This is a genomic window from Pseudomonas sp. PS02302, from assembly GCF_029959585.1.
GTDB lineage: Bacteria > Pseudomonadota > Gammaproteobacteria > Pseudomonadales > Pseudomonadaceae > Chryseomonas > Chryseomonas aestiva.
Map to the genome: position 1 here is coordinate 1 of NZ_JASCON010000002.1, position 113,262 is coordinate 113,262.

104 protein-coding genes and 3 pseudogenes (1 of these 107 only partly in view) are annotated in these 113,262 nt (G+C 64.9%); 53 read left to right on the top strand and 54 right to left on the bottom strand.

Annotated features, from left to right (window positions below):
* Positions 1-146 precede the first annotated feature (146 nt).
* The 5 genes from QMX82_RS00960 to pnuC form a co-directional block, all read right to left on the bottom strand.
* Complete coding sequence (locus QMX82_RS00960) at positions 147-452, bottom strand: putative quinol monooxygenase (RefSeq protein WP_208691307.1); 306 nt, start codon at positions 450-452, stop codon at positions 147-149.
* A gap of 64 nt (positions 453-516) precedes the next feature.
* Complete coding sequence (gene folE, locus QMX82_RS00965) at positions 517-1,065, bottom strand: GTP cyclohydrolase I FolE (RefSeq protein WP_208691306.1); 549 nt, start codon at positions 1,063-1,065, stop codon at positions 517-519.
* A gap of 63 nt (positions 1,066-1,128) precedes the next feature.
* Positions 1,129-1,683 carry a Smr/MutS family protein gene (locus tag QMX82_RS00970; RefSeq protein ID WP_282280878.1) on the bottom strand — a complete coding sequence of 185 codons (555 nt, stop codon included), beginning with the start codon at positions 1,681-1,683 and terminating at the stop codon, positions 1,129-1,131.
* Positions 1,684-1,720: 37 nt separating this feature from the next.
* The gene (locus QMX82_RS00975) at positions 1,721-2,248 is read right to left on the bottom strand and encodes an AAA family ATPase (RefSeq protein ID WP_282280879.1); all 528 of its coding nucleotides are present in this window, start codon (positions 2,246-2,248) and stop codon (positions 1,721-1,723) included.
* Positions 2,245-2,808 carry a nicotinamide riboside transporter PnuC gene (pnuC, locus tag QMX82_RS00980; protein WP_208694974.1) on the bottom strand — a complete coding sequence of 188 codons (564 nt, stop codon included), beginning with the start codon at positions 2,806-2,808 and terminating at the stop codon, positions 2,245-2,247. Before pnuC ends, QMX82_RS00975 begins: the two co-directional genes overlap by 4 nt.
* 266 nt (positions 2,809-3,074) lie before the next feature.
* On the opposite strand from pnuC, the gene QMX82_RS00985 reads away from it, so the two are divergent.
* The 3 genes from QMX82_RS00985 to QMX82_RS00995 all read left to right on the top strand — a co-directional run bounded on the left by QMX82_RS00985 (position 3,075) and on the right by QMX82_RS00995 (position 6,279).
* Entirely contained in the window at positions 3,075-3,911 is an 837-nt protein-coding gene (locus QMX82_RS00985; RefSeq protein WP_158896727.1) for an undecaprenyl-diphosphate phosphatase, read from the top strand.
* A complete protein-coding gene (locus tag QMX82_RS00990; RefSeq protein WP_282280880.1) occupies positions 3,908-4,408 on the top strand; it encodes a DUF1294 domain-containing protein in 501 nt (166 codons plus the stop codon). The genes QMX82_RS00985 and QMX82_RS00990 overlap by 4 nt, the downstream gene beginning before the upstream one ends.
* Positions 4,409-4,485: 77 nt before the next feature.
* Positions 4,486-6,279, top strand: coding sequence for a gamma-glutamyltransferase family protein (locus tag QMX82_RS00995; protein ID WP_442969363.1), 1,794 nt, complete (start codon positions 4,486-4,488; stop codon positions 6,277-6,279).
* A 141-nt stretch (positions 6,280-6,420) separates the two neighbouring features.
* On the opposite strand, the gene mqo is transcribed toward QMX82_RS00995, so the two are convergent.
* Together mqo and QMX82_RS01005 are read right to left on the bottom strand one after the other, a co-directional pair.
* Positions 6,421-7,917, bottom strand: a complete 1,497-nt coding sequence (mqo, locus tag QMX82_RS01000; protein ID WP_282280881.1) for a malate dehydrogenase (quinone) — start codon at positions 7,915-7,917, stop codon at positions 6,421-6,423.
* Between the two features lie 455 nt (positions 7,918-8,372).
* Positions 8,373-9,962 (bottom strand): ABC-F family ATPase, encoded by a 1,590-nt coding sequence (locus QMX82_RS01005; RefSeq protein WP_208691301.1) that lies wholly within the window; start codon positions 9,960-9,962, stop codon positions 8,373-8,375.
* A 1,139-nt stretch (positions 9,963-11,101) separates the two neighbouring features.
* Here QMX82_RS01005 and QMX82_RS01010 point away from each other — a divergent pair.
* Positions 11,102-11,224: a hypothetical protein gene (locus QMX82_RS01010; RefSeq protein ID WP_282280882.1), complete on the top strand. Its 123-nt coding sequence runs from the start codon at positions 11,102-11,104 to the stop codon at positions 11,222-11,224.
* Between the two features lie 117 nt (positions 11,225-11,341).
* Here the strand turns inward: QMX82_RS01010 and QMX82_RS01015 are convergent, their stop codons facing one another.
* Positions 11,342-11,575: a hypothetical protein gene (locus tag QMX82_RS01015; RefSeq protein ID WP_282280883.1), complete on the bottom strand. Its 234-nt coding sequence runs from the start codon at positions 11,573-11,575 to the stop codon at positions 11,342-11,344.
* A gap of 159 nt (positions 11,576-11,734) precedes the next feature.
* Here QMX82_RS01015 and QMX82_RS01020 point away from each other — a divergent pair, with 159 nt between their 5' ends.
* Positions 11,735-11,995, top strand: coding sequence for a hypothetical protein (locus QMX82_RS01020; protein ID WP_282280884.1), 261 nt, complete (start codon positions 11,735-11,737; stop codon positions 11,993-11,995).
* A 272-nt stretch (positions 11,996-12,267) separates the two neighbouring features.
* On the opposite strand, the gene QMX82_RS01025 is transcribed toward QMX82_RS01020, so the two are convergent.
* Positions 12,268-12,666 carry a response regulator gene (locus QMX82_RS01025; protein ID WP_282280885.1) on the bottom strand — a complete coding sequence of 133 codons (399 nt, stop codon included), beginning with the start codon at positions 12,664-12,666 and terminating at the stop codon, positions 12,268-12,270.
* Positions 12,667-12,916: 250 nt separating this feature from the next.
* On the opposite strand from QMX82_RS01025, the gene QMX82_RS01030 reads away from it, so the two are divergent.
* The gene (locus QMX82_RS01030; RefSeq protein WP_208695059.1) at positions 12,917-13,111 is read left to right on the top strand and encodes a hypothetical protein; all 195 of its coding nucleotides are present in this window, start codon (positions 12,917-12,919) and stop codon (positions 13,109-13,111) included.
* An 80-nt stretch (positions 13,112-13,191) separates the two neighbouring features.
* On the opposite strand, the gene QMX82_RS01035 is transcribed toward QMX82_RS01030, so the two are convergent.
* Positions 13,192-14,400: an MFS transporter gene (locus tag QMX82_RS01035; RefSeq protein WP_282280886.1), complete on the bottom strand. Its 1,209-nt coding sequence runs from the start codon at positions 14,398-14,400 to the stop codon at positions 13,192-13,194.
* Complete coding sequence (locus QMX82_RS01040; protein WP_282280887.1) at positions 14,397-15,605, bottom strand: MFS transporter; 1,209 nt, start codon at positions 15,603-15,605, stop codon at positions 14,397-14,399. Before QMX82_RS01040 ends, QMX82_RS01035 begins: the two co-directional genes overlap by 4 nt.
* Positions 15,606-15,669: 64 nt before the next feature.
* On the opposite strand from QMX82_RS01040, the gene QMX82_RS01045 reads away from it, so the two are divergent.
* On the top strand, positions 15,670-16,143 hold the full coding sequence (locus QMX82_RS01045) for a DUF192 domain-containing protein (RefSeq protein ID WP_282280888.1): 474 nt from the start codon (positions 15,670-15,672) through the stop codon (positions 16,141-16,143).
* 212 nt (positions 16,144-16,355) lie between these two features.
* Here the strand turns inward: QMX82_RS01045 and QMX82_RS01050 are convergent, their stop codons facing one another.
* Both QMX82_RS01050 and xthA read right to left on the bottom strand, forming a co-directional pair.
* Positions 16,356-17,711 (bottom strand): substrate-binding domain-containing protein, encoded by a 1,356-nt coding sequence (locus QMX82_RS01050; RefSeq protein WP_282280889.1) that lies wholly within the window; start codon positions 17,709-17,711, stop codon positions 16,356-16,358.
* A 69-nt stretch (positions 17,712-17,780) separates the two neighbouring features.
* Positions 17,781-18,593, bottom strand: a complete 813-nt coding sequence (gene xthA / locus QMX82_RS01055; protein ID WP_282280890.1) for an exodeoxyribonuclease III — start codon at positions 18,591-18,593, stop codon at positions 17,781-17,783.
* Positions 18,594-18,714: 121 nt separating this feature from the next.
* On the opposite strand from xthA, the gene QMX82_RS01060 reads away from it, so the two are divergent.
* The 7 genes from QMX82_RS01060 to QMX82_RS01090 all read left to right on the top strand — a co-directional run bounded on the left by QMX82_RS01060 (position 18,715) and on the right by QMX82_RS01090 (position 33,842).
* Positions 18,715-20,448, top strand: coding sequence for an autotransporter assembly complex protein TamA (locus QMX82_RS01060; RefSeq protein ID WP_261793845.1), 1,734 nt, complete (start codon positions 18,715-18,717; stop codon positions 20,446-20,448).
* Positions 20,445-24,137, top strand: a complete 3,693-nt coding sequence (locus tag QMX82_RS01065; protein ID WP_282280891.1) for a translocation/assembly module TamB domain-containing protein — start codon at positions 20,445-20,447, stop codon at positions 24,135-24,137. Before QMX82_RS01060 ends, QMX82_RS01065 begins: the two co-directional genes overlap by 4 nt.
* 79 nt (positions 24,138-24,216) lie before the next feature.
* The gene (tpx, locus tag QMX82_RS01070; protein WP_208691293.1) at positions 24,217-24,717 is read left to right on the top strand and encodes a thiol peroxidase; all 501 of its coding nucleotides are present in this window, start codon (positions 24,217-24,219) and stop codon (positions 24,715-24,717) included.
* 158 nt (positions 24,718-24,875) lie between these two features.
* A complete protein-coding gene (locus tag QMX82_RS01075; protein ID WP_282280892.1) occupies positions 24,876-26,111 on the top strand; it encodes an MdtA/MuxA family multidrug efflux RND transporter periplasmic adaptor subunit in 1,236 nt (411 codons plus the stop codon).
* Between the two features lie 9 nt (positions 26,112-26,120).
* A complete protein-coding gene (locus QMX82_RS01080) occupies positions 26,121-29,252 on the top strand; it encodes a multidrug efflux RND transporter permease subunit (protein ID WP_208691291.1) in 3,132 nt (1,043 codons plus the stop codon).
* 1 nt (position 29,253) lies between these two features.
* Positions 29,254-32,364 (top strand): efflux RND transporter permease subunit, encoded by a 3,111-nt coding sequence (locus QMX82_RS01085; RefSeq protein WP_282280893.1) that lies wholly within the window; start codon positions 29,254-29,256, stop codon positions 32,362-32,364.
* Complete coding sequence (locus QMX82_RS01090) at positions 32,361-33,842, top strand: efflux transporter outer membrane subunit (RefSeq protein WP_282280894.1); 1,482 nt, start codon at positions 32,361-32,363, stop codon at positions 33,840-33,842. The genes QMX82_RS01085 and QMX82_RS01090 overlap by 4 nt, the downstream gene beginning before the upstream one ends.
* A gap of 51 nt (positions 33,843-33,893) precedes the next feature.
* On the opposite strand, the gene QMX82_RS01095 is transcribed toward QMX82_RS01090, so the two are convergent.
* Positions 33,894-34,205 carry an SCP2 sterol-binding domain-containing protein gene (locus QMX82_RS01095; RefSeq protein WP_017640561.1) on the bottom strand — a complete coding sequence of 104 codons (312 nt, stop codon included), beginning with the start codon at positions 34,203-34,205 and terminating at the stop codon, positions 33,894-33,896.
* Positions 34,206-34,464: 259 nt separating this feature from the next.
* Here QMX82_RS01095 and sohB point away from each other — a divergent pair, with 259 nt between their 5' ends.
* Both sohB and QMX82_RS01105 read left to right on the top strand, forming a co-directional pair.
* A complete protein-coding gene (gene sohB, locus QMX82_RS01100; RefSeq protein WP_133863095.1) occupies positions 34,465-35,490 on the top strand; it encodes a protease SohB in 1,026 nt (341 codons plus the stop codon).
* A gap of 49 nt (positions 35,491-35,539) precedes the next feature.
* Entirely contained in the window at positions 35,540-36,532 is a 993-nt protein-coding gene (locus tag QMX82_RS01105) for a YhdH/YhfP family quinone oxidoreductase (protein ID WP_282280895.1), read from the top strand.
* A gap of 58 nt (positions 36,533-36,590) precedes the next feature.
* On the opposite strand, the gene QMX82_RS01110 is transcribed toward QMX82_RS01105, so the two are convergent.
* From QMX82_RS01110 to QMX82_RS01150, 9 genes are all read right to left on the bottom strand, one after another.
* Positions 36,591-37,091, bottom strand: coding sequence for a DUF934 domain-containing protein (locus tag QMX82_RS01110; protein ID WP_133863093.1), 501 nt, complete (start codon positions 37,089-37,091; stop codon positions 36,591-36,593).
* Positions 37,075-38,733: a nitrite/sulfite reductase gene (locus tag QMX82_RS01115; RefSeq protein WP_208691286.1), complete on the bottom strand. Its 1,659-nt coding sequence runs from the start codon at positions 38,731-38,733 to the stop codon at positions 37,075-37,077. The genes QMX82_RS01110 and QMX82_RS01115 overlap by 17 nt, the downstream gene beginning before the upstream one ends.
* A 201-nt stretch (positions 38,734-38,934) precedes the next feature.
* Positions 38,935-39,750 carry an iron uptake system protein EfeO gene (efeO, locus tag QMX82_RS01120; RefSeq protein ID WP_208691285.1) on the bottom strand — a complete coding sequence of 272 codons (816 nt, stop codon included), beginning with the start codon at positions 39,748-39,750 and terminating at the stop codon, positions 38,935-38,937.
* Between the two features lie 21 nt (positions 39,751-39,771).
* The gene (efeB, locus tag QMX82_RS01125; RefSeq protein WP_282280896.1) at positions 39,772-41,064 is read right to left on the bottom strand and encodes an iron uptake transporter deferrochelatase/peroxidase subunit; all 1,293 of its coding nucleotides are present in this window, start codon (positions 41,062-41,064) and stop codon (positions 39,772-39,774) included.
* Positions 41,061-42,215, bottom strand: a complete 1,155-nt coding sequence (gene efeO / locus QMX82_RS01130) for an iron uptake system protein EfeO (protein WP_282280970.1) — start codon at positions 42,213-42,215, stop codon at positions 41,061-41,063. The genes efeB and efeO (QMX82_RS01130) overlap by 4 nt, the downstream gene beginning before the upstream one ends.
* A 41-nt stretch (positions 42,216-42,256) precedes the next feature.
* Positions 42,257-43,111, bottom strand: coding sequence for an iron uptake transporter permease EfeU (efeU, locus tag QMX82_RS01135; RefSeq protein WP_282280897.1), 855 nt, complete (start codon positions 43,109-43,111; stop codon positions 42,257-42,259).
* Between the two features lie 149 nt (positions 43,112-43,260).
* Positions 43,261-44,283 (bottom strand): twin-arginine translocation pathway signal protein, encoded by a 1,023-nt coding sequence (locus QMX82_RS01140; protein ID WP_280307487.1) that lies wholly within the window; start codon positions 44,281-44,283, stop codon positions 43,261-43,263.
* A 51-nt stretch (positions 44,284-44,334) separates the two neighbouring features.
* The gene (locus QMX82_RS01145) at positions 44,335-44,739 is read right to left on the bottom strand and encodes a 3-phosphoshikimate 1-carboxyvinyltransferase (RefSeq protein ID WP_133863086.1); all 405 of its coding nucleotides are present in this window, start codon (positions 44,737-44,739) and stop codon (positions 44,335-44,337) included.
* A gap of 100 nt (positions 44,740-44,839) precedes the next feature.
* Positions 44,840-45,868 (bottom strand): RNA methyltransferase, encoded by a 1,029-nt coding sequence (locus tag QMX82_RS01150; RefSeq protein ID WP_282280898.1) that lies wholly within the window; start codon positions 45,866-45,868, stop codon positions 44,840-44,842.
* Between the two features lie 85 nt (positions 45,869-45,953).
* Here QMX82_RS01150 and QMX82_RS01155 point away from each other — a divergent pair, with 85 nt between their 5' ends.
* Positions 45,954-46,256, top strand: coding sequence for a DUF1883 domain-containing protein (locus tag QMX82_RS01155; RefSeq protein WP_133863084.1), 303 nt, complete (start codon positions 45,954-45,956; stop codon positions 46,254-46,256).
* Positions 46,257-46,291: 35 nt separating this feature from the next.
* Here the strand turns inward: QMX82_RS01155 and QMX82_RS01160 are convergent, their stop codons facing one another.
* The gene (locus QMX82_RS01160; protein WP_282280899.1) at positions 46,292-47,419 is read right to left on the bottom strand and encodes a PQQ-dependent sugar dehydrogenase; all 1,128 of its coding nucleotides are present in this window, start codon (positions 47,417-47,419) and stop codon (positions 46,292-46,294) included.
* A 93-nt stretch (positions 47,420-47,512) separates the two neighbouring features.
* Positions 47,513-51,229, bottom strand: a complete 3,717-nt coding sequence (gene metH, locus QMX82_RS01165; protein WP_282280900.1) for a methionine synthase — start codon at positions 51,227-51,229, stop codon at positions 47,513-47,515.
* Positions 51,230-51,456: 227 nt separating this feature from the next.
* Here metH and QMX82_RS01170 point away from each other — a divergent pair, with 227 nt between their 5' ends.
* From QMX82_RS01170 to nfuA, 3 genes are all read left to right on the top strand, one after another.
* Positions 51,457-52,458 (top strand): response regulator, encoded by a 1,002-nt coding sequence (locus QMX82_RS01170; RefSeq protein WP_282280901.1) that lies wholly within the window; start codon positions 51,457-51,459, stop codon positions 52,456-52,458.
* Positions 52,459-52,460: 2 nt separating this feature from the next.
* Entirely contained in the window at positions 52,461-53,426 is a 966-nt protein-coding gene (locus QMX82_RS01175) for a sensor domain-containing diguanylate cyclase (protein ID WP_282280902.1), read from the top strand.
* 81 nt (positions 53,427-53,507) lie between these two features.
* On the top strand, positions 53,508-54,092 hold the full coding sequence (gene nfuA, locus QMX82_RS01180) for a Fe-S biogenesis protein NfuA (protein ID WP_282280903.1): 585 nt from the start codon (positions 53,508-53,510) through the stop codon (positions 54,090-54,092).
* 59 nt (positions 54,093-54,151) lie between these two features.
* Here the strand turns inward: nfuA and QMX82_RS01185 are convergent, their stop codons facing one another.
* On the bottom strand, positions 54,152-54,562 hold the full coding sequence (locus QMX82_RS01185) for a PA2817 family protein (protein WP_282280904.1): 411 nt from the start codon (positions 54,560-54,562) through the stop codon (positions 54,152-54,154).
* 142 nt (positions 54,563-54,704) lie between these two features.
* Here QMX82_RS01185 and QMX82_RS01190 point away from each other — a divergent pair, with 142 nt between their 5' ends.
* From QMX82_RS01190 to queF, 3 genes are read left to right on the top strand one after another with little or no spacing between them, the layout of a single operon-like run.
* Complete coding sequence (locus QMX82_RS01190) at positions 54,705-55,637, top strand: ABC transporter ATP-binding protein (protein WP_208691273.1); 933 nt, start codon at positions 54,705-54,707, stop codon at positions 55,635-55,637.
* On the top strand, positions 55,634-56,413 hold the full coding sequence (locus tag QMX82_RS01195) for an ABC transporter permease (protein ID WP_208691272.1): 780 nt from the start codon (positions 55,634-55,636) through the stop codon (positions 56,411-56,413). Before QMX82_RS01190 ends, QMX82_RS01195 begins: the two co-directional genes overlap by 4 nt.
* Positions 56,414-56,426: 13 nt before the next feature.
* Positions 56,427-57,254 (top strand): NADPH-dependent 7-cyano-7-deazaguanine reductase QueF, encoded by an 828-nt coding sequence (queF, locus tag QMX82_RS01200; protein WP_282280905.1) that lies wholly within the window; start codon positions 56,427-56,429, stop codon positions 57,252-57,254.
* Here queF and QMX82_RS01205 read toward each other — a convergent pair whose 3' ends face one another.
* Entirely contained in the window at positions 57,255-57,524 is a 270-nt protein-coding gene (locus tag QMX82_RS01205; protein WP_007158392.1) for a DUF4404 family protein, read from the bottom strand.
* Between the two features lie 219 nt (positions 57,525-57,743).
* Here QMX82_RS01205 and QMX82_RS01210 point away from each other — a divergent pair, with 219 nt between their 5' ends.
* Complete coding sequence (locus tag QMX82_RS01210) at positions 57,744-58,370, top strand: MlaA family lipoprotein (protein ID WP_273861521.1); 627 nt, start codon at positions 57,744-57,746, stop codon at positions 58,368-58,370.
* A 59-nt stretch (positions 58,371-58,429) separates the two neighbouring features.
* Here QMX82_RS01210 and QMX82_RS01215 read toward each other — a convergent pair whose 3' ends face one another.
* On the bottom strand, positions 58,430-58,729 hold the full coding sequence (locus QMX82_RS01215) for a PilZ domain-containing protein (protein ID WP_282280906.1): 300 nt from the start codon (positions 58,727-58,729) through the stop codon (positions 58,430-58,432).
* A 204-nt stretch (positions 58,730-58,933) separates the two neighbouring features.
* Here QMX82_RS01215 and rssB point away from each other — a divergent pair, with 204 nt between their 5' ends.
* Both rssB and rssC read left to right on the top strand, forming a co-directional pair.
* Entirely contained in the window at positions 58,934-60,118 is a 1,185-nt protein-coding gene (rssB, locus tag QMX82_RS01220; RefSeq protein WP_282280907.1) for a two-component system response regulator RssB, read from the top strand.
* Positions 60,115-60,597: an anti-sigma factor antagonist RssC gene (gene rssC, locus QMX82_RS01225; RefSeq protein WP_208691268.1), complete on the top strand. Its 483-nt coding sequence runs from the start codon at positions 60,115-60,117 to the stop codon at positions 60,595-60,597. The genes rssB and rssC overlap by 4 nt, the downstream gene beginning before the upstream one ends.
* A 12-nt stretch (positions 60,598-60,609) precedes the next feature.
* Here rssC and tal read toward each other — a convergent pair whose 3' ends face one another.
* The gene (gene tal / locus QMX82_RS01230) at positions 60,610-61,536 is read right to left on the bottom strand and encodes a transaldolase (RefSeq protein WP_282280908.1); all 927 of its coding nucleotides are present in this window, start codon (positions 61,534-61,536) and stop codon (positions 60,610-60,612) included.
* Positions 61,537-61,583: 47 nt separating this feature from the next.
* Positions 61,584-62,594 carry a tRNA dihydrouridine(20/20a) synthase DusA gene (dusA, locus tag QMX82_RS01235; RefSeq protein WP_282280909.1) on the bottom strand — a complete coding sequence of 337 codons (1,011 nt, stop codon included), beginning with the start codon at positions 62,592-62,594 and terminating at the stop codon, positions 61,584-61,586.
* A gap of 243 nt (positions 62,595-62,837) precedes the next feature.
* On the opposite strand from dusA, the pseudogene QMX82_RS25840 reads away from it, so the two are divergent.
* Both QMX82_RS25840 and QMX82_RS01240 read left to right on the top strand, forming a co-directional pair.
* Positions 62,838-62,990 (top strand): annotated as a pseudogene (locus QMX82_RS25840) (Y-family DNA polymerase); the annotation flags it as partial.
* 55 nt (positions 62,991-63,045) lie between these two features.
* Positions 63,046-63,516 carry a hypothetical protein gene (locus QMX82_RS01240; RefSeq protein ID WP_282280910.1) on the top strand — a complete coding sequence of 157 codons (471 nt, stop codon included), beginning with the start codon at positions 63,046-63,048 and terminating at the stop codon, positions 63,514-63,516.
* Here QMX82_RS01240 and arsH read toward each other — a convergent pair.
* From arsH to QMX82_RS01285, 9 genes and pseudogenes are all read right to left on the bottom strand, one after another.
* Positions 63,497-64,219: an arsenical resistance protein ArsH gene (gene arsH / locus QMX82_RS01245; protein ID WP_282280911.1), complete on the bottom strand. Its 723-nt coding sequence runs from the start codon at positions 64,217-64,219 to the stop codon at positions 63,497-63,499. The genes QMX82_RS01240 and arsH overlap by 20 nt on opposite strands.
* The gene (locus QMX82_RS01250) at positions 64,216-64,689 is read right to left on the bottom strand and encodes an arsenate reductase ArsC (protein ID WP_282280912.1); all 474 of its coding nucleotides are present in this window, start codon (positions 64,687-64,689) and stop codon (positions 64,216-64,218) included. The genes arsH and QMX82_RS01250 overlap by 4 nt, the downstream gene beginning before the upstream one ends.
* Before the next feature lie 8 nt (positions 64,690-64,697).
* Entirely contained in the window at positions 64,698-65,987 is a 1,290-nt protein-coding gene (locus tag QMX82_RS01255; protein ID WP_282280913.1) for an arsenic transporter, read from the bottom strand.
* Positions 65,981-66,355, bottom strand: coding sequence for a metalloregulator ArsR/SmtB family transcription factor (locus tag QMX82_RS01260; RefSeq protein WP_208691262.1), 375 nt, complete (start codon positions 66,353-66,355; stop codon positions 65,981-65,983). Before QMX82_RS01260 ends, QMX82_RS01255 begins: the two co-directional genes overlap by 7 nt.
* A 68-nt stretch (positions 66,356-66,423) precedes the next feature.
* A pseudogene (locus QMX82_RS01265) lies at positions 66,424-66,730 on the bottom strand (phage late control D family protein); the annotation flags it as partial.
* Between the two features lie 8 nt (positions 66,731-66,738).
* Positions 66,739-67,239 (bottom strand): signal peptidase II, encoded by a 501-nt coding sequence (gene lspA / locus QMX82_RS01270; protein WP_282280914.1) that lies wholly within the window; start codon positions 67,237-67,239, stop codon positions 66,739-66,741.
* 236 nt (positions 67,240-67,475) lie between these two features.
* Entirely contained in the window at positions 67,476-68,039 is a 564-nt protein-coding gene (locus QMX82_RS01275; RefSeq protein WP_187979306.1) for a fasciclin domain-containing protein, read from the bottom strand.
* Between the two features lie 74 nt (positions 68,040-68,113).
* Positions 68,114-68,821 carry an anti-sigma factor gene (locus tag QMX82_RS01280; RefSeq protein ID WP_208691260.1) on the bottom strand — a complete coding sequence of 236 codons (708 nt, stop codon included), beginning with the start codon at positions 68,819-68,821 and terminating at the stop codon, positions 68,114-68,116.
* Positions 68,818-69,372, bottom strand: a complete 555-nt coding sequence (locus QMX82_RS01285) for a sigma-70 family RNA polymerase sigma factor (protein ID WP_208694969.1) — start codon at positions 69,370-69,372, stop codon at positions 68,818-68,820. The genes QMX82_RS01280 and QMX82_RS01285 overlap by 4 nt, the downstream gene beginning before the upstream one ends.
* Positions 69,373-69,745: 373 nt before the next feature.
* On the opposite strand from QMX82_RS01285, the gene QMX82_RS01290 reads away from it, so the two are divergent.
* The 14 genes and pseudogenes from QMX82_RS01290 to QMX82_RS01350 all read left to right on the top strand — a co-directional run bounded on the left by QMX82_RS01290 (position 69,746) and on the right by QMX82_RS01350 (position 83,484).
* Positions 69,746-70,486 carry a response regulator gene (locus QMX82_RS01290; RefSeq protein WP_282280915.1) on the top strand — a complete coding sequence of 247 codons (741 nt, stop codon included), beginning with the start codon at positions 69,746-69,748 and terminating at the stop codon, positions 70,484-70,486.
* 2 nt (positions 70,487-70,488) lie between these two features.
* Entirely contained in the window at positions 70,489-71,547 is a 1,059-nt protein-coding gene (locus QMX82_RS01295; RefSeq protein WP_282280916.1) for an ATP-binding protein, read from the top strand.
* 101 nt (positions 71,548-71,648) lie between these two features.
* Positions 71,649-72,233 (top strand): EF-hand domain-containing protein, encoded by a 585-nt coding sequence (locus QMX82_RS01300; protein WP_282280917.1) that lies wholly within the window; start codon positions 71,649-71,651, stop codon positions 72,231-72,233.
* 308 nt (positions 72,234-72,541) lie between these two features.
* Positions 72,542-74,083 (top strand): ABC transporter substrate-binding protein, encoded by a 1,542-nt coding sequence (locus QMX82_RS01305; RefSeq protein ID WP_282280918.1) that lies wholly within the window; start codon positions 72,542-72,544, stop codon positions 74,081-74,083.
* On the top strand, positions 74,080-75,015 hold the full coding sequence (locus QMX82_RS01310; RefSeq protein WP_282280919.1) for an ABC transporter permease: 936 nt from the start codon (positions 74,080-74,082) through the stop codon (positions 75,013-75,015). Before QMX82_RS01305 ends, QMX82_RS01310 begins: the two co-directional genes overlap by 4 nt.
* Positions 75,012-75,833 (top strand): ABC transporter permease, encoded by an 822-nt coding sequence (locus tag QMX82_RS01315; protein WP_282280920.1) that lies wholly within the window; start codon positions 75,012-75,014, stop codon positions 75,831-75,833. The genes QMX82_RS01310 and QMX82_RS01315 overlap by 4 nt, the downstream gene beginning before the upstream one ends.
* Positions 75,830-77,254, top strand: a complete 1,425-nt coding sequence (locus QMX82_RS01320) for an ABC transporter ATP-binding protein (protein ID WP_208691253.1) — start codon at positions 75,830-75,832, stop codon at positions 77,252-77,254. The genes QMX82_RS01315 and QMX82_RS01320 overlap by 4 nt, the downstream gene beginning before the upstream one ends.
* 1,094 nt (positions 77,255-78,348) lie before the next feature.
* Positions 78,349-79,557: an OprD family porin gene (locus tag QMX82_RS01325; RefSeq protein WP_282280921.1), complete on the top strand. Its 1,209-nt coding sequence runs from the start codon at positions 78,349-78,351 to the stop codon at positions 79,555-79,557.
* Positions 79,558-79,684: 127 nt separating this feature from the next.
* Positions 79,685-80,455: pseudogene (locus QMX82_RS25845) on the top strand (MCP four helix bundle domain-containing protein); the annotation flags it as partial.
* Between the two features lie 66 nt (positions 80,456-80,521).
* Positions 80,522-81,310 (top strand): methyl-accepting chemotaxis protein, encoded by a 789-nt coding sequence (locus QMX82_RS25850; RefSeq protein WP_442969365.1) that lies wholly within the window; start codon positions 80,522-80,524, stop codon positions 81,308-81,310.
* A 265-nt stretch (positions 81,311-81,575) separates the two neighbouring features.
* Positions 81,576-81,788, top strand: coding sequence for a hypothetical protein (locus QMX82_RS01335; RefSeq protein ID WP_187979297.1), 213 nt, complete (start codon positions 81,576-81,578; stop codon positions 81,786-81,788).
* Positions 81,789-81,897: 109 nt separating this feature from the next.
* Positions 81,898-82,281: a response regulator gene (locus tag QMX82_RS01340; protein ID WP_442969364.1), complete on the top strand. Its 384-nt coding sequence runs from the start codon at positions 81,898-81,900 to the stop codon at positions 82,279-82,281.
* Between the two features lie 94 nt (positions 82,282-82,375).
* Positions 82,376-82,621 (top strand): hypothetical protein, encoded by a 246-nt coding sequence (locus tag QMX82_RS01345; protein WP_133861670.1) that lies wholly within the window; start codon positions 82,376-82,378, stop codon positions 82,619-82,621.
* Positions 82,621-83,484: a formate/nitrite transporter family protein gene (locus tag QMX82_RS01350; RefSeq protein ID WP_282280923.1), complete on the top strand. Its 864-nt coding sequence runs from the start codon at positions 82,621-82,623 to the stop codon at positions 83,482-83,484. The genes QMX82_RS01345 and QMX82_RS01350 overlap by 1 nt, the downstream gene beginning before the upstream one ends.
* A 56-nt stretch (positions 83,485-83,540) precedes the next feature.
* On the opposite strand, the gene fabI is transcribed toward QMX82_RS01350, so the two are convergent.
* From fabI to gloB, 3 genes are all read right to left on the bottom strand, one after another.
* Entirely contained in the window at positions 83,541-84,341 is an 801-nt protein-coding gene (gene fabI, locus QMX82_RS01355) for an enoyl-ACP reductase FabI (RefSeq protein ID WP_208691249.1), read from the bottom strand.
* Between the two features lie 194 nt (positions 84,342-84,535).
* Positions 84,536-86,179 carry a lytic transglycosylase domain-containing protein gene (locus QMX82_RS01360; protein ID WP_208691248.1) on the bottom strand — a complete coding sequence of 548 codons (1,644 nt, stop codon included), beginning with the start codon at positions 86,177-86,179 and terminating at the stop codon, positions 84,536-84,538.
* Positions 86,180-86,324: 145 nt separating this feature from the next.
* A complete protein-coding gene (gene gloB / locus QMX82_RS01365) occupies positions 86,325-87,104 on the bottom strand; it encodes a hydroxyacylglutathione hydrolase (RefSeq protein WP_282280924.1) in 780 nt (259 codons plus the stop codon).
* A gap of 83 nt (positions 87,105-87,187) precedes the next feature.
* On the opposite strand from gloB, the gene QMX82_RS01370 reads away from it, so the two are divergent.
* From QMX82_RS01370 to nudC, 5 genes are all read left to right on the top strand, one after another.
* Entirely contained in the window at positions 87,188-87,964 is a 777-nt protein-coding gene (locus tag QMX82_RS01370) for a methyltransferase domain-containing protein (protein WP_282280925.1), read from the top strand.
* The gene (gene rnhA / locus QMX82_RS01375; protein WP_133861675.1) at positions 87,957-88,421 is read left to right on the top strand and encodes a ribonuclease HI; all 465 of its coding nucleotides are present in this window, start codon (positions 87,957-87,959) and stop codon (positions 88,419-88,421) included. The genes QMX82_RS01370 and rnhA overlap by 8 nt, the downstream gene beginning before the upstream one ends.
* 17 nt (positions 88,422-88,438) lie before the next feature.
* The gene (gene dnaQ / locus QMX82_RS01380; RefSeq protein ID WP_208691245.1) at positions 88,439-89,173 is read left to right on the top strand and encodes a DNA polymerase III subunit epsilon; all 735 of its coding nucleotides are present in this window, start codon (positions 88,439-88,441) and stop codon (positions 89,171-89,173) included.
* 434 nt (positions 89,174-89,607) lie between these two features.
* Positions 89,608-91,287: a ferrous iron transporter B gene (locus QMX82_RS01385; protein ID WP_282280926.1), complete on the top strand. Its 1,680-nt coding sequence runs from the start codon at positions 89,608-89,610 to the stop codon at positions 91,285-91,287.
* On the top strand, positions 91,284-92,111 hold the full coding sequence (nudC, locus tag QMX82_RS01390; RefSeq protein WP_282280927.1) for an NAD(+) diphosphatase: 828 nt from the start codon (positions 91,284-91,286) through the stop codon (positions 92,109-92,111). Before QMX82_RS01385 ends, nudC begins: the two co-directional genes overlap by 4 nt.
* On the opposite strand, the gene QMX82_RS01395 is transcribed toward nudC, so the two are convergent.
* Together QMX82_RS01395 and pobA are read right to left on the bottom strand one after the other, a co-directional pair.
* Entirely contained in the window at positions 92,079-92,855 is a 777-nt protein-coding gene (locus QMX82_RS01395) for a TSUP family transporter (protein ID WP_282280971.1), read from the bottom strand. The two genes, nudC and QMX82_RS01395, sit on opposite strands and share 33 nt — an antisense overlap.
* Positions 92,856-92,932: 77 nt before the next feature.
* Positions 92,933-94,117, bottom strand: coding sequence for a 4-hydroxybenzoate 3-monooxygenase (gene pobA / locus QMX82_RS01400; protein ID WP_282280928.1), 1,185 nt, complete (start codon positions 94,115-94,117; stop codon positions 92,933-92,935).
* A 114-nt stretch (positions 94,118-94,231) separates the two neighbouring features.
* Here pobA and QMX82_RS01405 point away from each other — a divergent pair, with 114 nt between their 5' ends.
* Positions 94,232-95,149, top strand: a complete 918-nt coding sequence (locus QMX82_RS01405; protein ID WP_282280929.1) for a helix-turn-helix domain-containing protein — start codon at positions 94,232-94,234, stop codon at positions 95,147-95,149.
* Here the strand turns inward: QMX82_RS01405 and QMX82_RS01410 are convergent.
* Positions 95,109-98,168 carry a hybrid sensor histidine kinase/response regulator gene (locus QMX82_RS01410; RefSeq protein ID WP_208691241.1) on the bottom strand — a complete coding sequence of 1,020 codons (3,060 nt, stop codon included), beginning with the start codon at positions 98,166-98,168 and terminating at the stop codon, positions 95,109-95,111. The genes QMX82_RS01405 and QMX82_RS01410 overlap by 41 nt on opposite strands.
* Before the next feature lie 43 nt (positions 98,169-98,211).
* Positions 98,212-99,480: a 3-phosphoshikimate 1-carboxyvinyltransferase gene (gene aroA / locus QMX82_RS01415; protein ID WP_282280930.1), complete on the bottom strand. Its 1,269-nt coding sequence runs from the start codon at positions 99,478-99,480 to the stop codon at positions 98,212-98,214.
* 203 nt (positions 99,481-99,683) lie between these two features.
* Here aroA and QMX82_RS01420 point away from each other — a divergent pair, with 203 nt between their 5' ends.
* The 3 genes from QMX82_RS01420 (at position 99,684) to QMX82_RS01430 (ending at position 103,444) form a co-directional block, all read left to right on the top strand.
* Entirely contained in the window at positions 99,684-101,237 is a 1,554-nt protein-coding gene (locus QMX82_RS01420; RefSeq protein ID WP_282280931.1) for an alkaline phosphatase D family protein, read from the top strand.
* Positions 101,238-101,355: 118 nt separating this feature from the next.
* Positions 101,356-102,300 carry a DNA replication terminus site-binding protein gene (locus tag QMX82_RS01425; RefSeq protein ID WP_282280932.1) on the top strand — a complete coding sequence of 315 codons (945 nt, stop codon included), beginning with the start codon at positions 101,356-101,358 and terminating at the stop codon, positions 102,298-102,300.
* Positions 102,301-102,850: 550 nt separating this feature from the next.
* Positions 102,851-103,444, top strand: a complete 594-nt coding sequence (locus QMX82_RS01430) for a DUF1349 domain-containing protein (RefSeq protein ID WP_282280933.1) — start codon at positions 102,851-102,853, stop codon at positions 103,442-103,444.
* A gap of 12 nt (positions 103,445-103,456) precedes the next feature.
* Here the strand turns inward: QMX82_RS01430 and QMX82_RS01435 are convergent, their stop codons facing one another.
* The gene (locus tag QMX82_RS01435; protein ID WP_282280934.1) at positions 103,457-104,230 is read right to left on the bottom strand and encodes an L-iditol 2-dehydrogenase; all 774 of its coding nucleotides are present in this window, start codon (positions 104,228-104,230) and stop codon (positions 103,457-103,459) included.
* Positions 104,231-104,298: 68 nt separating this feature from the next.
* The gene (locus tag QMX82_RS01440) at positions 104,299-105,606 is read right to left on the bottom strand and encodes an ABC transporter substrate-binding protein (RefSeq protein ID WP_282280935.1); all 1,308 of its coding nucleotides are present in this window, start codon (positions 105,604-105,606) and stop codon (positions 104,299-104,301) included.
* Between the two features lie 248 nt (positions 105,607-105,854).
* On the opposite strand from QMX82_RS01440, the gene QMX82_RS01445 reads away from it, so the two are divergent.
* Positions 105,855-106,769: an AraC family transcriptional regulator gene (locus tag QMX82_RS01445; protein ID WP_282280936.1), complete on the top strand. Its 915-nt coding sequence runs from the start codon at positions 105,855-105,857 to the stop codon at positions 106,767-106,769.
* 87 nt (positions 106,770-106,856) lie between these two features.
* Here QMX82_RS01445 and mgrA read toward each other — a convergent pair whose 3' ends face one another.
* From mgrA to QMX82_RS01475, 6 genes are all read right to left on the bottom strand, one after another.
* Entirely contained in the window at positions 106,857-107,894 is a 1,038-nt protein-coding gene (mgrA, locus tag QMX82_RS01450; protein ID WP_282280937.1) for an L-glyceraldehyde 3-phosphate reductase, read from the bottom strand.
* A 557-nt stretch (positions 107,895-108,451) separates the two neighbouring features.
* On the bottom strand, positions 108,452-109,426 hold the full coding sequence (locus QMX82_RS01455) for a biotin-dependent carboxyltransferase family protein (protein WP_282280938.1): 975 nt from the start codon (positions 109,424-109,426) through the stop codon (positions 108,452-108,454).
* Positions 109,423-110,295: a 5-oxoprolinase subunit B family protein gene (locus QMX82_RS01460; protein ID WP_282280939.1), complete on the bottom strand. Its 873-nt coding sequence runs from the start codon at positions 110,293-110,295 to the stop codon at positions 109,423-109,425. Before QMX82_RS01460 ends, QMX82_RS01455 begins: the two co-directional genes overlap by 4 nt.
* The gene (locus QMX82_RS01465) at positions 110,292-111,644 is read right to left on the bottom strand and encodes an acetyl-CoA carboxylase biotin carboxylase subunit (protein WP_442969366.1); all 1,353 of its coding nucleotides are present in this window, start codon (positions 111,642-111,644) and stop codon (positions 110,292-110,294) included. The genes QMX82_RS01460 and QMX82_RS01465 overlap by 4 nt, the downstream gene beginning before the upstream one ends.
* Positions 111,645-111,661: 17 nt before the next feature.
* Positions 111,662-111,913 carry an acetyl-CoA carboxylase gene (locus QMX82_RS01470; protein WP_158896781.1) on the bottom strand — a complete coding sequence of 84 codons (252 nt, stop codon included), beginning with the start codon at positions 111,911-111,913 and terminating at the stop codon, positions 111,662-111,664.
* Positions 111,914-112,005: 92 nt separating this feature from the next.
* Positions 112,006-112,770, bottom strand: a complete 765-nt coding sequence (locus QMX82_RS01475; protein ID WP_282280973.1) for a 5-oxoprolinase subunit PxpA — start codon at positions 112,768-112,770, stop codon at positions 112,006-112,008.
* Positions 112,771-112,888: 118 nt separating this feature from the next.
* Between QMX82_RS01475 and QMX82_RS01480 the strand changes: the two genes are divergently transcribed.
* Positions 112,889-113,262 carry the 5' end (the start) of a LysR family transcriptional regulator gene (locus QMX82_RS01480; RefSeq protein ID WP_208691229.1) on the top strand. 544 nt of this gene lie beyond the right edge of the window, so 374 of the gene's 918 nt are visible here — the first part of the coding sequence; it begins with the start codon at positions 112,889-112,891; its stop codon lies beyond the right edge, outside the window.

The window sequence follows — 113,262 nt, forward strand, 5'->3', positions numbered from 1 at the left end:
GGGTTAAAAAGCTAAAACCGTGTGGGGGGGGGGGGGGCCCCCCCCCACCCCCAACAGCTCCTGCCTTGGCACCGGTCGTGTTGGGCTTCGACGAGGGAGCCGTCTCAGCCCAACCTATGCTTTATCGCAACCCTGACAGCCTCTCGTCAGAGCTCAGCCGTAGGCGTTTTGGGCGCCAGCGGATACAGATCCATTTCGTCCGCCAGCTTGGGCAGCTCGTCCAGAAAGGCGAGGGTGTGTGGCTGGTTGAAGTGGTCGTCCTGGGCGGCGAGCGAGATCCAGCGGGCCTGGACCACCCAGATATCGCCGTCCTCGCTGCCCTGGAATACCCGATAGTCCAGGCACCCCTCGTCCCGTACCGCCACAGCGGCCAGATCCAGCAGGTGGGCGCCCAGCGCCTGGGTGCGTTCGGGTTGGGCTCTGAACAGGGTAAGGCTGTGGACGTCCGCCATGGCGTGCAGGTCTCCCGGAGATTCGAGGTTTCGACCCTACGAAATGACGGACGTCGCGGCCGACTCAGCGACTGATCAGGCTGAGGAATTCGGCGCGGGTGGCATCGCTGGCGCGGAACTGGCCCAGCATCACCGAGGTGACCATGGAGGAATTCTGCTTCTCCACGCCACGCATCATCATGCACATGTGCTGCGCCTCGATGACCACCGCGACGCCGGCCGCGCCCGTGACCTTCTCGATGGCTTCGGCGATCTGCCGGGTCATGTTTTCCTGGATCTGCAGTCGGCGGGCGAACATGTCGACGATGCGTGCCACCTTGGACAGCCCCAGCACCTTGCCCTTGGGCATGTAGGCGACATGGGCCTTGCCGATGAAGGGCAGCATGTGGTGCTCGCACAGGGAGTAAAGCTCGATGTTCTTGACCAGCACCATCTCGCTGTTGTCCGAGGTGAAGAGCGCCTCGCCCACCACCTCTTCCAGCGTCTGGGTGTAGCCACGGCAGAGGTACTGCATGGCCTTGGCCGCGCGCTTGGGCGTGTCCACCAGCCCCTCCCGGCCGATGTCTTCGCCGAGTCCGGTCAGGATCGAGGAGTAGTGCTGTTCGAGAGACATTTGGGTTCCTGTTTGTCGATAAGGAGGTTGGCGCTCGGATGAGACGTCACCCGAGTCGCGGAGTCACTCGTCGCGACCTTCGAGCATGGTGCGCTTGAGCAAGACATAAAGCGAGCCGGTCCCGCCGTGGCGGGGCAGGCAGGAGGTGAAGCCCAGCACCTTGGCGTGCTGGCGCAACCAGGTGTTGACGTGACTCTTGATCAGCGGTCGGCGCCCATCCAGGCGCGCGGCCTTGCCATGGGTGATGCGCACGCAGCGGATTTCCAGGCGGGTGGCCTCGGCGAGAAAGTCCCAGAGGGTCTCCCGGGCTCTTTCCACGGTCATGCCATGCAGGTCCAGGCTGCCCTCGAAAGGGATCTGGCCGCTCTTGAGGCGCTTCAACTGGGTGTCCTGGACACCATCGCGGCCCCAGTAGAGTTCGTCTTCGGCGCCTACATCGATGACGAAGGCATCGCTCAGGCCATCCACCCGGGTCGTGGTCGAGGTCTTGGTCGCATCGGCCCGGCGCTGGGCGATCTGGCCCAGGTCGGCGCGCGACTTGCCGGTGTCGGCGCGATCCTGCCTGAGCGGACGGATCCCGCGGGTGAAGTCAGCGAAAGAGGCATCGTCGTCGTGCATGGCGTTCTCCGGTGTAGGACGTCATTCTACCGACGGGTCAGGACTCGTGCAGCAAGCGGCTCACCGCGGCCAGCGCGGCGCGTTGCCGCTCGGGCCAGTCGCCGGCGATTTCCAGCACCGGTTGGCCACGGGTCTGCAGCCAGTCCCGGCAGTGGGCGAAGAATGCCAGGCGCTCGGCGAGCTCCGGCTGGCAGCGCTGGCCGTCGTCCTGCCAGGCGACATCGCGCGGGTCGAGCAGCAGGTGCAGGTCATAGCGGCGGGCCAGCAGCGCCGGCTCCAGCCAGGCGGGCGCGGCATCGAACAGCAGACGACTCCACAGCAGGTTGCTCAGCAGATGGGTGTCCAGCAGCAGCAAGGCCGGCGCACGGGCCCGCGCCTGGTCTTCGCGACGCAATTGCTCGCGGGCGATGAGCTCCACATCCGCCAGGCTGGTGTCGGTGCCGTGCTCCGCGCAGTATTCGCGAACGTACTCATCGACCCGGACACCGCCGAATCTCTCGCTCAGGAGCGTCGCCAGCCAGGATTTGCCACTGGATTCGGGACCGGTCAGCACCACGACCTTCATCGCGCGGTCGCCAGGGTGCGACGCCAATCCAGCCAGCCATAGGCGGCGAGGCCGACGAAGACCGCATAGAGGATCGCGGTGGGGTAGAGGCCCTTGTAATAGAAGAGGCCCACATATATGACGTCCAGCACGAACCACAACACCCAGCATTGCAGCCGCTTCTGCGCCATCCAGAACTGCGCGACCAGGCTGAAGCCGGTGAGCGCCGCATCCAGCCAGGGCAGGGCGGCATCGGTGTGGGTACCCATGAAATAGCCGAGGGCAAGGCTACCCAGGGCGCCGACGCCAAGACCGGCCAGCAACGGCCTCGCCGCGAGCGAGCTGACCACCCGGCCCTGGTGCTGCTGGCCACCCCTCAGCCATTGCCACCAGCCATAGAGTTGCAGCACCGCATAGATGCACTGCAGCAGCATGTCGGAATACAGCTTCACGTCCAGGAAGATCCAGGCGTAGAGCACCACCATCACCAGCCCGATGGGCCAGGCCCAGATGTTCTGGCGGACCGTCAGCCAGACGGCGATCACCCCGAGAACGGCGGCCAGCAGCTCCACGGGCGACATGCCCAGCAGGGTGGTGAGGGACTCCAGAAACGACATGCTTCACATCCGGAAAGATTGAATTTGTCATTGTACGGCACCTAATGGCCGTCTATCGGTCTCTTCAACCGGTCTCGCTCTGGTAAGGTGCCGGGCGCTGACTTCAGCACATGCTGTCTTGGGTACCGCGAAGGGCCACGCCCTGCGGAGCGTCACGGTTCGAACCCCGTTGCCGCCGGAGCCTGCAGCTCCGGCTACCTGCAAATGTTTCACTTGGATGGAGTAATACCATGGACCTATGGAGTGCCTTGCAGGCGCTGATTCTGGGGATCGTCGAGGGCATCACCGAGTTTCTGCCGGTTTCCAGTACCGGCCACCAGATCGTGGTGGCGGATCTGATCGGTTTTCGCGGCGATACCGTCATTGCCTTCAACATCGTGATTCAGTTGGCGGCCATCCTGGCCGTGGTCTGGGAGTACCGCTTCAAGGTCTTCGAGATCGTCACCGACCTGCCGCGCAAGTCCTATGCGCAGCGCTTCACCGGCAATCTGATCGTCGCCTTCCTGCCCGCTGCGGTGCTGGGCGTGATCCTCGGTGATCTGATCCACGAATATCTGTTCAACCCCATTACCGTGGCCTTCGCCCTGGTGATCGGCGGCGTGATCATGATCTGGGCGGAAAAGCGCAAGCATCGCATCCGTGTGGAAGAGGTGGACGACATGCGCTGGCATGACGCCCTCAAGGTCGGCTGCGCCCAGTGCCTGGCGATGATTCCGGGCACCTCGCGCTCCGGTTCCACCATCATCGGCGGCCTGCTGTTCGGCCTGTCGCGCAAGGCGGCCACCGAGTTCTCCTTCTTCCTGGCCATGCCGACCATGGTGGGTGCGACCGTCTACTCGGTCTACAAGTACCGCCACATGTTCGTTCCCAGCGATGCGATGATCTTCGCGGTCGGCTTCGTCACCTCCTTCATCTTCGCCATGCTGGCGGTGAAGGCGCTGCTGAAATTCATCGGCAACCACAGCTATGTGGTCTTCGGCTGGTACCGCATCGTCTTCGGACTGCTGATCCTGGCCACCTGGCAATTCGGCTGGATCGACTGGCACGCGGCCAAGGCGGCCGGGTGAAACCCGAGCAGGAACAGCAGAGCCGGCGCAAGCCGGCTCGTGCTTCTACGCAGAACGCTTCCCCCAAGGCCGCCAAGCGGGCAGGGTCGCTGACGCCCTATCAGCAACGCGCGGCCATCGCCCGCCAGGACATGCTGGCGCTGTTGCAGATCGCGGTCTTCATCCTGCCCTTGGTGGGCATGCTGTCCTTGGCCTTCGGCCGCGGGGTGCTCTGGCCATTGCCGCTCTATCTGATCGCGAGCATCGTTACCTACCAGCTCTACAAGCACGACAAGCAGCGCGCCCGCGACAAGGGCTGGCGCGTGTCGGAGCGCATGCTGCACCTGGGCGAATTGCTCGGCGGCTGGCCGGGCGCCCTGATCGCCCAGCAGCGATTCCGCCACAAGACGGTCAAGCTGAGCTTTCGGCTGGTGTTCTTCGCCATCGTCGCCCTGCACCAGCTGCTCTGGCTGGATGTGCTCTGCGGCGGCTTTCTGCATCATCGCCTGCCGCTCTAGGGCAGGCGCGGCGGCGCAGGGCCGGATGATGGGCTAGGCTTGGCGGGCGAAAGCCCCCGTTGCCCAGGAGCCCCACGTTGCGAACCCCCTTGTCGATCCTTACGCCTCTTTTCCTGTCCCTGACCCTGGCTGCCTGTAGCCACAGCCGCGAGACCTCCTTGCCCACGGCCCCCGAGGCCGGTTCCGGTTACCGCCCTGGGTTGACGGCCAGTGCAGCCACCCGGCAGATGGCAGCAGCGGCCAATCCCCTGGCCGCCGAGGCAGGGCGGGAAATCCTGCGCCAGGGTGGCTCGGCCATCGATGCCGCCATCGCCATGCAGGCGGTCCTGACCCTGGTCGAGCCGCAATCCTCGGGGATTGGCGGCGGCGCCTTCCTGCTCTACTGGGACGGTCGCAAGGTCCAGGCCTACGATGGTCGCGAGACCGCGCCGGCGGGGGCCACGGAAAGGCTCTTCCTGCATGCGGACGGCAGCCCCATGGCCTTCGAGGAGGCGCGTATCGGCGGCCGTTCGGTTGGGGTGCCCGGGGTCTTGCGCGCGCTGGAGCTGGCGCATCGCGACCACGGCAAGCTGGCCTGGCAGGTGCTGTTCGAGCCGGCGATCCGCCTGGCCCGCGAAGGTTTCCCATTGTCGCCGCGATTGCATAACCAGCTTGTGCACGATCCCTTCCTCAAGCAGTCGCCCGGCATGGCCGGGCTCTACCTGGATGCCCAGGGCCAGGTGAAGCCGGTGGGTACCCGGCTGCGTAACCCCGAGCTGGCCGAGACCCTGGCGCTGATTGCCCGGGAAGGCGCCGGAGCGCTCTATCGTGGCGACCTGGCCGAGGCCATCGCCACGGCCGTGCAGCAAAGCCCCAATCCCGGCAGCCTGAGTCTCCAGGATCTGGCTGGCTATCGCGCCAGGATTCGTACGCCGCTGTGCACCGACTACCAGCGCTGGCGCGTCTGCGGCATGCCGCCGCCCGCCGGTGGCATCACCGTGGCCCAGACCCTGGGCATCCTCCAGGCCCTGGAAGCCCGTGATCCGGCCTGGGCCCTGGCGCCGCTGCGGCCGGTGCCGACCGCGCTGCCGGCGGCCTGGGAGCCACGTCCCGAAGCCGTGCATCTGATCGCCGAGGCCGAGCGCCTGGCCTATGCCGATCGCGCCCAGTACGTGGCCGATCCGGAGCTGGTGCCGGTCAACGTCAAGGGCCTGCTCGACCCGGGTTATCTGGCCAGTCGTGCCCAGCAGGTCGGCGAGCGAAGTACGGGCAAGGCAGCGCCCGGTGTTCCGCCCGGACCGACCCTGGCCTGGGCGCCGGATCGCTCGCCGCTGCGCATCTCAACCTCGCAGGTGGTGGCCGCGGACGCCTGGGGCAGCGCCCTGTCCATGACCACCACGGTGGAGAGCTACTTCGGCTCCCATCTGATGGTGAAGGGCTTCATGCTCAACAATCAGCTGACGGACTTTTCCTTCGTGCCGCGTGAGAAGGGGCTGCCGGTGGCCAACCGGGTGGAGCCGGGCAAGCGGCCGCGCTCGACCATGTCGCCGACCCTGGTATTCGATCGCCAGAGCAATAAGCTGCTGGCGGCCCTTGGTTCGCCGGGCGGTTCACAGATCGCCGGCTATGTGGTCAAGACCCTGGTCGGCCTGCTGGACTGGCAGCTGGATCCCCAGGCGGCTGCGGGGCTGCCGAATTTCGGCAGCCGCAACGGCCCCACCGAGCTGGAGCGCGGCGAGACCACCCCGGCCCTGCGCCAGGCGCTGGAGCAGCGTGGGCATCAGGTGCGCGAGGATGAGATGACCAGTGGCATCCAGGTCATTCGCCGAGTCGGATCAGGCTGGCTGGGTGGTGCGGACCCACGGCGGGAGGGGGCGGCGCTGGGGGATTAGGCGGAGGCCTGGAGGATAAAGACTCCCTCACCCCAGCCTTTTCCCGGGGGAGAGAGGGCGTTTGGAGGGGGTGGGGAGTTTCGAAGCAGATCTGCAGGAAAGAAGACGCCGGACCGGGTGACCGGTCCGGCGTCTGCGGCATCACGCCGGCTGGTCGAGTTGCAGCACGCGGGTGGTGCGCTCGCGCACTTCGCGCAGCAGCTCCGGTTCTTCCGCCAGCTTGTGGCCGAAGGCCGGGAACATGGTGCGCAGCTTGGCCTGCCACGCTTCGCTCTGATAACGGCTGGGGAAGCAGCGTTCGACCAGGGTCAGCATTATGGACACCGAGGTGGAAGCGCCTGGGGAGGCACCTAGCAGGGCAGCGATGGTGCCGTCACCGGAGGCGACGATCTCGGTGCCGAACTGCAGCACGCCGCCTTTCTGCGGATCCTTCTTGATGATCTGCACCCGCTGGCCCGCCACTTCCAGGCGCCAGTCCTGCTTGCGCACGGCCGGGTAGAAGGCGCGCAATTCCTCGACGCGCTGGTCGAAGGACTGCAGCACCTGGCCGACCAGGTAGCGGGTCAGCGGCATGTTGTCCCGCGCCACGGCGAGCATGGGGCCGATGTTGCCCGACTTGATCGACTTGGGCAGGTCGAGGAAGGAGCCACGCTTGAGAAACTTGGTGGTGAAGCCGGCGAAGGGTCCGAACAGCAGCGACTTCTTGCCATCCACCACCCGGGTGTCCAGGTGCGGGACCGACATCGGCGGCGAATTGACCCCGGCCAGGCCGTAGACCTTGGCCTGGTGGCGCTCGACGATGTGCGGATCGTCGCAGCGCAGCCACTGGCCGCTCACCGGGAAACCGCCATAGCCGGCGCCCTCGGGAATGCCCGACTTCTGCAGCAGCGGCAGGGCCGCGCCACCGGCGCCGAGAAAGACGAACTTGGCGATCAGCGTCCGGGTGGCACCGGAACGACTGTCCTCGATGGTCAGGCGCCAGCGCTGGTCGGCCTCGCGGGTCAGGTCCACCACCTTCTGGTTGTAACGGACCTGGGTGCCGGGGCGGGTCTGCAGGTGACCCAGCAGGCTCATGGTCAGGGCGCCGAAGTTGACATCGGTACCCCCGGCCACATGGGTCGCGGCCACGGCTTCGGTGGCCGGCCGGCCTTCCATCACCAGCGGCATCCACTCGCGCAGCTTGGCGTGATCCTCGGAATACTCCATGCCGTCGAAGCAGGCGTGGTCCTTGAGGGCTTCATAGCGCTTGCGCAGGAAGGCGATGTCCTTGGCGCCATGCACGAAGGACATGTGCGGCACCGGGCTGATGAAGGCGCGCGGCGAGCCGAAGTGGCCTTCTTCCACCAGATAGGACCAGAACTGCCTGGAAGCCTCGAACATGCCGTTGATGCTGAGGGCCTTGGTGATGTCGATGCTGCCGTCCGCCTTTTCGGGCGTGTAGTTCAACTCGCAGAGGGCCGCATGGCCGGTTCCAGCGTTGTTCCAGGGGTTGGAACTCTCCGCCGCGCCTACGTCGAGCAGTTCGAGTACCTCGACGGTACTCGTGGGCTCCAGCTCCTTGAGCATGACCGCCAGGGTCGCGCTCATGATTCCCGCGCCGACGAAAACGAAATCCGACTCTTCGTTACCACTGTGCATTCATCGTACTCCTGAGACAGTGTCTCGCTTTACACCTGAGGGAGAGCGGGCGTCGGAGCCCGACCTCGAGTTGGGCAACCCCGGGCTGGCCGCGAACGGACGGGCAGGGGTGGGCAACCGGTAGGGCATGGCAGTCAGTTGCGACAGCGGCCGTCCGGCAATGTTCTGATTTATTGGGTTGCAGCCAAGCGTCCTGGGAGACCGGGTGCGGCCGCTGCCAGGCGGGGAGATCAGGATGCGACAGGGAGCCCGTCGAGCGTGCCGGAAGGGGGCGCTACGTGTTACGAGACGTGGCAGGAGACCCCTGGTCTCCCGGCGCAAACGATAGGTAATGATCGCGGCGATCCTGGTCGAGTACCCGTTTCGGTGCGAAATGATACCTAGGGTAACTGCTTAGGGCACCATCTATTTTGTTCGTGTAGTGGGTTGCGATACCCACTACACGAACCCTGGGGTCAGCCGTTGATGCCCTGGCTACGCAGGTAGTCGTCGTAGCTGCCGCTGAAATCGACCACGCCGGTCTCGCTCAGGTCGAGGATGCGAGTCGCCAGGGACGAGACGAATTCGCGGTCGTGGCTGACGAAGATCAGGGTGCCCGGATAGTTTTCCAGCGCCAGGTTCAGCGCCTCGATGGATTCCATGTCCAGGTGGTTGGTGGGCTCGTCCATCACCAGTACGTTGGGCTTCTTCAGGATCAGCTTGCCGAACAGCATGCGGCCCTGCTCACCCCCGGAGATGACCTTGATCGACTTCTGGATGTCGTCGCTGGAGAACAGCATGCGGCCCAGGGTGCCGCGTACCATCTGCTCGCCCCCCTGCGTCCATTGGCCCATCCACTCGAACAGGGTGGCATCGTCGGCGAAGTCCTCGGCGTGGTCCTGGGCGAAATAGCCGACATCAGCGCTGTCGGTCCACTTCACTTCACCGCTCTGAGGGGCCATCTCGCCCACCAGGGTGCGCAGCAGGGTGGTCTTGCCAATGCCGTTGGGGCCGATGATGGCGACCCGCTCGCCGGCTTCGATCTGCAGGCCCAGGCGCTTGAACAGCGGGGTGCCGTCGAAGCCCTGGGTGACATTTTCCAGGGTCACCGCCTGGCGGTGCAGCTTCTTGTTCTGCTCGAAGCGGATGAAGGGGCTGACGCGGCTGGACGGCTTGACCTCGTCCAGCTGGATCTTGTCGATCTGGCGCGCCCGGCTGGTGGCCTGCTTGGCCTTGGAAGCGTTGGCCGAGAAGCGGCTGACGAACTGCTGCAGTTCGGCGATCTGGGCTTTCTTCTTGGCGTTGTCCGACAGCAGGCGCTCGCGTGCCTGGGTGGCGGCGGTCATGTACTCGTCGTAGTTGCCCGGGAACAGGCGCAGTTCGCCGTAATCCAGGTCGGCCATGTGGGTGCAGACGCTGTTCAGGAAGTGACGATCGTGGGAAATGATGATCATGGTGCTGTTGCGAGCGACCAGGATGCCTTCCAGCCAGCGGATGGTGTTGATGTCCAGGTGGTTGGTCGGTTCGTCGAGCAGCAGCAGTTCCGGATCGGAGAAGAGGGCCTGGGCCAGCAGCACGCGCAGCTTCCAGCCAGGGGCGACGGCGCTCATGGGGCCGAAATGCTGATCCTGGGGGATGCCCAGGCCGAGCAGCAGCTCGCCGGCACGGGCTTCGGCGGTGTAGCCGTCGAATTCGGCGAACTGCACCTCCAGTTCGGCCACGGCCATGCCGTCGTCTTCGCTCATTTCTGGCAGCGAATAGATGCGATCGCGCTCGGCCTTGACCTTGGCCAGCTCGGCGTGACCCATGATCACGGTATCGATGACCGTGCAGTCCTCGTAGGCGAACTGATCCTGGCGCAGCTTGCCCAGGCGCACGTTGGGTTCGAGCATCACCTGGCCGCCGGTGGGTTCTAGATCGCCCCCGAGAATCTTCATGAAGGTGGACTTGCCGCAACCGTTGGCGCCGATCAGGCCATAGCGATGGCCGTTGCCGAATTTGACGGACACGTTCTCGAACAGCGGCTTGGCGCCAAACTGCATGGTGATGTTAGCGGTGGAGATCAAGGGGGTACCTATCAGGGACTAAAGGCGTCGCCGGAACTGACGGTACCGATTCGATACCGACACCGAGCTTGGCAATCTTGCTCAGAACTGAACCTGGCCGACTCAGCGAGCGTAGGTGGAAAGGAAAAATCTGGAGGAGGGTTTCCAGCTGTAGGCCATGAAGCCGATGCTCATGCCGGACATTGGGTTCATTGTCGCATAGGTCCGCCAGTGGTGATAAGGCCGCTGTCGGGGCGACAGGGCTGCTACGACTCGCAATAGCGCCAGCGGTGTTCGGACCGCCGGTGATGATGGCCACGGAACGGCAATCGCCAGGACCCTGCTCATGGTGCACTGATGTCGCCATCCCAGGAGCAGGATATGTCCGAGCAAACGAAAAGCCGAATAGATGCTGGATCACCGCGGGAGGAGTTGCCGCCCACGCTGGAAGAAATCCAGGCATTGGAATGCTGAGTTGCGGCTGCAGAAGATGGCGAAGGAAGGTCAGCGGGCGCTGTCGCAGCGGTCGGCTCAGCGCTGAAAGGAATGGAAAGCCGGCGCCTTGAGCCCGGGACCGTCGGTAATAGTGGCCACTGAACAGGTAACCCCCGTGGCGCCTCTAACCCAGTGAGGCCAATATTGGTCTCACTGTGAGGTGACCCATGATCACAACCACCAGTCATTGGCAAAGATTCAGTTCGCCCCAGGCTCCCGGAATGATCGCGAGGGCGATGTTCGGGATCGATGCCCAGCTCGCCGCGGCGCAAGGTGGGCAGGCGACAGAGCCTGCTCCGGCTGAGCCATTGAAACCCGATGACACCAATGTCGCTGAACCATCTGTCCCCGCGCCCGACGATCCGTCAGCGCCCGAGCCTGGTGAAGCCGATGACCAGGAGCCAGCGTCCCGGTAGCCCCTAGCTGAGCCGTGAAAGAGCCCAGCCTGAATGCTGGGCTCTTTCACGAACAGCGGTGGTAAGGGAGCGCCGCTGACGAGCGCGGCGGATCGCGATAGGCGCTGATAGGTAAACTGGCTAGGCTCGCCTCGACGGGCTCCTTCCGGTTCAGACAGACGCGTCTTTGGGGCCTGGTCTCCAGGCATGAAAAGCCAGTGTTCTTCAGGTTTATGTCAGGGGGCTTGGCTACTCTCCAGATTCATCAAGATGTCCCTTTCCATCAACGATATAGGGTTGGCTCTTCCGAAAATCGTAGGGCAACAACTTCTGCTGGGTGATGCAATCGGCAATATTGAAAACAATCGCTGTGCTGGAAGTGCGAAATACTGATCAAACTTTCGGTTTTATATGAGGCGAGGCGGTTAATAGGCAAGACCTCCTTTCAAAGAGATTGCCGCGCATAAGCGAATGTCGAGGAGCGGCTTATGAAAAATGATCGCCGCTTCGCTATTCCTTACCCGGGTTTTCCTTGAGATCAAGTAAAAAGCGGAACGCACCTTGAACGGTGGTCTGCCGGTCCTGTATTTCAGCTATGCACAGCGTCAGCATATCCTTGAGCGCTTCTGCGTCAGAGGTGCCAGGGCATTCGTAGATCTGCCGCAACAGCTGATTGATCGCATCTTGTTCGGCGGAGTATTGCTCCAGTAGCAGAAGGCCATGTTTCCGGTCCTGTTCGTTCATTCGACGTTCCCCGCTACATGTTGAACGGGCTACAGAAGCAGCGTTGCGACCGTTAGAAAATAGCCTTAATCCAAGGAGCCGGATGGACGGTCAAGGACAGCATGGAAAGCAGTATGTCAAAAGGATGAAACGTTTCACTGGTTTCACCCCGGGGGCTCCATGAACAGCCTGAAAAAGGCGTTGGAATTGCTGGATCCACCGGTGAAGCATTTCATCGAATACCGGGGTCAAGATGTCTTGTTGACGCTCTTGGATCCCAGAGTGCCAGCAAAGGTGTCTCGCCTTATTGTCAAACGCACGGTGTTGAATGTCGAAGCACTTAATATCATGGTGCTATATGCCGTTAACGAACTTCGCCTGAAAGGCTCCCATTTACCGTTGCAAGCCGATACGGTGCTCATTGGCGGTAAGGCTCCGTAATTCTGGCCAAGCGGCAAATTGCTGGTTGGCCATTACCTTGCAATTCGCTTCTTCTCGATATCGCCGTGTGCGCATACCTGCCATAGCCGCAGTTCTTTCCTTCGTCCCTGGCAGCAGTGAAGGTTGTCAGCCGTAAGGAGGATGTCGCCTTGGCTATCCTCTTCAGCGGCAGCGTTGGAAGGCTCGCGTCTGCCGGGATCTATCTGGGTTACCGTCGCCCGCCGAATTCTGCGTCTGCTCAGCAGACAGCTGCAGGTCCTGTCCACGGTCACTCAAGGCGATGGTAGCGGTACCACCTTCCAGACGGCCTCGGTCAATTGATCCAGTGTCCAGGGTTTATGAAGGAAGGGCACACCGGTGGGAATGTCATCTCTCATCCCGGCATAACCGGACATCAGCACGAAGGGCACTCCGGGCCAGCGTTCACTGACGATTTTCGCCAGCTGGATGCCATCGATCACGCCTGGCATCCGCACGTTGGACACCACCACGTTGACCTGTTGCCAGTGCAGTTCGAGAAACTGCAGGGCGGCATCGGCAGTGCCAAAGGTCTCCACATGGAAGCCTTCCTGTTTTAGGACCTCACGGACCAGCGCTTGCAGCAGCAACTCGTCTTCCGAAACGACCGCGAGCAGATTCGAGGCGTGAGGGGGGAGGGCGTTGGTTTCCATGGATGGCCTTTCCTGGGTGGAGAATCTATTCATTCTAGTCAGGCCTGGACCTTCCGCCTGGCCAATCGCCAGGATCTGCGGCCACACCTGCTGCCAGGCTTGGCGAATTCTGTCCTGGAAGGTCACCAGCCGCTCTGGCGTGCACCAGTCAGTTGCCTGCCATCCGGCGACGTGCGGTAGGGGCCTGGATGAAACATCTGGCCCCGCCGACCTACTAATCTCTGAGACCGACAGGCACAGGAGCCACGGCATGATCCTTTCTCTTTCTCCCGCGCCTGACACCACCTCGCCGCTGGCCCTCTGGCTGGGTGGCGATCAGGCACCGCTCAACGACTCCGACATGGCCGATGAGGAAATCGATACCGAGATCCCCGACGAGGTGGCCGAGAACCTGACCGAGCCCGCCAAGCCCCCGGCGCCGATTCCGGATCCAGGTCCGCTGTAGGCACCACAGGAAGTCGGCAGCCGACAGCTGCTAGGCGAAGCAGCAGCCGTCTGCCGCCTGCCGCTGACCCGGTCAGCCGCTCAGGCTGGCGTGAGGTCGGGACGCTCGCGCAAGGCGCGGCGATAGAGCAGGGCGCTGAGGCCCAGGCCGGCCAGGGCCATGAGGCCGGCGAAGAGGAAGATGGCACTGAAGCCGAAGCCATTGGCGATGGCCCCGGCCAATGGCCCGGTGATGCCCAGCGCCAGGTCCAGACACAGCGAGTAGGCGCCCAGCGCCGCACTGCGATTGGTGGGCGGTACCTTGACGATGGCCTCCACGCCCAGGGCGGGATAGACCAGCGAAAGTCCAAAGCCGGCCATGGCCGCGCCGATCAGCGCCATCTGCGGGGTGACTGCCAGCCAGAGCAGCAGCAGACCCAGGGTCTCGACAGTGAAACAGGCCAGGGCGACGCGAAAGCCACCGAGCTTGTTGATGGTGCCGGCGAACAGCAGCCGCGCACAGATGAAGGCTGCGCCGAAGGCAGTCAGGCAGAAGGCGGCGTTGGGCCAGCCATTGCTCGCATAGTAGAGCGTGACGAAGGTGGCGATGGCGCCGAAGCCGACGGAGCTCAGCAACAGGCAGAGACCGAAGGGACTGATGCGCCAGAACACCTTGTGAAAGGGCAGTCGCTCCCCGGGAATCACCGGTGCCGGTTCCTTGTTCCAGGCCAGGGCCAGGCCCAGGGCGCCCAGTAGCGCGATGGCCACGCCCAGGCTCCACAGGCCCAGGCCGGCGACCATGGCCACGCCCAGTGGCGCGCCGATCGCGAGGGCACCGTAGGCGGCGATGCCATTCCAGGAGATCACCTTGCTCACGTGCTGCATGCCGACGCTGCCCATGCCCCAGCTCAGACAGCCGGTGCCGATCATGGCCTGGGACATGCCCAGGATGACCCTGCCGACGATCAGCAGGCTCAGGCTGAGGCCGGGCAGGCTTTGCAGCGAGGTGGCCAGCAGGGTCAGCACGCCGCAGGCGACGCAACCGAACAGGCCGTAGATCACGCCGCGCTTGGCGCCGATGCTGTCGGCCAGCTTGCCGGCCAGGGGCCGGGTGAACAGGGTGGCGAGGTACTGGATGCTGATCGCCAGACCCGCGATCACCGAGCCGTAGCCGAGATCGTCGTGCACGTAGCCGGGCAGGATCGCCAGCGGCAGGCCGATCGCCAGGAACAGCAAAAAGCTGAAGACGACGATCGAAACGATGCGCAGCGTGATGGCGAGCGAAGTATCGGCAGGGGCGGTCGTGGTCATGGCTGTTCTCGAGAGGACTCGTCGAAACGGCAGAGGAGGCGGACGCTGAGGGCCAGGCCCGCGAGCGCGGCCAGGGCGGCCCAGAGAAAGCTGGCGGCATAGCCGAAGTGCGTGGCCACGGCGCCGATCAGGGGCCCGGTCACTGCCAGCGAAAGGTCGATGAATACTGAATAGCCGGCCAGGGCGGCGCCCCGGTTGGAGGACGGAACTCGCTGCACCGCTTCCACGGCAAGCGCCGGGAACACCAGCGAGAAGCCGATGCCGGTGAGGGCGGCGCCCGCCAGGGCAGTGGTCACGCTGGGCGCCAGCCACAGGATGGCCAGACCCACGGCTTCCACCGCCAGGCTGACGATGGCGACACGAAAGCCGCCGTGGCGGTTGATGGCGTTGGCGCAGACCAGGCGTACACCGATGAAGAAGCCGCCGAACACCGTCAGGCACAGCGCCGCTCCGCTCCAGCCCTGACTGGCGTAATAGAGGGTAATGAAGGTCGCCAGGGTACCGAAGCCGATGCCGCCCAGCGCCAGGCCGAGGCCGAAGGGCAGGACCCGGCCCAGCACGGTGGTGAAGGGCAGGCGTTCGCCGCGCACCGGGACGATGGGCGGACGGGGTTTGGCGATGCGATAGCCCACGGCGGCCAGCCCGATGATGCTGACGCCCATGATCCACAGCCCCAGGGTATCCACCAGCACCACGCCCAGCGGCGCGCCTATGGCCAGGGCGCCGTAGCTGGCCACGCCGTTCCAGGAAATCACCTTGGCGGTGTTGGCCGGGCCGACCCGGCCGATCGCCCAGGAGATGGCACCGGTGCCTGACAGGCTTTCGGCGCAGCCCAGCACCAGTCGGCCGAGCAGAAGGGCGGAGAGGCTGACCCAGGGCCAGGCTTGCAGAAGCACCGAGGCCAGCATCAGCACGCCGCTGAGGCCGCAGCCAAGCATGCCGTAGAGCACCGACTGCTTGGCGCCCACGGTATCGATGATGCGTCCGGCGTGGGAGCGCGAGAACAGGGTTGCCAGGTACTGACTGCTGATTACCAGGCCGGCGATGATGGAGTTGAAGCCCAGCTGGTCATGCACGTACCCCGGCAGCACGGCCAGGGGGATGCCGATGGTAAGGTAGGCGATAAAGGTGAAGAGCACCGTGCCCAGGGTAATGCGGGTGGCCAGAGCGGGTGAGGGTGCGGGCGGTAGGCTGGCGGTCGACATCGGACTCGAGAGGTTGTCTGACAATGTGGGGTAGATTGCTTTCGTCCGGTAAAGGTCACATGCGATGACGTTTTTTGTCCATGCGCGCGAGGAAGCGAAACGAATGCCAGGTCCTGCTTGGGTCGGTTTCCTGCTGTTGGTTGCCATGCCCAGCTGGGCAGCGGAGCGGATCGAATTGCGGATCGGTGAGCAGCGCCTGGCCGTCGAGGTGGCGACCACACCTGCACAACGGGCTCAGGGGCTCATGGGGCGCCCGCCACTGGGCGCCCGCGAAGGGATGCTGTTCGTGTTTGCCGGGGATGACCAACGCTGTCTGTGGATGCGCGATACCCCCAGCGCACTGGCCGCCGCCTTCATCGACAGGAGTGGCAGGATCCTCAATACCGTCGAGATGCAGCCTCTGACCGATACCCATCATTGCTCAAAGGCCCCGGCGCGCTATGCGCTGGAAACCCAGGCCGGCTGGTTTTCCGGGCGCGGGATCAAGCCGGGCGAAGTTGTTCAGGGGCTGCAGACAGTCGCGCCTACTTCCCGGTAGCCCTTCAATGCAGTATGGGATCTGTTTCGATAATAGTGTTTTAAATCAATCGTATGCGTTGATTTTATAATCCTGAGTAGACTTTACTTTTAAGAAGTTACTTTAAGTACTTTAGGCGCTCGACTCAGCAGAAGACCCCTGCGTCTGCAATTCAGCCTGGCGCGCTTGGTACCTGTGGCCTCTTCCCGCAGTTGGCTTGGCTTCGTTGCTCGCTATTGAATCCAGGCCTCGACGCGCCGGTTCTTTACCCGGCCGTTGGGCGACAGTCCTGCGACGGGCAGCTGGTCGCCGAGGGAAAGCACCTCGCTGGCGAAGGCCTGCTGGTGACGCAACGCCGTGGCGACCGCGGTGGCCCGCAGGCGCGCCAGCAGGGCGGCGCGTGCCGGATCTTCGGTGGCGTCGTTGAAGCCCAGCAGAATCAGCTGGCGACCGGCATTCTCCGGCTCGTGCATGAAGGCGGCCAGTCGCTCGACATCACGCAATGCCTTGTTGTCCAGGCGTGCGCTGCCAGCGGTGAAGCGGAAGTTCACCGTCAGGCGCTGGGCACGGCGCGCCAGTTCGCCGTAGGCCGGTGGCATGCCGCGGGTGTCATCTATGGTCAGAGGCTCGATGCGCTGGGCGACGAAGCCGCTTTGCTGCACCACCGCCTGGCCGGCCGGGGTCTGGCTGAACTCCAGCAGGCTGCGCGCCCAGTCCGAACGCTGGGCAGGCGGGCCATAGAGGAAGAGCCGGCGGGCGAGCGGATAGTCCTCGGTGGCGATGCTGGCTTCGCTCGGCGCTATGGCACGGCCTTCGCCATCGCGCAGGGCGAGCTTTGGCGACCTGGCAGCCGCCGCCAGGCTGGTGAAGCCTATGCCGGCGGGATCCTCGGCTACCCGCTGTGCCAGTTCCTCGTTGGATTCGAAGCGGCTGGCGGCGGCGTTCAGGCGTTTGCTGGCCGGAGTCAACACCAGCTCGCGAAAGGTGTCGTAGGTGCCCGAGCGATCATCCCGCGCATAGAGCCGGATCGGCCCGGGTTTGCCGCCCAGTTGCTGCCAGTCGGCGATGTCGCCGGAGAAGATCCGCGCCAGCTGCTGCAAATCGAGTTCCCGTAGCGGATTCCCGGGATGCACGATGATCGCCAGGCCATCCAGACCGATGACGTATTCCGCCTCCTTGCTGCGCAGGTCGCCCAGGCCGGCCAGAATGTTCACCTCGCTATCGGTGACCGGGCGCGAGGCGGCAGCGAGATCGGTTGTGCCTGCGGCCAGGGCGGTAAAGCCGGTACTGGAACCATGGGCCGCGATCTGCACGGCCACGCTAGCGCCATTCGGGGCGCGCGCCACCAGCTGCCATTCGTCCATCATCGCGGTGGGTATCACCTGGGGATCGCGATAGCCGTGCTCGGCGAGCAGGGCCGCGACCAGGCGCGGGCCCAGGCGCGCATTGATGGTATTGGAGCCCTGCAGGCGCAGGAGGGTGGTTGGGGCGTCGTTGGCCAGCAGGGGTAGAGGCAGCAGCGGAAGCAAGGTCGCGAGCGCCGCTCGCCGCAGCAAGGCGCGACGGGATACCGGAGCAGAGCAGTTCATGGGTCGGCCTCGAGCCTAAGGCGAGGCCGACACCTTAGGGGCGGCGCATGACGTCGCTGTGACAGGGCCTCACGTCAATTCCAGCCAGATCGGCGCATGGTCGGAGGGTTTCTCCATGCCGCGGATCTCGTAGTCCACGCCGGCGGAGACGATACGCTCCTGCAGGATCCGCGAGGCCAGGATGGTGTCGATGCGCAGGCCGCGCTTGGGTTCGTCTTCGAAGCCGCGACTGCGATAGGGGAACCAGCTGAAGCGGTCATCGACCTCAGGGTGCAGCTGGCGGTAGCTGTCGATCAGGCCCCAGCCGAGCAGCCGCTGCATCCATTCGCGTTCTTCCGGCTGGAAGCTGCAGGCGCCGGTACGCAACCAGCGCTTGGCGTTGGCGGCGCCGATGCCGATGTCGTGATCCTGGGCGGAGATGTTGAAGTCGCCCATGAGCAGCATGGGGGTGTCCGGCGAGAAACGCTCTTCAAGTAAATTCTGAAGATCCGCGTAGAACTTCCTCTTGCCAGGGAATTTTGTCGGATGGGCAATGTTCTCGCCCTGAGGAAAATAGCCGTTCATGACCACCAGCGGCTGACCCTGGCGATCCGCGAAGACGCCATAGATGAATCTCTTCTGGGATTCTTCACCATCGTCCGGAAAGCCCTTGTGCAACTCCAGCGGCGCCAGGCGTGAGAGCAGGGCCACGCCGTAGTGACCCTTCTGGCCGTGGTAGTGCACGTGATAGCCCAGGGCCTCGACCTCAGCCAGGGGAAACTGGTCATCCGCGACCTTGGTTTCCTGAAGGCCGATCACATCCGGATCATAGCGTTCGATGATGGCAGAAAGTTGATGAGGTCTTGCGCGCAAGCCATTGATATTGAAACAAACTACCTTCATGACGCCCTCCCGAAACGTGGATGGTCCTAGCCTAGCAGAAAGCCTCTTGCCGAAACCGCCACCTGGCGAACCCTGGCCACTCCCGTTTGTCTCACAGCGCAACGCCCGTTAGCATCCCTGTATGAATAAGCCGAACGCTCTACGCCGCGCCCTGATTGGAATTTGTTGTCTGCACGGCGTGGCCTGGGCGGCACCGGCCGAAGTTAGCGTTCGCGTCCAACCCGCCAATAACGCCTTGCGAGACAACATCCAGGCCTATATCGGCTCGGTCGAGGGACGGGATGTCGCCGGGCTCCAGCGCCTGCGTCCGGCGACGGAACGGCAGGCCGAACAGGCCGCCCAGGCACTCGGCTACTACCACGCGCAGATCGAGGCCCGGGTCGAGCCAGGGGAGACGCCACGGCTGGTGGTCGAGGTACGGCCGGGCGAGCCGGTCAGGCTGCGCAACGTCGACATCCGCATCGAAGGCCCGGCGCGCGAATTGCGCGCCTTTCGCCAGCCGGTACCGGCCGGGCTCAAGGCGGGCCAGCCGCTGAACCAGGGCCTCTACGAAGACGCCAAAAGCCTGATCCAGAATCAGGCGCAGCGGTATGGCTTCTTTCGTGGCACCTTTACCCAGCACCAGCTGCGTATCGATCCCGCCACCGGCTTTGCCGACATCGCCCTGGTGTTCGCCAGCGGGCCACGCTTTGTCCTCGGCAAGGTGTCCTTCGAGGGGGATGCGCCCTTCGATCCCGATCTGCTCCAGCGCATGGTGCCTTTCGCCCAGGGCACGCCCTACGATTCCGAGCTGATCGCCGATTTCCAGAGCAATCTGCTGGCCAGCGGCTTCTTCGATGGCGCACGGCTCGACACCTATCCCAAGCAGGAAGGCGCCGCCGAGGTGCCGGTGACGGTCACGCTGCGGACCCGCAAGCCACGGACCTTCGGCTTCGGTCCCGGCTATTCCACCGATGTCGGCCCACGGCTGAGATTCACCTGGGAAAACCACTGGCTCAATCCCCAGGGGCACAGCCTGGGTGCGGAAGCGGAGTTGTCGGCGCCACGTCAGAGCATTGCCACCTGGTACGACATTCCCGGGCAGGACCCGATCAATGACAAGTTCCGCTTCGCTGGCGGCTACCAGTACGAGCAGATCGCCAACGACGACTCCCTCAGCCAGTTGCTGACCGTGGGCCCCGAGTGGCATCGCAAGTTTCCCAACGGCTGGGAGCGGGTGCTCTCGCTCAAGTGGCGCAACGAAAGCTATCGGCTGGGTAATGACGAAGGCACCTCCAATCTGGTGATGCCCGGGGTGGATTTCTCCCTGCTGCGCAGCGACAACCGCATCGACCCCAATCGCGGCTACCGCCTGCAATTCGGCATGTCGGCGGCGAAGGAAGGACTGCTCTCGGATGCCAACATGATCCACGCCACGGCGCTGGCCCGTGGGCTGATCACAGTGGGCGACGGGCACCGCTTTCTCGGGCGCCTGCAACTGGGTGGCAACTTCACCAACGGCTACAACAAGGTCCCGCCGTCGCTGCGCTTCTTCGCCGGCGGCGATCAGAGCGTTCGCGGCTACGACTACCAGACCCTGTCGCCGGAAAACGATGAAGGCGACTATGTGGGCGGTCGCTACCTCGTGGCCGGTGGCGTCGAATACCAGTATCCCCTGCGGGACAAATGGCGCCTGGCGACCTTCATCGACCAGGGCAGCGCCTTCAACGACCTCAACAATTACGAACTCAAGACCAGCGTCGGCATAGGCGTACGCTGGGTCTCGCCGGTAGGACCGATCCGTGTCGACCTGGCCCACGGCCTCGACGAACCCGGCGGCATCCGCCTGCACTTTTCCATAGGGCCTGAGCTGTGAAGTCGGTAGGCGGTGTCATCCTCGGTGTACTGGTGGCGCTGCTGGGCGCTCTGATCCTGCTGCTGGCCCTGATGCTGGGTAACGGCAGTATCGGCCGCCTGGTGCTGGATCACGTTCCTGGTCTGACCCTGACCGATTTCCAGGGTCGCCTCGGTGGCCACTGGCAAGCCCGGCAGCTGGTCTGGAACGGCGGTGCTACCCGGGTTACGGTCGAGGCGCCCGAATTCGCCTGGCGACCCGGCTGCCTGCTCAGACTGCAGCTGTGCATCGATACCCTGGTCGCTTCGGGCATCGCCATCGACCAGGCGCCCAGTCCCGAGCCTGCGCCCGAGCAGAGCGGGCCCATCCAGTTGCCCAGCCTCGGCTTGCCGCTGGGGGTGCAGCTGGGCGAGGTGCGGATCGGCGAAATCCGCTACAACGGCGCCGAACAGGCTCGCGACCTGGCACTCCAGGCGCGCTGGCAGGCCGAGGGCATCGTCATCGAGCGACTGGCCGGCGTGGCCCACGGCATCACCCTGGATACCCATGGCCAGCTGCAACCCAGTGGCGCCTGGCCGCTGCAGTTGCAGGGCACCCTGGGTCTGCCCGCGCCGGAGGCCGCGCCCTGGTCGCTGGCGCTCAAGCTGGACGGTGAATTGCAGAAGACCTTGCAGCTGGAGGCTGACAGCAGCGGCTACTTGCCCGGACGCCTGACCGGCACGGTGCAGCCGCTGGTGGAAAACGTCCCGGCCGACCTGCAGCTAGTGGCCGATGGCTTCAAGGCGGCCGCCAGCCTGCCCGATACCCTGCGGCTGAACGATCTCAAGCTGACCGCACGAGGCGACCTGGCCGCGGGCTACGCCCTGGTCGGCCAGGCCCGGTTGCCGGGCGAGGGCGGTCCGGTGGAGTTGAATCTGGATGGCCGCGTCGATGCCCAGGGCGCGCGGATCGCGGCACTGCGCTTGCAGGCCGCGCCCGAACAGCGCGTGGCGCTGGCCGGGCAGGTCGACTGGCACCAGGGACTGGCCGCCGATGCCACCCTGGACTGGCGTGATTTCCCCTGGCGGCGGCTGTATCCCATGGCGGAGCCACCGGTGAGTCTGCAGCGCCTGCAAGGCGAGGTGGCCTACCGGGACGGCGCCTACCTGGGCAATCTCAAGGCCGCCGCCACCGGCCCGGCCGGCGCCTTCACCCTGGCCACCCCCTTCAGTGGCGACACCACCCAGCTCAATCTGCCATCGCTGGATCTCCAGGCTGGCCAGGGGCGGGCGCAGGGCAAGGTCAATCTCGGCTTCACCGACGGCGTCAGCTGGCAGGTGGCCCTGGACCTGAGCCGCCTCGATCCGGCCTTCTGGGTAGCCCAGCTGCCCGGCAGCCTGGGCGGTCCGCTGCGCAGTTCGGGCGCCTTCAAGGATGGGCGCCTGCAACTGGATGCCGATCTGGACCTCAGGGGTCGACTGCGCAACCAGCCGGCCGTGCTGGCTGCCAAGGCCAAGGGCGCCGGCGAGCAGTGGCAGGTATCCGAGCTCGACATTCGCCTGGGTGACAACCGGATTCAGGGGCAGGGCGCCCTCGACCAGCGTCTGCAAGGTCAGCTCCAGCTGGACCTGCGCCGCCTGGCCCAGCTCTGGCCCGATCTTTCCGGAAGCGCCCAAGGCCGCCTGGACGTGGCCGGGACCCTCAAGGCCCCTGCCGGTCAGTTGCGCCTCGACGGTCGCCAGCTGGCCTATGCCGACAGCCGCATCAGCAGCCTCGCGCTGGCCGCCAACCTGGATGATCGCCAACGCGGCACGCTGGACCTTACCGCCCAGGGGCTGCAGGCCGCCGGTCGCGATTTCGGTGTCCTGCGCCTGCAGGGGCAGGGTGATCGCCGCCAGCAGCAGGCGGATCTCTCGCTCAAGGGGTCGCAACTGAACCTGGTGCTCGCGGCAGGTGGCACGCTCGCCGACAACGGGGACTGGAAGGGGCAGCTGGCGCGTGGCTCGGTCGCCGCCAGTGGCCAGAACTGGTCCTTGCAGAGCCCTGCACGCATCGAGCGCCTGGCCAACGGGCGCCTGGAGCTGGGCCGCCACTGCTGGCGTTCCGGTGCAGCCAGCCTCTGTGGCGACGATCAGCAACTGCTGCCCGATACCCGCCTCGCCTGGCACCTGCGCGCCTTCCCGCTCGCCAGTCTGCAACCGCTGCTACCGCCGGAGCTGGCCTGGCAAGGCACCCTCGACGGCGACGTCGACCTGCGCCTGCCCAAGGCCGGACCCGATGGCGAAATCCGCCTCCAGGCCGGGCGCGGCAGCCTCAGGCTGCGCGACGCTGCCGGTCAGTGGCAGACCTTCAGCTACGACAGCCTGGACGTCACCAGCGTCCTGAAGCCGCAGCAGGTCGACACCCAGGTGCGCCTGGCCAGTGCCGATCTGGGCCGGCTCGACGTCCAGGCCCGCCTGGATCCCCGCGATCCGAGCCAGGCACTGGCCGGTCGTTTCCAGTTGCAGGGCCTGAATCTGGCCCTGGGCAAGGCCTTTATCGAAGGCATCGAACACCTCGAAGGCAAGATCAATGGCGCCGGCGAACTGGGAGGGACGCTGCTGCAACCGCGCGTCAATGGTCAGCTCCAGCTCAGCGGCGGCGACATCGGCGGTGGCAGCGTGCCAACGCGCCTGCAGGATCTCGGCCTGACCGCCCGCATCCAGGGCGATAGCGCCGTGCTCGATGGCGGCTGGCGCAGCGGACCCCAGGGGCGTGGCCAGATCCAGGGTAGCGTCGGTTGGGCCAATGGCCTGGACGTCAACGTGGCGGTCACCGGCGACAAGCTGCCGGTCAACGTCGAGCCCTATGCCCAGCTGGAAGTGGCGCCCAATCTCAAGATCCTGATGAAGGGCGGCCGTCTGGCCCTGGCCGGCGAGGTGCGGGTGCCGCGCGGGCGCATCCGGGTCCAGCAGCTGCCGCCGTCCACGGTCAAGGTGTCGGACGATGCCGTCATCGTCGGCCAGGAAGCGCCTGCCAGGCAGCAGGCCATGCAGATCGCCATGGACGTCGATGTGCTGGTCGGTTCCGACAAGCTCACCTTCGATGCCTTCGGGTTGTCCGCCGAGATCGTCGGCAAGGTGCACATCGGCGACAACCTCGACACGCGCGGTGAGCTGAATCTGCGCAACGGACGCTACAACGCCTATGGTCAGCGCCTGACCATGAGGCGCGCCCGGCTGTTCTTCCAGGGCCCCATCGCCCAGCCCTATATCGATGTGGAAGCGGTGCGGGTGGTGCAGGAGCAGAATGTCACCGCGGGCCTGCGGCTCTCGGGCTTTGCCCAGCAGCCGCGCATCGAGGTGTTTTCCGAGCCGAGCATGAGCCAGGAGCAGGCGCTGGCCTACCTGGTACTGGGTCGCCCGCTGTCCAGCGGCAGCGAAGGGGACAACAACGTGCTCGGCCAGGCGGCGCTGGCCCTGGGCCTGGCTGGCAGTTCCGGTACCGCGGGCGCCCTGGCGCAGCGGTTGGGCATCCAGAACTTCCAGCTGGACACGGCGGGTTCAGGTGACAAGACCAGCGTGGTGGCCTCGGGCAACCTGACCGACAGACTGTCGGTGCGTTATGGGGTCGGGGTGTTCGCTTCAGCCAACACCGTCGCCCTGCGCTACCAGCTCACCCGGCGGCTCTACCTGGAGATCGCCAGCGGTCTCGCCAATTCCCTGGATTTCTTCTATCGCCGCGATTTTTGAAGCCGGGGCGCGTAACGCTTTGATCGCCTGCGGAAAACGTGTTTACTCCCTGTCCCGTCTCATGAGAAAGGAGCAGTTCATGGCAACCGTCAATTTGCGTGGCAACCCGGTCGACGTGCAAGGCAGCCTGCCGCAGCCTGGTCAACAGGCTCCGGCCTTCAGCCTGGTCAATGGTGATCTGCAGGACATCACCCTGGCCAGCCTCGCCGGCAAGCGCAAGGTGCTCAACATCTTCCCCAGCGTCGACACCCCGACCTGCGCGACGTCGGTACGCAAGTTCAACACCGAAGTCGACAAGCTGGATAACACCGTGGTGCTGTGCATCTCCGCCGACCTGCCGTTCGCCCAGAAGCGCTTCTGTGGCGCCGAAGGCCTGGAAAAGGTGGTGAACCTGTCCACCCTGCGCGGTGCCGAATTCCTCCAGGACTATGGCGTCGCCCTGGCCAGCGGTCCGCTGCAGGGCCTGGCCGCCCGCGCCGTGGTGGTGCTGGACGAGCAGGACAAGGTGCTGCACAGCGAGCTGGTGCCCGAGATCGGTCAGGAGCCGGATTACGCGGCGGCACTCGCCGTTCTCGGCTGATCGTCGACGACCCACCGCCTGGTGCGGTGGGCGCTTCGAAACGGGCAGGCGCCTCTCGTGCCTGCCCGTTTTGCTTTAGGTAAAAACGCGGTAAAGGGGCTGGTTAGCCGTCTCGCTACTGCTTATCTTCCGTCTTTCCCAGCGTGTACGTATTCTCGATGTCCGACTCTTCGCCTCGCTCTTCCTCCCGTCGCCGACTGGTCTGGCTGCTCGTCCTCGTGGCGCTGGCGGCCGCGGGTGGCTGGTATTGGTATCACCAGCACGGACAGAAGAGCGAGGCCGCCGCCGGCAAGGGCGCGCGCTCGCCCTTCGGCATGACCGGTCCGACTCCGGTACGGGTGGTGGCGGTGGAGCAGCGCAGCTTTCCCATCGTGCGCAAGTCCATCGGTACGGTGACGGCCCTCAATACCGTCAATGTCCGCACCCGGGTCGCCGGCGAGCTGGTACGCGTCGCCTTCGACGAAGGCCAGAAGGTCAAGGCCGGCGACCTGTTGGCCACCATAGATCCACGACCCTATCAGGTGGCGCTGCAGCAGGCCGAAGGCACCTTGCAGCAGAACCAGGCGCAGCTGCGCAATGCCGAGCTGGACCTCAAGCGCTACCAGGGCCTGTTCCGTGAAGACAGCATCGCCAAACAGACGCTGGATACCCAGGAAGCCCTGGTCAACCAGTACCGCGGCACCCTCAAGAACAGCCAGGCGGCGGTGGCCGATGCCAAGCTGAATCTGGCCTTCACCCAGATCAAGGCGCCCATCGCCGGACGCGTCGGCCTGCGCCAGCTCGACGGCGGCAACCTGCTGTCCGCCAACGACAGCACCGTGGTGGCCGTCATCACCCAGACCCAGCCGATCTCGGTGGTCTTCACCCTGCCGGAAAGCCAGCTCGGCGAGTTGCTCAAGCGCGCCCGCGCCGGCCAGACCCTGCCGGTCGAAGCCTGGGATCGGGGTGGTTCGCGCAAGGTCGCCGATGGCACCCTGCAGAGCTTCGACAACCAGATCGACACCGCCACCGGCACTCTCAAGTTCCGCGCCCGCTTCGCCAACGGCGACGAGGCGCTGTTCCCCAACCAGTTCGTGACTGTGCGGGTGCGCGAACAGGTGCTGGAGCAGGCGCTGGTGGTGCCTTCGGCTTCCATCCAGTTCGGCTCCAATGGCACCTTCGCCTACGTGGTGGGGGCCGACAACAAGATCCAGGTGCGCAGCCTCAAGCTGGGCCCGGACGACGGCAGCCTGACCGTGGTCACCGAGGGCCTGGCCGCCGGTGACCGGGTGGTGACCGAAGGCACCGATCGCCTGCGCGAGGGCAACGAGGTGGAGGTGGTCACCGGGGCTTCCGCGGCACCCAGCGAACCGGCCAAGCCGGCGGTACGCAAGCCCGGCAAGACCCAGGGCTGACCGGCCGCGATGGATATCTCGCGCCCCTTCATCCTGCGCCCGGTCGCCACCACTCTGTTGATGGTGGCGCTGCTCATCGCCGGTCTGCTGGCCTATCGGCTGCTACCGGTCGCGGCCCTGCCGCAGGTGGACTATCCCACCATCCGCGTGCTCACCCTCTATCCGGGCGCCAGCCCCGATGTCATGACCAGTGCCGTCACCGCGCCGCTGGAGCGTCAGTTCGGCCAGATGCCAGGCCTGTCGCAGATGGCCTCCACCAGCTCCGGTGGCGCCTCGGTGATCACCCTCAGATTCAACCTGGAGCTGGACCTGTCGGTCGCCGAACAGGAGGTCCAGGCGGCGATCAACGCGGCCAACAACCTGCTGCCCAACGATCTGCCGGCGCCGCCGGTGTACAACAAGGTCAATCCTGCCGATACGCCCATTGTCACCCTGGCGATCAGCTCCAGGACGCTGCCGCTGCCCACGCTTTACGACCTGGTCGATACCCGCATGGCGCAGAAGCTGGCCCAGGTCAGCGGGGTAGGGATGGTCAGCCTGGCCGGCGGCCAGCGTCCGGCCGTGCGCATCCAGGTCGATCCGGACAAGCTCGCCGCCCACAACCTCACCCTGGCCGATGTGCGCAGCCTGGTCACCAGCGAGAACACCAACCAGCCCAAGGGCAGCTTCGACGGTCCCACCCGGGTCGCCACCCTGGATGCCAACGACCAGTTGCGCGATCCCAAGGCCTATGGCGACCTGATCCTCAACTACGCCGACAACGGCGCCCTGCGCCTGGGCGACGTGGCCACCATCGCCCAGGGCGCGGAAAACGACCGCCTGGCTGCCTGGGCCAATCGCAGCGGTGCCATCCTGGTCAATGTCCAGCGCCAGCCTGGTGCCAATGTCATTCAGACCGTGGATCGCATCCAGGCGCTCTTGCCCAGCCTCAAGGAAAGCCTGCCGGCCGGTCTCGACATCGCCGTGCTCAGCGACCGCACCGAGACCATCCGCGCCGCGGTCACCGACGTCCAGCACGAGATGCTGCTGGCGGTGGGGCTGGTGGTCATGGTCACCTTCGTCTTCCTGCGCCGTTTCAGCGCCACCCTGATTCCCTCGGTCACGGTGCCGCTGTCGCTGATCGGCACCTTCGGCGCCATGTACCTGGCCGGCTTCTCGCTGAACAACCTGTCGCTGATGGCCCTGACCATCGCCACTGGCTTCGTCGTCGACGACGCCATCGTCATGCTGGAAAACATCTCCCGGCATCTGGAAGAGGGCGCCACGCCCATGGAAGCGGCGCTCAAGGGCGCCCGCCAGATCGGCTTCACCCTGGTGTCCCTGACCGTTTCGCTGATCGCGGTGCTCATCCCGCTGCTGTTCATGCAGGACGTGGTCGGCCGGCTGTTCCGTGAATTCGCCATCACCCTGGCGGTGGCGATCCTCATCTCCCTGGTGATCTCGCTGACGCTCACGCCGATGATGTGCGCCCGGTTGCTCAAACGCGAAGCGGCCGGCGAGCACCGGCTGGTCTGGCTGGAACGGCTGGTCGCCGGCTACGGTCGCGCACTGCGTTGGTCGCTGGCCAACCGGGCGCTGATGCTGCTGCTGGCGGTGGCGACCTTTGTGCTGACCGCCGTGCTTTACCTGCTGGTGCCCAAGGGCTTCTTTCCGGCCCAGGACACCGGCTCCATCCAGGGCATCACCGAGGCGCCCCAGTCGATTTCCTTCCGCGGCATGAGCGAGCGTCAGCAGGCACTGGCCGAGGTGGTGCTGCAGGACCCGGCGGTGGCGAGTCTGTCCTCCTACATCGGCGTCGACGGTGACAACGTCACCCTCAACAGCGGTCGCCTGCAGATCAACCTCAAGCCGCAGAGCGAGCGCGACGTCACCGCCCAGGAAGTGATCGACCGCCTGCGTCCCGCGGTCGCCAAGGTGGTGGGCATCACCCTCTACATGCAGCCGGTGCAGGACCTCAGCGTCGAGGACCGGGTCAGCCGGACCCAGTACCAGCTGAGCCTGGACTCGCCCGACGCCAGCCTGCTCGACACCTGGGTGCCGCGCCTGATCGAGGCGTTGCACGAGCGCCCGGAACTCACCGATGTCACCAGCGACCTGCAGAACAAGGGGCTGCAGCTGTACCTGACCATCGACCGCGACGCCGCGGCGCGGCTCGGCGTGCAGGTCTCGGCCATTACCGATGCCCTCTACGACGCCCTCGGTCAGCGGCAGATCTCGACCATCTATACCCAGGCCAACCAGTACCGGGTGGTGCTGGCCAGCGCCGCCGCCGACAGCCTGGGACCGGACGCCCTCAGCCAGGTCTGGGTGAAGGCCGGCAGCGGCACCTCGTCCAGCGGCAGCAGTGGCACCGGTACGGCCAGCACGACGGAGACCACCACGGATACCAGCCGCGCCCCGGTGCGGCTGTCCAGCCTGGTGAAGATGGAGCAGCGGCCGACGCGCCTGGTGATCAACCACCTGAGCCAGTTCCCGGCGGTGACGCTGTCGTTCAACCTGGCCAACGGCGTCTCCCTCGGCGCCGCCGTGGCGGCCATCGACGCGGCCAAGCAGGAGATTGGCCTGCCGGTGGGCATCAACACCCGCTACCAGGGCGCGGCGGCGGCCTTCCAGGCGTCGCTGTCCAGTACCCTGCTGCTGATCCTGGCGGCGGTGGTGGTGATGTACATCGTCCTGGGGGTGCTCTACGAGAGCTTCATCCATCCGCTGACCATCCTCTCGACACTGCCCTCGGCGGCCATCGGCGCGCTGCTGGCGCTGCTGCTCACCGGCAATGACCTCGGCCTGATCGCGGTGATCGGCATCATCCTGCTGATCGGCATCGTCAAGAAGAACGCCATCATGATGATCGACTTCGCCCTCGACGCCGAACGCCACCAGGGACTGCAACCGGAAGAGGCCATCTACCAGGCGGCGTTGCTGAGATTCCGGCCGATCCTCATGACCACCCTGGCGGCGCTGTTCGGCGCCGTACCGCTGATGCTGGCCACCGGCGCCGGCGCCGAATTGCGGCAGCCACTGGGCCTGGTGATGGTCGGCGGCCTGCTGGTCAGCCAGGTGCTGACGCTGTTCACCACCCCGGTGATCTACCTGGCCTTCGACAGCCTGGGCGAGCGCCTGGGCCGGCGCAGGGCGGCCTGAGGTGAATCTCTCGGCGCCCTTCATCGCCCGGCCGGTCGCGACCCTGCTGCTGAGTCTGGCGTTGCTGCTGCTCGGCGCCATCGCCTTCCGGCTGTTGCCGGTGGCGCCGCTGCCACAGATGGACTTCCTCACCATCACGGTCTCGGCGACCCTGTCCGGCGCCAGTCCCCAGGTGATGGCCTCCAGTGTCGCCACGCCGCTGGAGCGCTCCCTGGGCACCATCGCCGGCATCAGCTCCATGACCAGCCGCAGCAGCCAGGGCTCGACCCAGATCATCATCCAGTTCGCGCTGGACAAGGACGTCAATACCGCCGCCCGCGAGGTGCAGGCGGCCATCAATGCCTCGCGCAACCTGCTGCCGAGCGGCATGCGCCAGATGCCGCGCTATCGCAAGGTCAATCCGTCCCAGGCACCCATCATGGTGTTCTCGCTGACCTCCAAGACCCTGAGCAAGGGCGAGCTCTACGACCTGGCGTCCACGGTACTGGCCCAGAGCCTGTCCCAGGTCAGCGGCGTGGGCGAGGTGCAGATCGGTGGCAGCTCCCTGCCGGCGGTGCGCGTCGAGCTGGAACCGCGCCAGCTGGAGCATTACGGGCTGGCGCTGGACGACGTCCGCACCGCCATCAACAGCGCCAACCAGCGCCGGCCCAAGGGCGCGGTGGCCAATGACGAGCACAACTGGCAGATCCAGGCCAACGACCAGCTGTTCAAGGCCGCCGACTACGCCCCCCTGATCATCCGCTACCAGGATGGCGCGACGCTGCGCCTGCGCGATGTCGCCAAGGTCAGCGATGCCGTGGAGGACCGCTATAACGCCGGCTTCTACAACGACCAGAGCGCCGTGCTGCTGGTGGTCAATCGGCAGGCCAACGCCAACATCATCGAGACCATCGCCGCGCTCAAGGCGCGCCTGCCGGCGCTGGAGGCCATCGTCCCGGCCAGCGCGCGCCTGGAGGTGGCCATGGACCGATCGGGGGTGATCAAGGCCACCCTGCATGAAGCCGAACTGACGCTGATCATCGCCGTCTTCCTGGTGATCGGCGTGGTCTGGCTGTTCCTCGGCCGGCTGCGCAGCGCGGTGATCCCGGCCCTGGCGGTGCCCATCTCCCTGGTGGGTACCTTCGCCGTCATGTACCTGCTCGGTTTCTCCCTCAACACCCTGTCGCTCATGGCGCTGATCCTGGCCGCCGGGCTGGTGGTGGACGATGCCATCGTGGTGCTGGAGAACATCGCCCGCCACATCGACAACGGCATGGCGCCGCTCAAGGCGGCCTACCAGGGCACCCGCGAGGTGGGCTTCACTCTGCTGTCGATGAACGTTTCCCTGGTGGCCGTCTTCGTCGCCATCCTCTTCATCGGCGGCATCGTCGAAAAGCTGTTCCGCGAATTCTCCCTGACCCTGGCGGCGGCCATCCTGGTGTCGCTGGTGGTGTCCCTCACGCTGACGCCCATGCTCTGCGCGCGCTGGCTCAGGCCCCACGATCCCGCTACCGAAAGCCGCCTGCAGCGCTTCAGCGAGCGGGCCCATCGCCGGCTGGTGGCGGGTTACGACCGCAGCCTCGGCTGGGCCCTGCGCCATCGCCGCCTGACCCTGCTGAGTCTGATCGCCACCATAGCGCTCAACGTGCTGCTCTATGTGGTGGTGCCCAAGACCTTCATGCCGCAGCAGGACACCGGCCAGCTGATCGGTTTCATCCGCGGCGACAATGCGCTGTCGTTCCAGGTGATGCAGCCGAAGATCGAGATCCTGCGCAAGTCGCTGCTGGCCGATCCGGCGGTGGCCAGTGCCTCCGGTTTCGTCGGCAGTTCCGGCTCCGGCAGCGGGGTGAACAACGCGGTGATGCTGATTCGCCTCAAGCCCATCGCCGAGCGCCAGCTGGATGCGCAGAAGGTCATCGAGCGCATCCGTGCCAATGCGCCCAAGGTGCCGGGCGCCCAGCTGTTCCTCATGGCCGACCAGGATCTGAGATTCGGTGGTCGCCAGCAGAGCACCTCGTCCTATGAGTACAACCTGCTCTCGGGCGACGTCGGGCTGCTGGAAGCCTGGCAACCCAAGGTGCTGGCAGCGCTCAAGGCGCTGCCGGAGCTGACCGCGGTGGACGGCCGCGAAGGCAGCACCCAGCAGATCACCCTGCAGATCGATCGTGAGAAGGCCAAGCGCCTCGGCGTGAACATGGAGACCGTGGCCGCGGTTCTCAACAACTCCTTCGCCCAGCGGCAGATCTCCACCATCTACGAACCGCTCAACCAGTACAAGGTGGTGATGGAGATCAATCCGCGCTATGCCCAGGACCCGACCGTCCTCGAGCAGGTGCGGGTCATCACCAGTAGCGGCGCCCAGGTGCCGCTGTCGGCCTTCGCCTACTACACCAACAGCCTCGCCGAGGACCGCGTCACCCACGACGGCCAGTTCGCCTCGGAAAGCATCAACTTCGACCTGGCGCCGGATGTCAGCCTGGAGCAGGCGACCCGGGCGGTGCAACGCGCCGTGGCCGCCATCGGCCTGCCCAGCGATGTCCAGGGGCGCCTGGGCGGGTCGGCCAACATCTTCGCCAGCACGGTGTCCGGGCAACCGCTGATGATCCTCGGCGCCCTGGTGCTGGTCTATATCGTGCTCGGCGTGCTCTACGAGAGCTACGTGCACCCGCTGACCATCCTCTCGACGCTGCCCTCGGCCGGGGTGGGGGCCTTGCTCGCCATCCAGCTCACCGGCGGCCAGTTCAGCCTGATTTCCATGCTCGGCCTGTTCCTGCTGATCGGGGTGGTGAAGAAGAACGCCATCATGATGGTGGATCTGGCCCTGCAGCTGGAACGCCAGCAGGGACTGACGCCCGAGGAGGGCATTCGCCAGGCCTGCCTGCTGCGCTTGAGGCCCATCCTGATGACCACCATGGCCGCCATCCTCGGTGCCGTACCGCTATTGATCGGCAATACCGAAGGCGCCGAGATGCGTCAGCCACTGGGCCTGGTGATCGTCGGTGGCCTGGTCCTGAGCCAGATCCTGACGCTCTACACCACTCCGGTGGTCTATCTCTATTTCGAACGCCTGCGCCGCCGCGTCAATCGCTGGCGCGGCATCCGTACCGACGCTGCCCTGGATACGCCGCTATGACTCCAACCCTGCGCCTGCCGACGCTGACCCTGGCTCTGCTGCTGGCCGGCTGTACCCTGGGCCCGGACTACCAGCGGCCGACCACCGCGGTGCCGGTCGCCTACCGTCATGCGGAGGGCTGGCAGGCCGCCGCGCCCAAGGATCTGGATATCCGTGGCGACTGGTGGCGGCGCTACGACGATCCGACCCTCGACCGCCTGATGGTCCAACTGAACCAGCGCAACCAGAGCCTGGCCCAGGCCGAGGCGACCTATCGGCAGTCCCTGGCCCTGGTCAGCCAGGCACGGGCCGCGTTGTTCCCGACCCTGTCCAGCAGCCTGGGCGCCACTCGCTCCGGGCGCGGGGGCGGTTCGGGCAGCAACACCGTCATCCGCAATTCCAATGGCACCAGCAGCACCTTCAGCAGCGGTGGCACCAGCACAATCAGCAACGCCTACGACGCCAGCCTGGGGGTGAGCTGGGAGCTGGATCTCTGGGGGCGCGTAAGGCGCCAGGTGGAGGCGGATCGGGCCTCCGCCCAGGCCAGCGCCGCGGAGCTGGCGGCCACCCGCCTGAGTCTGCAGACGCAACTGGCGACCAACTACCTGCAGGTGCGGGTGCTGGACGCCCAGCAGCGATTGCTCGATGCCACGTTGGCCGCCTACGAGCGTTCCCTGCGCCTGACCCAGAATCAGTACCGCGCCGGCATCGTCACGCCGGCGGATGTGGCCCAGGCGACCACCCAGCTGAAGAGCACCCAGGCCGACGCCATCGATCTCAGGTATCAGCGTGCCCAACTGGAAAACGCCATCGCGGTGCTGGTCGGCGAAGTCCCGGCCAATTTCCAGCTGGCCGCGGTCAAGACAATTCCTGAATTGCCGCCGCTGCCAAGCGCCGTGCCCTCGACCCTGCTGGAGCGGCGTCCGGACATCGCCCAGGCCGAGCGTCAGGTCATGGCCGCCAATGCCGCCATCGGCGTCGCCGAAGCGGCCTACTACCCGGACCTGACCCTGAGTGCCAGTGGTGGCTACAGTGCCAGCCAGTGGGGCAATCTGATCAGCACGCCGAATCGCTTCTGGTCGATCGGGCCATCCTTTGCCCTGTCGCTGTTCGATGGCGGCCTGCGCCGCGCCCAGGTGGAGTCCGCCGAGGCCAGCTACGACGCCAGCGTCGCCGGTTATCGCCAGACCGTGCTCGATGGCTTCCGCGAGGTGGAGGACTATCTGGTGCAGCTGCGCACCTACGGCGACGAAGCCGGCGTGCGCCAGGAGGCCCTGGATGCCGCGCGCCGCGCCCTGCAACTGGCCGAGAACCAGTACCAGGCCGGGCTGATCGGCTATCTCGACGTAGTCACCCTGCAGACCACCGCCCTGAGCAACGAACGCACCAACCTGACCCTGCTGGGCAGCCGCCTCAGTGCCAGCGTCCAGCTGATCGCCGCGCTCGGTGGTGGTTGGGATGGCAACGTCACCCCACCGGCGCCGCCGCGGCGGCCTTGATCCCGGGCACAAAAAAGCCGGGCGATTGCCCGGCTTTTTCATGACTGGCGCTTAGTTGGGGAAGAGTTCGCCCAGCTTCATGCTCAGCATCATGTTGCCTTCGACGCGCAGCTTGCCGGACATGAAGGCCTGCATGCCGTCGGTTTCGCCGCTGACAATGCCGGCCAGGGTGTCCTGGTCCATGATCAGGGTGCAATCCGGGTCGGCAGCGTCGCCTTGCTGGACGTCGCAGGTGCCGTCCTTGACGACCACGTAGTAGTTGTCACCGCCCTCGACGTCGAATTGATAGGTGAGATCCAGGCCGGCCGCGGCGGAGGGGTCGAACTTGCTCTTCAGGGTGGCGATGGCTTCGGCTGCGCTCATGGCGGGGGTCCTTGTGGTCTTTTTCGATGAGGCCCACTCCAGCGGGAGGGGCAGGGCACTCGACCGAGGGTAGGGGGCGGCAGGAGGCCTGTCAACGGATATTCATACGCTTGTTTGAAAGGCTGGTGCGTGCGCACGGCCCGATGGCCGCGAATGGCTAGCGGGTGCCGGAAGACCGCCTGTGAGTCGCCGAGTTTCTATCGGTCGGGCGACTCGGTATGCTGGGCAGGGCACTGCTGCCGCCATCCTAGGAGAGTCCGTGGAGTTTCTTGCCGACTATGCCAGTTTCCTGGCCAAAACCGTCACCGTGGTGGTCGCCATCATCGCCGTGCTGCTGTTCACCGTCGCCGTTCGCGGCCGCAACCGGCGCAGCTCCGCTGGCCAGTTGCAGGTGCAGAAGCTCAATGACTTCTATCGCGATCTGCGGCTGAGGTTGCAGCAGAGCGTGCTGGGCAAGGAGGCCTTCAAGGCCCTGCGCAAGCGCGAGACCAAGGCCGAGAAGACCAAGCGCAAGAGCGAGACCGGCAAGTCGCGGGTCTATGTGCTCGATTTCCATGGCGACATCAAGGCCACGGCCAACGAACACCTGCGCAACGAGATCACCGCCGTTCTGACCCTGGCGACGCCCAAGGACGAGGTGGTGGTGCGGCTGGAAAGCGGCGGTGGGCTGGTGCACAGCTATGGCCTGGCCGCCTCGCAACTGGCGCGCATACGCCAGGCGGGAATTCCTCTGACCATCTGCGTCGACAAGGTAGCGGCCAGTGGCGGCTACATGATGGCCTGCATCGGCGACCGCATCCTCTGCGCGCCCTTCGCCATCCTCGGCTCCATCGGTGTGGTCGCCCAGCTGCCCAACGTCCACCGCCTGCTGAAGAAGCATGACGTGGATTTCGAGGTCTTCACCGCCGGCCAGTACAAGCGCACCGTCACGGTGTTCGGCGAGAACGACGAGAAGGGCAAGGAAAAATTCCAGCACGATCTGGATACTACCCATGTGCTGTTCAAGAATTTCGTCGCCCACTACCGGCCGCAGCTCAATATCGACGAGGTCGCCACCGGCGAGGTTTGGCTCGGCCAGGCCGCGCTGGGCAAGCAACTGGTGGACGAGCTGCGCACCAGTGACGAATACCTGGCCGAACGGGCCCAGGTGGTCGAAGTCTTTTCGCTGCGCTTCGTCGAGAAGAAGTCGTTGCCCGAGCGCCTGGGCATGGCCGCGAGCCTCGGGGTCGACCGCCTGGTGAGCACCTGGTGGGAGCGCCTGGCCGAGTCGACCCGCTGGCGCTGAGGTCCAAGGGACTGACGGCCCATAACAAGACTCCAACGGAGGTTCTGCGATGAGCAATTTTCAGGCGCTTTGGGTGACCGAAGGGGCCCATGGTGCTTTCCGGCAAGAGGTGGTGACGCGCAGCCTGGAGGACCTGCCCGCGGGCGAGGTGCTGATCCGGGTGCGCTACTCCTCGCTCAACTACAAGGACGCCCTGTCGGCCATCGGCAACCGCGGCGTGACCCGGCGTTATCCCCATACCCCGGGGATAGACGCAGCCGGGGTGGTGGAGCACTCCAGCGCTGGCGAATTCGCCGTGGGCGATGAGGTCCTGGTCACGGGCTACGACCTGGGCATGAGCACCCCCGGCGGCTTCGGCCAGTACATCCGGGTACCGGCCGCCTGGGTGATCCGCCGCCCGGACAATCTCGGCCTGCGCGAGGCCATGGTGCTGGGCACCGCGGGGCTCACCGCGGCGCTGTGCGTCGAGAAGCTCGAACAGATGGGCCTGACCCCTGAAGCCGGTACCGTGCTGGTCACCGGTGCCAGTGGTGGCGTGGGCAGTCTGGCGGTCAAGCTGCTGGCACGCCTGGGCTATCACGTGGCGGCGTCCACCGCCAAGCTGGAGCGCGCGGAGTGGCTGCATCGCCTGGGTGCCCGGCAGATCCTCGACCGCGCCACCCTGGCCGATGGCGTCGGCAAGCCGCTGCTGGACCAGCAGTGGGCCGGGGCGGTGGATACCGTCGGCGGCGACATCCTCTTCAACGTCATCAAGTCGCTGGAATACGGCGGCAGCGTGGCCTGCTGCGGCATGACCGCCGGCACCACCTTCGCCGCCGGGGTCTTTCCCTTCATCCTGCGCGGGGTGAATCTGCTGGGCGTGGATTCCGTGGAATTGCCACTGATGGCCAAGGCCGCGCTCTGGGACAAGCTCTCGGTGCAGTGGAAGCTGGACGACCTGGACAGCCTGACCCGCGAGGTCGGCCTTGGCGAACTGCCCGACACCATCAGTCAGATCCTGGCGGGCAAGATGGTGGGGCGCGTGGTGGTCGATCTCGGTTGAGCGAAGCCCCGATAAAAAGAAACCCGCCGCGGCGGGTTTTCTTTTGCGTCCGCGGCGATCAGGCCTGGCGGCGGCGGAACAGCGGCTCGGCCTGGTCGACCGCGCCCTGATAGGTCACGCTGAAGTCGCGCAGACCGGCCAGGGCCGCTTCCGGATCGCGGTCGGCACGGACCACGTAGGCATCGAAGCCGCAGCGCTTGAGAAAGAACAGCTGGTCCTGCAGCACATCGCCGATGGCGCGCAGCTCGCCGGTCCAGCCGAAGCGTTCGCGCAGCAGGCGGGCATAGGAATAGCCACGCCCGTCGACGAAGGCCGGGAAGTTGATGGCGATCAGGGCGAAGTGCGCGAGGTCGCCGGCAATGCTCTCCGGCTCTTCGTCGCTGTCCAGCCAGATGCCCAGCTTGCCGTCGCGGCAGGTGAGGGCATGGCCGTGCTCCAGCCACAGGGCGGCCGGGATGATCACGTCGTCGCTGTTGGGGACGTCGGCGAGGGCGACGTCCTTGGGCAGCAGGTGCCAGTTGTCGGTGACCAGCTGGTCGCCCTTAATGATTCTTTGCATAGACGCGCTCCTTGAACGGGTCGATACCGATACGGCGGTAGGTGTCGATGAAGCGCTCGTCTTCGGTGCGTCGCTCGACGTAGACGTTGATCAGCTTGCCGATCACCTCGGGCATCTGGTCCTGGGCGAAGGAGGGGCCGAGGATCTTGGCCAGGGTGGCGTCACGGCCGGCGTCCCCGCCCAGGGACACCTGGTAGAACTCCTCGCCCTTCTTGTCCACGCCGAGGATGCCGATGTGGCCGACGTGGTGGTGGCCACAGGCGTTCATGCAACCGGAGATGTTGAGGTCCAGTTCGCCGATGTCGAACAGGTAGTCCAAGTCGTCGAAACGGCGCTGGATGGCTTCGGCGATGGGGATCGACTTGGCGTTGGCCAGGGAGCAGAAATCACCGCCCGGGCAGCAGATCATGTCGGTCAGCAGGCCGATGTTGGGGGTGGCGAAGCCGTGCTCGCGCAACTCGTGCCACAGCTCCAGCAACTGGTCCTGGCGGACGTCGGCGAAGATGACGTTCTGCTGGTGGGAGGTGCGCAGCTCGCCGAAGCTGTAGCGATCGGCCAGCTCGGCCATGGCGTCCAGCTGGAGATCGGTGACGTCCCCCGGGGCCACGCCGGTGGGCTTGAGCGACAGGGTCACGGCGACGTAGCCAGGGCGCTTGTGACGGAAGGTGTTGCGCTGGCGCCAGCGGGCGAAGCCGGGCTGCTCGGCGTCCAGGCGGGCGAGGGCGGCGTCCTGGTCCTGCAGCTCGGCATAGGGCGGATCGACGAAGAAGGCGGAGACCCGCGCGACCTCGGCGTCGGTCAGGGTGATGGGGCCGTCCTTGAGGTGGGCCCACTCGGCCTCGACCTTTTCGGCGAAGGCGTCGGCGCCCAGGGCCTTGACCAGGATCTTGATGCGCGCCTTGAACTTGTTGTCGCGGCGGCCATAGCGGTTGTAGACCCGCAGGGTGGCTTCCAGGTAGCTGAGCAGGTGCTGCCAGGGCAGGAATTCACGGATGAATTCACCGGTGTGGGGAGTACGGCCCTGGCCGCCGCCGACCAGCACGCGGAAGCCCAGCTCGCCGGCCTCGTTGCGGACCGCTTCCAGGCCGATGTCGTGCACCTCGATGGCGGCGCGATCCAGGGCGGCGCCGTTGACGGCGATCTTGAACTTGCGCGGCAGGAAGGCGAATTCGGGGTGGAAGGTCGACCACTGGCGGATGATCTCGCACCAGGGGCGCGGATCGATCAATTCGTCATGGGCGACGCCGGCGAACTGGTCGGTGGTGGTGTTGCGGATGCAGTTGCCGCTGGTCTGGATGGCGTGCATCTGCACGGTGGCCAGCTCGGCGAGGATCTCGGGGACGTCTTCCAGCTCCGGCCAGTTGAACTGGAAGTTCTGCCGGGTACTGATGTGGGCGTAGCCCTTGTCGTAGTCACGGGCGATCTGCGCCAGCTTGCGTACCTGGGTGGTGTTCAGCAGGCCGTAGGGCACCGCGACCCGCAGCATGGGCGCATAGCGCTGGATGTAGAGACCGTTCTGCAGGCGCAGCGGGCGGTATTCTTCGCCACCCAGCTCTCCGGCCAGGAAGCGGCGGGTCTGGTCGCGAAACTGGGCGACACGCTCTTCGACGATCCGCTGATCGTACTGATCGTAAACGTACATGGTCATCCTGCTGTCAGGCGGCGCGCACGGCTGCGCGTGATCGAAGTCCTGGGCACCCCGGGGTGCTCTGGAGACTTTTCTAGGCCGTGCACGATAGCAGCAGGTCTATATGCTTAAAAGCGATGTTTCTTTATATATAAATCTATTCCGGCGATAAGCGAGAGCAGGATGGGCGGCGCCGGACACCGCCCACCGCGGGCCTTAGTTCAGGCCCAGCTTGCCGCGCAGGGTGGAGAGATCTTCCGCCAGGGTGTTGACCGGACCGACCAGGGCCTTGCGATCACGTTCGCTGACCTTGTCGTAGGTCTCGAAGCCGCCGTCCTTGGTCTTGTACTTGGCCAGGATCTTGTCGACCGTGGCGAAGTTCTTGTCGACCTTGGCGACGAAGGCCTGGTCCTGCTTCGCGATCTGCGGGCGGAACAGGTCGACGATCTTCTTGGCGCCATCGACGTTGGCCTGGAAGTCATAGAGGTCGGTGTGGCTATAGCGCTCTTCCTCGCCCGACACCTTGGTCGCCGCCACTTCCTCCATCAGCGCCGCGGCGCCACCCACCACCTTTTCCGGCGGGAAGGTCAGGCCGTCGACGCGGGCCTGCAGGTCCTTGACGTCTGCCAGCAGCTTGTCGGCGAGGGGACCCTGGCCTTCGGTGGTGTTCTGGGTGAAGAGGGCGTGCTCCAGGCGATGGAAGCCGGTGAAGTCTTCGGATTTGACCCCCTGTTCGTGATCGTCTTCGCGGGAGTCGATGGCGGCGTCCAGGTCGCTGAAGAGTTCGGCGATGGGCTCGACCTGCTCGTAGGAGACCCGCGTCGGGGCATAGAGCTTGCGCGCGGTGGCCAGGTCGCCGCGCTTGACCGCCGCGGTGAAGGCCTGGGTCTGCTCGGTGAGCTTGGCCAGGTTGTCGGTGACATAGATCTTGTAGTCGGAGATGGGGCCGACCAGATCCAGCGGCGAGTTGGCAGCGAAGGCCGGCGTGGCGAAGGCCAGACCGAGGGCAGCGGCGAGGAACGAGCGTTTCATTCGACTTCTCCTGTCGAGGTTTTAAAGCGATGCGGCGGCCAGCAGGCTGCGGCCGAGATAGTCCTTGGCATCGGTGATCCCCGGCAGGACGAAGAAGTAACCGCCGCCGATGGGCTTGATGTATTCCTCCAGGGGCTCGCCATCCAGGCGTTTCTGTACGGCGATGAAGCCCTGCTCCAGATCTGCCTGGTAGGCGATGAACAGCAGGCCCATGTCGAGCTGGCCGTTCTTGCGCACGCCATTGGAGTAGTTGAAGGGGCGGCGCAGGATCAGGTTGCGCTGGCTCTCCGGGGTGCGGGGATTGGCCAGGCGGATATGGGCGTCCAGCGGCGTGACCTTGCCCTTGGGATCGCTGGCGTAATCCGGCACATCGGTCTCGTGGCCGCCGGCCATGGGCGCGCCACTGGCCTTGCGCCGTCCGAAGATGGCTTCCTGCTCCTGCAGCGGGGTGCGATCCCAGCGCTCGACGAAATTGCGGATGATGCGCACCGCCTGGTAGCTGCCCAGGGCGGCCCAGGCGGGCTCGCCGCTGCCGGGCTGGACCCAGACGATCCGGTCCATCGCCTGGGCGTCGGTGGAATCGGGGTTGGCCGAGCCGTCGCGAAAGCCGAGGAAGTTGCGCGCGCTTTCCGCCGGTTGCCCAGGGGGCGGATCCTGCACCGGCACGCTGCCTTCCTGCTTCCAGCGGATCGCCAGCAGGTCGGGCAGATTCTTCAGGATGTCGCGCAGGGCGTGGATGTTGGTGTCCGGGGTATTGGCGCAGAACTGCAGGCAGAGATCGCCGTGGCAGCAGTCCGCTTCCAGGGCGTCGTTGGGAAAGCCGGTCATGCGCTGCAGCTGGCGCGGCTTTACCGCGCTCAGGCCGAAACGGTCATCGAACAGCGACTCGCCCACCGAGACGGTGATGGTGAGGTTGTCCGGCGTCACCACCGGACCGAGGATGCCGGAATCCAGCGGCGGCAACCTAGGATCGACCTCCGGTACCGGACCGCCCTGCATGAGAAAGCGAATGCGCTCGTCGAGGGTCCGCAGCAGGCGTTCCAGGTCGTCACGGTCGCTGGCCAGCACATCGAAGGCCACGATCATCCCGGCCGCCGGCCGTGGGGTGACGATGCCGCTCTGGTGTTGGCCAAGGAACGCCTGGCGCTGGTGGGTATTGGCGCTGCCGGGGGCACGGGTCACCTCGGCGGTGCTGGCCGCCCGGGCGTGCATCGGGCAGAGCCCGGCACCGGCCAGGGCCACGCTGGCGGCCCCAAGGCCACCCAGCAGGCGGCGACGGTCGATATTGGGCTGATCGGGAGCGGACTTCTTCATGGCGTGGTCTTGGTCGCGGCCAGGCCGAGGGCCGGGGCGACCTGGTCGAGGGAGTCGGCCAGGGCCTGGGCCGCGGCGGCGATGCGCTGGCGGTCGTCAGGGGAAAGGGAAGAGTAGGGACGCTGGACATCGCCCAGGGCCGCGGCCAGGGCGTCGGCCTGAGTATCCAGCCGTTGCTGCAGCTCGGGATGCCCCTTGCCGAGCAGCGGGCGCAGCAATTCGATCACCTTGCGCGTGCCGTCCAGATTGGCGGCGAAACCGGGCAGCACGAGCTGGCTGTAGCGTTCTTCTTCGCCCGAGATCCGGGTGCTGGCCAGGTTGTGCAGCAGGCGTGCGGCGTTGCCGCTGAGTTGCTCGGGCGGTAGCGACTGGCCGAGCAGGGCATCGCGCAGGGCGGCGGCGTCCTGTTGCAGGCGGGTGGCGACCGGTTCCAGGTCCCGGGTGCTGTTGCCGGCGAAGAGACCTTGTTCGAGGCGATGGAAGCCGCCGAAGGCCGGATCCTGTTCGCGCTTTTCGTAGTAGTCCGCGCGCGCATTGAGGCGATTGTCCAGTTCGGCGAAGCGCTGCGCGGTCGCTGCCAGGCGCTGGTAGGGCAGGCGGGCGGTGGCATAGGCGGCGCGGGCCTGCTCCAGGTCGCCCGCGGCCAGGGCCTGCTGGAGGGTAGTGATGCCCTGCAGCAACAGGCGGCTCTGCTGATTCAGGTAGACGCGGTATTCCGACAGCGGACCGACTAACTGGGTCAGGGTCGGACCGGCCTTGCTGGCAGCTTCCGAGGCCGCGGTGGGCAGCACCTTGAGGGTTCCGCGAGGATTGCTCAGCAGACCGCAGGTGATGGCGTAGTCGCCAGGCGCCAGGGTGGCATTGATGACCTGGCTGAGACCGGGGGCGATGTTCTCGCGCTCCTCGACCACCAGGACGCCATCAAGGATTTCCCACTCCACCGCCCGATCCGAGCGGTTGACGATACGAAAGCGCGCCGGCCCGGCAGGCACTTCCAGGGCGTTGGGCTCGCAGCGATTGGCCAGGATATCGACCTTGATTTCGCCGTCGGCCACGGTGGCGTGACGCTCGCCTGCGGAGCGCGAGGCGTAATAGAAGGCGGCGGCCGCGGCGATCAGCAGGGTTGCCGAGCCGATCATGGCCAGGCGCATGGCCGTGGAGCCCTGCTTCGGCGAATGGGGGTTGGCGTTGTTCAAGACGGACGCTCCAGCGAGGCAGAGGTGGTTACCACAGGACGCTGGGGCGGCGCCGGGGTGCGGAAGAACAGCGGCAGGGTGACCGCCAGGAACAGCAGATAGGCGCCGAGGGTGCTCAAGGTCGGGGTGTCCTGGTAGCCGAACATGCCGGCCAGCACCGTACCCACCGGGCCGTCGGCGGGCAGCACGTGGCTCCAGTCGAACAGTACCTGCTGCAGCGAATTCCACAGGCCGGCTTCATGCAGGGCCTTGACCGAGTTGGTGAACAGGCCGGCCGCGACGAAGAGGATGAACAGGCCGGTGAAGCGAAAGAACTTGCCCAGGTTCAGTCGCACGCCGCCGGTATAGAGGCCGTAACCCACCGCGATGGCGATGATCAGGCCCAGCAAGGCACCCAGGGGCGCACCGGGGCCGGCGCTCTGCTGGAAGATGGCGAGCAGAAAGAACACGGTTTCCAGGCCCTCGCGGGCCACCGCCAGAAAGACCATGCCGATCAGGGCATAGACCTGGTTGCGCGAAGCGGACAGGGCGTTTTCCAGGGAGTCGTGGAGTTCGGTCTTGATCGAGCGCGCCGCCTTGCGCATCCAGAACACCATGGAGGTGAGGATGGCGGTGGCGGCCAGGCCGACTACCGCTTCGAACAGTTCCTGCTGACGCTGCGGGAATTCGGCGCTGGCCAACTGCAGTCCGGCGCCCACGAACAGGGACAGGGCGGCGGCCAGCATCACCCCGATCCAGACCGCGGGCATCCAGTGGCCACGACCGGTGCGTTGCAGATAGCTGGCGATGATGCCAACGATGAGCGCCGCTTCGATACCTTCGCGGAGCATGATCAGAAAGGGAACGAGCATGAAAGCTATCACCGACGGAAGCTAAGGGCGCAGAGGCGCCCGGAGGTCGGTGATTTGTATCACAATGATTCGGATTGTTAAATGCGGATGATTCTCGTGCCTTGCGGATCCGCCGACTGGTTGGCAGCGGATCAGCGTGCAGGCGCGCGTCAGGCCTGGAAGACCACGGCGGTATCCGGAGCCTTGCCGGTGGCGAAGCGACGGATCTCCCGCCAGTTGCGCAGGTCGACCACTGCCAGCTGATTATCTTCCAGCGCCGCGAACAGCCGCTCGCCGCGGGGATCGAGGTTGAGGCCGGGCACCGCGCTGCCCATGGGCAGATAGGCCACCTCGGCGAGGGTATCGGGCCGCAGCAGCGAAAGACTCTTGTCCGCCAGATTGGACACCAGCAGGCGGCCATCGGGCAGGGCGGCTACCCGTACCGCTTCGCCCCGCAGCTTGATCTGGCGGATCGGCGCCAGGTCGCGGGCATCCAGCGCATGGAGGATGCCGGCGAAACGGTCGAGTACATAGAAGGTACGCTCGTCCGGACTCAGGCAGCAGCCCTCCGGCGCCTGGCCGAGGTATTTCTTGACCGGCAGCACGGCGGGATTGTGCGCGTCCACCAGGATCACCAGGCCGCTCAGGGTATCCGCGACGTAGGCACGGCGTCCGTCACGGGTCAGTACGAAGTAGTGGCTGCGGGTCCCGCCGACCGGGACGATCTGGCTGGGCGATTCGGCGGTGGCGGGGCGATCGAAGCGGATTAGCAGCGAGTCGGTTTCGCTGAGCACATAGAGGCGACCCTGGTCGTCCAGGCGCATGCCGTGCAGGCGGTGATAGGGCGACAGGTCGATCGATCTCACCAGGCGGCGCTCGGCGAGATCTATCACACTGACCTGGTGGCCGCCCTCGCCAGGCGCCTGCCAGCTCTTGACCCCATACTGGCCGACATAGGCATAGCGACCCTGGCGGTCGGCGACGATCTCATGGGGTTGCTCCGGCAATTCCAGACTGCCGACGCGCTTGCCATCGGCCAGGCGATAGAAGCCGATGCCGGGGGCTTCCTTTTCGACCAGGGCGAGGTATTCATCGCCCGCTGCGAAGGCGCGGAGCGGATAGCCGCCCAGCAGGGGCAGGGCGGCACTGGCAGCCAGCAGGCCGAGGGTCTGACGGCGATTCAGGTGGGGCATAGGAGGTCTCCCAACGGGCAAGCCTCCCTGCCAGGGTCAAGCGAATCCGTGCTACTCGAATAGACCCTTGAACCAGGTCCAAACTCCGAAGGAGTAGTCGGGAAAGATGTCGATGCCCAGCGCGGACTTGAGCAGATAGAGCAGCAAGAGGCCCACCAGGCCGCAGGCCAGCAGGATCACCGCCAGCACCGTGGCCTTGCCGAGCAGGGACAATTCCTGCTCCAGGCGCGAGAGTTGACGGTAGTTGCGACCGGCGAGGAAGACGAAGTAGTAGCGGCGGTGCCAGAACTTGACGGTGCCGCGCAGATCGACGCTGTGCTTGCCCCAGCTGCGGGTGCCGAAGGCCAGCTTGAGGGCTTCCAGCTGCTCCTCGGTAAAGGATTCACGCAGCGCTTCGGGCAGGCGTTCCTTCAGACCGGCGATGAAGGGGTCGTGGCGTTTGATGCGATCCTGCATGGAAAAGCTTCCCTCTGAATGGTGCGAATGCACTCTGAGGGGGCGCCCGACCGGGCGTTCCGCCGCACCTGATAGGCGGGGCCCCGCGCAGGACGATCGGTCAGGCGCTGACGCGTACGGGGCGCAGCACCTCGGCCCGGGCGCGCAACTGGCCACAACCGCCGTCGACATCCTGGCCCGCGGAATTGCGCACCTTGGTGAGCAGGCCGCGGCTGTGCAGGTAACGCACGATCTGCACGATGCGCTCGCCGTCGGGGCGCTGGTAGTCGTCCACTTCCAGGCTGTTGTAGGGAATCAGGTTGAGTACGCCGTACTTGCCCTTCATCAGCCGCAGCAATTCGTCCATCTCGTCCTGGCCGTCGTTGATGCCGGCGAGCAGCGTCCACTGGTACTGGATCGGATAGCCGATCAGCCGGGCATAGGCTTCACCCTGTTCGATCAGCTCACCCGGTTCGTAGCGGGGCGCCTTGGGCAGCAGGCGGGCCCGACGCTCGGCATTGGTGCTGTGCAACGACAGCGCCAATGCCGGCCTGACCGTCTGCTGGGGCAGTCGCTCGAACACCCGCGGATCGCCGACGGTAGAAAACACCAGGTTGCGATGGCCGATACCGCCGGCGGTGCCCAGCAGGTCGATGGCTTCCAGCACGTTGTCCAGGTTGTGCGCCGGCTCGCCCATGCCCATGAAGACCACCTTCTTGACCGCCCTGAGGCGTCGCGCCAGGGCGACCTGGGCGACGATCTCGGCGCTGCCCACCTGGCGCAGCAGGCCGCTCTTGCCGGTCATGCAGAAGACGCAGCCCACCGCGCAGCCGACCTGGGACGAAACGCAGAGCCCGTCACGCGGCAGCAGCACGCTTTCCACCGCCTGGCCGTCGCCCAGGGTCACCAGCATCCGCGCCGAACCGTCGGCTCCCGGATGCTCCGAGGTCACCCGGGCCAGGCCTTCCAGCCGCGCGGTCAGTGCCGGGATGGCCTGGCGTACCTCCAGCGGCAGGAAGTTTTCCGCCTGCTGGCGCCGGGTGCCGGTATCCAGGGGCAGTCCCTGGCACCAGGCGCGCAGGATACGGGCACTGTGCTTGGGCTTGGCGCCGGCATCGGCGAGCAACTGGACGACATCGGAAATACGCATGGGTAAAGGGCAGGTCGAGGGCGGGCGGCGATAATAGGACAGGGCAGGGATGCTATCCTAGTCCTTTGCAAGACGAGGACCCGTCATGAAGTTCATCCACCAGCGCGAGCATCTCAACGAGGGCGATCTGGTCGTCATCCAGAGTTCGGGGGTGTGCAACATCCGCCTGATGAACGATGCCAATTTCCGCAGCTTCAAGAACGGCGGTCGCCACTCCTATCACGGCGGCGCCTTCGACACCTTTCCGGCGCGCATCACCGTCCCGAGTACCGGCTTCTGGAACATCACCCTGGACACCGTCACCAAGCGGCCGATCAGCGTGACCCGCAAGCCCGAGATCAAGCACTCGATCAAGATCGTCCGCCGCTCGCCTTCCGAGTTGCGTTGAGACAGCGGTCACCCGTCCCTGGGTGATCCTGCTGGCTATTTCGGCTGCAATTCCAGCAGCCGTGCCTTGGCACCGTCTTCCAGGACCCAGAGACTGCCGTTGGGGCCTTCCTCGACGTCGCGGATACGCGTGCCCATGGCATAGCGCTCGACTTCGCGTGCCTCTTCGCCCTTGAGTTCGATCCGCACCAGCGCCTTGGAAGACAGGCCGCCTATGAAGGCATTGCCTTTCCAGGCCGGGAAGCGGCTGCCCTCGTAGATCATCAATCCGGCCGGGGAAATCACCGGCGTCCAGGTGACCTTCGGCGGAATGAATTCCGGGCGAGTGGAATGATCCGGGATCGGCTTGCCGCCATAGTGGTCGCCATTGGAGACCTCGGGATAGCCGTAGTTGCCGCCGCGCTGGATCAGGTTCAGCTCGTCACCGCCCTGGGGGCCCATCTCCTGTTCCCACAGCCGGCCCTGGGCGTCGAAGGCGATGCCCAGCGGGTTGCGGTGACCCAGCGACCAGACCTGCGCCGCTACGCCGCCCTGCTGGGCGAAGGGGTTGTCCGCGGGGGCACTGCCATCGTCGTTGAGGCGGATGAGCTTGCCCAGGTTGCCGGTCATGTCCTGGGCCGGAGTGAATTTCTGCCGCTCACCCGAGGTAATCCACAGCTTGCCGTCCGGGCCAAATCTCAGGCGATGGCCATAGTGACCGTTACCAGTGACCTTGGGGGTCTGCCGCCAGATCACCTTTAGGTCACTGAGCGACCCGCTGCCATCTTCTTTCAAGGTCAGCTTGGCACGGGCCACGGCGGCACCCTGGGTACCGTCTTCGCCGGCTTCGGCGTAGCTCAGGTAGATCAGCTGATTGCTGGCGTATTGCGGATGCAGGATGACATCGCCCAGCCCGCCCTGGCCGGCGGCGACCACCTTGGGCACACCGCCGATGTCCTGGGCCTTGCCGGTCTGCACGTTCAGGTGCTTGAGGACGCCGCCTTTCTCGGTGACCAGCGCCGTGCCGTCCGGCAGGAAGGCGATGGCCCAGGGCGCATCCAGGGTGGCTCGTGGCGTCGCGGTGAAGGGCCACTGAGCTTCACTCAGCGCCTGCGGTGCGGCAGTGGCATTTAGGCTGGCGAGACCGAGCAGAAGACTGCCGGCGGCTAGGGTAAGGCCTTTCATGGGCACGCGGTCCTCGTCGATGGAAGTTCCTACACCCTAGTAGGGACGCCCGCGAAAAGGGCCGCGTTTTTGTTACCTGAGGCGTCTGCCGGGCTAGTTGTCATACCCCAGATTCGGCGCCAGCCACCGCTCCGTCACCGCCAGCTCCTGGCCCTTGCGCTCGGTGTAGCTGCCCACCTGATCCCGGTCGATCTTGCCCACGGCGAAATACTGGGCTTCGGGATGGGCGAAGTACCAGCCGCTGACGGCAGCGGCCGGGAACATGGCGTAGTGCTCGGTGAGGAAGACGCCACTGCGACCGGCCTCGTTGAAGCTGGCCTCGGGGTCCAGCAGCTTGAACAGGGTGGCCTTCTCGGTGTGATCGGGGCAGGCCGGATAGCCGGGGGCAGGGCGGATGCCCTTGTACTGCTCGCGGATCAGCGCCTCGTTGTCCAGGGTTTCGTCCGCGGCATAGCCCCAGTGCTCCTTGCGCACCTGCTCGTGCAGCCATTCGGCGCAGGCCTCGGCGAGGCGGTCGGCCAGGGCCTTGACCATGATCGAGTTGTAGTCGTCGCCCTTGCGCTCGTAGTCCTTGGCCAACTCCTCGGCGCCGATGCCGGCGGTGACGATGAAGCCACCCATGTAGTCGGTCACGCCCGTCTCCCTGGGCGCGACGAAGTCGGCCAGGGACAGGTTGGGCTTGCCCTCGGGCTTGATGGTCTGCTGGCGCAGGTGGTGCAGGGTGGCCAGCGGCTGGCCGTCGTCGCCATAGACTTCCAGGTCGTCGTCGCGCACCTGGTTGGCCGGCCAGAAGCCGAACACGGCGCGGGCCTTGATCAGCTTCTCGTTGATCAGCTTGCTGAGCATGGCCTGGGCATCGTCGAACAGCGCGGTCGCCGCCTCACCCACCACCTCGTCGGAGAGGATGCGCGGGTACTTGCCGGCCAGGTCCCAGGAGATGAAGAAGGGTGTCCAGTCGATGTATTCGGCCAATACCGCCAGGTCGATGTCTTCCAGCACCCGGGCACCGGTAAAGGTCGGTTTGGGCGCCTTATAGCCGAGCCAGTTGAAGGCCGGCTTGTTGGCCACGGCCTTTTCGTAGGACAGGCGTTCGGTGCGGGCGCTGCGGTTGGCAGTGCGCTCGCGGACCTCGACGTAGTCGGCGCGGGTACGCTCGACGAAGCCGGCCTTGAGTTCCTTGGACAGCAGCTGGGTAGCCACGCCCACCGCACGCGAGGCGTCGGTGACATAGACCACGGCATCGTTTCTGTACTGCGGCTCGATCTTGACCGCGGTATGCGCCTTGGAGGTGGTGGCGCCGCCGATCATCAGTGGCAGGCTGAAGCCCTGGCGCTGCATTTCCTTGGCGACATGAACCATCTCGTCCAGCGAAGGGGTGATCAGGCCGGACAAGCCGATGATGTCGCACTTCTCGGCGATGGCGGTCTGCAGGATCCTTTCCGCCGGGACCATGACGCCCAGGTCGACGATGTCGTAGCCGTTGCACCCCAGCACCACGCCGACGATGTTCTTGCCGATGTCATGGACGTCGCCCTTGACCGTGGCCATGAGGATCTTGCCCTTGGCCTCGGGCTTGTCGCCTTTCTCCGCCTCGATGAAGGGGATCAGGTGCGCCACCGCCTGCTTCATCACCCGGGCGGACTTGACCACCTGGGGCAGGAACATCTTGCCCGAGCCGAACAGGTCGCCGACCACGTTCATGCCACTCATCAGCGGGCCTTCGATGACCTCGATCGGGCGCGCGCACTGCTGGCGGCACTCCTCGGTGTCCTCGACGATATAGGTGGTGATGCCCTTGACCAGCGCATGTTCCAGTCGCTTGCCTACCGGCAGGCCGCGCCATTCCTCGGTCTCGGCTTCCTTGACCGCGCCGCCGCCCCGGTAGTCGTCGGCGATGGCCAGCAGGGCGTCGGTGCCGGCCGGGGTGCGGTTGAGCACCACGTCCTCGACCCGCTCGCGCAGGGCGGCCGGGATCTCGTCATAGATCTCCAGCTGGCCGGCGTTGACGATGCCCATGGTCAGGCCGTTCTGGATGGCGTGGTAGAGGAAGACCGAGTGGATGGCCTCGCGCACCGGGTTGTTGCCGCGGAAGGAGAAGGAGACGTTGGACACGCCGCCCGAGGTCAGGGCGTAGGGCAGGTTGTCGCGGATATAGGCGCAGGCGTTGATGAAGTCGACCGCATAGTTGTTGTGCTCCTCGATCCCGGTCGCCACGGCGAAGATGTTGGGATCGAAGATGATGTCTTCCGGCGGGAAGCCGACCTGGTTGACGAGGATGTCGTAGGAGCGCGCGCAGATCTCGTTCTTGCGCGCCTCGGTGTCGGCCTGGCCATCTTCGTCGAAGGCCATGACCACCACCGCCGCGCCGTATCTCTTGCACAGCCGGGCGTGATGGATGAAGGACTCGACGCCTTCCTTCATGGAGATGGAGTTGACGATGCCCTTGCCCTGGATGCACTTGAGACCGGCCTCGATCACCTCCCACTTGGAGGAGTCGATCATGATCGGCACGCGGGAGATGTCCGGCTCGGAGGCGATCAGATTGAGGAAGGTGACCATGGCCGCCTTCGAATCCAGCATGCCCTCGTCCATGTTGATGTCGATGACCTGGGCGCCGGCTTCCACCTGCTGCTGGGCCACCTCCAGGGCCTCGGCGTAGTTCTCTTCGCGGATCAGGCGGGCGAACTTGGCTGAACCGGTGATGTTGGTGCGCTCGCCGACGTTGACGAACAGCGACTCGCGGCTGATGGTGAAGGGCTCCAGGCCGGAGAGGCGGCAGGCCTTGGGGATATTCGGCAGCCGCCGCGGGGCATGGCGGGCGACGGCTTCGGCGATGGCCTGGATATGCGCCGGCGTCGTGCCGCAGCAGCCGCCGACGATGTTGAGCAGGCCGCTGGCGGCGAATTCCTCGACCACCGCTGCCATCTGCTCGGGGCTTTCGTCGTATTCGCCGAAGGCATTGGGCAGGCCGGCATTGGGGTGGGCGGAAACGAAGGTGTCGGCCTTGGTGGACAGCTCCTCGACGTAGGGCCGCAGTTCCTTGGCCCCCAGGGCGCAGTTGAGGCCGACGGAAATCGGCTGGGCGTGACGCACCGAGTTCCAGAAGGCTTCGGTGGTCTGGCCCGACAGGGTACGACCGGAGGCGTCGGTGATGGTACCCGAGATCATGATCGGCAGCTCGATGCCGACCTCCTCGAATACGCCCTGGACGGCGAAGATCGCAGCCTTGGCGTTGAGGGTGTCGAAGATGGTCTCGATCAGGATGAGGTCGGCGCCGCCTTCGATCAGGCCATGGGTGGCCTCGGTGTAGTTCTCCACCAGCACATCGAAGGTGACGTTGCGGTAGCCGGGGTTGTTGACGTCCGGGGAGATGGAGCAGGTCCGACTGGTCGGGCCGAGGACCCCGGCGACGAAGCGTGGTCGATCCGGCGTCTCCAGGGACTTGGCATCGGCCACCTCGCGGGCGACCCGGGCGCCGGCCAGGTTCAATTCGTAGGTGATCTCTTCCATGCCGTAGTCGGCCTGGGAGACACGGGTGGCGTTGAAGGTGTTGGTCTCGAGGATATCGGCGCCGGCATCCAGGTAGCCCTTTTCGATCTCGGCGATGATCTTCGGCTGGGTCAGCAGCAAGAGGTCGTTGTTGCCCTTGACGTCGCTCGGCCAGTCGGCGAAACGCTCGCCACGATAGTCCGCTTCCTCCAGGCGATAGCTCTGGATCATGGTGCCCATGCCGCCGTCGAGAATGAGGATGCGCTGCGCGAGGGCGTGGCGGAGGGCGGCGAGGCGAGAGCTACGATCGGTCATGGGCATTCCACAGAGATGAAGAGACGCTGGACAAAGGGTGGCAGCATAGCAAAAGCCGGCGATCGCTCCGGTATCGACAGGTCTGCATGATGAACAGCGCTCATGCAGGGCCGGCGAGTCTTTCATGACGCAGGCACTGGGCGATCTAGAGCGGCCGGTGGGCAAGCCTTCGAAGTGCTGCTTTACTGACAGATGACCGACGTTTACTGTGCGTCAAAACCGCGTCATGGAAGGTGGCCGTGATTCCTCTGGTGATATGCGACGACTCGAACATGGCGCGCAAGCAGCTGGTTCGCTCCCTGCCCGAAGGCTGGGCGGTATCCATCACCCAGGCCACCCATGGCGAGGAAGCCCTCGCGGCGCTGCGCCAGGGTCTGGGTCAGGTGATGCTGCTGGACCTGACCATGCCGATCCTGGATGGCTATGGCACCCTGGCGGCCATCCGCAACGAAGGCCTGGCGGTCAAGGTGATCGTCGTCTCCGGCGACGTCCAGGAGCAGGCGGTGGCCCGGGTACGTGAACTGGGCGCCCTGGATTTCCTGCGCAAGCCCGCCGATCCCGCCGAATTGGCCGCGGTGCTGGCGCGCCACGGCCTCTACAGTCCCGATCCTACGGTGCCGGCGGAACCCGTCCCGCGCCCCGAGCTGGAGGTCAGTTTCCGCGATGCCTTCCGTGAGGTGGTCAACGTTTCCATGGGTCGTGCCGGCGCACTGCTGGCCAAGGCGCTGAACGTCTTCGTCCAGCTGCCGATCCCCAACGTCAACATCCTGGAAGTCAGCGAGCTGCACATGACGCTGGTGGACGCCCAGCGCGAGGATCGCCTCAGTGCGGTCTGCCAGGGCTACATCGGCGAGGGCATCGCCGGTGAGGCGCTGCTGATCTTCCATGACTCCGAATTCGACGATATGGCGCGGCTGGTGCGCTGGCGCGAGGCGGGGGAGTCCGGGGACATCGAGATGCTCCTGGACCTGTCGAGCATCATCATCGGTGCCTGCCTGGCGGGCATCGCCGAGCAGTTCGATATCCGCTTCTCCCAGGGCCACCCGACCATCCTCGGCCACCATGCGTCCATCGACGAACTCATCGTCGTCAACAGGACGCGCTGGAAGAAGACCCTGGCGGTCGAGCTCAGCTACAGCCTGGAAGGCCATAACGTCCACTTCGATCTGCTGCTGCTGTTCACCGAGGATTCGGTGAAGCGCATCACCCGCAAGATCGGCTACCTGATGAGTTGAGCATGGCCGCACAGATCGATATCAACGAACTCCACTGGCTGCTGGACATCGTGCAGAACATCGATGTCGGGGTGGTGGTGCTGGATCTCGACTACCGCATCGAGGTCTGGAACAGCTTCATGGAAAACCATTCCGGGCGGATCCTCAGCGAGGTCAGCCAGCAGTCGCTGTTCGCCGTCTTCGCCGAGATCGACGAGGCCTGGTTTCGCGCCAAGGCCGAGAGCGTGGTACTGCTGGGCACCCGGGCCTTTTCCATCTGGGAGCAGCGGCCCTATATGGTCCACTTCAAGAGCTACCAGCCGATCACCGGCGTGGAAGCCTTCATGTACCAGAACGTCACCCTGCTGCCGCTCCGGGATTCCACCGGGGCCATCGCGCATATCTGCGTGGTGATCTACGACGTCACCGATGTCGCCATCAACAAGCGGCAACTGGAGCTCTCCAACGACAAGCTGCAGGAGCTCTCGCGTACCGATCGCCTGACCGGGCTGGCTAATCGCGGTTACTGGGAAGAGCGCCTCACCGAGGAGTTCGCCCGCCACCAGCGCTATGGCGGCCGCCTGGCGCTGATGATGCTCGACATCGATCACTTCAAGCGCATCAACGACACCTACGGCCATGCCGTGGGCGACCAGGCAATCAAGGCGCTGGCCGGGGTGATCAAGACCCATGTGCGCAATGCCGACATCGCCGGGCGCTACGGTGGCGAGGAATTCGGCGTGGTGCTGCTCGACACCGGCGTGGAGGGCGCGCGGCTGCTCGCCGAGCGCCTGCGCGAGGCGGTGGAGGCGATGCGTCTCGATGTGCTGGGAACGCCCGTCGCCTTCACCATCAGTATCGGCCTCACCGATCTGTCGGTGCCCCTGGGCAATCACGAGCAGATGATCCAGCAGGCGGACAAGGCGCTCTACGAGTCCAAGCATGCCGGGCGCAACCGGGTGACCAGTTTCGTGCAGCGGCTCGATTGAGACGATTATCCGACTGTTTCACTAGGGCTTTCGTCGCGGGGTGGGGTGGCGTAAACTTGGGACACCTGTTGAGGAGTGACCATGAGCGCCATCATCATTACCGACGCGGCTCAGGATTACCTGGCCGACCTGTTGGAAAAGCAGAACACGCCTGGGATCGGTATCCGCATCTTCATTACCCAGCCCGGCACCCAGTACGCCGAGACCTGCATCGCCTACTGCAAGCCCGGTGAAGAGAAGCCCGATGACCAGCCCGTAGGGTTGAAGAGCTTTACCGCCTACCTCGATGCCATCAGCCAGCCCTTCCTCGAGGACGCGCTGGTGGACTACGCCTCTGACCGTATGGGTGGCCAGCTGACCATCAAGGCGCCCAACGCCAAGGTGCCCATGGTCAACGAGGACAGCCCGCTCAACGAGCGCGTCGACTACTACCTGCAGACCGAGATCAATCCGGGGCTCGCCAGCCACGGTGGCATGGTCAGCCTGGTCGATATCGTCGACGACAACGTGGCCGTGCTGCGTTTCGGCGGTGGTTGCCAGGGCTGTGGCCAGGTCGATCTGACCCTCAAGGATGGCGTCGAGCGCACCCTGCTGGAGCGGATCCCCGAGCTCACCGCAGTGCGCGACGTGACCGACCATACCAACCGCGAAAACGCCTACTACTAGAGATAGCGCGTTTTGCGGGTACGAAGGGCTATCGACCGGTTCGATAGCCCTTTGGCGTTTCAGTGGCGCGCTGCGTTATCTGGCAGGGCCAGCAGGCGCTGTTCCTGTGCCCAGTCGAAGACCTCGCCGCGGGATTCCGCTTCGTGACGACGCTCGTCCAGTCGCTGATAGAGCGCCAGCTCTTCGTCCGGCATGAAATGCAGGCAATCGCCGCCAAAGAACCACAGCAGGTCGCGCGGTACCCGGTGGGCGATCTGCGGATAGCGGCTGAAGATCTGGCTGAGCAGGTCCTGGCCGAGATAGGCGTATTCTTCGGGCGCCTGCGGCAGGCCGGCGACCAGCTCGTCGAAGCGGTCGAGGAACAGCGCGTGATTCTCCGACGGCACCTGCTCGGCCGTGCCGACGTCGGCCAGGAGCGCACGCAACTGGGCGAGGAGGGCAACGTGGTGGTCGAGATAGGAAGTGGCCATGGGTGTCTCCTGAAAAAGCGGCTGCGCAGTATAGGGGCACTGTCCGACGTTGTCTGGTTCGACTAGGATCGAACCTTTGCCCTCTGCCGGGGTTATAGGAAGTAGCACTTTTCTTTGCGAATCATTTCTTGCCGGGAGGCACATGAGTCTAGCTCTTTCCATTCGCGGTCTGACCAAGACCTACAACAACGGCTTCACCGCCCTCAAGGGCATCGACCTCGACGTGGTCGAAGGTGATTTCTTTGCGCTGCTCGGTCCGAACGGAGCGGGCAAGTCGACCACCATTGGCATCCTCTCGACCCTGGTCAACAAATCGGGCGGGGAGGTGTCGGTGTTCGGCAACGACCTGGACAAGAATCCGGCGGGCCTCAAGCGCTGTCTCGGCGTGGTGCCCCAGGAATTCAACTTCAACCAGTTCGAGAAGGCCTTCGACATCGTTGTCACCCAGGCCGGTTACTACGGCATTCCCGCGCGGATCGCCGGTGAGCGCGCCGAGGAGTACCTCACCCAGCTCGGGCTGTGGGACAAACGCGATACGCCGTCACGCATGCTTTCCGGCGGCATGAAGCGTCGTCTGATGATCGCCCGCGCCCTGATCCACAAGCCGCGCCTGCTGATCCTCGACGAACCCACCGCCGGGGTCGACATCGAGCTGCGGCGCTCCATGTGGGGCTTTCTCACCGAGCTGAACAAGCAGGGGACCAGCATCATCCTCACCACCCACTACCTGGAAGAGGCCGAGCACCTCTGTCGCAACATCGCCATCATCGACCATGGCGAGCTGGTCGAGCACACCAGCATGCGCAAGCTCCTGCAGAAGCTCAACGTCGAGACCTTCATCGTCGACGTGGTCCAGCCGCTGACGGCGGCCCCGCAGCTGGAAGGCTATCCGGCCAAGTTGTTGGGCGATCATTCCTTCGAGGTGCAGATCGACAAGGCCAGCGGGGTCAACGCCCTGTTCCGCCAACTGGACGCCGCCGGCATCCAGGTGCAGAGCCTGAGAAACAAAGCCAATCGCCTGGAGGAGCTGTTCGTCTCTCTGGTGGAAAAGAATCTAGCCAAGGTCGCCCGATGAGTACCGAATTCCAAGCCAACATGGTGGCGCTGCGGACCATCGTCCATCGCGAAGTGCGCCGCTTCACCCGTATCTGGGCGCAGACGCTGCTGCCGCCGGCGATCACCATGGTCCTGTACTTCGTGATCTTCGGTAATCTGATCGGCAATCGCATCGGTGGCATGGGTGGCTTCACCTACATGCAGTACATCGTGCCGGGGCTGATCATGATGTCGGTGATCACCAACGCCTACAGCAACGTGGTGTCCAGCTTCTTCAGCAGCAAGTTCCAGCGCTCGGTGGAAGAACTGCTGGTCTCGCCGGTGTCGCCCCACGTCATCCTCATCGGCTACGCCATGGGCGGCATCCTGCGCGGTCTGGCCGTGGCCGCGATCGTCAGCGTGCTGTCGCTGTTCTTCACCCACATGCAGGTGCATCACCTGGGCATCATGCTGCTGGTGATTATCCTCACCGCTGCGATTTTCGCCCTGGGCGGCTTCATCAACGCCGTCTACGCGCGCAACTTCGACGACATCTCCATCGTGCCGACCTTCGTGCTGACGCCGCTGACCTACCTGGGCGGGGTCTTCTACTCCATCGACCTGCTGCCGGCCTTCTGGCAGAAGGTGTCCCTGATCAATCCGATCCTGCACATGGTCAACGCCTTCCGCTACGGCATCCTCGGGGTGTCCGATATCCGCATCGGGGTGGCGATCGCCTTCATGCTGTTCGCCGTGGTCGTGCTTTATCTGGTCAGCATCCGCCTGCTCGTGAGCGGGCGCGGCATGCGTCAATGAGTGTCAGAGCGTCATGCATAGCGTAGAACAATCGCCCCTGGGCAAAAGCACCGAGTACGTCAGCCAGTACGCCCCGTCGCTGCTCTATCCGATCCCGCGCGCGCCCAAGTGGGCGGAGCTGGGGCTGGACGGGCAGAACCTGCCGTTTCGTGGGGTGGACGTCTGGACCTGCTACGAACTGTCCTGGCTGCTGCCGTCCGGCAAGCCGGTCGTGGCCATTGGCGAATTCGCCATCCCGGCCGATTCGCCGAACATCATCGAGTCCAAATCCTTCAAGCTGTACCTCAACTCCCTGAACCAGTCGATGTTCGCCAGCCTGGCCGAACTCGAAGCCGTGCTGGTCAAGGACCTGAGCGCTGCAGCCGGGGGTAGCGTCGGTGTCAGCCTGGTATCCCTGGATGATTGGACGGCACGGGGTGTGCAACGGCCCGCTGGCCAGTGCGTCGACAATCTGGATATCAGCCTGGATCGCTACGCCCACCCGCAGGCCGAACTGCTGCGCGTGGGTGAAGCGCGCGATAGTCGGAAGTTTTACAGCCACCTGCTCAAGTCGAACTGCCCGGTCACCGGCCAGCCGGACTGGGGTACCGTGGTGATCGACTATGAAGAGGGGTTGGCGCTGGAACCGGCCAGTCTGCTGCGCTACCTGGTCGCCTTCCGCCAGCATGCGGATTTCCACGAGCAGTGCGTCGAGCGCATCTATCTGGATCTGTGGCGACTGCTCAAGCCGGCGAAGCTGACCGTGTTTGCCCGCTATGTGCGGCGTGGCGGGCTGGACATCAATCCCTATCGAAGCAGTGATGCCATCCAGCCCGCCGCAGAGCGTTACGTCCGGCAGTGATCAGATGCCCATGCTGCTCAGGCTGTTCATGATCGACCGCAGCGTGCCGGCCATGGTCGGGTGACTGACCTCGAAGCGCTCCACCGCCAGATTGACGCCTTCCACGAGGCTGCCATCCCGGGTATGGGTGGCGTCTTCGTTGGCCAGCTGGAATTCGATGTCCCGGATCAGCAGTTCCAGCTCTTCCCGGTCCTCGGGCGAGGCGGGCGGATCCTGGTCCAGCTGGTGGCGGAGGTGGTCGAGTTGTTCCTGCAGATGAGAGGTGGTCATGGGGCGTTTCTCCTGTATTCGGATTCTTTGACCGCAACCTTGGGTCAAAGATCGAGTCACAGCGCCTGGCCCTGAGCCAAACTGGCAAAGCTATGACTATAATCGGCGCCTTTCAGGCGTCTGAGTGCAACGAGGAGAGAAGCGATGACGGTCGAGCGACGTGGTTCCAGGGTCTGGGGAGCGCTCCTTGCAACGGCCCTGACGTTTGCCGGTCAGGCGATGGCGGCCGAAGCCGAGAATCCCGATCCCTGGGAAGGCTTCAACCGCAAGATCTTCGTGTTCAACGATACCCTGGATACCTATGCCCTCAAGCCGGTCGCTCAGGGCTATCAGCGCTTCACGCCCGGCTTCGTGCAGACCGGGGTGAGCAACTTCTTCAACAACCTGGGTGACGTGCGCAACCTGGCCAACGATCTGCTGCAAGGCAAGGTGGAGCACGCTGGGGTAGATACCGCGCGGCTGCTGATGAACACTACCCTGGGCGGTCTTGGTCTGGTCGACGTGGCCACCAAGGCCGGTCTGCAGCGCAACGACGAAGATTTCGGCCAGACCCTGGGCAAGTGGGGCGCGAACAGTGGTCCCTACCTGGTCCTACCATTCTTCGGCCCCAGCAGTGTGCGTGATGGCCTCGGCCGCATCCCGGACAGCTACACCAGCGCCTATCCCTATGTCGACGATGTCGCCGTGCGCAACAGCGCCTTCGCCCTCAGCACCGTGGACACCCGTGCCGGTCTGCTGCAGGCCGAGCGGCTGATCACCGGCGACAAGTACGTCTTCATCCGCAATGCCTACCTGCAGACCCGCGAATTCAAGGTCAAGGATGGCCAGGTGGTCGACGACTTCTAGTCCCCGCCCAATAAAAAAGGCAGCCCGTAGGCTGCCTTTTTTATTGGGGATCGAAGCCTCTAGCGCATTTCCAGCACGGACAGGCCGAGCAGCTGCTTGCCGGAGTTCGTCGCCTGGACGCGCAGGACTTCGGTATCGGCTTCCAGGCCGGGGAGTTCGGCATGGCTGGAGGGAATGAGCACGGTCACCTTGTCGCCGATCTGCAGGCTGGTGGCGGCCTCGATCTGGAAGCCGGTGCTGGACAGATCGACGCAGCGCGCCTCGAAGGAGGCGTCGCCGACCTTCAATACGGCCTTGGAGTCGACATGCATGCGAATGAAGTCGCGCTTTTCACTGTAAGAACGGTCGATGGTACTCATGGCAATCCTACTGCTTGGGAGGATGGATGACGGGTTGCTGGAGGTATAAACTCCATAACGGCACCCTGTAAAGAAATTCCATCCGGTTGGCAAGCTTGAACGCCCCGGTGGATGGGAGTAGTGTCTCCGCCGTGTCGTAATCACCGTGGCCCGTGTCGGATAGTGTCCGCCGGATTGCCGTTCGGGTGCATGCCTGGATCCTCTATGTCTAATTCGCCTGCCACGCTCTTGATCATTGACGATGACGAGGTGGTTCGCCTCAGTCTCGCCGACTATCTCGAAGACAGTGGCTTCAACGTCCTGCAGGCCAGCAATGGCCAGCAGGGCCTGGAAATATTCGAGCGCGAACAGCCCGACCTCATCATCTGCGACCTGCGCATGCCGCAGGTCGACGGGCTGACGCTGCTGCGCCGCATCAGCGAGCTGTCCATCGATACGCCCGTGCTGGTGCTGTCCGGCGCCGGCGTCATGAGTGATGTCGTGGAAGCCCTGCGCCTGGGCGCCGCCGATTACCTGATCAAGCCGCTGGAAGACCTAATCGTGCTCGAGCACTCGGTCAACCGTGCCCTGGATCGCGCCCGCCTGCGCCTGGAAAACGATCGCTACCGGGTCAAGCTGGAAAACACCAATCGCGAGCTACAGGCCAGTCTGAGCCTGCTGCAGGAAGACCAGAACGCCGGACGTCACGTGCAGATGAACATGCTGCCGGTGACGCCCTGGGAAACCGAAGGGCTGAACTTCGCCCACGAGATCATCCCGTCGCTGTATCTGTCCGGCGACTTCGTCGACTACTTTCGCATCGACGAGCACCGCGTCGCCTTCTACCTGGCCGACGTTTCCGGCCATGGCGCTTCATCGGCCTTCGTGACCGTGCTGCTCAAGTTCATGACCACGCGCCTGCTCTACGAGTCCAAGCGCAACGGCACCCTGCCCGAATTCAAGCCCTCGGATGTGCTCGGCCACATCAACCGGGGTCTACTGGATTGCAAATTGGGCAAGCACGTGACCATGTTGGGTGGCGTCATCGACGAAACCACAGGTACTCTGGCGTACAGCATCGGTGGCCATCTGCCGCTGCCGGTCCTGCACACCCCGGAAGAAACGCGATTCCTGGTCGGCAAGGGGCTGCCGGTTGGCCTGTTCCAGGAGGCGACCTACAATGACCACCAGATGGATCTGCCCGAGCGTTTCAGCCTGACCCTCTTTTCGGATGGCATCTTCGACCTGCTGCCGGGAGACAATTTGAAAGAGAAAGAACACAGCTTGCCCGACTACGTCCGCCGCGCCGGCGGTACACTGGCAGGCCTGAGCGAAGCCCTGAATCTGGCATCCGTCACCGAGATGCCCGACGATATCGCTTTGCTGGTGTTGAGCAGGAACCTGGCATGAGCACCGGAAAAATCCAATTTGCCGAGCAGGATGGCACCTTCGTCCTGAAGTTTACCGGCGAGGTGCGTCTGACCCTGTGCTCGGCGCTGGACGCGACCATCGAGCACATCTTCTCGTCGTTGAATTTCTCGTCCATCGTCATCGACCTGACCGAGACGCAGAGCATCGACAGCACCACCCTGGGCCTGCTAGCCAAGCTGTCGATCCTGTCGCGGCAGCGCATCGGGCTGCTGCCCATGCTGACCACCAGCAACCCGGATATCCTGCGCCTGCTGGACTCCATGGGTTTCGATCAGGTGTTCAACATCGTCGAGACGATCCTGCCTTGCCCGGATTGCCTGACCGACCTGCCCCCGCAAGACCAGTCCGAAACCGAGGTGCGCAGTCGCGTGCTGGAAGCCCATCGGGTGTTGATGGGCCTCAATGAATCCAACCGCAACGCCTTTCGCGATCTGGTCAGTGCCCTCGAAAGGCACTGACCGAATTATCGCTTAGCGCTTGCCGGGCAGCAGCACTTCCAGCTTTTCCTGATCGCGCGCGAACTGGCGAATGCCTTCGGCCAGCTTCTCGGTGGCCATGGCGTCTTCGTTGTGCGCCCAGCGGAAGGCAGCCTCGTTCAGCTGCTGCTTGGGCTCGCCACCGGTGCTGTCGGGGTTCAGCACGCGCGGCAGGTCGCCCTGGGCTTCCGACAGCTGCTGCAGCAACTCGGGGCTGATGGTCAGGCGATCACAGCCGGCCAGTTGCTCGATCTGGTTCAGGTTACGGAAGCTGGCACCCATGACCACGGTGTCGTAGCCATTGGCCTTGTAGTACTGGTAGATGCGGGTCACGGACTTCACGCCCGGGTCTTCCGCGCCTTCGTAGTCACGGCCTTCGGCCTTCTTGTACCAGTCGTAGATGCGACCGACGAAGGGCGAGATCAGGAACACGCCAGCTTCGGCGCAGGCGGCGGCCTGGGCGAAGGAGAACAGCAGGGTCAGGTTGGTCTGGATGCCTTCCTTCTCCAGTTGCTCGGCGGCGCGGATGCCTTCCCAGGTGGAGGCGATCTTGATCAGCACGCGGTCCTTGCCGATGCCGGCCTTCTCGTACAGCTCGATCAGGCGATGGGCGCGATCCAGGGTGGCGGCGGTGTCGAACGACAGACGCGCGTCCACCTCGGTGGAGATGCGACCGGGGATCAGCTTGAGGATCTCGCCACCGACGGCGACGGCGAAGCGATCGCAGGCCAGACCGATGTCACCCTTGGCGCCGCTGAAGGCGGCCTGCAGGTGTTCTTCGTAGCGGGGCAGGGCAGCGGCCTTGAGCAGCAGCGAGGGGTTGGTGGTGGCGTCGTAGGGCTTGAGGCGGGCGATGGCGTCCAGATCGCCGGTATCGGCGACGACCGTGGTGTATTGCTTGAGTTGTTCCAGCTTGCTCATGGCAGGTCTTTCCTTCGGTTAACGAATGGACATCGTGGAGACGTGACTCAGTGGCCCCTGAGAAGTTCAGTGGCCTCGTCATACAGGCGCAGCGGTTCAGGGCTGCGATGCAGATCGGTGGACAGCAGTTGACGGAAGCGCCGCGCGCCGGGAAAGCCCTGCGCCAGGCCCAGGATATGGCGAGTAACGTGGTGGATGAGCCCACCCTGTTGCAGATGCGCCTCGACATAGGGCCGCAGCTGCAGCATGACGTCATGGCGGGTCAGTTGCGGGCGCGCGCAGCCGTAGAGCGCGGCGTCCACCTCGGCCAGCAGATAGGGATTCTGATAGGCCTCGCGACCCAGCATCACCCCATCGAAGACCTCCAGCTGCTCGCGGCAGGTGTCCAGGGTCTTGATGCCGCCATTCAAGATGAATTCGAGATCCGGGAAATCCTGCACCAGCTGCGCGGCCACGTCGTAGCGCAGCGGCGGGATCTCGCGATTCTGCTTGGGCGACAGCCCTTCGAGGATGGCGATGCGCGCGTGCACTGTGAAGCTACGGCAACCGGCCTCGGCGACCTGGCCGACAAAGTCCCGCAGGGCCTCGTAGCTATCCTGCGCGGAGATGCCGATGCGGTGCTTGACCGTCACCGGAATGGCCACCGCATCGCGCATGGCCTTGACGCTGTCGGCCACCCGCTCGGGATAGGCCATCAGGCAGGCACCGATCATGTTGTTCTGCACCCGGTCACTGGGGCAGCCGACATTCAGGTTGATCTCGTCATACCCCGCCTGCTCACCCAGCCGCGCCGCGGCGGCCAATTCGGCCGGCACGCTGCCGCCCAGTTGCAGCGCCAGGGGATGCTCGGTCTCGTCATGACAAAGGAAGCGCTGGGCATCGCCGTGCAGCAAGGCACCGGTGGTGACCATCTCGGTATAGAGCAGGGCATGCTGGGAAAGCAGGCGGTGAAAATAGCGGCAGTGACGGTCCGTCCAATCCATCATGGGCGCCACAGAGAAGCGGCGGGACGGCTCAGGACGCGTGGTTGCTGGGTTTGAGGCGGTTTCGGCAAGCATTTGGATAAGTCTGTTCTAGGCTCTTTTGCTACATTTCAGCCGGTTTTGGCAGCCGCATTGCTACAACGTAGCAAGCCTAAAAGGTCATGTAGCTAGGCGAAGCAGGGACGATAGCGTCACTCCGCCGCAAGCACGGGGTGCTGGCGATACGGCCCAACTACGCATAGTGCGGGATGAAGGCCGAGTCTATCAGGAAAGCCAGGCATCCGATTGGAAGCGGACCCTTTAAGTATCGATGAGAAAGTGAGAGATGGCGCGTGTCCAGAGCACAACGGGGTCTTCCTCAGTTTCAACTTCGAGCTCTATGCCGACGTCTCGAACCGGGTGATGCGGACCATCCAGGGGATGGTGCCGGACGTGGAGGCGTATTCGATCGACAAGTGCTGGGCGGACCTCATCGGCATGCTTGGTGTCCTGGGGGCTGGACCGTTAGAGCCTGACGCGAGTGCATATGCCCATCGGCGTCGGGATATCCAGCACCGGAACGCTGGCGCTGGTGAGCGTGCAGACCGGCCAGCACGAACCCGGGGAGCACCGCTACTACCGCAGCCTGTGTATCCAGCTCGCGCACCCGACCGATGACACCTGGCTCCTGGTGCAGGCCGCTCTGGCCCGGTTGTACCCCATCTATCGCGAGGGCTCCGCCTACTCGAAGTGCGCGGTGGTGCTGGGCAGCATCGTGCAGACGGACGAGTTCACGCCGGATCTCTCCGCCCCGGCCGGGCAGGGGCGGCCCAGCGAGCGGATGCGGGTGGTGGACCGGATCAATGCGCGATACGGGCGGCGCTGCACGTGGGGCGGGTGCCCGCCGATCCGGGGTGGCAGATGCGGCGGGAGCTGTTGTCGCGAGGGTATACGACCAGGTGGGGTAAGTTGCCGCGGACAGGTTGAAAGGCCGTCGATCAGATCGAGCGCTGATTGACCCGCGCTGAAAGCGCTTCTGCGCTCTCCTTGCGCTCGGAGTAGCGGTCAACCAGGTAGGCGTCCCGGCCTCTGGTGAGAAGCGTGAATTTCATCAGCTCCTCCATGACGTCCACCACCCGGTCGTAGTAGGCAGAGGGTTTCATGCGGCCCGCCTCGTCGAATTCCAGGAACGCCTTGGGGACCGATGACTGGTTGGGGATGGTCACCATGCGCATCCAGCGGCCGAGGACCCGCAGCTGGTTCACCGTGTTGAACGACTGGGATCCGCCACTGACCTGCATGACTGCGAGCGTCTTGCCTTGGGTAGGCCGTACCGCGCCCAGCGTGAGCGGAATCCAGTCGATCTGCGCCTTGAATACCGCTGACATCGAGCCATGGCGCTCGGGGGAGCACCACACCTGCCCTTCGGACCAGAGCACCAGATCGCGAAGCTCCTGAACCTTGGGATGCTCTACCGGCGCGTCGTCAGGCAGCGGCAGGCCGGATGGATTGAAGACCGCCGTCTCGGCGCCCATGAGCTGCAGGATTCGGGCTGCTTCCTCAACCAGCAGCCGGCTGAAGGAGCGCTCCCGATTCGATCCGTACAGCAGCAGGATGCGCGGCTTGTGCTGAAGCTGTTCCGGCTCGGAGAGCTTATCGACGGTAGGAACGTCGAATAGCGATTCGTCCAGGTTGGGGTTGGTTTCGAGAGTGGCGCTCATTGGATCTCTCCGATCTCATCGAGCGCCTGCTTCAGTTGCGCTGGGCTCAAGGCGTTCGGGTCTAGACGGAAAAAGGCGTCCAGTCTTCTGCGGATCTGAGCCACCGCTGCATCGAACGCGGCCTGGACCTGGTCATTATTGCCGACAACGTCAGAAGGATCCGCCAAGCCCCAGTGGCTTTTTATCGAGGGACCAAAGAAGACCGGGCAGGGCTCGCCTCCTGCCTTGTCACAGACCGTGATGACGATGTCTGGCGGGTTGCCTTCAAAGGTCTCGGACCCTTTGCTGTAGAGGCCGGAGGTATCGATGCCCAGGCCCTCCAGCGTCTGGACCGCGATAGGGTTCAACCGTCCGCTAGGAAAGCTGCCTGAGCTCACGGCAAAGCAGCCAGCAGGCGCAAGGTGGTTGAAGAGACCTTCAGACAGAACGCTGCGGCAGCTATTGGCCGTGCACATAAAGAGGACTTTCATGGCTTCTCCTACGGATGAATGCTGAGGCGCACGGCCAGGGCGGCGAGGGTGGCGATCAGGATGGGAAAGGTGAGCACGCAGCCCACTCGGAAGTAGTAGCCCCAGGTGATCCGGATGCCTTTCTGGGCCAGGACGTGGAGCCAGAGCAGGGTGGCCAGGCTGCCGATCGGCGTGATCTTCGGACCCAGATCGCACCCGATGACGTTGGCGTAGATCATGGCCTGCTGGACGACCCCGCTGGCCTCACTGCCCTGGATGGACAGGGCGCCGATCAAGACGCTGGGCATGTTGTTCATGATCGAGGAGAGCAGCGCAGCGGTGAGGCCGGTGGCCAGGGTGGCCGACCACAGGCCATGACTGGCGAAGGTGTTGAGCAGGGAGGAAAGGGCTTCGGTGAGCCCCGCATTGCGCAGGCCGTAGATCACCAGGTACATGCCCAGCGAGAAGAGCACGACCTGCCAGGGGGCATTGGCCAGTACCTGGCGTGTGGAGATGACCGATCCCTTGCCGGCGATGACGAGCAGCACAGCTGCACAGACCGCTGCCACTGCACTGATCGGAATCCCGAGCGGCTCCAGGGCGAATAGCCCGACCAGGAGGAAACCCAGGATCCACCATCCCGCATGGAAGGTAGCGCGATCGCGAATGGCGTTCTGCGGCTGTTCGAGCGCGTGCGGGTCGTAAGACGCCGGGATGTCCTTGCGGTAGAACAGCCACAGCATCAATAGCGTCGCGGCGACGCTGACGATATTGACCGGCCACATGATCGAGGCGTATTCGCCGAAGCCGATCTGAAAGAAGTCAGCGGAGACGATGTTGACCAAGTTGGACACCACCAGTGGGAGGCTGGCCGTATCGGCGATGAAGCCCGCAGCCATGACGAAGGCAAGCGTCGAGGCCGGACTGAAGCGCAGCGCTACCAGCATGGCGATCACGATGGGTGTCAGGATGAGGGCTGCGCCGTCGTTGGCGAACAGGGCGGACACGACTGCGCCCAGCAGGATCATGTAGGCGAACAGCCTGCCTGAGTTGCCGCGTCCCCAGCGGGCGACATGGAGCGCTGTCCACTCGAAAAAGCCCGCTTCATCCAGCACCAGGCTGATGATGATCACGGCGATGAAGGTAGCCGTCGCATTCCAGACGATGTTCCAGACAACGGGGACGTCGGCCAGGCTGACGGTGCCCGTCAGTAGCGCCAGTACCGCACCGCCCGCTGCGCTCCAGCCCACGCCAAGCCCTCTCGGTTGCCAGATCACCAGTACCAGGGTCAGAACGAAGATCGATGCAGCAATCAGCATGACGCGGTCTCCACCGCGCCTGGCGGGCAGCAAGCAGCCTGCCTGGTAGGCCGGCTGTCCATTGCGGCGAGGCGATCCATCTGAGGCTGTACCCACGGCAGGTTTGTCCTGAGCGTCAGCTCCAGAACCTCCCGGGCCCAGGCGGGTAGTTGGGGGTGCAGCCGGTAGTAGATCCACTGTCCTTGGCGCCGATCCTCAAGCAATCCGCAGGCGCGTAGCTGCGCAAGGTGGCGTGAGACTTTCGGCTGGCTGTCATCGAGCGCGTGGATGAGTTCGCACACGCACAATTCCGCTTCGGCGCAGAGCATGAGCATGATGCGCCCGCGCGTATCGTCAGCGAGACATTTGAAGAAGCTGGTGGGGGACATAGCCGGAGCCTTGAATATATGAAAATCCGTATATACGAAAATACACATGTATCAGCTGGCGGTCTAGCTTCCGGCAGCTTGGCTTCCAGCTCGAGGCGGATGGTGTAGCCGCCGTCTGCGATGAAGCTGTGCTGCGCGCTTCCTCCGTACCAGATACTCGGCCTTCACGCCCTGCAGGGGGTAGGTGAGTTCGGGCATGAGCTCAGGACGGCCCGGGACGAGTTGGTAGGCGAAGGTGTGGCGCAGGTCCTTCACGTTGTCGCCACCGCCGGCAATGGCCTCCTGCTTTTTAGCGCTGTAGATGTCGTGGCAGAAGGCCCGCATGGCGTCGTGGCTCTCGCGAGCAGCCCTGCAGTTACCGTGCTGGTCGTCGTCTTCGCAGATCAGGCTAGCGCCTTCTGTTCTTTCGAAAATCCTGACAGGGCCAGGTAGGCTACACCTGCCATGATCGCTACGTCTGCGAGGTTGAAAACGCCCGTATGGAGTGAACCTAGGTTCAGGACCAGGTAGTCGACAACGTGGCCATCGCGAAAGCATCTATCGATGAGGTTCGAACCGCCTCCAAGAGCGATCAGATACAACGCCGCCGAGCGACCTGGGGACTGCTGCCAATGCGAGAGCGCCCAGTAGATAACGCCTGCCACAGCTGCCAGTGCGCAAAGGAATATCACTGATTTCACTGTCTGTGGCAGATCCTGACCGATGCTGAGGAAGGCGCCAGGATTCAGACTCAGGACCACATCCATCCATAGGCTGGAGGTGCCAAGCCGATAGGAGATTGCCGCAAGTTGAGCCAATGCAGCGAGCTTAATCAGTTGGTCTACCGCTACAAAAGCCAGTCCCGCCCCTACAATAGCCCAGAGGGTCCAGGTGCTCCGCTTCATCGAAATCTCCATCTATGTACGCTGGTCGGCGGCATGATCGCATCTAAGCTGCCTTTTGACTTCGCAGATGGTTATTTCGTCGAGCATCCAGGAGGTACGAGAGCCGGGCGCGTCTTGCGTAGCTGACTAGCCGGAATGCGGTCTGGCATGGCTTGCGATGGAAGTGGCAACCGCCCGCCAGTCGATGTCAAATAGAAGCGGACACCCCTCACAGGTGTCCGCATACCGCCTGCCGCTTACTTCGGCATCAGCACGGTATCGACCACGTGGATCACGCCGTTGGACTGCATCACGTCGGCGATGGTGACGGCGGCCTTGCCGCCCTTGGCGTCGACCAGCCAGAGCTTGCCGTCATGCAGCTTCACGGTCAGGTCTTCGCCCTGGACGGTTTTCAGCTTGGTCATGCCGCCATGCATCTTGGCCTCGGCCATCAGTTGTTTGGCGGTGTGGGTGCCGGGCACCACGTGGTAGGTCAGGATCTTGGTCAGGTCGGCCTTGTGCTCGGGCTTTACCAGGGTATCGACGGTGCCGGCGGGCAGCTTGGCAAAGGCTTCGTTGGTCGGGGCGAAGACGGTGAAGGGACCGCTGCCGTTGAGGGTGTCGACCAGGCCCGCCGCCTTGACGGCCGCCACCAGCGTGGTGTGGTCCTTGGAGTTGACCGCGTTCTCGACGATGGTCTTGGAGGGGTACATGGGCGCGCCACCGACCATGACGGTATCGGCAGCGAAGCTGAGCGGGGCGGTGGCACCTAGGATCGCGAGACTGGCTACCACGGCGATACGCTTGAGCAAGGTGTGCATGTTGCGTCTCCTGAGTTCTTCGGCCCTCCGGATGAGGGTGATGAATGTACGGAGCAGCCCGGCAAACGGATGCATCAAAGCGCGATTATTTTTCCCTGGGCGATGACCGGTCCCGTCGGCAAGCCTGTCGGCGAACCGGCTGGCGGCTCAAGGGAGACCGCCAGTACCGTCCCTGGCGTCAGTGCCGATGCGAGTCCGGCGGGCACGGGCAGGGTTACGCCCTTGGCGTCGTCGAGCAGGCCCAGCGAGTGGGGCTTGCCATCCGTCGTGATGATCCAGGCCTCGGCGCTCCTGTCTGGCCAATCCGGCTTGCCGGTGGGCACGAACAGCAGTTGTCTGCCGTCGCCCTGCAGGGTGACGCTGAACGCCAGGCTGCCGTTGCTCTGTTCCAGTCGGGCGAGCAGGGCGGGCGCCGCAACCTGGACCGGACGCACTAGCACAAGCAGCGCCAGCACGAGGGTGGCGGCCAGCGCCAGCCCGGTCGTCCAGCGCCACAGGCGCGGGTTGTTCCAGCGGCGGCCTGGGCTGGCTGCCGGTTCCTCCGTCGGGAAGAGCCGTTGCTGGATACCTTGCCAGACGTGAGCCGGCGGTTCGACGACCGGAAACTCGTTGAGCCAGTCGGCGAAATGCCGTTGCCAGGCCGCCAGTTGCGCCTGGTGTTCGGGATCCTGCCGCACGAGCTCTTCCACCTGCAGGCGTTCTTCCGCGGACAGTACGCCCAGGGCGTATTCCGCGACGAGCAGCGCCTGTCGCTCGGAAGGTGGGATCTCCTTGTCGTTCATAGGCCCAGGCACGCGCGCAGTTGCAGGAGGCCACGCCGAATCCAGCTTTTCATCGTGCCGAGCGCGATACTGTGGCGGGCGGCCAGTTCGGCATAGGAATAGCCCTCGAAAAAGGCGACCCGGATATAGGTCTGCTGGTCCTTGCCCAGGGTTTTCAGGCAGAGCTCGATCTGGCGACGCTGGCGATGGGCTTCGAAATCTTCGGCGACGGACTGGGTTGCCGGCCACTCGGCCAGGCTGTCGAGCGGCTCGTGACGATGCTGGGCGCGACGTCGATCGATGGCCTTGTGTCGCGCCAGGGTCGCCATCCAGGTCAGGGCGCTGGAACGTGTGGCGTCAAAGGTACCGGCCTTGAGCCAGATGGCGGTATAGGCCTCCTGCAGGACCTCTTCCGTCTCCGCACGGTCTCCCACGTAGTGCAGGCAGACGCCGAACAGCCTGCTCGAGGTCACGCGGTAGAGCGTTTCGAAGGCCAGGCGATTGCCCTGGCCGCAGGCTTGCAGCAGGACATTGAGCGCGACGGGCTCGGGATTGGTTTCAGGGCTGGCCAATACGGCTGATCTGCTCGTCAAGGAAGGCGTTCCGAAAGGAGGCGCAACAAAGGTGGCCGGGCGTTAGCCCAACCAGTGCTGAGCCGCAATAGGCCCGGAAGTGCTGTACTTGACGGCGCCATTGCCTGGGACAACCACGGCAGCGAGGGCGATCTGTCCGATTTACCATCGAACGGGCGGCTTCGCAATCGCGATTACTCTGGTAGGCGAACGCCCTCTCGACTGGCGCGGGGTTCAAGGGCCTGGCCGGCCTCGTCTTCCGTATCCACCCCTTGACCACCTTTACACAAGGCTACATGCCAGCCCGTAGCTGCCTCGCGGGCGGAGCGGCTAGCATGCACTTCCAGATCGTCCGACTGTTCAGGTAGCCCCGATGTCGCTGTCATCCGAATCCCCGCGCTGGACCTCGCGCATCCTGCTGGTGGATGACGATCCGTCGATCCGTGAGTTGATCTGCGGCTATCTGGCGCGTTTCAGCATCAACGCCCGGGGGGTGGGTGACGGCCTGGAGATGCGCCGGGCGCTGGCGGAGGAGGCCTTCGATCTGGTGGTGCTGGATCTGATGCTGCCAGGGGAGGACGGGCTTTCCCTCTGTCGTTCGCTGCGGCGCGACAGTGGCATTCCCATCCTGATGCTGACCGCCCAGTGCGAGCCGGCGGATCGCATCATTGGCCTGGAGCTGGGCGCCGACGACTATATGGCCAAGCCCTTCGAGCCCCGGGAACTGGTCGCGCGGATCCAGTCGGTGCTGCGCCGGACCCAGGATGGCCGCGTGCCCCAGCGCAAGGCGCCGCGGACCAGTATCAGCTTCGATGGCTGGAAACTCGATGGCGTCCTGCATCAGCTGCACTCGCCGGCCGGGATGATGGTACCCCTGTCCAATGCCGAGGTGCGGCTGCTGTGGGTCTTCATCGAGCAGCCGCGCCAGGTCCTGAGCCGCGAGCAGTTGCTCGACGCCACCCGCGGCAGGGCGATCGAGGCCTTCGATCGCAGCATCGATCTGCAGGTGTCGCGGCTGCGCAGCAAGCTGGGCGACGATCCCCGCGCGCCGCAGTTGATCAAGACGGTGCGCGGCGAGGGCTATCTGTTCGATGCCAGGCAGGTAGGGCACTAGCCGTGCGTCGCCTGGATACGCTGTTCGCCCGCCTGTTCGCGGTCTTTCTGCTGGCCATTCTGCTGGGCCACCTGCTGGCTTTCTTCTGGTTTCGGCATGGACTCGGCGAGCGACCGCCGCCACCGCCGCCACCCATGGAGGGCGAAGCCGCCTTCGATCGGCCACCGCCGCCCGGGCCTTTCCCGCACCGGGAGCCCGGCGTCTGGCGGCGCATCGAGTGGTTTCTGGGCGGCCCGCTGATCTTCCAACTGGGCTCGCTGGTGATCGCCGCCTGGCTCGGTGCACGGTTGCTGACTCGGCCGCTGCGCCAATTGACCGAAACCGCCGAACATTTGAGCCACAACCTCGATGGCTCGCCCATTCCCGTCACCGGGCCCTGGGAGACCCGCGAGGCCGCACGGGCGCTCAACCGCATGCACCAGCATCTGCTCCAACAGCTCCAGCAGCGTGGGCGCATGCTCACGGCCATCTCCCATGACCTGCGCACGCCCCTGGCGCGGGTGAAGCTGCGCATCGAGGACATCGACGATCCGCGCCTGCATGCCCGGGTCAGCCAGGACGTGGATGACATGATCGAGTTGCTCGACGGCACCCTGAAGTACCTCCGCGAACAGCACCGTCAGGAGCGCCCCATCCTCTGCGACGTTCAGGCGCTGGTCGAGGCCATGGCCGAAGACGCGGCCGAGGAGGGCGCCCAGGTCGCTGTCGAGGGCAGCTGCCAGCCGTGGAAGGTGGCGCCTATGGCATTGCGCTCCTGCCTGGGCAATCTGCTGCAGAACGCCCTGCGCTACGCCGGCCAGGCCGAGATCCGCCTGAGCGAGCAGCCGGAGCGGCTGCTGATCTCCATCCTCGACCGCGGGCCGGGGATACCGGCCCAGTATCGGGAAGCTGTGTTCGAACCCTTCTATCGCCTGGAGGGCTCGCGCAATCGATCCTCTGGTGGGACCGGGCTGGGACTGGCCATCGCCCGGGAAGCGGCGGCGCACATGGGCGGCGAGCTGACCCTCGGGGAAACGCCCGGCGGCGGCCTGACCTGCCAGGTGGTGCTGCCACGCCCCTGATGTATCGCCGGGCATACAAAGTGACCAAATGGCTGACATCTGCCCGGCGGATACTGGGCGGAGCGGAACACTGATGTCCGCATTTCCCGGGAGAGACATCCATGATCAGCGGAATAGGCAGTGGCTACTCCAGCTACTACAGCAGTGCCAGCGCGATCAGAGGCACAGCTACGACAGCGTCCGGAAATAGCGTCAGCGGAGGTGAAGACGGCAATCCGTTGAAGACGCTGTTCGGCAAGCTCGACAGCGATGGCGACGGCGCCATCAGCAAGAGCGAACTTACCACCGCCGCCAGCGCGGCGAGCGATACCCAGACGAATACCGACGAGAGCGGGGCGATCGACGTCGACAAGCTGCTCGGCATGCTCGACCAGGATGGCGATGGCAGCGTCGACGAAAGCGAATTCGCTTCGGCCTTCGCACCGCCGCCCGGTGGACCCCAGGGACAAAGGGGCGCAGAGGAATCCGGCGATTCCAGCGTCGCCGGACCGGGCGGTTCAGCGCGTCCGCGCATGCCGCCACCGCCGCAGGCGAACGGGCAAGGGGACAGCGAGGCCGATTCCAGCGCTCAGGCGTCGTCGAGCCCCTATACGCAACTGGTCCAGGCGGTATTGCGCCAGTACCAGAGTATTGGCAGCAACGGCAGCAGCATTGCCACGGGCAGCACCTTGAACGTGGCCGCCTGAGTAGAGATCGGCGACGCAGGGCAGGGCGGCCAACGGCCGTCCAGTCTGCGCTATCACCTGGCATTCGATTCCCTTCTCGCCAGCACTTTCCGTGGGGGCGAGTACCTCGGCCTACGACCAATCGGTCTGGACCCGATCGCCTGCCGCCGCTCCGCGACAAATTCTTCAGCTGTTTCAGGATGTTGCCATCACAGATAGGTCTTGGCTTATCACGAAAACGTTATGATATAACGTGCGCCTTCATTGGCTTGGTCGATGCGTTGCTTTCGGTAGCGGGTATCGGCGTTTTCGCTTTGCTAAGGACTGTCATGCCGGTATCCCGCACCCTTCGTTCAGCGCTGACCGCTTCGGCGTTGGCGACCCTGGTCACCTTGGTGCCGACGCTGTCCAGCGCGGAGGAACGCGTCTTCGATGTGGTCGGCCCCTTCGAGATCGGTGGGCTGGACCCGTCGATTTCCGGCTTCGTCTTCCAGCGCATGCAGATCACCGAGACGCTGCTCGAAGCCGATGCCCAGGGCCAGCCAATCCCTGGCCTGGCAGTGCGCTGGACCGAATCGGCGGATGGCCTGACCTGGCGGCTCACCCTGCGCCAGGGGGTGAGGTTCCATGACGGCAGCGAACTCACGGCCGAGGCTGCGGCAGCTGCCCTCAATGCGGCGCGGGGTAAGCCCGGGGTGCTCAGGCAGGCGGGTATGGCGTCGGTCACGGCTGACGGCAACGAGGTGGTGATCCGGTTGGCGAAACCCTTCAAGCCCTTGCTGGCGTTGCTGGCGCATTCCTCCACCAACATCCTGGCGCCGGCCGCCTACGACGTCGAAGGCAAGGTACAGCAGATCATCGGCACGGGGCCGTACCAGCTGACCCTACTGGAACCGCCGCAACGCCTGGCTGCCGAGCGCTTCGCGGGCTACTGGGGCGCCAAGCCGGAGATCGCCAGGACCTCCTACCTGGCCGCGGGCCGCGGTGAGACCCGCACCCTGATGGCCGAGAGCGGCGATGCCGAGCTGGTGTTCCAGCTCGATCCGCCCAGCATCGCCCGCCTCAAGCGCTCCCGCAGTCTCAGGGTGCTGATCGAGCCGGTCCCGCGGGTGGTGCTGCTGACCCCCAACTCCGGTGCCGGCGCCACCGCGCCGGTGGAAGTACGGCAGGCGCTCAGCCTGGCCATCCAGCGCGAAGGCGTCGCCGCTGCCGTGTTGCGCGCGCCGGGTACCGGAGCGACTCAGCTGTTTGCCAGGAATGTGCCTGCCTGGCACGACCCCGAGCTGGCGCCGCTTGCCTATGATCCGGCAGCGTCGCGCACGCTGCTGGCCGGGCAGGGCTGGACACCGGGATCCGATGGCATCCTGCAAAAGGACGGCACGCCGCTCAGGCTCAGGCTGCTGACCTATTCGGATCGCCCCGAGCTGCCGCTGATCGCCACCGCGCTGCAGGCGCAGTTGCGCGAAGTGGGCGTGGACGTGGAGGTCGCGGTGCAGAACTCCAGTGCCATCCCGGCCGCGCACACCGATGGCTCGCTGCAACTGGCACTCTATGGCCGCAACTTCGCCCTGGTACCTGATCCACTGGTCACCCTGCTCAATGACTTCGGCCACGGCGGTGCGGAATGGGGTCCGCTGGGCTGGAAGAATCCGGCCTTCGACCAGGCCCTGGCCGCGCTGCTGGCCAGCGACGATCCGGCCGAGCAACAGCGCCAGCGCTATGCGGCCATGGCGCAGGTGCAAAGGGACCTGCCGGTGATTCCGGTGGCCTGGTATCGCCAGACGATGGCCGTGTCCAATGCCGTCGAAGGCGCCGCCATTGATCCCTTCGAGCGCACCTTCGGCCTGAGCAGGCTGCGGTGGACCCCATGACCCGCCTGCTCGCCTTTCGCCTGCTGCAGGCGGGGCTGGTCGCCCTGCTGGTCGGCGGTCTCACCTTCCTGTTCATGAATCTGCTGCCGGGCGATGCCGCCTACCGCATCGCGGCCGGGCGTTACGGCTACGACCTGGTGGATAGCGCTGCGGCCGCGGCGGTGCGGGCCGAGCTGAATCTGGATCAGCCCCTGCTGTGGCGCTTCTTTGCCTGGATCGGCGATCTGCTGACCCTGGATCTCGGCCATTCCCTGGTCTCCGGCAAGCCGGTGATGGACGTCGTCGCCCACGAATTGGGCAGCTCCATCCGCCTGGCCATTGGCGCCGTCTGCCTGTCGCTGCTACTGGGCCCGCCGCTGGGCGTGGTGGCCGGTCTGCGTCCGGGGAGTCTGCTGGACCGCGGCCTGCTGGTGCTGACGATCGCGCTCCGCGCGCTGCCACAATTCGTCCTGGGCGTGATCTTCGTGCTGCTGTTCGCCATTTCCTGGCAGCTCTTCCCGGCGGCCGGCCACGGCAGCTTCTGGCACAGCGTCCTGCCTACGCTGACCCTGGCGCTGGGACTGGCCGCGGTGTCGTCGCGGGTCGCTCGGGACGCCACGGTGGAGGTCGCCGCGTCCGCCTACTACCGCTTCGGTCGCCTCAAGGGCCTGAGAGGCGCCAGTGTCTTCCTGCGCCATGGCCTGCGCAATATCGGCGTGCCGGTGGTGACCTACCTGGGCGTGCAGTTGGTGTATCTCATCGAGGGTGTGGTGGTGGTGGAGACGCTGTTCGCCTGGCCGGGCATCGGCCACGGACTGGTCCACGCCATCGTCCAGCGCGACGTGCCCATGGTGCAGGGTACCGCCCTGGCGATGGGGCTGCTGTTCGTCGTCCTCAATACCCTGGTCGATCTCGCCAACCACCTGATAGATCCGCGCGGGAGAAACGCATGAATCTCGACGCTACCCTCGCTGCGGCGGCGCCTCCGGCCAAATCCTCCGCGCGCGGTCTCGGCCTGGGCCTGCTGGCGACGCTGATCGCCTTCGCCGTACTCACCCCGCTGCTCTGGCCGGGCGATATTGCTCGTCAGGACTATGAGGCGATCCTGGCGGCGCCCAGCAGCGCCTATCCCCTGGGCACCGATCACCTGGGTCGCGACATGCTGGCGAGGCTGGCGGTGGCCATCCGCTTTTCGCTGGGGCTGGCCTTTATCAGCGTCTGCACCGCCGCCATTCCCGGCGTGCTGCTGGGCATCCTGGCCGCCTGGAAGGGCGGCCTGGTCGACAAGCTGCTGGGCGGGCTGGCCGAGCTGTTCCTGGCCCTGCCGGGTCTGCTGCTGGTGCTGCTGATCGTCGCGGTGTTTCCCGGCTCCTTCGTCGCCCTCTACAGCGCCGTGGCCCTGGTGCTCTGGGTGGAGTATTTCCGTATGACCCGGGCGCTGGCGCGCACCGTGCTGGCCTCGCCGGCGGTGGCCGCCAGCGGGCTACTGGGCTTCGGGCCTGTCTACATCGTCCGCCGCCATCTCTGGCCGCAGCTGGCGCCGCTGCTCCTGACCATCGCCGCCTTTGGCGCCGCCTCGACCATCATGGCCATCGCCGCCCTGGGTTTCGTCAGCATCGGCGTGCGCCCGCCCACCGCCGAGCTGGGTCTGATGATCACCGAATTGCTGCCCTATTACGCCGAGGCACCCCTGGTCATGGGCCTGCCGATCCTGGCGATCTTTCTGACCGTGCTGTCGCTGCTGCTCATCACCGGAGGCCGCAAGCCATGACCGCCTTGCTCACCACCACCGCGCTGGAGATCCGTACCGCCGAGGCGCAACTGGTGGAACCGCTGTCAATCCGCCTGGCGCCTGGGCAGGTCCTGTCGATCATCGGCGAGACCGGCTCGGGCAAGAGCCTGTTCGCCCAGGGCGTCGTGGGCAATCTGCCGGCGGGGCTGCAAGCCCACGGGCAGATAGGCCTGGCGGACGGCTTCAGCGAAGAAGGCCGCGGGGCCGGTCGCCGTAAGCACTGGGGCAGGGGGCTGGCGGTGCTGCCCCAGGAACCCTGGCTGAGCCTGGACCCGACCATGAAGGCACGCTCCCAGGTCGCCGAGACCTACACCCAGGTGGTCGGCCTTGCCCGTGCCGAAGCCCGCGACCGGGCCAGCGCGGATCTGGCGCGACTGGGCCTGGCCGGCGCCGAGCGCAAGTATCCCTTTCAGCTGTCCGGGGGCATGGCCCAGCGCCTGGCCTTTGCCGCCACCCATGCCGGTGGCTCGCCAGTGCTGATCGCCGACGAGCCCACCAAGGGGCTGGATCGCGACCGCATCGACGAGGTCATCGACCTGCTCAAGGCGATGCTGGCCGAGGGGGGCAGCCTGCTCATCATCACCCACGACCTGGAAGTCGCGCGCCGCCTGGGTGGCGAGGTGATGATCATGCGCAAGGGACGGGTCATCGAAGCCGGTACGGCCGAGCGGGTGCTGGGCCAGCCGCAGCATGCCTACACCCGTGAGCTGCTGGCCGCCGATCCCGCCCAGTGGCCGAAACGCACCTCGCGAGCCATCACCGACGAAGCCGTGGTCACGGTGGAAGGCCTCGCCGCCCAGCGCGGTGGCAAGCAGCTGTTCGAGGGATTGTCCTTTAGCGTTCGGCCTGGAGAGATACTCGGCGTGACGGGGCCGTCTGGCTGCGGCAAGTCGACCCTCGGCGACATCCTGCTTGGCCTGGTCGCGCACAGCGCGGGTGCGATCCGCCGCCAGCCGGGTCTCGGTCGCTTCGCCTTCCAGAAGCTGCACCAGGATCCGGTGGCCACCTTCGCGCCCTCGGTGACCATTCGCCACCTGCTGGCGGATCTGGTGCGGCTGCATCGGCTGGATACAGCGCGGATTGGCCGGCTGATGCAGCGCCTGCGTCTCGACGAGCGCCTGCTGGATCGACTGCCTGGCAACATCTCCGGGGGTGAGTTGCAGCGCTTTTCCCTGCTGCGCGTGCTCTTGCTCGGCCCGGCGCTGATCTTCGCTGACGAGCCCAGCTCGCGGCTGGACCTCATCACCCAGAAGGAGATGATCGAGCTGCTGGTCGAAACCGCCGAGGAGTCCGGAACCGCCATCCTCCTGGTCAGCCATGACGAGGACCTGGTGGGCGCCGTCGCCGATCGGCGCATCCACCTGACAGATCCGGCGGCGCTGATGGGCAGTCTCGTCTGACTCGCGACGGCCGCCGTCGCGCGTTGGGCGCAACAAACCTCCTGAGGCTCGCTGCATGCAGTAAAAAGCGCCGGGTAGATAGCCAAGGGTGGCCAAACCCTGCTTCGGCGGTGGCAGGTTTCAACCTGGTATTACTTTACTGCAAGTTCTTGGCAATGCCGTTAGGGGTAACTGGAGAGGGATCCTGGCTGACAACGTAGGGATGGCACCCGATACACAGCTGCCTGGATGGCGATTTTCCGAGCGACCAGCCGCCATTAGCGACTGGATCGAGCCGTTTCCGTCGAACTTTGTTTGGCTAGGGATGCGTAATGCCTAGTTCGCAAGTCTCCAGTGCTTAATTAGAGCGCTTTTATAATACGTCCGATTTTTTATGGTCAGGGCGGGGTGTTTGTTGAGTATGTGAGCAGCAAGTCGCGGTAAACGCCTTCTTTGCGCAACTGCCCGAATTTGAATTTTAGATGAAACAACGTCGTATTAGTTGACTGGCGACGGACATAAAAAGCAGCATTATGCATCCTGTTTCGACATGCCTCTGTTGCTGATCGATTGCGCTAGTTGATTGCAAAGCGGTGTCTGTACAAAAGAAAACTCCACCAGTGAAATTTACCTGATGACTGAATCCTACACCCTTGGCTATGCGCGAGAACTGCTAAGGCTTTTTCTGAATAGTTCCAGCGAGGTCTCGAGTTATCTTGAGAGCTCAAATAATTCGGCCTGCAAATCCGTTCTTTCCGGATTTAAGGGATCGGTAAAGCTCCTGTCCGCAGTCTTTTCTTTCCAGTAGTCGATTCGCCAACGTTATGACCTGATTTCAGAGCCCGTACTGGGGAGTGCGGGCTCTTTTCAACGCGCCTATCAAGCCACGCCGGAGCGGCCTTGCTCTCCGGCGCGCGTTTGGCTGCGCGTCTTCAACCACTAGTAGTCGCCGACAATGAATAGGGGAAGTTATGCAAAGCTCGCGTTATCAGAAAGGAGCGATACCCAATACCCATTTAACCAGTTTCAGCCGATTCTTCGGCCGCTGGACGTTTGGGGTGGTGGGCGGCTGTACGCTGCTGCTTGGCTGCAAGACAGCCTTCGCCGAGGGCTTGGTGGACGACAGCAAACTAGTGCTGACGGTACGCAACTTCTACTTCAACAGTGACCGCGCCAACGGACGAGCGAATCAGGAAGACTGGACTCAGGGTTTCCTGCTGGACTATCAGTCAGGATTCACGCCGGGCCCCGTGGGGGTCGGGGTCGATGCTTTCGGCTATCTGGGCGTCAAACTCGATGCCGGCCCGGGGCGCCGCGGCACCGGTAACTTGCCTGTCCATGCCGGGAATGAGCCGGCTGATGAATATTCCCGTGCCGGTGCTGCGCTGAAGCTGCGCCTGGGCAATACCGTGGTGCGCTATGGGCAACAGGCGCCCACGGCGCCGGTCTTCGCCATCAGCACCAGTCGCCTGCTGCCGCAGACCGCCACGGGTTGGAGCGTGCTCAGTAGCGAGGTGACAGATCTGTTGCTGGAAGCAGGGCATTTCACCTCTTCCACCGACCAGGTCAGCACCAACCGTGATGGAGATCTCTGGGCCGGCTACGCGCGGCAGCGTGCCGATCACATCGATTTCACCGGTGGCAAGTACAGCCCGGTCAAGGGGGTCAGCCTGTCGCTCTATGCGGCGCAGCTGGATGACATCTGGAACCAGTACTACGGCAACCTGAATCTGGTGAAGGCGCTGTCCAGCACCCAGGCGCTGACCTTCGATGCCAATCTCTATCACACGCGGGATACCGGAGCGGCCAAGGCTGGCCCGATCGACAATACGTCCTATAGCCTGGCCGCTGCCTTCAGCCAGGGACCTCACACCTTCACGCTGGGCTGGCAGCAGATCGATGGGGATACGCCGTTCGACTACGTGGCCCTGGGCGACAACGATCGCCTCGGTGGCGGTATCCTCCTGGGCAACGCCGTGATGCTCTCCGACTTCAATGCCCCTGGCGAACGCTCCTGGCAAGCGCGCTACGATCTCAGCTTCAAGACGCTCGGCGTGCCCGGCCTCAGCCTGATGACCCGCTACCTCGAGGGCTCCGGTATCGATGGCCGCGATCTGCCGGCCAACAGCGCCTATCGCGGGCTCTACGGCGCAGACGAGCACGAGCGGGAAGTCGACCTGGAGGGTCGCTACGTCCTGCAGTCGGGAGCGGCCAAAGGGCTGTCGATCCGGGTCCGCCAGGCCTGGCACCGCGGCTCGCCGTCCACCGGCGGTTCGGTTGCACAGTTGCGGGTCATCTTCGACTATCCGCTGCAATTGCTCTGACGCTCGCGTAATCCCCAATGGACGCCGCGACCGCTGGCAAGCGGTTCGCGGCCGTCCGTCGTCCCTGGCTTAAGCGGGCCCCGCTGCGCCGATAGCCCTAATAGTCATTTTATTAGGGATAACCCTCATGAGTCTTCGCAGCCTCAACGTCGCGCCCCGCGCCGTGCTGTTCTTTTCCGTCATCGTCCTGATCGTCTTCGCCCTCGGCGGCGTCGCCGTGGTGCAGATGGGCAAGCTCTTCGAGGCGGAGCAGGAAGTGGAGACCAACTGGCTGCCGGGCAACCAGCTGGCGGCGAAGATGAGTGGCGGATTGCTGCGGCTGCGCCTGGAAAGTCTCAGGGCCACCACCACATCGGATCCGCAGCTGCGGGCCCAGACCGTCGCGGCCTTTCCGGGTTATCGCGATGCCTTCTTCACGGCGGTCAAGGACTACGAAAAGACCCTGGCCGACGCTGAAGACCGCCAGTTGTACGGCGCCGTGGTCAAGGGCGCCGAGAGCTATCGGACGCTGCTGGATGCCTTCGAGCCCAAGCTGCGCGCCGGCGACAACGAAGGCGCCATCCTCCTGATCAATACCTCGATCCGTCCGCTCACCAACGCGCTGGAAAAGACCATTGCCGAACTGAGCGCCTTCAACGAGCGCGGTGCCCAGGCGGCGGGTCAGGTGGCGGGGGCCACCTATACCAACGGCCTGTTCTGGGTCTATGGGCTGATCGGCCTGACCATCGCGGCTACCGTCGTGCTTGCGGCTCTGCTGATTCGCAGCATCACCCTCCCGGTGGGAGAAGCCCTGCGCATTGCCCAGCGGATCGCCCGCAAGGATCTCACCGAGCGGATCACTGTGGTCGGTCGCGACGAGGCGGCCGGCATGCTGCAGGCCCTGGCGCAGATGCAGGGCAATCTGCGCGACACCGTTTCCCATCTCGCCGACAGCTCGACCCAGCTGGCCTCCGCCGCGGAAGAGATGACCGCGGTGATCGACGAAGCCGGCCGCGGTTATGTGCGGCAGAACGACGAGGTCAACCAGGCGGCCAGTGCCGTCACCGAGATGAGTTCTGCGGTGGAGGAGGTCGCGCGCAACGCCGCCGATGCGGCCAGCACCTCGTTGCATACCCAGACCCTGACCAGCGACGGCCTGGACAAGGTTACCCGCACAGTGCAATCGATCGAGGCGCTGGCGCAGAACGTGGCCAGTACCAGCGAGCAGATCCAGGCCCTGTCGTCCCGTGCCCAGGACATCAACGCCGTGGTTGAGGTCATTCGCGCCATCGCCGAGCAGACCAACCTGCTGGCGCTGAACGCCGCCATCGAGGCGGCCCGGGCGGGCGAGCAGGGTCGGGGTTTCGCCGTGGTCGCCGACGAGGTACGGGCACTGGCCCATCGTACCCAGCAGTCGACTCGCGAGATCGAGCAGATGATCGGCGCCATCCAGGATGATTCCTCCCAGGCCGTCAGGGCCATGGCCGAGAGTCAGCAACTGGCGGGTGAATCCACTTCGGTCGCCCAACTGGCCAATGTGTCCCTGGAGCAGATCGCCGAATCCATCTCCCAGATCAACGATCGCAATGCGGTCATCGCTACCGCCGCCGAAGAGCAGGCGCAGGTGGCGCGGGAGATCGATCGCAACATCACCAGTATCCGTGACCTGGCGACCCAGAGCGCGACGGGCGCCACCCAGACCGCCAGCGCCAGTGCCGAGGTCTCCAGACTCGCCAGCGGACTGAATCGCGTGGTGCGCGAATTCGCCGTCTAGGGGTGAGCACGTCGAGGCCTTCCCACTACGCGGAGGCGTGGAGGAGGCCTCGCGTCTGGTTTCGGGTTCGACGCTGCAATAGCCAGACTAACAACGGCTCTGGGACGCGCGCCCTTGCCACGGCGCTGCTCGGGCACACCTGCCCGCCGCTGGAATGCCTGCCAGACAATCTTTAGTATTCCGTTACATCGCCTCTGGCATCGGGTAGAGAACGAATCGGCGCTTGGCCTGCCTAAACAGTGTCCAATCAACCCGGAGTCCTACCATGAACGCGAAGAAAATCTCTGCCTTGATGTTTGCTGGTCTGATCGCCGCCAGTGGCGCTGCTTTTGCTACCGAAAGCGCAGGCAATCCGCCGAAGGCCAACAGCGCTGGTATGGGCACCCCGGCGGGTCAGAAGACCGGTGAAGGCGCAGGCGCTGCGACCGGTGCTGGCAAGACCACGCTCAACGAGCAAGGCCAGAAGCAACAGCAATAAGGGCCAGGGGGGCGCTGGCACGTCCGGTGCCCCCTGAACCTGTGTCTTGAATGGAACTTTGCAGGCCCCCTGTGTCCAAGGGAGCCGAGCGTGTGGGTACAGGGGTCAGATGGTGAGTGCGGAACAGAGCAAGGTTGTCCTGGTTGTCGAGGATGAGCCGCAGATTTTAATGATTCTGGCGGATTATCTTTCCGAACTGGGCTACACCGTCTTGCAGGCGCCCTCGTCAGTCGAAGCCTTTCGCATCCTGGCTGGTCGCCCACGCCTGGATCTGCTGATCACCGACTTCCGCCTCCCCGACGACGTCTCCGGCGTGATGATCGCCGAGCCTGCCCTCAAGCTGCGCCCTGACCTCAAGGTGCTCTTCATCAGCGGCTATCCCGCCGAAATCATCGATACCGGCTCGTCGTTGCTGGGCAAGGTCCCCTTGCTGACCAAGCCGTTCTCCCTCGAGCGTCTCCATCTGCAGGTGCAGAAGCTGCTCGGCGCCTGATCCGTTCCCTCGCCACCGATCGTTTTTCCGCCGGCACAGTCTATTGATCAGGTGCGACCAGTCCGGTCGCCTCAGGTTGGAGACAACGGCGCCCATGGCTATCAAGCATTTCAATCATCACGAAGCAATCTCGTCCGCCGTTCCGGCTGAACAGGGTTTCGAAGCGGTCATCGCCGTCAAGGCGCGGCGCGAGGACGCCCATCCGACCTTTCACAAGGTCGCCACCGAACGTCATTTCGACCTCGCCTCCGAAGCGGAGGAAGCAGCCGATGCCGCACTCAATCGCGTGACCGAGATCGGCGACGACGATGAGCTGCTCTGGGACGAGCGGGCCGTCTGATGAAGAGAGACCAGGAGCAGGTCGAAGAGCCCCGACAGCGGCCGGAATCCGGTCCGGACGACCCTGAACTGAGTCGCGAGGAAGAAGAGGACGTCGACGAGAACCAGTTGCCACGCGCCGTGGTGCTGCACGAGATCATCCGCACCCAGGGTGATCACGAACTCGAGCGAACGATCGCGGCACTGTTCTGGTCGGCGCTGGCCGCCGGCCTGACCATGGGACTGTCGCTGATGGCGATGGGACTGCTCAATGCCAATCTGCCCGAGGGTGGCTACAGCAAGGTCATTGCCAGTTTCGGCTATTCGGCTGGCTTTCTGGGGGTGATCCTGGCACGTCAGCAGCTGTTTACCGAAAATACCCTGACGGCGGTACTGCCGGTGATGAGCGAGCCCACGCTGCACAATTTCGGTCGCCTGGGGCGGCTGTGGGGTGTGGTACTCGTCGGCAATCTCATCGGGACCATCCTGGTCGCCTACGTGATCCTCAATCTGCCGCTGTTCGATGCCAAGGCCGACGCCGCTTTTCTGGAAATCGGTACCAAGGTGATGGAGAACGATGCCTCGGCGATGTTCGCCAAGGGCATTGTTTCCGGCTGGATGATCGCCACCATGGTCTGGATGCTGCCGGCTGCAGAGCACGCCAGGATCTGGATCATCGTGCTCATCACTTACCTGATGGCCCTGGGAGACTTCACCCACATCGTGGTCGGCAGCCTGGAGGTGGCTTACCTGGTGTTCGCGGGAGAGGCGAGCTGGGGCGATTTCTGGCTGACCTTTGCCGGACCGACCCTAGCGGGCAATATCGTCGGAGGCAGTCTGATCTTCGCGCTGATCAGCCACGCCCAGGTGCGCAGCGACAGCTGAAAGCAGAAGGGCCGGCAAATGGCCGGCCCTTCGCAATGATCAGGCAGTTGCCTCTATCACTCGTCGTCGTTGAGCTGACCCATGGCGGTGGTGTTGAAGCCGCCGTCGACATAGAGGATCTCGCCGCTGATGCCCGACGCCAGGTCGGAGCAGAGGAAGGCACCGGCGTTGCCGACTTCGTCGATGGTCACGTTGCGCCGCAGGGGCGTCTGACGCTCGTTGGCGGCCAGCATCTTGCGGAAGCTCTTGATGCCCGAGGCGGCCAGGGTACGGATGGGACCGGCGGACACGGCGTTGACGCGGGTACCTTCCGGACCGAGGCTACCGGCCAGGTAACGGACGCCGGCTTCGAGGCTGGCCTTGGCCATGCCCATGACGTTGTAGTTCGGCATGGTGCGCTCGGCGCCCAGGTAGGACAGGGTCAGCAGACTGCCGTTGCGGCCGCGCATCATTTCGCGACCGGCCTTGGCCAGGGCGACGAAGCTGTAGGCGCTGATGTCGTGGGCGATCTTGAAACCGTCACGGGTGGTCACGGCAGTGAAGTCGCCGTCCAGCTGGTCGCCGGGGGCGAAGCCGACCGAGTGGACGATGCAGTCCAGGCCATCCCACTTCTTCGCCAGCGCGGCGAACACAGCTTCGATCTGGGCATCGTCGGCAACGTCGCAGGGGAAGCACAACTCGGGATTGGAACCCCAGCCCGCAGCGAATTCTTCGACGCGATTCTTGAGCTTCTCGTTCTGGTAGGTGAAAGCCAGCTCGGCGCCTTCGCGGTGCATGGCCGCGGCGATGCCGGAGGCGATGGACAGCTTGCTGGCGACGCCGACGATGAGAACGCGCTTACCGGCGAGAAATCCCATGGTTTTTTCCTCTTCTGTGTTGAATCCCGGGCAGCAGCCAGGGGCTGAGGTCCGGGTTGGGCAGGGCTCTGCGCAGGTCAGAGCGAAATCTTGGCCTGGCTCCGCTAGGGGTCAGGCACGGGTGGGGCGGTAAGGTAGCAGGTCGATACCCGGGACAAAAGCGCTGGTTGATCGCTGCGGTGCGCGGTCGCGCCTCAGTTGAGGAACAGCGTCAGGGTCTGACCGGGCGTCAGGGCGGAAGCGCTGCGCGGATTCCAGTCCTGCAGCGCCTGCACGCCGATGTTGTAGCGCTTGGCGATCTGATAGAGGGAATCGCCGGCCTTGACCCGGTAATAGGTGGGGGCGGCCTTGGCCGTCTTGGCCGTCTTGGCCGTCTTTACCGCCGGCTTGGTGGTCTTGACGGTATAGGAGGCCGGCATCGCCACGGCGGTGGCGGTGCTGCTGCCCGTGCCATGCAGCTTCAGCGTTTCGCCGACCTTGAGGCCGCGCTTGCCGAGATCGTTCCAGCGCTTGAGGTCACCCAGTTCCACCTCGTTGGCCCGGGCGATGGACCAGAGGCTGTCGCCGGTCCGCACCCGGTAGGTGCGTACCACGGGCTCTTCGGCCACGGCGATGGTTTCCAGGGGTGTCGTGGTCTTGCCGGTCTCGCGCCGCGGGATCATCAATTCCCGGCCCGCGGACAGGCGGCTGCTGCTGCTGAGCTTGTTGAGCGCGGCGAGTTGCTCGACGCTTACGCGATTGCGCTTGGCCACGCTGCGCATGGTATCGCCGCGGCGCACCTGGTATTCCTGCCACTGCACCACGGCATCGGAGGCGATGTTGGGCAGGGTCGCGACCAGGCGTTTGGCCTTTTCCGCCGGCACCAGCAGATGCTTGGGGCCGTCCATGGTCACGCGCTGGGTATAGGCGGGATTCAGGCGATAGAGTTCGTTGGCATCCAGGTCCGCAAGTTCCGCCACCCGGGCCAGATCCAGGTGCTGCTTGATGTCCACGACTTCGAAATAGGGCTCGTCCGGGATGGATTCCAGGGCCAGGCCGTAGGCGTCTGGATTGCGCACGATCTGGGAGACGGCGAGCAGTTTGGGCACGTAGTCCTGGGTTTCCGGCGGCAGCGACGACAGATTCCAGTAGTCGGTGGGCAGGCCGAGCGACTCGTTGCGCTCGATGGCGCGGCTGACCGTGCCTTCGCCGGCATTGTAGGCGGCCAGGGCCAGCAGCCAGTCGCCACCGAACATGTCATGCAGCTTGCTCAGGTAGTCCAGGGCGGCGTTGGTCGAGGCGGTGATGTCGCGGCGACCGTCATAGAAGCGGGTCTGGCGCAGATTGAAATACTTGCCGGTGGTGGGGATGAACTGCCACAGACCGGAGGCGGCGCTGCGCGAGAGGGCGTTGGGGTTGAAAGAGCTTTCCACCACCGGCAGCAGGGCCAGTTCCAGCGGCATGTTGCGCTCTTCCAGGCGCTCGACGATGTAATGCAGATAGGGCGCGCCGCGGCTGCAGGATTGCGCGAGGGCGGCTTCGTGGCTGGCGTACCAGAGTCGCTGACGATCGATGCGCGGATTGGTGCCGTTGTCGCCAGCGCCCTGCAGCTGATAGCCATCCCGCACCCGGTCCCAGATGTCGCCACTGGTGGCTGCTGCAGTGGGCGCCTTGCGCAGCCATTCCGGCGGGCGCTGAATCTTGCTGGGCGTCATGTGCAGATCGGCCTGATAGGCACGATTATCGGGCTGCTGATTGCTTTGACAGCCGGCGAGGAAGACGGCGAGGCAGAGCGCCGAGACTTTGAAGGAGGTCGCCAGCACGTCTATTTCGCGGGTTTTCGGCGTCGCTGGCGGCATTGGTCTGGGCTTTCCGGGAGCTGGAGGATGGGCGATTCTAGGAACCGCATCCCGGTGGGTCAAGGAACAACCCCTTGGCCTGTGACCTGTACGACGACCGCAAACCCAGGGTTCCAGCGTGCTGGCAGGGTCTGGGCAATAGGTGTCAGAACGTGTCCTTCCAGCCTCTCAGGGCCGCGAAATAGGTATCCTCCGGCGCATCTGCCGCTACCTCGCGTTCCTCCTGCAGACGCAGACGCACGCTGTTTTCCGTGGTACGCAGGAAGGGATTGATGCGGCGTTCGCGGCCCAGTGTGGAGGGCAGGGTTGGGCGCTGGGCGTCCCGTAGCTGTTGAGTCTCGGCCAGGGCCTGCTGCACCGCGGCGTTTTCCGGCTCCACCGCCAGGGCGAAACGCAGGTTGCTGAGGGTGTACTCGTGGCCACAGTAGATTTCGGTGGCGTCCGGCAGGCTGGCCAGGCGCTGCAGAGAGGTCAGCATCTGGCTGGGCGTGCCTTCGAAGAGTCGGCCGCAGCCGGCCGAGAAGAGGGTATCGCCGCTGAACAGCAGGGGCCGTTCGCCGGCGACATAATAGGCGATGTGCCCGGCGGTATGGCCGGGCACCCGCAGGACTTCGAAGGAGACGCCCAGCACCTCCAGGCGCTCGCCGTCCGCCAGGGGGAGGTCGACCGCGGCGATGCGTTCGTCAGCCGGCGCACTGACCCGGGCGCCACTGCGCGCCTTGAGCGCGGCGATGCCGCCGGTATGGTCGTTATGATGGTGGGTGATGAGGATAGCGGTCAGCCGCCAGTCCGGATTGGCGTCGAGCCAGGCCAGGACGGGAGCGGCATCGCCGGGATCGACCACGACCGCCTGTCTTGTCGCGGCGTCCTTGATCAGCCAGATGTAGTTATCGTTGAAAGCGGGCAGCGGAAGAATGTCGAACATGGACTAGCTCTCTGGTCGGACTGCAGGCCCCTAGGGTAGCAGTCGGTGGTAGGGCTAAGGCTTCAGTATGAGAGGACCAGACGATGCACGATGAATTCTCCGCCCAGGTCGATCCACGCTGGCTGAAGTTGATGAGCTCGGCACGGGAGTGGCTGGTCGGCCCGCTCGGCCAGCTGCTGCTGGAGCAGGAGCGCGTGCTGATCGACGAAGAGCTCAAGCGCCACTTTGGCAGCTACCTGGTCCATTACGGTCCGCACCCCGAGGCGCCGGCCAATTGCGGCCAGCTGCGCCATACGGTGCGCATAGGGCCGCCGCTGGGTGATGTGGACATCGTCTGCGAAGAGGGCGCCTGGCCCCTGGGCGAGCACGCGGCCGATGTGGTCCTGTTGCAGCACGGCCTGGATTTCTCCCTGGCGCCGCATCGGCTGTTGCGTGAAGCGGCGCTGAGCGTGCGCCCGGGCGGGCACCTGGTCGTGGTCGGCATCAATCCCTGGAGCCTCTGGGGTGTGCGCCATTATCTGGCCCGGGATGCACTGCGCAAGGCCCGTTGTTTCGGCCCCAGCCGGGTCGGCGACTGGCTGTCGGTGCTGGGCTTCGCGCTGGAGAAACGGCGCTTCGGGTGTTATCGTCCGCCGCTTTCATCCCCCAAGTGGCAGCAGCGGCTGGCCTGGATGGAGCAGGGTGAAGCCGAACCCAACTGCGAACAGGCAGCGGGCGCGGGCTTCTATCTGCTGTCGGCGCGCAAGCTGATGTTCGGCCTGCGCCCCGTGCCCCAGGCGCGCAAGGAACCGCGTGGCAAGCTGGTGCCCATGCCGGTGGCCAAGATCAGCCGCCGCGAATCGAGTGAATCCAATGAGTGACGACATCGTCGAGGTCTTTACCGACGGCGCCTGCAAGGGCAATCCCGGCCCCGGTGGCTGGGGCGCCTTGCTGAAGTTCAAGGGTGCGGAGCGCGAGCTCTGGGGCGGCGAAGCCAACACCACCAACAACCGCATGGAGTTGATGGCGGCCATCCAGGCCCTGGCGGCGCTCAAGCGCCCCTGCCAGATCCGTCTGACCACCGACTCCGAGTATGTGATGAAGGGCATCACCCAGTGGCTGGTGAACTGGAAGAAGCGTGGCTGGCAGACCGCCGCGCGCCAACCGGTGAAGAATGCCGAATTGTGGCAGGCCCTGGACGAACAGGTGCAGCGCCACCAGGTCGAGTGGCGCTGGGTGCGCGGCCACACCGGCCACCCCGAGAACGAGCGGGCCGACCAGTTGGCCAACCGCGGTGTCGACGACGTCCGGCAGGCCAAGCAGGCCGCCAAGGCCTAACAGCCAAGAGGTGAGCGATGAGATATGTAGTTCTGGATACCGAAACCACCGGCATGCCGGTGACCGATGGCCATAGGGTCATCGAGATCGGTGGGGTCGAGGTCATCGGCCGGCGCCTGACCGGGCGGCATTTCCATGTCTACCTCAACCCGGATCGGCAGATCGACGAAGGCGCCATCGCGGTCCACGGCATCACCGACGAATACGTCGCCGACAAGCCGCGCTTCGCCGAGATCGCCGACAGCTTCTTCGAGTTCATCGAAGGCGCCGAGCTGGTCATCCACAACGCGCCCTTCGACGTGGGCTTCATCAACATGGAGTTCGCCCGGCTGGGTGTCCATCCCGAGCGCGCCGACATCTCCCAGCACTGCTCGGTGCTCGACACCCTGGTCATGGCCCGCGGCCGGCATCCCGGCCAGCGCAACAGCCTGGATGCCCTGTGCAAGCGCTATGGCGTAGACAACTCCAACCGCGAGCTGCACGGCGCCCTGCTGGACGCCGAGATCCTCGCGGACGTCTACCTGGCCATGACCGGTGGCCAGACCAGCCTGTCGCTGGCCGCCCACGGGCAGGAAGGCAATGGTGACGGCAACTACGTCATGCCGATCAGGCGGTTACCGGCTGATCGCCAGCGAACCCGCGTGATCAGCGCCACCAGCACCGATCTCGATGCCCATGCGGCGCGCATGGCGGCCATCGAGAAGAGCTGCGGCCGGACCCCTCTCTGGTTGGCCGGCGCCGACGTCGAATAGCGCCTTCCCGCTCTCGCCAGACGCCCGCCCGGTCCGGGATCGGGCGTTGGCGTTCGTCTGAATAAGCTGAAAGACCTCACAATTTTCAGCTATTGTTCAACTAAGATGCTGCAGGCTGGTCATTTGAGCCCGCATGAAGCCTCGAATTTCGAATTGCGCGGAACTTTATTGGTTCCTCAAAATCATATGACGATTCGGAATTATCGCTTCGCTTTTGTGGATTTACAGGTCTAGCGTTCCAGAGCAAGGTTCCCTGGCGTGGCGAGAGGTCGAATCCCCGTCCGCCTGGAATGATTAGTGTGGCCCGGTCAGGAAGACGCAGGTACCTAGGCTCCAGTTGGAACAGCAAGCCTTTCTTCCCGTTTTAAAATGGCGTTGGCGAGGTTGTAATGGCGCAGGAGGCGTAAGGCACCATGGTGACCGGAGCAAGAGCTTTGAGCTTGGTCCGCGAACAGCTGTTCGCGACCATTGAGGAAGCTGAATCCCATCTTGAACGATTCATCGTCGAGCGGCACTGCAGCAGCCTGCTGCAGCGCGCGGTCGAGAGCATTGGCCAGATTCGTGGCGCCCTGACGCTGATCGAGCTGACCGGCGCCCAGTTGCTCGCCCATCAGACGTTGCAGATCGCCAATGACATTCCTGCCGGTGCCGGTGCCGAGCACGACGAGCACCTCATGGCGATCTGTCGTGGACTGCACGTGCTGCGCCGCTATCTCGAACAGCTGCGCAGCGGTCAGGACGAGATGCCCGAGTTGCTGCTGCCGGCGATCAACGCCTTGCGACTCGCTGGCGGCGAACCCGAACTCCCGGAAAGCTATTTCTTCAGTGTCCGTCTCGATCAGCGTCCCCTGATCAGCGAAACCACGAGTCTTGGCGTGCGCGAGCGTCAGGCCCAGGCTCGCCGCATGCGTCAGATGTACCAGGTCGGCCTGCTGGGTTTCCTGCGCGACGTCAATGGCGTGGCCAGCCTCAGGCTCATGGCGAGGGCGCTGGAGCGCTCCGCGGCGTTGCTGCACGATCATGTCGGCGGCTACCTGCCGTGGGTCGCCGCGGCCACGGTCGAGGGTTTCGCCCAGGGCCGCCTGACGGCGACCCGTGAACGCAAGCAACTGTTCGCCCGGGTCGATCGCGAATTGCGCCAGATGCTGGGCAACGACCTGCACGAGCCGGCACGCAGCACCCTCAAGGAGCTGCTCTATCTGTTGGCGCTGGCCGGCGTCGAAGGCACCCATCCGCAAGAGGTCTTGAACGCCTATGGCTTCGAGCGACTCGGTTTTACCGATGCCCAGCTCGAAGCCGGCAAGAAGCGTCTCGCCGGGCCTGGTCATGCCGTGATGCATTCTTTGTCCGCGGCGATCCGCGAAGAGGTGGAAACGGTCAAGGACCTGATCGACCTCATCGAGGCCGAGTTGCGCACCGGCGCCGAGCAGAATCGCCTGCCTCGCTCCGATAATTTCTCCCGGCTGTATGTCCAGGTCGGTCTGCTGGGCAAGACCCTGGAGATGGTCGGGCAGGAGAATGCCGGCCAGGTGCTGCAGCGGTGTCTGCCCAGCATCTCCCAGTTCCGCGACCGGACGGTCGTGCTGGAGGACCTGGCGCCCCTGGCCGATGCGCTGTTACTGGTGGAAAGCCTGCTGGGCCAGCCCGAAGGGCAGGGCTCGCTGATCGACGTACCGCTGGAAGCCGAGGGTGTCCAGGTCAGTGTCGCCAACTATCAGCTGGGCGAAGCCCAGGCGTTGCTGCATCGGGAGGCCTACAAGGGCCTGACCGACGCCAAGCGCGCCATTGGCGCCTTCCTCGATTCCCGTGGCGATACCCTGCACCTGGCCACCGTGCCGGCGCTGCTGGATACCGTCCGCGGTGCGTTGTTCTTCCTGGGTAATCCCCGTGCGGCCGAGCTGGTGCGGGCCTGTACCGGTTACATCCAGCGCTGCCTGATCGAGGGTGGCCAGGCCTGCGAGTCGGCGACCCTCGAAGTGCTGGCGGATGCCCTCAGCAGCATCGAGTTCTTCGTCGAAAGCGGTGGCACCGAGAGCCAGGACGGTACTCCGGAGATTCTCGATATCGCGGCGCAAAGCATTCGCGCCCTGGGCTGGACCTCGGCTGCGGCATGAGTGTCTGGCAGCCTGGCTGGTTCCAGACCGTCCAGCCCTCTGGTGGCTGGCTGGTCGTCCACAGTGGCCAGGCGTTTCTGACCTCCGGCACCGAGGTGCTCTTCGCCCTGGATGATCCGCGCGTCCAGGGCTTCGTGGGGGAGCGCCACGGCCTCGGTCAGTGGCAGGCGCAGCCGGTCACGCTGCTCGAACTGGATGCGCCTGAGGACGTCGACGGCTGCGTCTGGCAGCCCTTGCGGCCGCTGATGCTGCAATCGCCCCACGCGCTGTTCAAGTTGCTGGGCTATGCCAACCAGATCGGGACCTGGGCGCGGCAGCATCGCTTCTGTGGCCAGTGCGGTACCCCTACCTTCGCCCTCGATGGCCAGCGCGGCCTCAAGTGCCCGAATTGCCAGCTCACCCAGTATCCACGGCTGTCGCCCAGCATGATCGCCCTGGTCACCCGCGGCGATGAGGTGTTGCTGGCGCGATCGCCCCGTTTCGCGCCCGGCGTCTTCAGCACGCTGGCTGGCTTCGTCGAGCCGGGCGAGTCGGCCGAGGCCTGCGTGCACCGGGAGATCATGGAAGAGGTAGGGGTCTCGGTCACCAACCTGCGCTACCAGGGCAGCCAGAACTGGCCTTATCCGCATTCCCTGATGCTCGGTTACCACGTCGATTACCTGGGCGGCGACATCCGTTGCCAGCCGGACGAAATCGAAGACGCCCGCTGGTTCCATCTGCGCGAGTTGCCGACGCTGCCGCCGGCCTTTTCCATCTCGCGCTTCCTGATCGATCGCTATCGCGTCGAGCGGCTAGGCGGCGCTGAACCAGTGCTGCCAGATTAGCTTGACGGTCAAAGCCAGTACCACGCAGATGAACACCGGGCGGATGAACTTGGCGCCGCCGGCGATGGCGCTGCGCGCGCCCAGATAGGCACCCAGGGTCAGCGACAGGCCCATGGTCAGCCCCAGTACCCAGAGCACCTGCCCCAGGGCGATGAACATCACCAGCGCGACGCCGTTGCTGACGAAGTTCATGGTGCGGGCCACACCACTGGCCTTGAGCAGGTCGAGCGGGTAGAGCAGCAGGCTGCTGACGGTCCAAAAGGCGCCCGTGCCCGGGCCGAACAGGCCGTCGTAGGCACCCAGCGTCAGGCCCTGGGGCCATTGGCGCCGCTGCGGTACGGGCGCATCGCTGAGCACCGGCGCCTTGGGCGTGCCACCGAACAGCAGATAGAGGGCGCAGCTGAACACCACCACTGGCAGCAACTGATTGAGGAAGTCCGCTGAGAGATGATGCGCGACCAGGGCGCCGATCCCGGCACCGATGGCGGTAGCCACCAGGGCATGCTGCCACTGACGGGGATGGAACAGCTTGCGTCGATAGAAGGTGTAGGCGGCGGTGGCGCTGCCAAAGGTGGAGCTGAGCTTGTTGGTGCCGATCGCCAGGTGGGGCGGCACGCCGGCCATCAGCAGGGCCGGCACCGTGAGCAGGCCACCACCGCCGGCTATGGCGTCGATGTAACCGGCCAGAAAGGCGACCCCGGCCAGCAGCGTCAGGGTCATGGGGTCCAGGGTGAATTCGAGCATGGGGTAGGGCGCCAGGTGGAACGGGGGCGCCATCATGCATCAGACGCGCAACCGTCACCACCTGTCGCCGCCCCTGGTCAGTCCAGTGCGGGGAAGGGCAGTCCGACGTAGTTTTCCGCGATGGTCGTGCGACCGGCTCTGGAATCGAGCAGCGCCTGGAGTTCGGCGTCCTGCACCCGCTGGGTGAAGGCATCGGTATCCGGAAAGCGGTGCAGGGCGGTGGTCATCCACCAGGAGAAGCGCACCGCCGCCCAGATGCGTTTCAGGCAAAGCGTCGAATAGCGTTCGAGGCAGGCGGCATCGCCGGTGCGATAGGCCTGCTCCAGCAGCAGGTGCAGATTGCGCACATCGCCCAGGGCCAGGTTCAGCCCCTTGGCGCCGGTGGGTGGGACGATATGGGCGGCATCGCCGACCAGGAACAGCCGGCCGTACTGCATGGGCTCGACCACATAGCTGCGCAGCGGGGCGATGCTCTTTTCCAGGGATGGGCCGGTCACCAGCTGGGCCGCCGTCTCGGCCGGCAGGCGCGCCTTGAGTTCCGCCCAGAAGCGCTCGTCCGACCAGTTCTCCACCGAGTCCCCGGCTTCCACCTGCAGGTAATAGCGGCTGCGGGTCGCCGATCTCATGCTGCACAGGGCGAAGCCGCGGGGATGATTGACGTAGATGAGCTCGGGGGCGGCGGGCGGGGTATCGCTCAGCAGTCCCAGCCAGCCGAAGGGATAGACCCGCTCGTATTCGGTAAGTACACCGTCCGGGATGCTGCGGCGCGAGACGCCATGGAAGCCGTCGCAGCCGGCGATGTAATCGCAGTCGATGCGCAGGGTCTCACCGGCGACCTGGCAGGTGACATGGGGACGCTGGCCCTTGAGCTCATGGGGCTGGACATCGCTGGCCTGGTAGAGGGTAGGAGCGCCACTGGCCTCGCGGGCGGCCATCAGGTCGCGCGTCACCTCGGTCTGGCCATAGACGGTGACGCAGCGGCCGCCGAGAAGATCGTTCAGGTCCAGTCGCTCGCGCTGGCCATGGATGGCGAACTCGACTCCTTCATGCACCTGGCCTTCCTGGTCCAGCCGCTCGCTGACGCCGGCCTGGCGCAGCAGATCGACCGTGCCCTGTTCGAGCACACCGGCGCGGATACGGCTGAGGACGTGATCGGCGCTCTGGCGTTCGACGATGACATTGTCGATACCCGAGCGGGTGAGCAGTTGGCCCAGCAGCAGCCCGGAAGGGCCCGCGCCGATGATGACGACTTGGGTGCGCATGGAGTCTTTCCTCTGGTCTGGCGTGATCGCCGTCTTGTTGTATGCCTCCGGTATTTTTGGACGGTTTCGGTCGATATCGACAGCGACCTTTCTGATACTTTCTGGTACTTTTCGATGATTCGTGCGGCTATCGCCCTGGGACTGACGATGACCAACGCCTTGCCACCCATCTTCAAGCTGTATGGCGAGGCCCAGGCCTGGCCGGCGCCGGATCTGCTGCATTGCGAGACCATCGAGAGTCGCAGTCGGCTGCATGCCTGGCATATCGACACCCATCGTCATGCGGATCTCGCGCAACTGCTCTATGTGCGGACAGGAGGGGTGCGCCTGCAGCTGGAAGACTGGCAGGGGGAAAGGCGCGGACCGCTGCTGGTGGTGCTGCCAGTGCTGTGCGTCCATGCCTTCGAATTCGATCCGTCGGTCGAAGGCTTCGTCATTACCCTGCCGGTGCCCCAGGTGGAGCGGCTGAAGCAGCGTTGCCAGCGAGCCGGGCAGGGATTGTTCCTGGCAGCCGAGTGCCTGGACCTGAGCGGGCCGGATGCCCTCTGGATCGATCACTTGATCGGTCAGCTGGTGGGCGAGTACGAGGGTCACAAGCCGGGTCGCGAGGTCCTGCTCGAAGCCCTGCTCGACAGTCTGGCGATCTGGCTGGTGCGGCAACAGCGCCATGAGCGGGGCACGGCCGTGCCGCGGCGGGCCGAACAGCACCTGGGGCGTTTCCTGGCGCTGGTCGAGCAACATTATCGCGAGCACTGGAGTCTGGGTCGCTACGCGACCGCACTGGGCATTTCAGGGGTACACCTGAACGGCCTCTGTCGGCAGCTGGCCGGCGCCTCGGCGCTGGCCATCGTGCACCAGCGCCTGCTGCTGGAGGCGCGCCGCACCCTGAGCTACACCCAGGCGTCGGTAGGCGAGATCGCCGATGCCCTGGGCTTCGCCGATCCGGCCTACTTCGCGCGCTTCTTTCGCCGCGGCACCGGGCAGAGCCCGCTCACGTATCGGCGTCTGGCGGGCCAGCAACGGCCGGGCTGACGGCTGCCAGGGTTTCACCGACCCGCGCCGCCAGGGCGTCGAGGTTGAAGGGCTTGGTGATCAGCGTCATGCCGGGGTCGAGATAGCCGTCCAGATGCGCCCCCTCGGCATAGCCGGTGGCGAACAGTACCCTGAGGCCGGGCCGGCGCTGCCGCGCGATCTCGGCCAGCTGGCGACCGTTCATGCCCGGTAGGCCGACGTCTGACAGCAGCAGATCGATGGGCCGTCCGCTTTCCAGCAACGGCAGGGCACCGCGCGCGTCTTCGGCCTGCAGGGTCGCGTAGCCCAGCTCCCGCAGCAGGTCCACCACCATCTGCCGAACCACGGGTTCGTCCTCCACCACCAGCACGGTCTTGCCCGCGCCCTGGGGCGTGACGGTGGGCGACGTCAGCCGCGGCGGCTCGACATCGGCGCCCAGGTAGCGGGGCAGATAGAGGCCGACGGTGGTCCCCTTGCCAGGCAGGGAGTCGAGTCGGACATGACCCTTGGACTGCTTGGCGTAGCCGTAGATCATCGACAGCCCCAGACCGGTCCCCTGACCGATGGGCTTGGTGGTGAAGAAGGGGTCGAAGGCGCGGGCCATGACCTCGGGCGGCATCCCGGTACCATCGTCCACCACCAGCAGCGCCACATAGTCGCCGGCACTCACGGCGTCCAGGCCGTTGCCGCTGTCGGTCAGATAGACATTGCGGGTCTCGATGCGGATGGTGCCACCGTGGGGCAGGGCATCGCGGGCATTGATGACCAGGTTGAGCAGGGCGCTCTCCAGCTGGTGAGCGTCGGTCAGCGCCTGCCAGACATCCTTGTCGAGGTCGAGGACCAGCGCGATGTCGCCACGCAGGCTGCGCAGCAGCAGCTCCTCCATGGAACGTACGCTGTCATTGACATGGATGGGCTGCAGATCCAGCGCCTGGCGCCGGGAAAAGGCCAGCAGGCGCTGGGTGAGGGCGGCCGCGCGCTGGGCCGAGGTCAAAGCCGAGTGCAGATACCGGTCGAACTTGTCCTGCCGGCCGGCCTTCTGCTGCCGATGCAGCATGTCGAGGCTGCCCATGATGCCGGTCAGCAGGTTGTTGAAGTCATGGGCGATACCGCCGGTGAGCTGGCCCACGGCTTCCATCTTCTGCGCCTGGCGCAGCTGTTCCTGCAGCTCCTGCTGTTCGGTGACGTCACGTCCGACGGCGTAGATCAGATCCTCCTCGGCACTGGCGGTCCAGTCGAGGATGCGATAGCTGCCATCGCGGCCGCGCAGGCGAGCCCTGAGATTCGCCGAGCCCTGCTGGCGGCCCAGGCTGCGCAGGGTATCGAAGACCTGGCGCTGATCGTCCGGATGAATCAGTTCGGTGATCTGGACGCTGGCCAGGTCGGTTTCGCGTCGTCCCAGCAGGCGGGTGGCAGCGCTGTTCACCGTCTTCACCTCGCCATCGGCGCGGCAGATCACCATGAGGTCATGGCTGATACGCCACATCCGGTCCCGCTCGCGGGTGCGCAGCTCGATCTGCTGTTCCAGCTCCCGGCGCGAGCGGGTGAGCACTTCCCGGGCATCGACGATGCTCTGGATGTCGGTGCAGGTGCCGAACCACTGCTCGATGCGACCCTTGGCATCACGCACCGGCTGGGCCCGACCGAGCACCCAGCGGTAACGACCCGAGCGGTGTCGCAGGCGGTATTCGATATGGTAGGGCTCGCCGGTGCTGAGGCTGTGGTGCCAGACCTTCCAGGTGCGCTCCTGGTCGTCGGGATGGAAGACGTCGGCCCAGCCTTCGCCCTCCGTGGAGCCTTCCGGCACCCCGGTGAATTCGTACCAGCGATCGTTGAAATAGAAGTGGTAGCCATCGGGGCGGGTGGCCCAGACCATCTGGTCGATGGAGTTGATGATGGCGCGCAGCTGCGCCTCGTTACGGGCCAGCTCCTGGGCCTGGCGCCGGTGGCCACTGATGTCGATGAACAGCACCGCGAAACGGTCGCCGGGCAGCTTGTGGGCGCGCACCTCGTACCAGTGTTCATGCTGCAGGTGCAGCAGGATGTCGAACTGGATGAATTCGGCATCGCCGTTCATGAAGTCGATATAGGCGGACAGCAGGTCGGCCTCCAGCTGCGGCAGGGATTCGCGCAGCGTCCGTCCCAGGACCTGATCCAGGGGGATCCCGGTGAGGGTGGCGAAGACCGGATTGACCTCCAGGAAACGGAAGTCCTCCATCCGGCCACTGGCATCGCGGATCGCCTGGGCCATATAGAAGCCCTCGCGCATGCCGTGATACAGCTCCTGCAGCCAGAGATCGCGCTCGGTGATGGCGGCTTCGCTGAGCTTGCGCTCGGTGATGTCGTAGCACACGCCCAGATAGCGGCCGCTGCCCTGGCTGGTCATCAGCTGGCCGCGGCGACCGAGCCAGCGCTCCTCGCCGGTGTCGGCCCGGCGGATGCGGTATTCGAGATAGTCGAGGGCGTCGTCGTCCGGCGCAGCGGTCAGGGTTCGCAGGCTGGAGACATCCTCGGGATGCAGCTGGCGAACCAGTTCATCCAGGGAATAACTGCGTCTGACCGGTAATCCCCACAGCTCGCAGAACCCCGAGGACACCAGCAGGCGCGCCTCTCCGGGCAGTAATTCGAAGGTCCCGACGCGACCGACATCCTGGGCCAGGCGTACCCGCTCCTCGGCCATCAGCTGTTCGGTGCGGTCCTGCAGCACATGCACGAAGCCGAGTACGGCATCGGCGTCCTTCAGGGCCGTGGTGGCGATCTCCACCCAGCGCGGCGTACCGCCCGGTACCGTGATCCAGCCAGCGCCCTGGCCATGCTCGTCGACCAGCGCCTGATGCTGGGCCGTGGTCAGGAAGGGGGCATCCCGACCAACCGCCAGCAGGTCGCTCAGGCGCTGGCCCCGGGCTTCGCTGGCTGGCCAGCCACACAGCAGTTCGGCACCCCGATTCCAGCGCTCGATGCACCCGTGGTGGTCGGTGATGACCAGGGCGTGGGACGTCAACTGCAAAAGCGCCTGCTGTTCGAGCAGAGAGATCGACATGCGGAGATTCCATTCAGCGAGCGGGCGTGTGGCTAGCGGTATCCTAGGCCTCGATACCCTCGCTCAGCTGGACGTTCAAGCTGCGCAGGGCATTCCAGTACTCAGGATAGGTCTTGCCCACGCATTCGGGATCAAGAATGCGGATACCCGCCACTTTCAGGCCCGCCAGGGCGAAGCACATGGCGATCCGGTGGTCGGCGTGGGTCTCGATCACGGCATCGGTCCGGGTACCGGCCAGGGCCGGGTCCGCAGCCACCAGCAGGTCGTCGCCCTCGACGCTGGCAAGGCCGGTGCGAATGGCGTTGAGGCCGTCGTGCAGCGCCGCGACCCGGTCACATTCCTTGACCCGCAGGTTGGCCAGGCCGACGAAGCGTACCGGCGTCTCGTTGAAGGCCGCCAGGACAGCCAGGGTAGGGATGGCATCCTGCATCTGCGAGCCGTCGATGACCGCCGGCAGCCGCGGGAAGGCCGCGATATGGTCGCGGGCCTTGGCATCGGGCTGGGTGAAGGCGTCGTCGGCCACGCCCAGATCGATGGCGCCGCCGGTCAGGGCCTGAGCCGCCCAGAGATAGGTGGCGGCGGAGGCGTCCGGCTCGATGAAGTAATCCCGGGCGACATAGCCGGTCGGGGCCACGCGCCAGGTGGCGGCGTCCAGCTGCTCGACCTGGGCACCGAAGGCGCGCATCGCCTCGACGGTCAGGTCGACATAGCCACGGGCGCCGATGTCGCTGCCGCGCAGGGCGACGTCCACCGGTTCGCCACCCAGCGCGGCCAGCATCAGCAGGGCGGAGACGTACTGGCTGGAGAGACCGGCATCCACCTCGAAGCGGCGAGCGGTGAGGCGGCCCTGACCGGTGACGGTCACTGGTGGGCAGCCGCTAGGGGCGTCCACCTGGATGCCATTGGCCCTCAGGGTTTCTAGCAGGGGACCGATGGGGCGCTTTTGCATATAGGCGTCGCCGGTCAGGGTCACGGCGCCCGCGACGGTCGCCACCGCAGCGGTGAGGAAGCGTACCGCCGTGCCGGCGTTGCCGAGGAACAACGGTTGAGCCGGCTGCTGCAGGCGACCGGAGCTGGTTACCACGAAGGTGGTGGCATCTGGCTCATCGACGGTGACACCCATCTGGCGCAGGGCCTCGGACATGTGCCGGGTGTCATCGCTCTTGAGGGCGCCGGTCAGGCGACTGGTGCCCTTGGCCAGCGCTGCCAGGAGCAGTGCCCGATTGGTGATGGACTTGGAACCGGGCGGGGCGATCCGTCCGTGCAGCGCGATGCTGGGCGGGGTGACGGTGATAAAGGGTCTGGCGGACATGGGGGCTCCAAGCAACTTCGCGACGGCCGTGACGGCGGTTCGTAACAGGGGCGCCATGATGCCATTTCGGGGAGCCAGGCCAAAGCGCCTGTTGGTTAATACCACCCCTATAGAGCGGGAAAGATTTGCCTGATACCTCTGATGTCATGAACAGGTAATCAAGGCGGGGTAGTGCTAGCGGTTTTCCAGCAGAGGCCAATGCCATGTCCCTTCTCCGTCCTGATCGTCGTCGTGTACTGCAAGGCCTGGGTGCTTCGCTCCTGTTACCAGCCCTGGGGCAAAGGACCTGGGCCGCGCCGGCAGGCCGTCCAGAAATACCCGACGGTATCCAGGCTGGGGATGTCACCGACGGCCGCGCATTGATCTGGAGTCGCACGGACCGGCCCGCCCGGTTGCTGGTGGAGTGGGATACCCAGGAAAGCTTTCGCTCGCCGCGCAAAGTGGCCGGGGCCGTCACCACGGCCGCACAGGACTATACGGCGCGTATCGACCTCGCCGGATTGCCGGCCGATCAGCACATCTTCTACCGCGTCCGCTTCGAGGACGTGGACAGTGGTGCCCTCAGCGAGGCTGTCGCCGGTCACCTGCGCTCGGCGCCGAGTCAGCGTGGCGATATCCGTTTCGTCTGGGGCGGCGACACCGTGGGGCAGGGCTTTGGCATCAATCCCGATATCGGCGGCATGCGCATCTACAACGCCATGCGCGAGCGGCGACCGGACTTCTTCCTGCACAGTGGCGACACCATCTATGCGGACGGGCCGGTGCCGGCGCAAATGACCGTGGAAGAAGGGCGCATCTGGCGCAACATCACCACCGAGGCCAAGAGCAAGGTGGCGGAAACCCTGGACGAATTCCGCGGCAACTATCGCTACAACCTGATGGACGACCATCTGAAGCGCTTCAACGCCGAAGTCCCGCAGGTATGGCAGTGGGACGACCACGAGACCACCAATAACTGGTCGCCGAGCAAGACGCTGGATGATCGCTACCAGGTCAAGGACATCACTGTCCTGAGTGGTCGGGCGCGCCAGGCCTTCCTGGAGTACGCACCCATGCGTGGCGTCTCGGCAGACGGGGCAGGGCGCATCTACCGCCGCATCGCCTACGGCCCCTTGCTCGATGTCTTCGTGCTGGACATGCGCAGCTATCGCGCCGGCAATGACAGCAACCTGGGGGACGAGGAGGGCGGTCAGGGTGCCTTCCTCGGTCAGGAGCAACTCGACTGGCTGAAGAAGGAGCTGCAGGCGTCCAGGGCGACCTGGAAGGTCATCGCGGCCGATATGCCCATCGGGCTGCAGGTCCCGGATGGCAAGGACGCGCAAGGGCAGGCCCGCTGGGAGGCCATCGCCAATGGCGATCCGGGCGCCCCTAAGGGGCGGGAGCTGGAAACGGCCGATCTGCTGAGCTTCATCGCGAGGCAGGGGATTCGCAATACCGTCTGGCTTACCGCTGATGTGCACTACTGCGCTGCGCATCACTATCACCCAGACAGGGCAGCGTTCCAGGATTTCGAACCATTCTGGGAATTCGTGGCAGGCCCGCTCAATGCAGGCAGCTTCGGGCCCAATCCACTGGATGCCACCTTCGGTCCCGAGGTGGTGTTCCAGAAGGCACCGCCCCAGGCCAACACCTCGCCGCTGAGTAACTTCCAATTCTTCGGCGAGGTCGAGATCGACGGGAAGACCGCCGAGCTGCAAGTCACCCTGAGGGATCAGGACGGCCGCCCGCAGTTCAGCCAGAAGTTGCAGTCGGTCTAGATTAATACCACCCCTACATAAATGCAGATACTGAGATACCCCTCTGCAAGGTAATCAATAAGAAGGGTGAAGTTCGTGCAAATGCTACAATCTGGTAGATATCAGGCTGGAGTTGGCTATGCACGAAGACATCAAGAGCGCGTTCGAAGAGCTGAAGCGGAGCATCGCAACCTTCAATGAACGCTGGCCCAGCAAGGTAATAGCCGCCCGGGTCTGGCGGCTGCCTTTGCTGGCGCAACAGCGGGTACCGGACCACATCGCCGCGGAGTCCTTCGAGGGTAGCGCTGCGGTGGAGCTTACCCGTGATGCCTTGCTGGCCTTCCACCTGCAGCCCGGCCAGGCGCCGGGTACGGTCAGCCGCCTGCCAGGCTATATCGCCCTGACCGAACCCCTGATGGAGGAGGTCCTGGCCATCAACACCTGCAAGGCGGCCTTCAGCGCGGCCATCGAACAGACGCGCCTGGAGCTGGAGCTGGCGCCCGAGGCGCGGCCGCGCATCATGCGCAAGGCCCTGGGCGGCGCCTTCAATACCAAGCAACTGATCCGCAAGGTCCATGGCTTTCCCGATCCGGTCCGGCAGCTGACCTTTACCTGGGCCGGCCATACCGCCGGAGGAGAGCGGGTCAAGGTGTCCAAGGTACGCGAGCAACTCAAGACCCTCGCCATGGCCCGCGCCGATCGGGAGCGGACCGCCCTGGATCGCACGCCGGAATGGCAGGAGCACCAGGCACTCAATCGCATGGCGGACGACGACATCCTGGTCCGGCACAAGAAGATCGCCCCGCATCCACGGGCGATGCTCTGGTTCGGCGAGGAGAGTCGCTATGACGCCATGATCCACGCCAACCTGCCGGTCTTCGTGGTACCGGCCCAGGACGGCATGCAGGTCGTCGACCTGCGCGATTTCGACCGTACCCAGCGCGGGGCGCTGCGACCCGACATCAAGCCGCGTCGCGAGGTGCTGGCCACGCGGCTGCTGTATCTGCCCACCGACAATCCCGAACGACCTGCTGCCCAGCGTACCAACGAGGCGACGCTCAAGCGCTCGACCTACAGCCGCTGACCACCGATGACGTTACCGAGCAGGTGAATGTCGTAACCAGATCCTTCGCCATCGAGTGAAAAGGTAACGAAATCCTCCGCAACAGTTGTTCCCGTGCCAGGCTAAAATCGGTCAAACCTAGCTATTTCAATGACTTATGAATGTTGGCACGGTGAGTGCTTTATTACTGGCACAAGAACAACAAGATGCGCCGCTAACCGCCCACAACAAAAACAAGACGGCCAAGGCTCGCGAACCGATCATTTTGGAACGCTGCAGAGCAACCAAAGTAATCTGTTCACTTCCCACCTCCTTGGTGGGGCGTACTGAAGATCGATGACGTTGATGTCCGACAACAAAAACAAGAGGACAGCAGACGTACTTGAACAGGGGAGCCTTAGGGCTCCCTTTTTTCATGCCTGCGAAAAGGTCTCAGGCGTAGGGCACAGCGCCTGGACCAACATCAAGTGCTGCTCACGCTGCTCGCGAAGCTCGATTCACCGTCCGGCTTTGGCGCATCTCGCGTCCGTGATCTATCGTGAGCGCAGCCCATCCACCGCGGACAACCGTCATGACCCTTGCGAAGACCTTGCCTGTCCACTGGTTGAACGAGCCGACGCGCTGGTCCGATACGGATGGCCTGCTGCACATCAGCACCGATCGCGAGACCGACTTCTGGCAGAAGACCCAATACGGCTTCGAGCGTGACAGCGGGCATTTCCGCGGTTATGCGGCCGGCGCGGACTTCACCGCTCAGGTGCGGATCACTGGAACCTTTGTCGAGCTCTACGACCAGGCCGGCCTGATGGTCCGGCAGGGCCGTGAGCAGTGGTGCAAGACCGGGCTCGAGATCAGCGATGGCATCGCCCATCTGGGCAGCGTCCTCACCCTGGGGCATTCCGACTGGGCCCTCGGGCCCATGCCTGATGCCCTGCGCGGCTTCTGGCTGCGGATGACACTGCACAGGCAGGTGTTGCGCCTCCAGTATTCCCTGGATAGCCTGAGCTGGCCGCTGTTGCGGCTATGCCGGTTCGCGAGCGAAGAAGGCGCCGACCTGCAGGTCGGGCCCTATTGCTGCTCGCCGCAGCGCGAGGGCCTGGAGGTCAGCTTTGCCGACCTGCAGATCGGGCCGGCGATCGTCAAGGAACTGCATGACCTGAGCTGACTGCAGGGTGGATCAGCTCATCCAGTTGCCGCCGTCGACGTTGTAGGTCTGGGCGACCACGAAATCGCTGTCGCTGGACGCCAGGAACAGCGCCATGCCGACCAGGTCCTCGGCGGTTCCCATCCGGCCGTAGGGTACAGCTTCACCGACCAGGCGCTTCTTCTCGCCCAGCGGCCGTTGCTCGTAATGGGCGAAGAGGGCGTCCACACCCTCCCAATGCTCACCGCCGACCACGCCGGGGGCGATGGCATTGACGTTGATGCGGTGCTTGATGAGGTCGAGGCCGGCCGACTGGGTCAGGCTGATGACCGCGGCCTTGGTCGCGCAATAGACGGCAACCAGGGCTTCGCCGCGGCGCCCGGCCTGGCTGGCCATATTGATGATCTTGCCGCCATGCCCCTGGGCGATCATCTGCCGGGCAGCGGCCTGCAGGGTGAACAGCGGCCCGGCCACGTTGATGGCGAACAGCCGGTCATAGCTTTCCCGCGAGATCTCGACGATGGGTGCCAGGTCGAACAGGGCGGCATTGTTGACCAGGATATCGAGCTTGCCGGCGGTGGCGACCACCTGGGCGATGGCCGTGTCGATGGACGCCTGGTCGGTGACGTCCATGGCCAGGGCGTAGGCGCGCTCGCCCAGTTCGTTGGCGGTCTCCCGGGCTCTTTCGATATTGATGTCGGCGATGGCCACCGTCGCGCCTTCCCGCAGGTAGGCCTGGGCGAAGGCCTTGCCGATACCGCGCGCAGCGCCGGTGATCAGGGCGCTTTTTCCTTCCAGTCTGTTCATGGTCTTAACTCCAATCGAGAGACTGACCGCGCGGTGCAGCGCGCGGTCATGCATTGGGTAAAGGGACGTTACTTGAGATAGCCCGCGCGTTTCATTTCACGGGTCGTCGAGGTCTGGGCCGCATTGAGGGCCTGCTCGACGCTCATCTGGCCGGTGAGGGCAGCGGAGAACAGCTTGCCGACCGAGGTGCCGATGGCCTGGAACTCGGGAATGGTCACGTACTGGATGCCGACATAGGGCACCGGCTTGGCCGAGGGATGAGCCGGGTCCGCGTGCTGCATCATCTCCAGGGTGATCCTGGCGAAGGGCGCAGCGCTCAGATAGGCCTGGCTGTAGGTGGACTGGCGAGTGCCCGGCGGTACGTTGGAGATGCCATCCTGATCGGCCACCAGCTGGATGTATTCCTTGGAGGTCGCCCAGGTGATGAAGGTCTTGGCAGCCTCCTTGTGCTTGGCGCTCGCCGGGATCGCCAGCGACCAGGCATACAGCCAGGACGAGCCCTTGTCGGTGACCTCATGGGGCGAGGCGGCGAAGCCGACCGCATCGGCCACCTTGCTCTGGCTCTTGTCGGTAGTGAAGGAGCCGGCGACGCTGGCATCCACCCAGAGCGCGCACTTGCCGCTGTTGAACAAGGCCAGGTTCTCGTTGAAGCCGTTGCTGGAAGCCCCGGGCGGGCCGTACTTCTTCATGTTGTCGACGTAGAAATTGGCCGCTGCCGTCCACTCGGGACTGGTCAGTTCGGGCTGCCATTGTTCGTCGAACCAGCGCGCGCCGAAGGCGTTGCCCATCAGGCTGAGCAACGCGACGTTTTCGCCCCAGCCGGCCTTGCCTCTCAGGCAGAGACCATATTGCTCCTTGTCCGGCTGGTTGAGCTGGCTGGCGAAGGCGGCGAGTTGCGTCCAGGTCGGTTTGTCGGGCATCTGCAGGCCGGCGGCCTTGAACAGGTCCTTGCGATAATAGGTGACGGTGCTTTCGCCATAGAACGGCAGGGCATAGAGATGGTTGTTGACCGACAGCCCCTGGCGGACCGCCGGGAAGATGTCCTCGACGTCATAGCTGGCAGGCAGGTTGTCGAGCGGCTCCAGCCAGTTCTTGGCACCCCATAGCGGTGTTTCGTAGGTGCCGATGGTCAGCACATCGAATTGGCCACCACCGGTCGTGATGTCGGTGGTCAGCCGCTGCCGCAGCACGTTTTCTTCGAGCACCACCCAATTGAGCTTGATATCGGGGTGCTGTTTTTCGAAGACCTGGGATAGGCGCTGCATGCGCACCATGTCGCTGTTGTTGACGGTGGCAACGGTGACCGATTCGACGGCCTGGGCAACACCGGTCAGTCCGAGACCGGCCAACATCAGCAACGCGATAGGGCGCTTCATCTTCTTCTCTCCGTGACTGCCACGGCGGGCAGCTTGTTGTTGTTATGAGCGGCTGGCCGCCGATATAAATCTGACCTCGACAGGCCCGCTGGAGAGGATTACAACAGCAGGGCCAAGCCGCTGGCTAACCTGGCACTGACCAGTTGCCGATACATTTTTGACCTGGCTCGCTCGGTGGGCCGAGGTCAAAAAAGCATCGATAGCCAGGCCGTCGGGTGCGGCCTTACCTGAACACGCAGAGGTACACCATGAAGGCGACCGCCTTCCTCGAGGCGCGGCCGGCAGAGCTGGAAGTGATCCTCGCCGCGCCCGACCAGAGCTTTCGCTGGTACGAGCACGACTATCCTTATGCCTTGGCGCGCTGGAATCATCACCCCGAATACGAGATCCACCTGATCCGCCAGGGCAGCGGACGACTGCTGGCCGGCGACTATGTCGGGCCCTTTGCGGCAGGTCACGTGGCCATGATCGGACCGGATCTGCCGCATGACTGGATCGGTGATCTGCCACCCGGCGAGGTGCTCGCCGGCCGCGATGTGGTCATCCAGTTCAATGGTGACTTGCTGCGCTCGTTGAGCGCTGTGGCACAGGAGCTGGGCGATTATCTGCCGTTGCTGGAACAGGCCCGACGCGGTCTGGAGTTCAACGGCGATACGGCCCGGCAGGCGGCTGCATTGATCGAGGCGATGGGCCAGGCCCGGGGCGCCGAGCGGCTGCTCAAGCTGTTCACCTTGCTGGGCGTGCTGTCACGGGCGCCGGAACGCGAAAGGATCGTCCTGGCCAGTGCCTGTTATGCGCCGGCGCTGGATGCCCGCAGTTCCGCACGGGTGCATCAGGCCTTCAACTATCTGCTGAGCGAACTTACCGAGGATATCCGGCTGCCGGTGATCGCCAGGCGCGTCGGCATGAGCGAGGCGGGGTTTTCACGCTTTTTCAAGAAGATCACCGGGCACGGCTTCATCGAATTGGCGCGCAAGCTGCGCATCCAGCGGGCCTGTCGTCTGCTGCGGCAGGCGGAGCTGTCCATTGCCACCATCTGTTTCGAGGTGGGCTATTCAAATCTGTCCAATTTCAACCGGCATTTTCGCAACGAGACCGGGCAGACGCCCAGCCAGTATCGCCAGGAACAGATAGGGACGCGGCGTCAGCAGCCGCAGAGGTGAGGGCGGGCGAGGGTGGTTATGCCCTGCCAGGGTCCTATAAAGGTAGACGTAGCTGACGCTGGAGCGCCCGCTACGCCAAACGGGGCCTTATTCCGCGCTGGACGGCTTGGCCCAGAGGTTGATATCGCCTTCGACCGCGTGGGTATCGATCTCGGCCAGTTCCTCGGCAGTAAAGGTCAGGTTGTCGAGGGCTGCCACGTTTTCCACGATCTGCTCGGGCCGACTGGCGCCGATCAGGGCGCTGGTGATGCGCGGATCGCGCAGGGTCCAGGCCAGGGCCAGCTGCGCCAGGCTCTGGCCGCGGCGCCTGGCGATGGCATCCAGGGCGCGTACCCGGGCCAGGTTCTCGTCGGACAGATGACCTTGCTGCAGCGACTGGCCACCGGGCTGATTGACCCGGGCTTCGGCCGGAACGCCATTGAGGTACTTGTCGGTCAGCAACCCCTGGGCCAGGGGCGTAAAGGCGATCACGCCACTGCCGATTTCCTCGGTCGCGTCCAGCAGATCCTTTTCGATCCAGCGATTGAGCAGGTTGTAGGCCGGCTGATGGATCAGTAGCGGGATCTTCCAGTCGGCCAGCAACTTGGCCATTTCCCGGGTCTTGGTCCCCGAATAGGAGCTGATGCCGATATAGAGCGCCTTGCCTTGCTGGACCGCCGTGGCCAGGGCACTGGCGGTTTCTTCCAGCGGCGTGTGTTCGTCGAAACGGTGCGAATAGAAGATGTCGACGTAATCCAGGCCCATACGCTTGAGACTCTGATCCAGGCTGGCCAGGACGTATTTGCGCGAGCCGCCACCTTGACCATAGGGCCCGGGCCACATGTCCCAGCCGGCCTTGCTGGAGATGATGAGTTCGTCGCGGTAGGCCGCGAAGTCTTCGCGCAGCAGCCGACCGAAATTGATCTCGGCGCTGCCATAGGGCGGCCCGTAATTGTTGGCCAGGTCGAAGTGATTGATGCCCAGATCGAAGGCGGTGCGCAGCAAGGCGCGTTGACGATCCAGCGGCGTGGTGTCGCCGAAGTTGTGCCACAGGCCCAGCGACAGCGCCGGCAGCACGAGACCGCTGCGACCCACGCGGCGGTAAGGAATACGGTCATAGCGATCGGAAGCGGCTTGATAAGCCATGCAAAACTCCTTGGGATGGAATACGTGTTGGAAACCCAGGACATTCGCGCGCGGTGACACAGGCAGAGGCGCGACAACCGGAAAGACCTCCGTGAACGGACGCCATCCGATTAAAGCTGTCGTCGGCGTCTTGTACAAACGGGCGCTGCGGAATTTGCGGTGCAGGTGTACGGTAAGCGGCGATCTGAATCCCTGGAGTCGTAGTGCCAGGCAAAGTAGCGTGGTCGTGGCAAATTGAAGAAAGCCGCTAGCGTGAAAAGGCAGACACTCGGTGCAGCGCTCCATAACCAGGACTTCGCATAATGTATATTATGTTAAATTGGATATGAGCCTGGGCTGACAACTGCCCTTTGCCATCTCCTTCGGCGTTTAACGTTCTCTCCATTCCAGCCAGCAGACTCCACTCTCGCTTCCCTACCCTGGCGCTGCCGATCAGCATGTTTTGCAAGACGTGCAGCTTCGAGCAGGATTTGCTTGAGTGACGACCCTGAAGACGCGTCCGTTACGAACGACGCCTTCAGGATCTCCAGACCGATCGCCGCAACGTCAAGCGACCCTCAGGTCGCCAGGACCTGCTGCAATCGCTGTAAGCGCTCCCGGTACACACGCCGTGCGGCCAGCGCGTCTTCCAGGGTCACGGCGACGAACCGGGCTTTCTGATTCGGCTGCAGCTGGCCGATCAGATCCAGGTCACTGCTGATGACCGTGCCGATCATGGCGTAGCCGCCGCCAGACACCGCGTCTCGATGCAGGACGATGGGTTCCAGGCCCGCCGGCACCTGGATCGAGCCGATGGGATAACAGCTGTCGACGATATTGGACGGATCCGAGCCGGCGCCAAAGGGTTGTTCGCGCGGCGTGAATTGCAGCGGCCGACCGCCCTTGAATCTGTAGCCGATGCGATCGGCTTCGGAGCCCACCGTCCAGGTATCGGCGAAAAAGGCTTCGGCGGCGTCCGCGGTCAGGCGGTGATGATAGAGCCCCGGCACAACCCGCAAGCTCACTTCGCCACCGCAAGCCGGCACCAAGTCGCCTGGCAACCGGACGCCAGGCTTGGCGCCGGTCGCCGGGGTGCCGACAGTCAGTTCGTCACCCGCGGCGAGCCTTCGACCCTGGAAGCCACCGAGGCCGCCCAGGGTGTACGTCGAGCGACTGCCCAGCACCTCGGGCACGGCGAAGCCCCCCGCGACGGCCAGATAGCCACGGGCACCGGCCTTGAGGTAATCGAACTTGAGCACCTGGCCGGCGCGTACGCTGAAGGCTTCGTCCAGCGGCATCTCGGCGCCGTCCAGGCGTGGCGTCATGCGCGCGCCGCTCAGGGCGACCAGCGCGTCTTCGGCGAAGAGCAACTCCGGACCGAGCAAGGTGCATTCCAGGGCCGCGGCGCCGGCTGCGTTGCCCACCAGCAGATTGGCCGCGCGCAAGGCGTAGCTGTCCATGGCACCCGACGGCGGAATGCCCAGGTGGTAGTAGCCTTCACGGCCGAGGTCCTGGATCGAGGTGGCCAGGCCGGGTTTGAGTACCTTGATCATGCCGGCTCCTCCATCAGGGTGCGCGGATAGCCACGGGGATCGTCGAGGAACGCGTCCAGGGAAAAGTCCACCGGCCGGATATTCAGGGTGAAGCTACCCTCCTCTACCTCGGCCAGCATCCGGTCGTACTCGGCACGGTCGATGGCGCGGAAACGGACGATGTCGCCGGGCCGGAAGAACACCATGTGCTCCTGCAGGTAATCGAGGCGCTGCGCCGGATCGTAGATGGGCGCCGGCGTCACACCGAACATCTGGTAGCCGCCGGCGCCCCGTACCGAATAGATGCAGCCGAAGCAGCCGCCGTGGCCAAGGGTCTGCTTGGGTGTGTCGGTGCGGGGTCGCAGGTACTTGGGGACCTGCAACTGCCGCTCGGACTCCACCATCTGGAACATGAACGGCAATCCGGCGACGAAACCCACCATGGAAACGAACCAGGGCGCGCCGCTGTGGGCGGCGATAAAGGCTTCGACGTCGGCCAGGCCGTTGCTGCGCGCAGCGTATTCCAGATCGGTTGCGGACGGATCCTGGTGGCGATCGCGAAAGCGCATCAGCGTCTCGTGGGTCCAGGGATCGTTGTAGAGCACCGGGATTTCGATCATCCGCGTGGCCAGTTGGCGCTCGGCCACCGCCTGGTCTTCCACGCCCTGGACCGCTGCCAGGAGCCGGTCGGGCGGCAGCATGTCGGGATCGAAACGGATCTGGAAGGAGGCATTGGCCAGGCAGATGTCGTGGATGCCGGGCAATTGCAGCGCCTGCACCGCACGGGTCATGGCCAGGCCACGGAAAAACGCCTCCAGGGACATGCTTTCGGACAATTCGACGAACAGGTGCTCGTCGCCGCCGAAGCTATAGCGGATCGCGGTCGTCATGCGGAAATCTCCTCGGCCAACCAGTGTTCCAGGGTACCGGTGTCGAAGCGCGCTTCGATCACCCAGGGTTCGTCCAGCAGACGGCGATGCAGGCTGGCGGTGGTGGCCATGCCGCTCAGGCGCAATTCGTCCAGCGCCTGGCGGGCACGGGCCAGGGCCTCGCCGCGATCGGCGCCATGGGCGATGAGCTTGGCCAGCAGCGAGTCGTAATAAGGCGGCACCCGATACCCCGCGTAGAGATGACTGTCGACACGGATGCCCGGGCCCTGCGGCCAGGCGAGCTGCTCGACCGTCCCGGGGCTGGGAAAGAAGTTGCGCGCCGGATCTTCGGCGTTGAGTCTCAGCTCGATGGCGGCGCCCTGCAGATGGATGTCTTCCTGGCGCAGCCCCAGGGGTTCACCCCCGGCGATGCGCAGCATGGCCTGGACCAGATCGATACCGGTGACCATCTCGGAGACCGGGTGCTCGACCTGGATGCGGGTGTTCATCTCGATGAAGAAGAATTCGCCGCGGGCTTCATCGAACAGGTATTCCAGGGTCCCCGCGCCGCGATAGCCGAGGCGTTCGGCCAGGCGTACCGCGCTGGCGCAGAGGGTCTCGCGCTGGGCAGCGCTCAGCACCGGCGATGGCGCTTCTTCCAGGAGCTTCTGGCGGCGCCGCTGCAACGAGCATTCGCGCTCGAACAGATGCACGGCGCGCTGGCCATCGCCAAGGATCTGCACCTCTATATGACGAGCGCGCTCGATGAAGCGCTCCAGATAGAGGGCGCCGCTGCCAAAGGCGGTCTGGGCTTCACGCTGGGCGACGGGAAATTCCCGCGCCAGCTCGGCGGCGTCGCGGGCCAGGCGGATGCCCCGGCCTCCTCCTCCGGCCGCTGCCTTGATCAGCAGCGGATAGCCCACCGTCTCGGCTGCCGCTATGGCGGCCTCTATATCAGCCGGTTCGCTGGCAGAGCCCGGGACCACCGGGACGCCAGCCGCCTGCGCGGTGCGTCGTGCCTCGGCCTTGTCGCCCATGCGGCGGATGATGTCACCCGAAGGGCCGACGAAGACGGCACCCGCCGCCTCCACTGCATCGGCAAAGGCGGCGTTCTCGGCCAGAAAGCCATAGCCGGGATGCACCGCATCGGCGCCGCTGTCACGTAAGGCCTTGAGCAGGGCCGCTATATCGAGGTAGCTGCGATCCGCCCGCGCCGGGCCGATCACCACCACGGCATCGGCCTGGCGCGCCGCCAGCGAATCCTGGTCGGCCTCGCTGCAGGCCAGCACCGTCTCGATGTCCAGCGCCTTGGCGGCGCGCAGGATACGAACGGCGATCTCGCCACGATTGGCCACCAGCAGACGGCGGATGCCGCTCCCTGGCGTATTCACGAGGCGGCTCCGCTCAGGGTGGCCAGCAACTGACCCGGCTCGACCGGGTCACCGTCCTCCACCGCGAAGGCCGTCAGGGTCCCGTCCACCTCGGCGTGGACCTCCGAGAATTGCTTCATCACCTCGACCAGGCCGATCACCGTGCCGGCGGTGACGGTTTCCCCGACCTCCACATAGGGCGCCGCATCGGGCGTGGGTTTGCGATAGAACGTTCCGGGCAAGGGCGAGAGCACCGAATGTTCGGCCATGACGATTCCTCTTCTAGGCAATGTTGTCGGAAAGGCAGGCGTAGCGAAGGACTGGAGGACCCGGCGTCTTGGCGCCGGTGTCCGCAGGAAAACTAGCCGGCGCCCGGAGCGCGGATGGCGATGCCGGCGGCGTCCAGGCGCTGGCGGATGGCCTGGGCCAGGCCCAGCGCGCCGGGGGTATCGCTGTGCAGGCAGATGGATTCAAAGGCCACCTCGACCTCGCCCCCCTCCACCGTGGCGACCCTTCCCTGCTGGCAGGCTCTGAGCACCCGTTCGGCCACGGCCTGGGGATCCAGCGCACCCATGCGCCGGACCAGCACGATGGACCCGCTGGCGTCGTAGTCCCGGTCGGCATAGAACTCGCGTACCAGGGGCTGGCCCAGCTCGCGCCCGATTCGCCAGGTGGCCGAATCGGGCAGGCAATAGAGCAGCAGCCCGGGTTCGAGCCGTTGCAGCGTCTCCACCAGCAGCCGGGCAGGCGCCTCGTCCCGCGCCAGGTGCATGAACAGCGCGCCATGGGGTTTGAGGTGCTGCAGCCGCAGGCCATGCAACCGGGCGAATTCACGCAGGGCGCCGAGCTGATAGACGATATCGGCCACCAGTTCTTCGGCGGGCATCTGCAGGGGCCGGCGGCCGAAACCCACCAGATCGCGATAGCCCGGATGGGCGCCGATGGCTACGTTGCGCGCCTTGGCCTGCCGCACGGTGCGCTGCATGAGGGCGGGATCGCCGGCATGGAAGCCGGTGGCGATATTGGCCGAACTGACCAGGTCGAGCAGCTGGTCATCCACGCCATCGCCCAGCGTCCAGGCGCCAAAGCCCTCGCCCATGTCGGAATTGAAGTCCACCTCGATCATTGCGGTATTCCCTGGCATTGGTGCGGTGTCCTCGACCTTAGGACTGCCCTGCCCCCTTGGGAAGATTTATTATCCAAGGTCCGGCGTTCGGAAAAATCGATACCTCAGGACAGTCGTGATGGCCCTTACCTTGCGTCAGCTACGCTACTTCAGCGCGACCGCCGAATTGGGGCAGATCTCCCAGGCGGCCATCCACCTGAACATTTCCCAGTCGGCGGTGACCAGTGCCATCCAGGAACTGGAGAGTCTGCTGGGCGCGAGTCTGTTCGTCCGCTCGGCACAAGGAATGGCGCTGACCGATGCCGGCCGGCATTTCCTCAACCATGCCTACGGCATCCTGCGCGGGGTCGACGATGCCCTGAGCAGCGCCCTGCCCGACCATCGCGCCAGCGGCGAACTGCGCATCGCCGCCAGCTATACGGTGATCGGCTACTTCCTGCCGCACCATCTGCAACGCCTGGCGCAGCTCTATCCCGAGGTGACGGTGGCGGT

Coding starts and splice junctions, on each gene's coding strand:
- QMX82_RS01095 (WP_017640561.1), bottom strand. CDS start 34,205: ATGAGCGCAGCCGAAGCCATCGCCACCCTGAAGAGCAAGTTCGACCCC.
- QMX82_RS01405 (WP_282280929.1), top strand. CDS start 94,232: ATGATTCGTGCGGCTATCGCCCTGGGACTGACGATGACCAACGCCTTG.
- efeB (WP_282280896.1), bottom strand. CDS start 41,064: ATGAAGAAGTCCGCTCCCGATCAGCCCAATATCGACCGTCGCCGCCTG.
- QMX82_RS01195 (WP_208691272.1), top strand. CDS start 55,634: ATGAGTACCGAATTCCAAGCCAACATGGTGGCGCTGCGGACCATCGTC.
- QMX82_RS01350 (WP_282280923.1), top strand. CDS start 82,621: ATGAAGAGAGACCAGGAGCAGGTCGAAGAGCCCCGACAGCGGCCGGAA.
- QMX82_RS01310 (WP_282280919.1), top strand. CDS start 74,080: ATGACCCGCCTGCTCGCCTTTCGCCTGCTGCAGGCGGGGCTGGTCGCC.
- QMX82_RS01040 (WP_282280887.1), bottom strand. CDS start 15,605: ATGTCGACCGCCAGCCTACCGCCCGCACCCTCACCCGCTCTGGCCACC.
- mgrA (WP_282280937.1), bottom strand. CDS start 107,894: ATGGCTTATCAAGCCGCTTCCGATCGCTATGACCGTATTCCTTACCGC.
- QMX82_RS01275 (WP_187979306.1), bottom strand. CDS start 68,039: ATGCACACCTTGCTCAAGCGTATCGCCGTGGTAGCCAGTCTCGCGATC.
- folE (WP_208691306.1), bottom strand. CDS start 1,065: ATGTCTCTCGAACAGCACTACTCCTCGATCCTGACCGGACTCGGCGAA.
- QMX82_RS01340 (WP_442969364.1), top strand. CDS start 81,898: ATGGTGAGTGCGGAACAGAGCAAGGTTGTCCTGGTTGTCGAGGATGAG.
- xthA (WP_282280890.1), bottom strand. CDS start 18,593: ATGAAGGTAGTTTGTTTCAATATCAATGGCTTGCGCGCAAGACCTCAT.
- QMX82_RS01470 (WP_158896781.1), bottom strand. CDS start 111,913: ATGGCCGAACATTCGGTGCTCTCGCCCTTGCCCGGAACGTTCTATCGC.
- QMX82_RS01410 (WP_208691241.1), bottom strand. CDS start 98,168: ATGTCGATCTCTCTGCTCGAACAGCAGGCGCTTTTGCAGTTGACGTCC.
- QMX82_RS01335 (WP_187979297.1), top strand. CDS start 81,576: ATGAACGCGAAGAAAATCTCTGCCTTGATGTTTGCTGGTCTGATCGCC.
- QMX82_RS01175 (WP_282280902.1), top strand. CDS start 52,461: ATGGCCGCACAGATCGATATCAACGAACTCCACTGGCTGCTGGACATC.
- QMX82_RS01035 (WP_282280886.1), bottom strand. CDS start 14,400: ATGACCACGACCGCCCCTGCCGATACTTCGCTCGCCATCACGCTGCGC.
- QMX82_RS01150 (WP_282280898.1), bottom strand. CDS start 45,868: ATGCGTATTTCCGATGTCGTCCAGTTGCTCGCCGATGCCGGCGCCAAG.
- QMX82_RS01420 (WP_282280931.1), top strand. CDS start 99,684: ATGTCCCTTCTCCGTCCTGATCGTCGTCGTGTACTGCAAGGCCTGGGT.
- QMX82_RS01010 (WP_282280882.1), top strand. CDS start 11,102: ATGTCCCTTTCCATCAACGATATAGGGTTGGCTCTTCCGAAAATCGTA.
- QMX82_RS01300 (WP_282280917.1), top strand. CDS start 71,649: ATGATCAGCGGAATAGGCAGTGGCTACTCCAGCTACTACAGCAGTGCC.
- tpx (WP_208691293.1), top strand. CDS start 24,217: ATGGCAACCGTCAATTTGCGTGGCAACCCGGTCGACGTGCAAGGCAGC.
- QMX82_RS01440 (WP_282280935.1), bottom strand. CDS start 105,606: ATGAAGCGCCCTATCGCGTTGCTGATGTTGGCCGGTCTCGGACTGACC.
- QMX82_RS01210 (WP_273861521.1), top strand. CDS start 57,744: ATGGCGGCCGAAGCCGAGAATCCCGATCCCTGGGAAGGCTTCAACCGC.
- lspA (WP_282280914.1), bottom strand. CDS start 67,239: ATGAAGCGGAGCACCTGGACCCTCTGGGCTATTGTAGGGGCGGGACTG.
- nfuA (WP_282280903.1), top strand. CDS start 53,508: ATGAGCGCCATCATCATTACCGACGCGGCTCAGGATTACCTGGCCGAC.
- QMX82_RS01045 (WP_282280888.1), top strand. CDS start 15,670: ATGACGTTTTTTGTCCATGCGCGCGAGGAAGCGAAACGAATGCCAGGT.
- QMX82_RS01145 (WP_133863086.1), bottom strand. CDS start 44,739: ATGCAGGATCGCATCAAACGCCACGACCCCTTCATCGCCGGTCTGAAG.
- QMX82_RS00985 (WP_158896727.1), top strand. CDS start 3,075: ATGGACCTATGGAGTGCCTTGCAGGCGCTGATTCTGGGGATCGTCGAG.
- QMX82_RS01060 (WP_261793845.1), top strand. CDS start 18,715: ATGAATAAGCCGAACGCTCTACGCCGCGCCCTGATTGGAATTTGTTGT.
- pnuC (WP_208694974.1), bottom strand. CDS start 2,808: ATGTCGCCCGTGGAGCTGCTGGCCGCCGTTCTCGGGGTGATCGCCGTC.
- QMX82_RS01475 (WP_282280973.1), bottom strand. CDS start 112,770: ATGATCGAGGTGGACTTCAATTCCGACATGGGCGAGGGCTTTGGCGCC.
- QMX82_RS01185 (WP_282280904.1), bottom strand. CDS start 54,562: ATGGCCACTTCCTATCTCGACCACCACGTTGCCCTCCTCGCCCAGTTG.
- QMX82_RS01080 (WP_208691291.1), top strand. CDS start 26,121: ATGGATATCTCGCGCCCCTTCATCCTGCGCCCGGTCGCCACCACTCTG.
- pobA (WP_282280928.1), bottom strand. CDS start 94,117: ATGCGCACCCAAGTCGTCATCATCGGCGCGGGCCCTTCCGGGCTGCTG.
- QMX82_RS01430 (WP_282280933.1), top strand. CDS start 102,851: ATGACCCTTGCGAAGACCTTGCCTGTCCACTGGTTGAACGAGCCGACG.
- mqo (WP_282280881.1), bottom strand. CDS start 7,917: ATGCACAGTGGTAACGAAGAGTCGGATTTCGTTTTCGTCGGCGCGGGA.
- QMX82_RS01140 (WP_280307487.1), bottom strand. CDS start 44,283: ATGCCCCACCTGAATCGCCGTCAGACCCTCGGCCTGCTGGCTGCCAGT.
- QMX82_RS25850 (WP_442969365.1), top strand. CDS start 80,522: ATGACCGCGGTGATCGACGAAGCCGGCCGCGGTTATGTGCGGCAGAAC.
- metH (WP_282280900.1), bottom strand. CDS start 51,229: ATGCCCATGACCGATCGTAGCTCTCGCCTCGCCGCCCTCCGCCACGCC.
- QMX82_RS00970 (WP_282280878.1), bottom strand. CDS start 1,683: ATGCACGACGACGATGCCTCTTTCGCTGACTTCACCCGCGGGATCCGT.
- nudC (WP_282280927.1), top strand. CDS start 91,284: ATGAGTGTCTGGCAGCCTGGCTGGTTCCAGACCGTCCAGCCCTCTGGT.
- queF (WP_282280905.1), top strand. CDS start 56,427: ATGCATAGCGTAGAACAATCGCCCCTGGGCAAAAGCACCGAGTACGTC.
- QMX82_RS01345 (WP_133861670.1), top strand. CDS start 82,376: ATGGCTATCAAGCATTTCAATCATCACGAAGCAATCTCGTCCGCCGTT.
- QMX82_RS01050 (WP_282280889.1), bottom strand. CDS start 17,711: ATGAACTGCTCTGCTCCGGTATCCCGTCGCGCCTTGCTGCGGCGAGCG.
- rssB (WP_282280907.1), top strand. CDS start 58,934: ATGTCTAATTCGCCTGCCACGCTCTTGATCATTGACGATGACGAGGTG.
- efeU (WP_282280897.1), bottom strand. CDS start 43,111: ATGCTCGTTCCCTTTCTGATCATGCTCCGCGAAGGTATCGAAGCGGCG.
- QMX82_RS01360 (WP_208691248.1), bottom strand. CDS start 86,179: ATGCCGCCAGCGACGCCGAAAACCCGCGAAATAGACGTGCTGGCGACC.
- gloB (WP_282280924.1), bottom strand. CDS start 87,104: ATGTTCGACATTCTTCCGCTGCCCGCTTTCAACGATAACTACATCTGG.
- rssC (WP_208691268.1), top strand. CDS start 60,115: ATGAGCACCGGAAAAATCCAATTTGCCGAGCAGGATGGCACCTTCGTC.
- QMX82_RS01155 (WP_133863084.1), top strand. CDS start 45,954: ATGAAGTTCATCCACCAGCGCGAGCATCTCAACGAGGGCGATCTGGTC.
- dusA (WP_282280909.1), bottom strand. CDS start 62,594: ATGCTTGCCGAAACCGCCTCAAACCCAGCAACCACGCGTCCTGAGCCG.
- QMX82_RS01280 (WP_208691260.1), bottom strand. CDS start 68,821: ATGAACGACAAGGAGATCCCACCTTCCGAGCGACAGGCGCTGCTCGTC.
- QMX82_RS01240 (WP_282280910.1), top strand. CDS start 63,046: ATGCCCATCGGCGTCGGGATATCCAGCACCGGAACGCTGGCGCTGGTG.
- QMX82_RS01020 (WP_282280884.1), top strand. CDS start 11,735: ATGAACAGCCTGAAAAAGGCGTTGGAATTGCTGGATCCACCGGTGAAG.
- QMX82_RS01255 (WP_282280913.1), bottom strand. CDS start 65,987: ATGCTGATTGCTGCATCGATCTTCGTTCTGACCCTGGTACTGGTGATC.
- rnhA (WP_133861675.1), top strand. CDS start 87,957: ATGAGTGACGACATCGTCGAGGTCTTTACCGACGGCGCCTGCAAGGGC.
- dnaQ (WP_208691245.1), top strand. CDS start 88,439: ATGAGATATGTAGTTCTGGATACCGAAACCACCGGCATGCCGGTGACC.
- aroA (WP_282280930.1), bottom strand. CDS start 99,480: ATGTCCGCCAGACCCTTTATCACCGTCACCCCGCCCAGCATCGCGCTG.
- tal (WP_282280908.1), bottom strand. CDS start 61,536: ATGAGCAAGCTGGAACAACTCAAGCAATACACCACGGTCGTCGCCGAT.
- QMX82_RS01395 (WP_282280971.1), bottom strand. CDS start 92,855: ATGCTCGAATTCACCCTGGACCCCATGACCCTGACGCTGCTGGCCGGG.
- QMX82_RS01090 (WP_282280894.1), top strand. CDS start 32,361: ATGACTCCAACCCTGCGCCTGCCGACGCTGACCCTGGCTCTGCTGCTG.
- QMX82_RS01460 (WP_282280939.1), bottom strand. CDS start 110,295: ATGACGACCGCGATCCGCTATAGCTTCGGCGGCGACGAGCACCTGTTC.
- efeO (WP_208691285.1), bottom strand. CDS start 39,750: ATGAAACGCTCGTTCCTCGCCGCTGCCCTCGGTCTGGCCTTCGCCACG.
- QMX82_RS01435 (WP_282280934.1), bottom strand. CDS start 104,230: ATGAACAGACTGGAAGGAAAAAGCGCCCTGATCACCGGCGCTGCGCGC.
- QMX82_RS01215 (WP_282280906.1), bottom strand. CDS start 58,729: ATGAGTACCATCGACCGTTCTTACAGTGAAAAGCGCGACTTCATTCGC.
- QMX82_RS01115 (WP_208691286.1), bottom strand. CDS start 38,733: ATGTACGTTTACGATCAGTACGATCAGCGGATCGTCGAAGAGCGTGTC.
- fabI (WP_208691249.1), bottom strand. CDS start 84,341: ATGGGATTTCTCGCCGGTAAGCGCGTTCTCATCGTCGGCGTCGCCAGC.
- QMX82_RS01110 (WP_133863093.1), bottom strand. CDS start 37,091: ATGCAAAGAATCATTAAGGGCGACCAGCTGGTCACCGACAACTGGCAC.
- QMX82_RS00975 (WP_282280879.1), bottom strand. CDS start 2,248: ATGAAGGTCGTGGTGCTGACCGGTCCCGAATCCAGTGGCAAATCCTGG.
- QMX82_RS01160 (WP_282280899.1), bottom strand. CDS start 47,419: ATGAAAGGCCTTACCCTAGCCGCCGGCAGTCTTCTGCTCGGTCTCGCC.
- QMX82_RS01030 (WP_208695059.1), top strand. CDS start 12,917: ATGATCCTTTCTCTTTCTCCCGCGCCTGACACCACCTCGCCGCTGGCC.
- QMX82_RS01190 (WP_208691273.1), top strand. CDS start 54,705: ATGAGTCTAGCTCTTTCCATTCGCGGTCTGACCAAGACCTACAACAAC.
- QMX82_RS01455 (WP_282280938.1), bottom strand. CDS start 109,426: ATGATCAAGGTACTCAAACCCGGCCTGGCCACCTCGATCCAGGACCTC.
- QMX82_RS01025 (WP_282280885.1), bottom strand. CDS start 12,666: ATGGAAACCAACGCCCTCCCCCCTCACGCCTCGAATCTGCTCGCGGTC.
- QMX82_RS01075 (WP_282280892.1), top strand. CDS start 24,876: ATGTCCGACTCTTCGCCTCGCTCTTCCTCCCGTCGCCGACTGGTCTGG.
- QMX82_RS01015 (WP_282280883.1), bottom strand. CDS start 11,575: ATGAACGAACAGGACCGGAAACATGGCCTTCTGCTACTGGAGCAATAC.
- arsH (WP_282280911.1), bottom strand. CDS start 64,219: ATGAGCGCCACTCTCGAAACCAACCCCAACCTGGACGAATCGCTATTC.
- efeO (WP_282280970.1), bottom strand. CDS start 42,215: ATGCGCCTGGCCATGATCGGCTCGGCAACCCTGCTGATCGCCGCGGCC.
- QMX82_RS01315 (WP_282280920.1), top strand. CDS start 75,012: ATGAATCTCGACGCTACCCTCGCTGCGGCGGCGCCTCCGGCCAAATCC.
- QMX82_RS01250 (WP_282280912.1), bottom strand. CDS start 64,689: ATGAAAGTCCTCTTTATGTGCACGGCCAATAGCTGCCGCAGCGTTCTG.
- QMX82_RS01445 (WP_282280936.1), top strand. CDS start 105,855: ATGAAGGCGACCGCCTTCCTCGAGGCGCGGCCGGCAGAGCTGGAAGTG.
- QMX82_RS01320 (WP_208691253.1), top strand. CDS start 75,830: ATGACCGCCTTGCTCACCACCACCGCGCTGGAGATCCGTACCGCCGAG.
- QMX82_RS01205 (WP_007158392.1), bottom strand. CDS start 57,524: ATGACCACCTCTCATCTGCAGGAACAACTCGACCACCTCCGCCACCAG.
- QMX82_RS01105 (WP_282280895.1), top strand. CDS start 35,540: ATGAGCAATTTTCAGGCGCTTTGGGTGACCGAAGGGGCCCATGGTGCT.
- QMX82_RS01370 (WP_282280925.1), top strand. CDS start 87,188: ATGCACGATGAATTCTCCGCCCAGGTCGATCCACGCTGGCTGAAGTTG.
- QMX82_RS01290 (WP_282280915.1), top strand. CDS start 69,746: ATGTCGCTGTCATCCGAATCCCCGCGCTGGACCTCGCGCATCCTGCTG.
- QMX82_RS00960 (WP_208691307.1), bottom strand. CDS start 452: ATGGCGGACGTCCACAGCCTTACCCTGTTCAGAGCCCAACCCGAACGC.
- QMX82_RS01305 (WP_282280918.1), top strand. CDS start 72,542: ATGCCGGTATCCCGCACCCTTCGTTCAGCGCTGACCGCTTCGGCGTTG.
- QMX82_RS01260 (WP_208691262.1), bottom strand. CDS start 66,355: ATGTCCCCCACCAGCTTCTTCAAATGTCTCGCTGACGATACGCGCGGG.
- QMX82_RS01425 (WP_282280932.1), top strand. CDS start 101,356: ATGCACGAAGACATCAAGAGCGCGTTCGAAGAGCTGAAGCGGAGCATC.